General features: G+C 71.0%; 97 protein-coding genes, 4 tRNA genes and 1 riboswitch (1 of these 102 only partly in view). Of the genes, 74 read left to right on the top strand and 27 right to left on the bottom strand.

All coding sequences use genetic code 11. The features are described from left to right. The first annotated feature begins 38 nt into the window (after positions 1–38). A tRNA-Ser gene (locus JOD49_RS09530) sits at positions 39–127 on the top strand. 183 nt (positions 128–310) lie between these two features. Here the strand turns inward: JOD49_RS09530 and JOD49_RS09525 are convergent. The 3 genes from JOD49_RS09525 to JOD49_RS09515 all read right to left on the bottom strand — a co-directional run bounded on the left by JOD49_RS09525 (position 311) and on the right by JOD49_RS09515 (position 3,477). After that, positions 311–1,675, bottom strand: a complete 1,365-nt coding sequence (locus JOD49_RS09525; RefSeq protein WP_205306977.1) for an FtsX-like permease family protein — start codon at positions 1,673–1,675, stop codon at positions 311–313. Beyond that, a complete protein-coding gene (locus tag JOD49_RS09520) occupies positions 1,672–2,517 on the bottom strand; it encodes an ABC transporter ATP-binding protein (protein WP_205306976.1) in 846 nt (281 codons plus the stop codon). Before JOD49_RS09520 ends, JOD49_RS09525 begins: the two co-directional genes overlap by 4 nt. A 222-nt stretch (positions 2,518–2,739) precedes the next feature. Next, positions 2,740–3,477 carry a fumarylacetoacetate hydrolase family protein gene (locus JOD49_RS09515; RefSeq protein WP_205306975.1) on the bottom strand — a complete coding sequence of 246 codons (738 nt, stop codon included), beginning with the start codon at positions 3,475–3,477 and terminating at the stop codon, positions 2,740–2,742. Positions 3,478–3,700: 223 nt separating this feature from the next. Between JOD49_RS09515 and JOD49_RS09510 the strand changes: the two genes are divergently transcribed. The 4 genes from JOD49_RS09510 (at position 3,701) to JOD49_RS09495 (ending at position 8,519) form a co-directional block, all read left to right on the top strand. After that, complete coding sequence (locus tag JOD49_RS09510) at positions 3,701–5,617, top strand: KUP/HAK/KT family potassium transporter (protein WP_205306974.1); 1,917 nt, start codon at positions 3,701–3,703, stop codon at positions 5,615–5,617. Between the two features lie 183 nt (positions 5,618–5,800). After that, positions 5,801–5,873: transfer RNA gene (locus JOD49_RS09505), tRNA-Arg, on the top strand. A gap of 580 nt (positions 5,874–6,453) precedes the next feature. Next, positions 6,454–8,166: a tyrosine-type recombinase/integrase gene (locus JOD49_RS09500; protein ID WP_205306973.1), complete on the top strand. Its 1,713-nt coding sequence runs from the start codon at positions 6,454–6,456 to the stop codon at positions 8,164–8,166. After that, positions 8,163–8,519, top strand: a complete 357-nt coding sequence (locus JOD49_RS09495; RefSeq protein ID WP_205306972.1) for a hypothetical protein — start codon at positions 8,163–8,165, stop codon at positions 8,517–8,519. Before JOD49_RS09500 ends, JOD49_RS09495 begins: the two co-directional genes overlap by 4 nt. Positions 8,520–8,654: 135 nt before the next feature. Here JOD49_RS09495 and JOD49_RS09490 read toward each other — a convergent pair whose 3' ends face one another. Further along, positions 8,655–8,966: a helix-turn-helix domain-containing protein gene (locus JOD49_RS09490; RefSeq protein WP_205306971.1), complete on the bottom strand. Its 312-nt coding sequence runs from the start codon at positions 8,964–8,966 to the stop codon at positions 8,655–8,657. A 554-nt stretch (positions 8,967–9,520) separates the two neighbouring features. On the opposite strand from JOD49_RS09490, the gene JOD49_RS09485 reads away from it, so the two are divergent. From JOD49_RS09485 to JOD49_RS09425, 13 genes are all read left to right on the top strand, one after another. Next, positions 9,521–10,273 (top strand): SDR family NAD(P)-dependent oxidoreductase, encoded by a 753-nt coding sequence (locus JOD49_RS09485; protein ID WP_307822468.1) that lies wholly within the window; start codon positions 9,521–9,523, stop codon positions 10,271–10,273. Positions 10,274–10,560: 287 nt separating this feature from the next. Continuing rightward, positions 10,561–11,292 carry an ATP-grasp domain-containing protein gene (locus tag JOD49_RS09480; protein WP_205306970.1) on the top strand — a complete coding sequence of 244 codons (732 nt, stop codon included), beginning with the start codon at positions 10,561–10,563 and terminating at the stop codon, positions 11,290–11,292. Beyond that, the gene (locus JOD49_RS09475) at positions 11,289–12,464 is read left to right on the top strand and encodes an AMP-binding protein (protein WP_205306969.1); all 1,176 of its coding nucleotides are present in this window, start codon (positions 11,289–11,291) and stop codon (positions 12,462–12,464) included. Before JOD49_RS09480 ends, JOD49_RS09475 begins: the two co-directional genes overlap by 4 nt. After that, positions 12,461–13,849 (top strand): hypothetical protein, encoded by a 1,389-nt coding sequence (locus JOD49_RS09470; protein WP_205306968.1) that lies wholly within the window; start codon positions 12,461–12,463, stop codon positions 13,847–13,849. Before JOD49_RS09475 ends, JOD49_RS09470 begins: the two co-directional genes overlap by 4 nt. After that, positions 13,849–15,156, top strand: a complete 1,308-nt coding sequence (locus JOD49_RS09465; RefSeq protein ID WP_205306967.1) for a phenylacetate--CoA ligase family protein — start codon at positions 13,849–13,851, stop codon at positions 15,154–15,156. The genes JOD49_RS09470 and JOD49_RS09465 overlap by 1 nt, the downstream gene beginning before the upstream one ends. Before the next feature lie 8 nt (positions 15,157–15,164). Then, the gene (locus JOD49_RS09460) at positions 15,165–16,868 is read left to right on the top strand and encodes a prenyltransferase/squalene oxidase repeat-containing protein (protein WP_205306966.1); all 1,704 of its coding nucleotides are present in this window, start codon (positions 15,165–15,167) and stop codon (positions 16,866–16,868) included. A gap of 12 nt (positions 16,869–16,880) precedes the next feature. Next, positions 16,881–17,588 carry a phosphopantetheine-binding protein gene (locus JOD49_RS20725; protein ID WP_205306965.1) on the top strand — a complete coding sequence of 236 codons (708 nt, stop codon included), beginning with the start codon at positions 16,881–16,883 and terminating at the stop codon, positions 17,586–17,588. Further along, positions 17,585–18,637: a class I adenylate-forming enzyme family protein gene (locus JOD49_RS09450; RefSeq protein WP_205306964.1), complete on the top strand. Its 1,053-nt coding sequence runs from the start codon at positions 17,585–17,587 to the stop codon at positions 18,635–18,637. Before JOD49_RS20725 ends, JOD49_RS09450 begins: the two co-directional genes overlap by 4 nt. Then, a complete protein-coding gene (locus tag JOD49_RS09445) occupies positions 18,634–19,932 on the top strand; it encodes an MFS transporter (protein WP_205306963.1) in 1,299 nt (432 codons plus the stop codon). The genes JOD49_RS09450 and JOD49_RS09445 overlap by 4 nt, the downstream gene beginning before the upstream one ends. Before the next feature lie 50 nt (positions 19,933–19,982). Continuing rightward, the gene (locus JOD49_RS09440) at positions 19,983–21,368 is read left to right on the top strand and encodes an ATP-grasp domain-containing protein (protein WP_205306962.1); all 1,386 of its coding nucleotides are present in this window, start codon (positions 19,983–19,985) and stop codon (positions 21,366–21,368) included. Continuing rightward, positions 21,362–22,057 (top strand): MBL fold metallo-hydrolase, encoded by a 696-nt coding sequence (locus JOD49_RS09435; RefSeq protein ID WP_205306961.1) that lies wholly within the window; start codon positions 21,362–21,364, stop codon positions 22,055–22,057. Before JOD49_RS09440 ends, JOD49_RS09435 begins: the two co-directional genes overlap by 7 nt. Next, positions 22,054–23,565 (top strand): aromatic amino acid ammonia-lyase, encoded by a 1,512-nt coding sequence (locus JOD49_RS09430; protein ID WP_205306960.1) that lies wholly within the window; start codon positions 22,054–22,056, stop codon positions 23,563–23,565. Before JOD49_RS09435 ends, JOD49_RS09430 begins: the two co-directional genes overlap by 4 nt. Before the next feature lie 1,289 nt (positions 23,566–24,854). Further along, positions 24,855–24,933, top strand: a tRNA-Arg gene (locus JOD49_RS09425). 170 nt (positions 24,934–25,103) lie between these two features. Here the strand turns inward: JOD49_RS09425 and JOD49_RS09420 are convergent. Then, the gene (locus tag JOD49_RS09420; RefSeq protein WP_205306959.1) at positions 25,104–29,018 is read right to left on the bottom strand and encodes a ThuA domain-containing protein; all 3,915 of its coding nucleotides are present in this window, start codon (positions 29,016–29,018) and stop codon (positions 25,104–25,106) included. Between the two features lie 255 nt (positions 29,019–29,273). On the opposite strand from JOD49_RS09420, the gene JOD49_RS09415 reads away from it, so the two are divergent. The 3 genes from JOD49_RS09415 (at position 29,274) to JOD49_RS09405 (ending at position 32,326) form a co-directional block, all read left to right on the top strand. Further along, a complete protein-coding gene (locus tag JOD49_RS09415) occupies positions 29,274–30,167 on the top strand; it encodes a sugar phosphate isomerase/epimerase family protein (RefSeq protein WP_205306958.1) in 894 nt (297 codons plus the stop codon). Between the two features lie 95 nt (positions 30,168–30,262). Then, positions 30,263–30,889 (top strand): TetR/AcrR family transcriptional regulator, encoded by a 627-nt coding sequence (locus tag JOD49_RS09410; protein WP_205306957.1) that lies wholly within the window; start codon positions 30,263–30,265, stop codon positions 30,887–30,889. Between the two features lie 222 nt (positions 30,890–31,111). Further along, on the top strand, positions 31,112–32,326 hold the full coding sequence (locus tag JOD49_RS09405) for a substrate-binding domain-containing protein (protein WP_205306956.1): 1,215 nt from the start codon (positions 31,112–31,114) through the stop codon (positions 32,324–32,326). Positions 32,327–32,430: 104 nt separating this feature from the next. On the opposite strand, the gene JOD49_RS09400 is transcribed toward JOD49_RS09405, so the two are convergent. Then, positions 32,431–33,165 carry an LbetaH domain-containing protein gene (locus JOD49_RS09400; protein WP_205306955.1) on the bottom strand — a complete coding sequence of 245 codons (735 nt, stop codon included), beginning with the start codon at positions 33,163–33,165 and terminating at the stop codon, positions 32,431–32,433. A gap of 91 nt (positions 33,166–33,256) precedes the next feature. Beyond that, positions 33,257–34,813, bottom strand: a complete 1,557-nt coding sequence (locus JOD49_RS09395) for a GmrSD restriction endonuclease domain-containing protein (RefSeq protein ID WP_205306954.1) — start codon at positions 34,811–34,813, stop codon at positions 33,257–33,259. A gap of 331 nt (positions 34,814–35,144) precedes the next feature. On the opposite strand from JOD49_RS09395, the gene JOD49_RS09390 reads away from it, so the two are divergent. From JOD49_RS09390 to JOD49_RS09370, 5 genes are all read left to right on the top strand, one after another. Further along, positions 35,145–36,209 (top strand): LacI family DNA-binding transcriptional regulator, encoded by a 1,065-nt coding sequence (locus JOD49_RS09390; RefSeq protein ID WP_205306953.1) that lies wholly within the window; start codon positions 35,145–35,147, stop codon positions 36,207–36,209. 171 nt (positions 36,210–36,380) lie between these two features. Next, positions 36,381–37,670, top strand: a complete 1,290-nt coding sequence (locus JOD49_RS09385; protein WP_205306952.1) for an ABC transporter substrate-binding protein — start codon at positions 36,381–36,383, stop codon at positions 37,668–37,670. 186 nt (positions 37,671–37,856) lie between these two features. Next, a complete protein-coding gene (locus JOD49_RS09380) occupies positions 37,857–38,762 on the top strand; it encodes a carbohydrate ABC transporter permease (RefSeq protein ID WP_205306951.1) in 906 nt (301 codons plus the stop codon). Next, positions 38,759–39,673, top strand: coding sequence for a carbohydrate ABC transporter permease (locus tag JOD49_RS09375; RefSeq protein ID WP_205306950.1), 915 nt, complete (start codon positions 38,759–38,761; stop codon positions 39,671–39,673). The genes JOD49_RS09380 and JOD49_RS09375 overlap by 4 nt, the downstream gene beginning before the upstream one ends. 170 nt (positions 39,674–39,843) lie before the next feature. Continuing rightward, a complete protein-coding gene (locus JOD49_RS09370; protein ID WP_205306949.1) occupies positions 39,844–41,085 on the top strand; it encodes an AGE family epimerase/isomerase in 1,242 nt (413 codons plus the stop codon). A gap of 68 nt (positions 41,086–41,153) precedes the next feature. Here the strand turns inward: JOD49_RS09370 and JOD49_RS20720 are convergent, their stop codons facing one another. From JOD49_RS20720 to JOD49_RS09355, 3 genes are read right to left on the bottom strand one after another with little or no spacing between them, the layout of a single operon-like run. Further along, positions 41,154–43,304: an ABC transporter permease gene (locus JOD49_RS20720; RefSeq protein ID WP_205306948.1), complete on the bottom strand. Its 2,151-nt coding sequence runs from the start codon at positions 43,302–43,304 to the stop codon at positions 41,154–41,156. 19 nt (positions 43,305–43,323) lie between these two features. Next, positions 43,324–44,163, bottom strand: coding sequence for a molybdate ABC transporter substrate-binding protein (gene modA, locus JOD49_RS09360; RefSeq protein WP_205306947.1), 840 nt, complete (start codon positions 44,161–44,163; stop codon positions 43,324–43,326). Then, complete coding sequence (locus tag JOD49_RS09355) at positions 44,160–44,564, bottom strand: TOBE domain-containing protein (RefSeq protein WP_205306946.1); 405 nt, start codon at positions 44,562–44,564, stop codon at positions 44,160–44,162. Before JOD49_RS09355 ends, modA begins: the two co-directional genes overlap by 4 nt. Positions 44,565–44,718: 154 nt before the next feature. Between JOD49_RS09355 and JOD49_RS09350 the strand changes: the two genes are divergently transcribed. Beyond that, on the top strand, positions 44,719–44,910 hold the full coding sequence (locus tag JOD49_RS09350; protein ID WP_205306945.1) for a hypothetical protein: 192 nt from the start codon (positions 44,719–44,721) through the stop codon (positions 44,908–44,910). Between the two features lie 72 nt (positions 44,911–44,982). Here the strand turns inward: JOD49_RS09350 and JOD49_RS09345 are convergent. Further along, a tRNA-Gly gene (locus JOD49_RS09345) sits at positions 44,983–45,056 on the bottom strand. 137 nt (positions 45,057–45,193) lie between these two features. Between JOD49_RS09345 and JOD49_RS09340 the strand changes: the two genes are divergently transcribed. The 10 genes from JOD49_RS09340 (at position 45,194) to mnhG (ending at position 55,538) form a co-directional block, all read left to right on the top strand. Beyond that, complete coding sequence (locus JOD49_RS09340) at positions 45,194–45,805, top strand: TM2 domain-containing protein (protein WP_239525184.1); 612 nt, start codon at positions 45,194–45,196, stop codon at positions 45,803–45,805. A 131-nt stretch (positions 45,806–45,936) separates the two neighbouring features. After that, positions 45,937–46,512, top strand: coding sequence for a dCTP deaminase (gene dcd / locus JOD49_RS09335; RefSeq protein WP_056652708.1), 576 nt, complete (start codon positions 45,937–45,939; stop codon positions 46,510–46,512). A gap of 65 nt (positions 46,513–46,577) precedes the next feature. Continuing rightward, positions 46,578–47,669: a hypothetical protein gene (locus JOD49_RS09330; protein WP_205306944.1), complete on the top strand. Its 1,092-nt coding sequence runs from the start codon at positions 46,578–46,580 to the stop codon at positions 47,667–47,669. A 78-nt stretch (positions 47,670–47,747) separates the two neighbouring features. Further along, positions 47,748–48,386, top strand: coding sequence for a PadR family transcriptional regulator (locus JOD49_RS09325; RefSeq protein WP_205306943.1), 639 nt, complete (start codon positions 47,748–47,750; stop codon positions 48,384–48,386). 260 nt (positions 48,387–48,646) lie between these two features. Continuing rightward, the gene (locus JOD49_RS09320) at positions 48,647–51,742 is read left to right on the top strand and encodes a Na+/H+ antiporter subunit A (RefSeq protein WP_205306942.1); all 3,096 of its coding nucleotides are present in this window, start codon (positions 48,647–48,649) and stop codon (positions 51,740–51,742) included. Between the two features lie 89 nt (positions 51,743–51,831). After that, the gene (locus tag JOD49_RS09315; RefSeq protein WP_205308900.1) at positions 51,832–52,380 is read left to right on the top strand and encodes a Na(+)/H(+) antiporter subunit C; all 549 of its coding nucleotides are present in this window, start codon (positions 51,832–51,834) and stop codon (positions 52,378–52,380) included. Continuing rightward, positions 52,377–53,948, top strand: coding sequence for a Na+/H+ antiporter subunit D (locus JOD49_RS09310; RefSeq protein WP_205306941.1), 1,572 nt, complete (start codon positions 52,377–52,379; stop codon positions 53,946–53,948). Before JOD49_RS09315 ends, JOD49_RS09310 begins: the two co-directional genes overlap by 4 nt. After that, entirely contained in the window at positions 53,945–54,640 is a 696-nt protein-coding gene (locus JOD49_RS09305; protein WP_307822465.1) for a Na+/H+ antiporter subunit E, read from the top strand. The genes JOD49_RS09310 and JOD49_RS09305 overlap by 4 nt, the downstream gene beginning before the upstream one ends. Then, a complete protein-coding gene (locus JOD49_RS09300; protein WP_205306940.1) occupies positions 54,637–55,092 on the top strand; it encodes an MrpF/PhaF family protein in 456 nt (151 codons plus the stop codon). The genes JOD49_RS09305 and JOD49_RS09300 overlap by 4 nt, the downstream gene beginning before the upstream one ends. Then, a complete protein-coding gene (gene mnhG / locus JOD49_RS09295) occupies positions 55,089–55,538 on the top strand; it encodes a monovalent cation/H(+) antiporter subunit G (RefSeq protein ID WP_205306939.1) in 450 nt (149 codons plus the stop codon). Before JOD49_RS09300 ends, mnhG begins: the two co-directional genes overlap by 4 nt. A 197-nt stretch (positions 55,539–55,735) precedes the next feature. Here the strand turns inward: mnhG and JOD49_RS09290 are convergent, their stop codons facing one another. Further along, positions 55,736–56,212: a hypothetical protein gene (locus JOD49_RS09290; RefSeq protein ID WP_205306938.1), complete on the bottom strand. Its 477-nt coding sequence runs from the start codon at positions 56,210–56,212 to the stop codon at positions 55,736–55,738. 167 nt (positions 56,213–56,379) lie between these two features. On the opposite strand from JOD49_RS09290, the gene JOD49_RS09285 reads away from it, so the two are divergent. Further along, positions 56,380–57,408, top strand: coding sequence for a cation diffusion facilitator family transporter (locus tag JOD49_RS09285; RefSeq protein WP_205306937.1), 1,029 nt, complete (start codon positions 56,380–56,382; stop codon positions 57,406–57,408). A gap of 69 nt (positions 57,409–57,477) precedes the next feature. Here JOD49_RS09285 and JOD49_RS09280 read toward each other — a convergent pair whose 3' ends face one another. Further along, a complete protein-coding gene (locus JOD49_RS09280; RefSeq protein ID WP_205306936.1) occupies positions 57,478–58,545 on the bottom strand; it encodes an alpha/beta hydrolase in 1,068 nt (355 codons plus the stop codon). A 127-nt stretch (positions 58,546–58,672) separates the two neighbouring features. Then, positions 58,673–59,299: a hypothetical protein gene (locus JOD49_RS09275; RefSeq protein WP_205306935.1), complete on the bottom strand. Its 627-nt coding sequence runs from the start codon at positions 59,297–59,299 to the stop codon at positions 58,673–58,675. Positions 59,300–59,634: 335 nt separating this feature from the next. On the opposite strand from JOD49_RS09275, the gene clpB reads away from it, so the two are divergent. The 10 genes from clpB (at position 59,635) to thiC (ending at position 71,805) form a co-directional block, all read left to right on the top strand. Beyond that, a complete protein-coding gene (clpB, locus tag JOD49_RS09270; RefSeq protein WP_205306934.1) occupies positions 59,635–62,250 on the top strand; it encodes an ATP-dependent chaperone ClpB in 2,616 nt (871 codons plus the stop codon). A gap of 117 nt (positions 62,251–62,367) precedes the next feature. Next, positions 62,368–62,694, top strand: a complete 327-nt coding sequence (locus JOD49_RS09265; protein WP_205306933.1) for a hypothetical protein — start codon at positions 62,368–62,370, stop codon at positions 62,692–62,694. Continuing rightward, positions 62,679–63,272 (top strand): hypothetical protein, encoded by a 594-nt coding sequence (locus JOD49_RS09260; protein WP_205306932.1) that lies wholly within the window; start codon positions 62,679–62,681, stop codon positions 63,270–63,272. Before JOD49_RS09265 ends, JOD49_RS09260 begins: the two co-directional genes overlap by 16 nt. A gap of 374 nt (positions 63,273–63,646) precedes the next feature. Continuing rightward, entirely contained in the window at positions 63,647–64,630 is a 984-nt protein-coding gene (locus JOD49_RS09255) for a diacylglycerol/lipid kinase family protein (RefSeq protein ID WP_205306931.1), read from the top strand. Between the two features lie 513 nt (positions 64,631–65,143). Beyond that, positions 65,144–65,572, top strand: coding sequence for a hypothetical protein (locus JOD49_RS09250; RefSeq protein WP_205306930.1), 429 nt, complete (start codon positions 65,144–65,146; stop codon positions 65,570–65,572). Positions 65,573–66,028: 456 nt separating this feature from the next. Further along, complete coding sequence (locus JOD49_RS09245; RefSeq protein ID WP_205306929.1) at positions 66,029–66,673, top strand: hypothetical protein; 645 nt, start codon at positions 66,029–66,031, stop codon at positions 66,671–66,673. A gap of 213 nt (positions 66,674–66,886) precedes the next feature. Then, positions 66,887–67,819 carry a peptidoglycan-binding domain-containing protein gene (locus JOD49_RS09240; RefSeq protein ID WP_205306928.1) on the top strand — a complete coding sequence of 311 codons (933 nt, stop codon included), beginning with the start codon at positions 66,887–66,889 and terminating at the stop codon, positions 67,817–67,819. Next, positions 67,810–68,445: an ABC transporter ATP-binding protein gene (locus JOD49_RS09235; RefSeq protein WP_205306927.1), complete on the top strand. Its 636-nt coding sequence runs from the start codon at positions 67,810–67,812 to the stop codon at positions 68,443–68,445. Before JOD49_RS09240 ends, JOD49_RS09235 begins: the two co-directional genes overlap by 10 nt. A 293-nt stretch (positions 68,446–68,738) precedes the next feature. Next, complete coding sequence (locus JOD49_RS09230) at positions 68,739–69,809, top strand: hypothetical protein (RefSeq protein ID WP_205306926.1); 1,071 nt, start codon at positions 68,739–68,741, stop codon at positions 69,807–69,809. Positions 69,810–69,995: 186 nt separating this feature from the next. Continuing rightward, positions 69,996–70,105, top strand: a riboswitch (TPP riboswitch). Beyond that, positions 70,096–71,805 (top strand): phosphomethylpyrimidine synthase ThiC, encoded by a 1,710-nt coding sequence (gene thiC / locus JOD49_RS09225; protein ID WP_205306925.1) that lies wholly within the window; start codon positions 70,096–70,098, stop codon positions 71,803–71,805. It overlaps the preceding riboswitch by 10 nt. Positions 71,806–71,907: 102 nt before the next feature. On the opposite strand, the gene JOD49_RS09220 is transcribed toward thiC, so the two are convergent. From JOD49_RS09220 to JOD49_RS09205, 4 genes are all read right to left on the bottom strand, one after another. After that, on the bottom strand, positions 71,908–72,570 hold the full coding sequence (locus JOD49_RS09220) for a response regulator (RefSeq protein WP_205306924.1): 663 nt from the start codon (positions 72,568–72,570) through the stop codon (positions 71,908–71,910). Then, positions 72,567–74,057, bottom strand: a complete 1,491-nt coding sequence (locus JOD49_RS09215) for a sensor histidine kinase (RefSeq protein WP_205306923.1) — start codon at positions 74,055–74,057, stop codon at positions 72,567–72,569. Before JOD49_RS09215 ends, JOD49_RS09220 begins: the two co-directional genes overlap by 4 nt. Before the next feature lie 185 nt (positions 74,058–74,242). After that, on the bottom strand, positions 74,243–75,136 hold the full coding sequence (locus tag JOD49_RS09210; RefSeq protein ID WP_205306922.1) for a hypothetical protein: 894 nt from the start codon (positions 75,134–75,136) through the stop codon (positions 74,243–74,245). Further along, the gene (locus JOD49_RS09205) at positions 75,136–75,849 is read right to left on the bottom strand and encodes an ABC transporter ATP-binding protein (RefSeq protein ID WP_205306921.1); all 714 of its coding nucleotides are present in this window, start codon (positions 75,847–75,849) and stop codon (positions 75,136–75,138) included. Before JOD49_RS09205 ends, JOD49_RS09210 begins: the two co-directional genes overlap by 1 nt. Positions 75,850–76,045: 196 nt before the next feature. Here JOD49_RS09205 and JOD49_RS09200 point away from each other — a divergent pair, with 196 nt between their 5' ends. The 3 genes from JOD49_RS09200 to JOD49_RS09190 all read left to right on the top strand — a co-directional run bounded on the left by JOD49_RS09200 (position 76,046) and on the right by JOD49_RS09190 (position 78,278). Further along, on the top strand, positions 76,046–76,972 hold the full coding sequence (locus JOD49_RS09200; RefSeq protein ID WP_205306920.1) for a hypothetical protein: 927 nt from the start codon (positions 76,046–76,048) through the stop codon (positions 76,970–76,972). Next, the gene (locus JOD49_RS09195; RefSeq protein ID WP_205306919.1) at positions 76,969–77,352 is read left to right on the top strand and encodes a GntR family transcriptional regulator; all 384 of its coding nucleotides are present in this window, start codon (positions 76,969–76,971) and stop codon (positions 77,350–77,352) included. The genes JOD49_RS09200 and JOD49_RS09195 overlap by 4 nt, the downstream gene beginning before the upstream one ends. Positions 77,353–77,537: 185 nt before the next feature. Next, complete coding sequence (locus tag JOD49_RS09190) at positions 77,538–78,278, top strand: TetR/AcrR family transcriptional regulator (RefSeq protein ID WP_205306918.1); 741 nt, start codon at positions 77,538–77,540, stop codon at positions 78,276–78,278. Positions 78,279–78,381: 103 nt separating this feature from the next. Here the strand turns inward: JOD49_RS09190 and JOD49_RS09185 are convergent, their stop codons facing one another. Continuing rightward, the gene (locus JOD49_RS09185) at positions 78,382–79,041 is read right to left on the bottom strand and encodes a DUF4190 domain-containing protein (protein WP_307822464.1); all 660 of its coding nucleotides are present in this window, start codon (positions 79,039–79,041) and stop codon (positions 78,382–78,384) included. Next, positions 79,038–79,670 carry a DUF4190 domain-containing protein gene (locus tag JOD49_RS09180; protein ID WP_205306917.1) on the bottom strand — a complete coding sequence of 211 codons (633 nt, stop codon included), beginning with the start codon at positions 79,668–79,670 and terminating at the stop codon, positions 79,038–79,040. Before JOD49_RS09180 ends, JOD49_RS09185 begins: the two co-directional genes overlap by 4 nt. Before the next feature lie 292 nt (positions 79,671–79,962). Here JOD49_RS09180 and JOD49_RS09175 point away from each other — a divergent pair, with 292 nt between their 5' ends. Both JOD49_RS09175 and JOD49_RS09170 read left to right on the top strand, forming a co-directional pair. Then, positions 79,963–82,185: an NTP transferase domain-containing protein gene (locus tag JOD49_RS09175; RefSeq protein ID WP_205306916.1), complete on the top strand. Its 2,223-nt coding sequence runs from the start codon at positions 79,963–79,965 to the stop codon at positions 82,183–82,185. A gap of 90 nt (positions 82,186–82,275) precedes the next feature. Next, complete coding sequence (locus JOD49_RS09170) at positions 82,276–84,699, top strand: glycoside hydrolase family 94 protein (protein WP_205306915.1); 2,424 nt, start codon at positions 82,276–82,278, stop codon at positions 84,697–84,699. Positions 84,700–84,787: 88 nt separating this feature from the next. Here JOD49_RS09170 and JOD49_RS09165 read toward each other — a convergent pair whose 3' ends face one another. Continuing rightward, entirely contained in the window at positions 84,788–85,579 is a 792-nt protein-coding gene (locus tag JOD49_RS09165; protein WP_205306914.1) for an exodeoxyribonuclease III, read from the bottom strand. A gap of 115 nt (positions 85,580–85,694) precedes the next feature. Between JOD49_RS09165 and JOD49_RS09160 the strand changes: the two genes are divergently transcribed. The 6 genes from JOD49_RS09160 (at position 85,695) to JOD49_RS09135 (ending at position 93,912) form a co-directional block, all read left to right on the top strand. After that, complete coding sequence (locus tag JOD49_RS09160) at positions 85,695–86,462, top strand: SDR family NAD(P)-dependent oxidoreductase (RefSeq protein ID WP_205306913.1); 768 nt, start codon at positions 85,695–85,697, stop codon at positions 86,460–86,462. Positions 86,463–86,489: 27 nt separating this feature from the next. After that, on the top strand, positions 86,490–87,209 hold the full coding sequence (locus JOD49_RS09155; protein ID WP_205306912.1) for a hypothetical protein: 720 nt from the start codon (positions 86,490–86,492) through the stop codon (positions 87,207–87,209). A gap of 10 nt (positions 87,210–87,219) precedes the next feature. After that, positions 87,220–87,804: an orotate phosphoribosyltransferase gene (gene pyrE / locus JOD49_RS09150; RefSeq protein ID WP_205306911.1), complete on the top strand. Its 585-nt coding sequence runs from the start codon at positions 87,220–87,222 to the stop codon at positions 87,802–87,804. A gap of 125 nt (positions 87,805–87,929) precedes the next feature. Beyond that, positions 87,930–88,697 (top strand): type III secretion system chaperone family protein, encoded by a 768-nt coding sequence (locus JOD49_RS09145; RefSeq protein WP_205306910.1) that lies wholly within the window; start codon positions 87,930–87,932, stop codon positions 88,695–88,697. A gap of 139 nt (positions 88,698–88,836) precedes the next feature. Beyond that, entirely contained in the window at positions 88,837–89,433 is a 597-nt protein-coding gene (locus JOD49_RS09140) for a LemA family protein (RefSeq protein WP_205306909.1), read from the top strand. Positions 89,434–89,688: 255 nt separating this feature from the next. Beyond that, a complete protein-coding gene (locus tag JOD49_RS09135) occupies positions 89,689–93,912 on the top strand; it encodes an HtaA domain-containing protein (RefSeq protein WP_205306908.1) in 4,224 nt (1,407 codons plus the stop codon). 82 nt (positions 93,913–93,994) lie between these two features. Here JOD49_RS09135 and JOD49_RS09130 read toward each other — a convergent pair whose 3' ends face one another. Both JOD49_RS09130 and JOD49_RS09125 read right to left on the bottom strand, forming a co-directional pair. Further along, entirely contained in the window at positions 93,995–94,723 is a 729-nt protein-coding gene (locus JOD49_RS09130) for a response regulator (protein ID WP_205306907.1), read from the bottom strand. Next, positions 94,720–96,486 (bottom strand): ATP-binding protein, encoded by a 1,767-nt coding sequence (locus JOD49_RS09125; RefSeq protein WP_205306906.1) that lies wholly within the window; start codon positions 96,484–96,486, stop codon positions 94,720–94,722. The genes JOD49_RS09130 and JOD49_RS09125 overlap by 4 nt, the downstream gene beginning before the upstream one ends. Positions 96,487–96,711: 225 nt before the next feature. On the opposite strand from JOD49_RS09125, the gene JOD49_RS09120 reads away from it, so the two are divergent. Genes JOD49_RS09120 through JOD49_RS09105 form a run of 4 tightly spaced genes read left to right on the top strand, consistent with a single transcriptional unit; the run spans position 96,712 to position 100,402 of the window. Continuing rightward, complete coding sequence (locus JOD49_RS09120) at positions 96,712–97,785, top strand: Bug family tripartite tricarboxylate transporter substrate binding protein (protein ID WP_138826430.1); 1,074 nt, start codon at positions 96,712–96,714, stop codon at positions 97,783–97,785. A 1-nt stretch (position 97,786) separates the two neighbouring features. Continuing rightward, entirely contained in the window at positions 97,787–98,461 is a 675-nt protein-coding gene (locus JOD49_RS09115; protein ID WP_205306905.1) for a tripartite tricarboxylate transporter TctB family protein, read from the top strand. Beyond that, positions 98,454–100,013, top strand: a complete 1,560-nt coding sequence (locus JOD49_RS09110; RefSeq protein ID WP_205306904.1) for a tripartite tricarboxylate transporter permease — start codon at positions 98,454–98,456, stop codon at positions 100,011–100,013. Before JOD49_RS09115 ends, JOD49_RS09110 begins: the two co-directional genes overlap by 8 nt. After that, positions 100,013–100,402: a universal stress protein gene (locus JOD49_RS09105; protein WP_205306903.1), complete on the top strand. Its 390-nt coding sequence runs from the start codon at positions 100,013–100,015 to the stop codon at positions 100,400–100,402. Before JOD49_RS09110 ends, JOD49_RS09105 begins: the two co-directional genes overlap by 1 nt. A 150-nt stretch (positions 100,403–100,552) precedes the next feature. Here JOD49_RS09105 and JOD49_RS09100 read toward each other — a convergent pair whose 3' ends face one another. Further along, a complete protein-coding gene (locus JOD49_RS09100) occupies positions 100,553–101,326 on the bottom strand; it encodes an HAD-IIA family hydrolase (protein WP_205306902.1) in 774 nt (257 codons plus the stop codon). Continuing rightward, the gene (locus tag JOD49_RS09095) at positions 101,326–102,228 is read right to left on the bottom strand and encodes a DedA family protein (protein WP_307822463.1); all 903 of its coding nucleotides are present in this window, start codon (positions 102,226–102,228) and stop codon (positions 101,326–101,328) included. The genes JOD49_RS09100 and JOD49_RS09095 overlap by 1 nt, the downstream gene beginning before the upstream one ends. A 165-nt stretch (positions 102,229–102,393) precedes the next feature. Between JOD49_RS09095 and JOD49_RS09090 the strand changes: the two genes are divergently transcribed. Both JOD49_RS09090 and fbaA read left to right on the top strand, forming a co-directional pair. After that, on the top strand, positions 102,394–103,122 hold the full coding sequence (locus JOD49_RS09090) for a TrmH family RNA methyltransferase (RefSeq protein WP_372441255.1): 729 nt from the start codon (positions 102,394–102,396) through the stop codon (positions 103,120–103,122). Positions 103,123–103,279: 157 nt separating this feature from the next. Next, positions 103,280–104,302, top strand: coding sequence for a class II fructose-bisphosphate aldolase (gene fbaA / locus JOD49_RS09085; protein WP_030151060.1), 1,023 nt, complete (start codon positions 103,280–103,282; stop codon positions 104,300–104,302). Positions 104,303–104,471: 169 nt separating this feature from the next. On the opposite strand, the gene JOD49_RS09080 is transcribed toward fbaA, so the two are convergent. Continuing rightward, on the bottom strand, positions 104,472–104,927 hold the full coding sequence (locus JOD49_RS09080; RefSeq protein ID WP_138826418.1) for an STAS domain-containing protein: 456 nt from the start codon (positions 104,925–104,927) through the stop codon (positions 104,472–104,474). Between the two features lie 114 nt (positions 104,928–105,041). Here JOD49_RS09080 and JOD49_RS20070 point away from each other — a divergent pair, with 114 nt between their 5' ends. Then, the gene (locus JOD49_RS20070) at positions 105,042–107,468 is read left to right on the top strand and encodes a SpoIIE family protein phosphatase (RefSeq protein ID WP_239525181.1); all 2,427 of its coding nucleotides are present in this window, start codon (positions 105,042–105,044) and stop codon (positions 107,466–107,468) included. A gap of 54 nt (positions 107,469–107,522) precedes the next feature. Here the strand turns inward: JOD49_RS20070 and JOD49_RS09070 are convergent, their stop codons facing one another. Next, complete coding sequence (locus JOD49_RS09070) at positions 107,523–107,861, bottom strand: STAS domain-containing protein (RefSeq protein ID WP_191792012.1); 339 nt, start codon at positions 107,859–107,861, stop codon at positions 107,523–107,525. A 69-nt stretch (positions 107,862–107,930) separates the two neighbouring features. Between JOD49_RS09070 and JOD49_RS09065 the strand changes: the two genes are divergently transcribed. From JOD49_RS09065 to JOD49_RS09030, 8 genes are all read left to right on the top strand, one after another. Beyond that, positions 107,931–108,371, top strand: coding sequence for a DUF3151 domain-containing protein (locus tag JOD49_RS09065; RefSeq protein WP_205306899.1), 441 nt, complete (start codon positions 107,931–107,933; stop codon positions 108,369–108,371). A gap of 326 nt (positions 108,372–108,697) precedes the next feature. Further along, positions 108,698–109,984 (top strand): adenylosuccinate synthase, encoded by a 1,287-nt coding sequence (locus tag JOD49_RS09060; RefSeq protein ID WP_205306898.1) that lies wholly within the window; start codon positions 108,698–108,700, stop codon positions 109,982–109,984. A gap of 376 nt (positions 109,985–110,360) precedes the next feature. Beyond that, complete coding sequence (locus JOD49_RS09055; RefSeq protein ID WP_205306897.1) at positions 110,361–110,897, top strand: hypothetical protein; 537 nt, start codon at positions 110,361–110,363, stop codon at positions 110,895–110,897. Between the two features lies 1 nt (position 110,898). After that, a complete protein-coding gene (locus JOD49_RS09050) occupies positions 110,899–111,657 on the top strand; it encodes a hypothetical protein (protein WP_205306896.1) in 759 nt (252 codons plus the stop codon). 63 nt (positions 111,658–111,720) lie between these two features. After that, on the top strand, positions 111,721–113,070 hold the full coding sequence (locus JOD49_RS09045) for an RCC1 domain-containing protein (RefSeq protein WP_205306895.1): 1,350 nt from the start codon (positions 111,721–111,723) through the stop codon (positions 113,068–113,070). Positions 113,071–113,124: 54 nt separating this feature from the next. Continuing rightward, positions 113,125–113,781 (top strand): signal peptidase I, encoded by a 657-nt coding sequence (locus tag JOD49_RS09040; protein WP_205306894.1) that lies wholly within the window; start codon positions 113,125–113,127, stop codon positions 113,779–113,781. A gap of 11 nt (positions 113,782–113,792) precedes the next feature. Next, positions 113,793–115,100, top strand: a complete 1,308-nt coding sequence (gene purD / locus JOD49_RS09035) for a phosphoribosylamine--glycine ligase (protein WP_205306893.1) — start codon at positions 113,793–113,795, stop codon at positions 115,098–115,100. Continuing rightward, positions 115,097–115,343: the beginning of a phosphoribosylaminoimidazolesuccinocarboxamide synthase gene (locus tag JOD49_RS09030; RefSeq protein WP_307822462.1), read on the top strand. 713 nt of this gene lie beyond the right edge of the window; the window shows 247 of its 960 coding nt (coding positions 1–247); the start codon lies at positions 115,097–115,099; its stop codon lies off the right edge, out of view. Before purD ends, JOD49_RS09030 begins: the two co-directional genes overlap by 4 nt.

The following is a 115,343-nucleotide window of genomic DNA, read 5'->3' as shown; positions in this document are numbered from 1 at the left end:
GGTAGCCTTGCGACGCTCGGTGCCTAGCATCCGAGCATGGAGACGTCGCATAGTCAGGTCTAGTGCGCCACCCTGCTAAGGTGGTAACGGGGCAACCCGTTCGAGGGTTCAAATCCCTCCGTCTCCGCTCAGGAAGGTCCCGGCTGCGTCAGGCCCGGGGCCTTTTCTGTTGCCCGGGAGTGCGCGCCGCCGCGCCACCCGACACTCCTTCCCGGCCGCCCGCACCCCCGTGCTCGACGCACGACCGGTGCCCGACGGCGGGACGCGAGCCCCGCCGTCGGGCACCGGCAGTGCGTGGCACGGGCCGCGATCAGGCGGCCATGGCCGAGCGCACCACGAACCGTGACGCGGCCGCCCCGGCCAGCACGAGCGCCGAGGCCCCCGCGACGCACGCCAGGAACTGCAGCACCACGTCGACGTTCGCGAACGCGTTGATCCCGAGGACGGGCACCATGAACAGGAGCGAGGCGACGGTCGCGAGGCCCACGCTCGCTGCCAGCGGGATGACGGTCTCGCGGAACCGCGCCTTGTCGAGGGTCTTGAGGTCGGTGCCCGCGAGGGTCAGCGCGCGATACTCGCCCCGCTGGTCGATCACGCGTCCGGCCTGCATGACCCCCGTCGAGACAGCAGCCAGGACGCCCGCGATCGCGAGGGTCAGGAAGCCGCCCGTGACCAGGTCGACCACGAACTGGACCTCTTCGGGGTCGGCGCCCATGCTCGGGTCGAACAGCGCGAGGACGCTCGTGATCCCGGCGATGAAGGTCGCGAGGGCGACGCCGCCGACCGACCGCCACGCGGTCTTGGGCGAGTCGACGATGCGGCGGCCTGCGAGGAGCGTCGGGACGTTGCGCGCGCCTCGCGCGGTCAGGCGGCCGACGACCCAGATGACGAACGGGCCGACGACGTTGAGCGTCGCGAAACCGGCCACGAGCACGAGGGTGAGGATCGCGATCGTGACACCGGCGCCGCCGAACGAGACGTTCGTGACGACGAGCATCGCGATGAAGGCGACCGCGATCGAGAGCAGACGGACCGCCTTCATGCCCGGCGGGGTCACACGGGCCGCGACGCCCAGGGGAGTGATCGCGACCCGGCGCAACGAGACGGCGGCCGAGACCAGGGCGACGAGCACGACGCCCACGACCGCGAGCAGCAGCACGGGCACGCCGACCCACAGCTCGGAGATCTCGAACGTCCGCCCCTGGAAGCGCAGCTGGGCCACCAGCGGCAGCAGGGCCGCGTAGCCGACCAGACCCACCAGGGCGCCCACGAGGGCCTGCGCGGCCGCGTCGAGGACCGTGAGCGTGGCGACCTGGCCGGTCGTCGCCCCCGCGAGGCGCAGCGACGCGAGGCGGGCGTCGCGGCGAGCCACCGCGAGGCGGGCCGCGGCACCGCCCAGCGTCACGAGCGGGATGAGCAGCAGGAGGGACGCGATGGCCGCGAAGATCGGGTACTGGCTGTCGTAGGAGCCTGCGCCCGCCTCGGGCCCGTTCGCCATACCGTCGAACCCGCCGGCGCGAGCCACGAAGGCCCCCACGCCGCCGACGACGACGAGCAGGATCGCGGTCGTCGCGGCGAACGCGATGATCGCCAGGACGTTGGTCAGGCCCTGGGGGTCGCGCGCGTCGGAGCTGCGGCGGCGCAGGAGCCACCACAGGTCGAGGGTCGCCTTCATCGGGAGACCCCCTGCGTGGGGTCGTGCTGCGCCGAGGGTGCGCCGTTCGCGGGGTGCGCGGCCATGGCTGCGCGCGTGGCGTCGTCGGGCGCGTGCGGCGGCGGGGCGGGCTGCTGCTGCGCGGGCGCGTTCGCGTGGAACTCGCCCGAGATGCGACCGTCGCGCATCGTGACGGTGCGCGAGCAGTAGCGGGCCACGCCCGCGTCGTGCGTGACGATCACGAGCGCGGCGCCCGACGCCTGGACCGCGGCCGTCAGCACCGACAGGACCTCGGCGCCCGTGCCCTGGTCGAGCGCCCCGGTGGGCTCGTCGGCGAACACGACGCCTGGCGACCCGACGAGGGCACGTGCGATCGCGACGCGCTGCGCCTGGCCTCCCGAGAGCTCGCCCGGTCGACGCTGCTCCATGCCGGCCAGTCCCAGGTGCGCGAGCCAGGCCGCCGCGACCTGCGTGGCCTGGGCGCGCGGGGTGCCCGCGAGCATGAGCGGCAGGGCGGCGTTCTCGACCGCGGGGAGCTCGGGCAGGAGCTGGCCCGACTGGAAGACGAAGCCGAAGTCCTCGCGGCGCAGGGCCGTGCGCCGGCTCTCGCTCAGGGTCGTGAGGTCCTCCCCGCGCCAGGACACCGTGCCCGAGGTGGGCTTGACGATGCCCGCGAGGCAGTGCAGGAGCGTCGTCTTGCCCGAGCCCGAAGGGCCCATGATGGCGACGGACTCGCCGGGGGAGACTGTGAGGGAGACGCCCGCGAGGGCGTGCGTGGCGGTGTGGTCGGTGCCGTAGACCTTCGTCAGCCCGGAGGCGACGAGGGGCGAGCCGGTCGAGGGGGCAGGGCCGAGGTTCGTCATGCCCCCATCCTTCGGCGAGGACGGGGTGCACCGCGTCCGGCCACGGTGGGGACCTGCCCGACGGCGGGTCATGCCCTGGGGGGACCGGTCGCCGTCCTCGCGGCGTACGTCTCGACGGCCCGCACGCGTGCCCGCACGCCTGCCCGCACGCGTGCCCGCACGCTTGTCAGAACGAGCGTGAGCTCGAGGTCACGCTGGTTCTGACAACTGTCTGAGCGCGGGTCAGGTGATCGGGTTGGTGAGCGTCCCGATGCCCTCGATCGTGATGTCGGCGGTCTGACCCGGCACGACGTGCGCCGACGTGCTCGGCGACCCCGTGAGGACCACGTCGCCCGGACCGAGGGTCAGGTGCGACGTCAGGTAGACGAGCTGCTCGACGACGTCCCACGCGAGGCCCGACGTCGACGCCTCGGCCTGGGTGGCGCCGTCGACCTGGACGTCGATCGCGAGGGCGCCCGGGGTGGCGAGGTCCGTCTCGATCCAGGGGCCGAGCGGCGTGAAGCCGTCGCCGTTCTTGGACTGCGTGAACTTGTCGTCGAGCGCGCTCTGCTCGTACGCCGTGACGTCGTTGCCGACGGTCCAGCCCAGGATCGCACCGGGGACCTGCTCGGGCGTGAGGTGGCGGGACGTGCGGCCGATGACGATCGCGAGCTCGCCCTCGACCACGACCTTGCCCGCGGCCGGGTCGAGCCGCACGGGCTCCCCCGGGCCGATCACGGTGCGTGCCGACTTGGCGAACGCCTGCGGCGGGACGAGGCGGTCCGCGGGGCCGCTGTTGTGCGCCATGCCGAGCACGACCCGCGGCTCGCACGGCGCGAGGAGGCGGGCACCGTTGACGGGGTGGGTCTCGCCCGTGCGCTCGAGGACCGGGGCGTAGTGGTCGACGACGACGGCCCAGACGTCACCGTCCTGGACGACGGGTCGAGGGCCGGTGGGGGTGTCGATCCGAGCGAGTCTCACGGTGGGTTCCTCCGTCTGCGGGCAATCCGTCCGCGGGTGTGGCCCGCGGGGGTCGGCGCGGTCGTGCCGGCTCCCGTGAGACTACAGGAGGTATGACGTCCGATGTGATGGCTGGCGTGGCTGACACGGGGACCCGGCACGACACTGAGGAGGACGGGCCGGCGGACCGATGCCGCCCCGCGGCGCACGGCGGGGAGGCACCATCGCACGCACGGCGGACGGCGTGACCCAGGCCCCGGCGGGGCGCGGGCGGGCCACGAGCGCCCTCGCCCTCGTCGGGGCGCTCGGCGTCGTGTTCGGAGACATCGGGACGAGCCCCCTGTACGCAGCGACGGCCGTGGTCGCCACGGCACGGGGCGCGGGGGTCGAGCCCGACCGGACCTTCGTCTACGGGATGACCTCGACGATCCTGTGGACCCTGACCCTCGTCGTGAGCATCCTGTACGTCCGACTCTTCCTCCGGGCGGACAACGACGGCGAGGGTGGGCTGCTCGCCCTGCTCGGACTGCTCCGGCGCACCCTCGGCCGGTCGCACGGTGGGCGCAGGGCGACCCTCGTCGTCACCGTGCTCGGCATGCTCGGAGCCGCGATGTTCCTCGGGGACAGCGTCATCACCCCGGCCATCTCCGTCCTGTCGGCCGTCGAGGGCCTCGAGGTCGTCGAACCTTCGCTCGCGCGGTTCGTGGTGCCGCTGGCCCTCGCGATCCTCGCGAGCCTGTTCCTCGTCGAGCGGTTCGGCACCCGGGCGATCGGACGGCTCTTCGGGCCCGTCATGCTGCTCTGGTTCGCGACCCTCGCCGCGTGCGGCGTCCGCGGCGTGGTCGAGACGCCCGACGTCCTGGTGGCCGTCTCCCCGCACTGGGTCGTGCTGTTCTTCCTCGACCACCCCGCGGCGGCCTTCCTGTCGCTGGGCGCCGTGGTCCTCGCCGTGACCGGGGCCGAGGCCCTGTACGCCGACCTCGGGCACTTCGGGCGACGGCCCATCGCCCGCGCCTGGACCTTCGTCGTGTTCCCCGCGCTCGCCCTGAGCTACCTGGGGCAGGGTGGTCACCTCATCGCCTCGCCCGAGGCCGCCCGCAACCCGTTCTTCTCGCTCGTCCCCGCCCCCCTGGCGATGCCCGTCGTCGTCCTCGCGACCCTTGCGACCATCATCGCGTCACAGGCCGTGGTCTCGGGAGCCTTCTCGGTCGTCCACCAGGGCGGTCGCCTCGGGGTCCTCCCACCCCTGCGGACCGTCCACACCTCGTCCGCGAACAGCCGACAGATCTACCTGCCCGCCGTGAACGTCCTCCTGGCGGTGGCGGTCCTGCTCATCGTCCTGGCGTTCCGGTCCTCGGGAGCGCTCGCCTCCGCGTACGGCATCGCCGTGACGCTGACCATCTCGATCACCACGGTCGTCTACCTTGCCCACACCTGGACGTCCCGACGGCGCCCTACCGGCCGGTTCGTCGTCGCCGGCTCGATCCTCGTCCTCGTCCTCGTCCTCCTCGCCGCCAACCTCGCCAAGGTCGGCTCGGGCGGATGGCTGCCCCTGACGGTCGGCGCCCTCGTGTTCGTCGTCATGACCACCTGGTGGACGGGCCGGCGGCACGTCGACCGCGGGCGCCTCGCGCTCGAGACCACTGTCCAACGCGTCGAGGACGTCCTGGAGGCGCACGGCTCCGTGACCAGGACCCGGGGGACCGCGGTCTTCCTCAGCAGGCACCGCGGCGTCGTGCCGCTCGCCCTGCGATCCATGGTCGAGCAGAACCACGCGCTCCAGCGGCACGTCCTGCTCGTGAGCTGGGCGACGAGCGACCGCCCCGTCGTCCCGGCCGGCGAGAGGTACCGGGCGGCCCCCGTCGGGGACGAGGGCGTCGTCGAGATCGTCGCGACCTACGGGTTCCGCGAACGCCCACGAGTCGTCCGCCTGCTGGCCCAGGTTCAGCGAGACGCGCCCGACCTGATGCACGGCGTCGACCTCGGGACCGCGACCTACTTCGTGTCGCTGTCGGTACCCCGTTCGACCCCGCGGTCCAGGATGCCGCGCTGGTCCCAACGCCTCTTCCTCGGCCTGTACCGGCTCGTGCCCGACCCGGTCGAGACCCTCGACCTGCCCCGCGAGCGGACCATCGTGCTGAGCCGGGACGTGCCGCTGTAGCGCCTCGTGCGGTGGAAGTGGCAGGATTTCGCGGTTCCCCGTCGAGCCAGGACAGGTCGCGACGTGGCCACCGTGGTGTCGTGCGTCACGAAGTGGCTGGTCAGCCCGTATCGGTTTGAGTATCCAGCGAAACTCGTTGTAGTCTTCTCGACGGCTGCTCAAGAGAAATCGCAGAGCGGCCGGGCGCCCGTAGCTCAACGGATAGAGCATCTGACTACGGATCAGAAGGTTGGGGGTTCGAATCCCTCCGGGCGCACAGTACGCGAAGGCCAGGAACCGTCACGGTTCCTGGCCTTCCCGTGTTGGGGCACCCTTTCTGCTCCGACACGGCGACGCACCGGCCTGACACGCCCAGACACGGCTCCGACGCCGTCGCACGGGGATCATGCGAGGGCTTGCTCACCGGCCCGCCCGCCGTCTCACCCCCGGCCGATGCGGCGCCGGTGGACGCCCGACGTGCGGGCATTGCACGATCGCCCCGTCGCCGGACCGATCCTTCGCATGACATCGCCCATCTCCTCCCTCGTGGTGCGCCGCTCCGACATGCGCAGCCTCCGTCCAGCTCCCCGGGGCGGTGCCCTGCAGGGCTGGGTGCGAAAGCCCTTGGCTCCCTACCGCGAACTGTGCGCACGCTCCGTCCCTGCCTCCCAACCTGCCGTGCCCCCTCCGGCCGTTCCAGCCGACCTGCTGGACGCCAATTCGGCCGGGGCCGCACTGGGATACCCGGCCGCCATCGTCCGGCACTGGGCCACGCAGGCGCCCGCCCGCCTACCAGCGTTCGTGCTGATTGACGGCGCCCCCTACTTCACCCGCGCGGCGCTTGGTGAGGTGGTTCGATGAGTGACTGGAGCGGCCCCTGGGTCACGGTCACCACGTCGAAGGGCACCACCTCGTGGTCGGTGCCCGCAGACTGGGGCTTCGCCGATCTGCCTGTCGCGGGCAAGGTCCGGGTCCGCTGGCGCGCACCAGGTGGCAAGAACCCGCGATCCCGTACGCTCTGGGCCGCTGACGCCGCCCTGGCACCCCTGCTGCGCACTCTCGTCGCCGCCAGCGCCAATCCTGGGTCCTGGACCGTCGCAGCGGATGGTAGCCCGGTACCCACTGCGCCGACCTCCGCCAGGCCCGCCCTGCCTAAGCCGGTCCATGCCGCACACTCCGACTCCGATCCACTGGGCGTGGTTGGGCCGCACAACGCCCTACTCGGCAGGATCGCGGCGGGCGAGTACCCGTTGGGGGCAACGATCGCCGACGTGATCCGGATGGTGGTGGCGGAGCGGGCCCCGGGGTGGAGCCCCGCGCACAACGTCAACATGCGCAATGTCTTGGCCTTCGTGGAGCACGTGATGGTATACCGTGAGCCGAACCTGAACGACACCCCCGAGGTGGTTGCCTGGAAGCGGGCGCGGCTCGAGCTGGATGGGGTGATGGAGGGCGGGTCGCTGCACGTGGCACTCATCCTGCCGCCGGACCTCACGGAGGCGATCTCGCTGCGCCGGTACTCCAACCGGCGCGCAGACCTGCTCAACGTCCAGCGCCAGCTGGCCTGGCACCAGTCCTGGACCAGGTACGACGATGCCCAGCGGGCCCGGGCGGCAGGCATTCGGCGCGGGGGGCGTCTCCCCGCCCGGCCTGCCGACACACTCGAGCTGTTGCCGGTCGAGTCCGAGGTCTCAGCCCGCACAGAGGAGTTGTTTGCAAAGGCCATCCAGATGCTGCTGAACCACGCCGCTGACCATGGCCTGCTACCCGGCCGCAATCCGTTCCCGCATTTCGCCGGCCGCACCCGCTCGGTGGCTGGATTCCGGCGCCCCCAACCCATGGCCATCCACGAACGAAACGTTGTCCCGTTGGGCACCGTGATTGATTTGGCCGAAGCCATCGCCCGGCAAGGCCCCACCGACCCGCGCACTGGGTGCGCCGTCGGGGACCGGTTCCGCGCCCTGGTGCTGGCCTCGGTGGCGGCCGGGCGGCCGAGCGAGTATGCGGCCCTGCGCCCCGACGACTACCGCTCTGGCCCTGAACCCCGGCTGGTTTTTCGAACCTCGGCTGGCCCGGCACACACCGCCGGGACCCGAGACGGCACCTCCTACGCCCACTCGGGCTCGTTGAAAGGCCGGGCACCTGGACAGGTTCGCGAAGTTCCGATCCCGCGGGCCGTAGCCGAGGTCCTAGACGCTCACCTCGCCGCAGGGTACGCCAGCCGTGACCACCTGTTCACTGGGCCAGGCGGTGGACCGCTGAGGTGGGGGAACCACGTCGAGACTTACTGGCGTCCTGCCGTACGCGAAGTCCTGGGGCACGCGGCTGAACCGCAACTGCGCAACCTGACACTGCACTGGCTGCGCAAGGGGGCCATCACCTGGCTCCTACGGTCGGGGATGAACCTCCTCGACGTCGCCGAGCTGGCCGGGCATGACCACACCATCCTGATCAACCACTATGCCGGCGTCACGCATTCCGCGGACGCCAGGCGGATCTGGACCGGCTGGGAGGACGCTTGGGCTTGGGCCTCCAGCGAACGCGTCGCGGTGGTTGGGCGGATCCCGTGATCGAGCGAATCGACCCCGAGCAGACCGGTGTGTGGGACATCACAACCTACTCGGGCGCGGTGTACCGCCTGCGGGTTCCCCCGGACGCCCGGGCCACCGTCGTGCGCCGTCCCGGAATCGGGGGCTCCGCGCCGCAACGCGGGCTGCGCCGTGACCACACCCCGATCGAGGTTGTCGCTTGGGGCAGCTATGACCACCTCGATGGACTGACCGCCGGCATCAGCCTGGGCAGGTGCGTGCTCTTCGTGCTCGAACCCCTCGGGCCCGACGGCGAGGCGACCGTACGGGTCACTACGCCGGTCGCTGGCATTGCCCCTCGCTCACAACCTGACTTGGGGCAATCGCCGAACTGAGTGCGCGGCCGCCCGGGGTGCCGGTCCTGCACCAGGGTGCGATCCGCTGGTCGGATGGCCCGGTCATGGGGTGTGCGTACACCCGCAACCTGCGATCACGTTGGCTCCTGCGACCGTGGGGTACGGCCGCAAGGGCTAGGAGCGTAGCGGGGGCACAGGGTGGTCGGGCCACAGCCGAGTCTCCAGCGCCTCCTCGAGCTTGGCCAATGTGACCGCGTCCGGCCAGGTGCGTCCGGCTAGGAGGTCGTAGATGGTGGTGCGCTCGAGGCCAGCCTGTCGAGCCAAGCTGGTCTTGGTCTGGCCTTCGAGACTGCACCCTAAGCGGCGCGCGATCTCCACCGCGTATGCGACCGCGGTCGGCGCGTCAGCGGTGAAGGTGCCCTCGGGCCAATCACCCTCCGCGAGCCAGTCACGAGGGGTGCGGTACTCCTGGCTGCGGCGGGGCATGTCAACACTCTACGGCCGGACCTTGCCGCCGCCCGTCTCCGGTTCCTACCCCAGTCCATCGAGAAAGACCCTGACGGGGGTGATGCTGCCGTCGTATGCCTGGAAGAGGTCAGTCTGTCGTGGTCGGTAAACGGGTGCATGCCCGCGCGGCGGTGCCCGAGCACCAGGTGCCCCTGCGATCGAGGACCCGTTCTGCCAGGCGCGCTCGCGGTCGTCGACTGCCCCGCACCAGCGACTGTCCGGCCGAAGTGGTCAACGGCTGGCTCGAACGCCTCCGTCCTCGGCTTACACAAATCTGACCCGCTTCATGGCGATCACGCCTGGGTGTCGATACCTTCAGACTATTGCCTCTCCCGTATCTGCATTGAGCCGCCGGTGTCATCGTTAGCATGAATCGAAGCTGCCGACAAGAGGCGCCGAAATGCTACCGCTTGGTCAAATTGGAGAGCCTCGTGCCAGACCCCATGGAGGTGCTACAGTCGCCAACCGGGGCAGGAGAACACCGCACAGGTCTGCTCTGCGTCCATATCGCTGTGGCAGGGGGGAGTGACTTGGTGTCAGCAAGAAGCAGTTTGAAAGAATCGCGCATCGTCGTCGTGACGGGAGGCGGCACGGGAATGGGCCGTGCCATTGCCAGACGATTCCTCGCGGACGGAGCCGAGACGTACATCCTCGGTCGTCGGCCGGACGTCCTGGCGCGCGCCGTGGAGGAGAGCGCATCCGGGGTCATGCATGCCATCCCCGTCGATCTCACCGATCCAGCCGGAGTGCTGGGCGTCGTCGATGCCCTCGCCGGGCGGGAGATCGACGTCCTCGTGAACAACGCCGGTGGGGTCGGCGGGCCGCCTGCCGCGGGGCTCGAGGCCACCTTTGACAGGTTCCGCAGCCTTCTAGAGCAAAATCTCCTGTCCGCGATGATGTTGACCGAGGCGCTGTGGCCCTCGCTGTCCCGGCCGGGCGGGCGTGTGGTCAACATCAGTTCGATTGCAGGTCAACGCGGTGGTGGTGGTGCCTACGGTGCGGCGAAGGCTGGCCTCGTTGCGTGGAGCCTCGAGCTCGCGGCGCGCGGGGGGCCGCACGGTATTACCGTCAATGCCGTTGCACCCGGCTATGTCCAGGATACCGAGTTCTTCGACGAATCCGGACGCTCGACACGGCACGAGAGCCTTGTGGCGCAGACGCTCGTCGGACGTGCCGGAACCCCGGAGGACATCGCTGGGGCCGTGGCCTTCCTCGCGTCGGACGAGGCGTCGTGGGTGACCGGCCAGGTGCTGAGCGTCAACGGCGGCGCGCTCCTGGGTCGGTGATTCGAATGGCCCCAATTGCGAACTCCGCGAGACCTGCCCGCATTCTCTACCTCTTTCCTGACAGGGCCAGCTCGGAGTCCCGGCTGTGGGAGGAAGTATCTTTCTGGCCAGCTTATAGAGATGTCGCGCTGCGGTGCGGGCTTGCATTTGACGTCGTGGTTCCCGAGCATGTCGTGCTGTCTGCGGATTCAGCATATTGGAAAGGAGGGCTGCTTGACCCTTCTTATGACATCATTGTTTACGATATTCGCAGTGGCCCTGTTCATGATGTAGATCTGTGGACCAGTATGACCCTAGTCAGGTCACTCGAGGCGCTAGGTTTCTGGACCGCGATCCGGCTCGACGACGCGATTCTTTTCAATGACAAGTACGCGACTGCGGTCGAACTCGCGAACTCCCCAGTCCCGTTGATCCCCTCTGTTCGGGTGACGACGGGAAGAGACACCGACCGGATCTCCTACCAGGAGCTCGTCCCGGACGACTGGTTCCCGGTGTTCACCAAGCCGGCGTCATGGGGTCGTGGGCTCGGCTGCGTGCTGTGCCCCGATCGCGCGACGCTCGACGCTGTACTCGGGCTCGCCTCGGGCAGCGGGGCGTGCATGCTCGTCCAACCGTCTGTCGGAGAGGTGGTCGCAGACACCCGGATCGTGGCCGTCGAGGGCAAGGTCGTCGCCGCCTATGACCGGCTCCCGAGTGATTCGTCGCATGTGGCGAACGTAAGTCGGGGCGCGACCGTGCGACCCCGGCAGCACGTGGAGCAGGCGCTGCACGAGTTGGTCACCCTGGTTTATGAACGGTTCGACCTTCCATATGTCTGCATCGACGTCCTAGTGAACGCGAGGGGCGAGCTCTACCTCTCGGAGCTAGAACTCGATGGCGCAGTCTCTGCGCTGTTCGACGACCCCGAGGTGATGGACCGGGTTGTCGGTGCACGTTTCCGCGCCTACGAGACCCGTCTCGAGGAGCACACCCGTGAACGGATCCTGGCGGCGACGTCGGTGAAAGGAGTACGTGAGTGACGACCACCATCGGTACCCTGACCAGAGATCAGTTGCGATCCGCTGCCGCCCGGTACTTGCCGCCTGGCGCTCCTGACAGTGGACGGCCTGATCCCTGGGGCTACGCCGAACTCAGGACGGCAGGCTGGCAGCGAGCCGAGGTCGACGGCAGCTTCGTGGTCGCGAGCGGAGGCACCACTGGTTCCCCGAAGATCATCGCACTCGCGCCACACCTCGGCGTGCCACTCGTTGCTGCCGCCTGGCAGCCGCTCGGTGAGAACGACGTTCTGCTCAACCTGTTCCCGCCCGGACGGATGTGGGGCGCGCACTACTTTTACAACGCAGTGGCGCTGCACTCGAAGGCCAGTACGGTCCCCATGGGCGCGCTCGCGCCGCAGGAACTCACGGCTTGGGCCGACGTCATCGGCGAGCTCGGTGTGACCGCGCTCGCCGGTGCGCCTAACGTTCTCGCCCGGTTTGCCGAGGCGGTGGCGCTCAGTGGGATCCGCCTGCCTGTGAGGTCAGCCTTGTGGTCGGGCGAGCCGCTCACTGCGGGACACGCCGCTGCTCTGGCTGCCACGTTCCCCGGCGTCGGATTATGGGGCAACTACGGATCAATCGAGACCTTCGTCATCGGGGTAAGCAGGCCGGACTGCGGGTTGGGGCTGCAGCACCTCCTTCCTGGACAGCAACTTGAGCTCGACGACTCAGGTGCGCTCCTGACCAGGGTGGGGGAAGGGTGGCCGATCCCTGCGTGGCGCTTCCGGCTCGGCGACCGCATCGGGAGCGCCACCTGCCCGTGCGGCGACGAAGACGCGTTCCAGGTGCTCGGACGTGCCGACGACGCCTTCAAGCTGTACGGCGGCCTAGTGCGTACGAGCGATCTCCTCTCGGTGACCCGGTCGGTGGAGGGAATCATCGATGCGCAGGTCGTCCTCTTCCGCGACGCCGACATCTCTGCCGCCGTCAAGGGCGTGCTCGTCCGCTGTACCGGGACCCAGGATGCGGCTGAGGTCCGGCGAGCCCTCCTACGCGGTCTGAACGAGCTTGAGGCCTGCGATCGGCACACCCCCGACGCAGTTCGGGTCGAGGTTGTCACCGAGCTCAAGCAGCATCCCCTTACGCACAAGGTCCTTCCCGTGCTGTGGCGCGACGCCGCCGAGCTCGACTTCAAGATCGGAGCACTCACATGACCGACGCACGGACCTTGGAACGTCCTCTGACCAAAGTGGCGGAGAACGCCCCTACGAGAGCCCTGACCAGGGACAACGTCACCCTCAACCCGCAGCGCCCGGAGTACGACCGGTTTCGGGCGTGGTTCACCAGGCCGCTGCTTGGACGACCTGCGGTGCTCGATGCTGAGGAGACCGCCTCACTCGCTGAGGACCTGCCAGCGCTCCTGCGCCTTCTGCAGGAGTTGCCGAAGAGGCTCTTCGACGGCGACGAGACCGCGTTCGCGCGGGCGCTGGGTTGGGATGGGGAGCTCGCTACGGCTGCGCTGGAACTCCTATCGGGCCCGCCGATGCCCGTCGGTCGGGCCGACCTGGTGAAGAGCCCGAACGGCTTCCAGGTCGTGGAGTTCAACACGTCGAGTTCGCTGGGATCGTTCGAGTTTGGTGAGCTCTGCCGTGCGGTGCTCGCCGACCCAGCGTTCGCAGGTGCCGCCGGACGGCTCGGGCTCACCTACCGCGACCCAATGGCCCTGCTCGCCGACACGCTCCTGAAACTCACGGGTCGAGACCCTGACGACCCACCGGTCGTGGCCCTGGTCGGCTGGTTGACCGAGCCGTTCATCGTCGATGCCTCCTTGTTTACCGGTCTGCTGCAAGACCTCGGGTTCACGGTGGTGGCAGGGAAGCTCTCGGACCTGGAGATCCGCACCGATGGCGTCCATCTGCAGGGGGTGCGCGTGGATGTCGTGTATCGGACGTTTCTGCTGAAGACTCTGGCCGAGGGAGAGCACAGCGCCGATGCACTCCGCCCCCTTGCACATGCGGTGGCCCGGGGTGACGTGTTCCTATTCTCGCCGCTGAACTCCGACCTCTTTGGGTCCAAGGCTTGCTTCGCGATGCTGAGCGACGAGGAGAACAAGCACGCTTTCTCTCCTGCCGAGCTCGGGGTGATAGACCGGCTTGTGCCGTGGACCCGGTCGATGACCGGTGCCGACCAGCGTGCTTGTGACGGGACCGGGTCGCTCGCCGAGCATGTCATGCGCGAGCGCCGCGAGCTCGTCCTGAAGCCGAGCATCGGTCACGCCGGACGCGGGGTAGTTGCTGGCTGGATGACCGAAGATGACGAGTGGGCGCAACTCGTACGCACCGCCGTGCTGGGCGGCTACGTGGTGCAACGCCGTGTGCCCTCCGTCGCGGAGCGCTTCCCGCTTCTCGACCCCACGGACAACGAGCACCGGTCGGCGGGGTGCTTCCTGCACTGGGGCCTTTTCGTCACGGACGCAGGCCTCAGCGGCGGCTTCGTCAAGGGCGTCCTCGACCGCGAGCAGGACATCCGGTACCTCGGAGACGGCTCTCACGTGGGCTGCATCTTCCATGCACCCGTCGACGAGACGAGGAGAATCTGATGCTCATCAACACCCGCGAACGACTGACCACGCTATTCGACGCCCAGCGCGAGTACGACGAGATCCGCGCCTCTTCCGTGTCCGACGGCTTCTACGACCAGAAGATGGGGAAGCTGTGGGAGCGGGCGGCGGAGTCACCAGCCTACCGGGGATTCGGCCCGTACAGCTGGCAGGCGTTCACCGAACTGCCGGTCACGGCCAAGACGCGGCTGCGGGCAGAGCCCTGGCATTTCGTTGCGACAGGTCTGGAATCAAGTGCTAAGTACTACGAGACGACTGGGACGACCGGGACGGGGACCCCGACACCGAGGCTCGCCGACGACGTGATCTGGAACGTCGTCTCTGTCGCGTCGGCATGGCGTGAACTGCTCTCGAAGGACGAGCGAGCACTCAGCCTGCTCCCGTCCGACATCGTCCCAGTCGGTGACCTGGTCGCCTCGGTGTGCGAGTACCTGGATGTACCGCACGCACGTGCCTATCCGTTCGCCACGGGCATCTCTGACTGGGAGCGCGTGATCGGCCTGTGGCGAACGCTACGGCCAACGGTGGTATTCATGGCACCGGGGGTTGCGCTCCAGCTCACACGGCTGCTCCAGCAGCGCGGACTCCTTGCCGAACTGAGTGGGTCGGTCCGCACGATCAACCTTCTCGGCGAGGTCAGCGTGCCCGCGATGCGGGCACGCCTCGGCGCGTGGTGGGGCGCCCGTGTCTTCGACTCCAGCTACGGGAGCACCGAGACGGGAACGCTGGCAGCGGCGTGCTCGATGGACCGTCTGCACCTGCTCGCAGCATCGAACTATGCCGAGGTGGAGACGTCCCACGGGCTGACGCCCTTGGAGCACGGATCCCGGGGAAAACTCGTCGTGACCCCGCTGAACCTCTACTCTCGCCCCCTGCTGCGGTACGACACGGGGGACGAGGTCGTGGCCTCCGCGGACTGCCCGTGCGGGGCCAACGAGCTGAGCATCACGGTGCTGGGCCGCGCGACGGATGGTGTCCAGGTACACGGGGCGGTGCTGTCGCCCCACGTTGTTGAAGACATCATCTACAGCCTGACTCCTGCGACGGGGTATGTCCTCGACGTCGATCCGGAAGGCGGCCGCTTTCGGCTCGTGCTTGAGCGCTTTCCCGGTCAGGACCGGAAACAGGAGCCCAGCTGGCTCACGGCCGTGCAGGAGGCGTTCCGCACCCAGGTGCCGCCCGGGTGCGACGGGGCCACCTTCGTCAACACCCTGCCGTCGACCACAAAGAGTGGCGCGTCCCAGAAGAGCTGGAAGCGCTCGAACATCCGCGTGCTGAAGGAGTGACCACCGCAATGTCCCAGATTCTCGCATCGCCGCCGACGACTCCCGACCTGTGGTGCACCTATGCCGCTGTGCGCGCTCTGTCGTGGATGGAACGGGGCGATCGAACCTCGCGGCTAGGAGAGACCGTGGCGTTCGTCCGAGGTCGCCGCAACGCCGACGCTGGCTACGCCTGGAGCAAGGGCATGATGTCCGACGCCTGGGCGACCTTCTATTGCACGGCCACGCTCGCCGACCTCGGCCAGCCGATCGACGACGTCGCCGCGACGGCACAGTGGTTGCGATCAACCTGGACGGGTGAGGCCTTCGGCATGATGCCGGGGCAGTCGGCCGAAGTGTGGGCCACCCACTTCTCGACGCGGACCGCGATCGAGGTGTGCGGCGTGGACGTCCCCGACCGTCAGGCACTCCTGCACTGGCTCCAGCGGCTCCAGGCACCGAACGGCGGCCTCGGCTGGAGCCCCGACCATGCGGCAACCGGCGACGCGGACGTCCGTGCTTGCTACTACGGTGTAGCCGCGTGGCGCGCGCTCGCCTCGCGTGAGCGTGTAGACCCACCCTGGGATGTGTCGGCCCTAATAGCCTGGCTCCGCGCGCGGCAGACGGCTGTCGGTGGCTTCGTCTTCGCCCCCGGCGATGACGTCCCCTGCATGTGGGCGACCTTCCGTGCGGTCGGTGCCCTGGCCACGCTGGGAGCGGCCCCCGCCACCGACCCGACCGCGTGGATCCTCGACCAGCGCGACGAGTCGGGTGCCTTCCGACGGTGGCCCGGGTACGAGGTCACCGACGTGTGGGCCTCGTTCTGCGCGATTGGTGCACTGCGTGAACTCGGGGGGGTGCCGACGGAGGTGGCAGATGCGGCGGAACGTCGCCTTGCCGAGCTCTCGTGCGAGGGCGGAGGCTTCACATATCGTGAGCCGCAGCGGGCAGCGGATGCACTGAACACCTCGGCTGCGGCGCTGCTGCTTGCACCACAGGACCCGGAGCTGGACGTCGCTCGTCGCTGGCTCGAGGGGTGTCTGCTGCCCAATGAGAACGGGATCATGTACATGCCAGGGCGCGGGGCAGAGGTTCGGTGCACGCTGTGGGCTCTGCAGGCTGGGGCGTTCCGTGACTCGCCACGCACCCTTGAGGCGATCGGCTCGTGGCTCGGGGAACTGCAGAACCCGGACGGCGGCGTGGGCTACTGGAAGGGCCGGGGATCGGACCTCGTCTCGACGGCGTCGGCAGTCGAGATCCTCGGCCTCTCGGGTGCTCGCGATGCCCTCGACCGGAACCGTCTTGTCGGCTTCGTCCGGGCGTGCGCCGGGCCGGGACACGTCGAGTTCGGCAACGTCCCCGGTGCACCACCAACGGCGCGCTCTACCTTCCACGCGCTGCGGATCTTACAGGTCGCTGGCCGCGCGGATCGCGGTGATGTGCTCGACGTGCTCGAGCGACACGGGGTGCGAAGCGGGGGGTGGGCAAACGAGGGCAGGCGGATGCCGGACCTGCTCACCACGTACGAGGCTGTCACGACGGCTGACCGCTTCGGTATCGGCGTGGAGTGGGATCGCCTCAATGCGTTTCTCGACCGCACAAGTTCGGGTGGACGCGTGGCGTGGAGCCCGCTTGCACCGGCCACCGACGAGCCGATGGCCAGAGCGATGCATGAGCTTCTTCGTCGTCGTGCATCCCGTACCGCCCAACCGTTGCCCGCCCTGTCCCTTTCCTGAGAGAAGCGTTTTGTGCCCACCATCACCCTTACGACCTCGCCGTTGAGTGCCTCCACCAAGCGGCTGATTGCTACGCGCCTGACGCGGTGGTTCGCCGCGGCTGGCGTAGCACCGGCCCACGTCGTCGTGCGCTTTGCGGACGCCCCGCCAGGGACCCTGTTCAGCGGCGGTATCCCGGTAGAACTCATCCCGCAGGGTGAGAGCGAGTTGCAGCACGCGTCCGTGGTGGTTCAGCTCGGACCTCAGCGCGACGACGCATTCCGCGACGCACTGGGGGCTGAAATCGTCGGCGCGTTGGATCTCCGCCCCGACACGCCGTTTCTCTACGTCGAGTTCCGCACTACGTCCCCCGGCGACGTCCGGATCGCAAGACGCGGCCAGCTGGTACGAGCCGACGGCCAGAACACCACCGAAGGAGCCACGACCATGACCACAGAAGCCTCCCTCGACTTGCCTGCTCGGGTCCGGCAAACCCTCGCCGGCTTCCTCGGTGACCGGGTCGAGAATCTGGACCAGGACGCCGATCTCTCCACAGCCCTCGGCGACCGCTACGACAGCCTTGGTGCGTTGGAGTGCGTGAGCTCCATCGAGCGGGAGTTCGGCATCGAGGTGGACTACGTGACGCACGACGTCCGGCATTGGTTCTCGACGTTGGGCCGTATCGAGGAGTTTGTGGCCAACGAGCTTGAGGACCAGAGTCAGTTGAGTCTCGGCGTATGACTACGCTCGAGGTCACGCAGGGCGAGATCGCTTTCTCGACGTCGGGGACAAGTGGGATGCCCGTGGTCTGGCTGCGGACCAGCGAGCAGCTTCGTGCCGAAGCGGCGCTCATGGCCCGAACTTTGCCCGCACCCGTGGACCGCGTCATCTCGTACGCCCCTACCGAGCATCTGTACGGGCGGGTTTTCGGGCACGAGCTTCCAAACCTGCTCGGGGTCGACGTGGAGAACCTGGCCCATACCCCCCTCGAGGCGCCACGCCTCGGGGCGGACGAGCGAGTGCTCGTCGTGTGCCTGCCGTCAACCTGGCGTCTCCTGCGTGATGTCGTCGGACGGCTGAGGGGCGTGCCCACGATCTCGGTCGTGCACAGCACGGGCAGGATGACGGGCCACGCCCATGAGGTCCTGCACAAGGTGACCGCCACTGCGTTCCGTGGCCTGGAGGTGCTCGGCTCGACGGAGGCGGGGGCGGTCGCGTACCGGCCGCTAGCCGCTACAGCAGAGCGGCTGGGCCAGTGGTCCTTGTTCGACGACGTCGATATGGTCAACCTCCCCGGGGGCGGCGAGCAGCGGCTCGAGGTGCGCAGCCCTCGTCTCGCGCGTCGCTCGCACGCCCCTGCGGCACCCCGCACGGTCGTGCTCGACGACGTGGTGGTACCCACCGGACCTCGAACGTTCGACCTGATCGGCCGCGCAACCCGCCTCGTCAAGGTCAACGGTCGCCGCGTACAGCTCGAGCATGTCGAGCAGGCGGTTTGCCACGAACTTCCGGGCATTGACGTCGTTTGTATGCCACGACAGGATGCCGTCCGCGGCGAGCATTACACGGTTGTCTATTCCTCCGGCGCGCAGCCGGTGCGGTCCGAACAGGTCTCGGCCGCGATCGCTCGCATGTCACCGCGGGTCCCTCCCCCCCGGGACATTTGCGAGGTCGAGGACATCCCGCGGGGGCCCGTCGGTAAGTTTCGGTACGACTGGCTGGTAGATCTGGTCGATGGGCGACGTCAGGGGCGCTGCGATCAGAGGTTCCCCCGAGGAGCGGGGTCGTGAGCGGCGTCGAGGAGGAGTCGGGCGACCAGCAGGCGGAGACCACACAGCGTCGGGCGGCGAGCCTTTGGAAGCACCGCGACTTCCTCCTCTACTGGTTCAGCCAAACTGTCTCGCGCGGTGGCAGCCGAATTGCGGAGTTCGCCTTGCCGCTGGCGGCGATCTTCCTGTTCGACGCGTCGTCGGAGGAACTCGGCATCGCCAACGCCCTCGCCTACGCGCCGTATCTCTTTCTGACGCTTTTCGCCGGAGTGTGGATCGACCGGTCACGCAAGCGGCGGGTCCTCATGGCCGCCGAGGCGGGCAGGATCGTCACCCTTGGGGCGGTCCTTGGCCTCTACCTCACCGACGACCTTTCCCTCGTGCTCCTGTATGGCGTCGCGCTCGTGCTCGGGATGTGCGCCGTGCTCTTCGATGTCTCGGGAGCGGCGTACCTGCCGTCGCTGGTCGGCCGCGACCAGCTTGTTGAAGGCAACGCCAAGCTCCAAGCGACGATCGTCGTCACCCAGTCCGGCGGCCCAGCCCTGGGGGGGCTGCTCACCCAACTGTTCTCGGCGCCAGCCGTCCTGGCCGGCGCCATCCTCAGCCCGGTCCTATCCTTGCTAACCCTCAGCGCGCTCCGTCACCGGGAGCCACGTCCCGAATCCTCGGCTGAGGGGCGCGCCACGTTCCGTGAGATCCGGGAGTCGCTCCAGTTCATCGCCCGTGACCGCTACCTGCGCTTCCTCACGCTGCGCTCGGGCGTCAACAACATCTTTTTCACGGCCCGGAACACGCTCCTGCCGCTTTTCGTCCTCCAGACACTCGCCCTGAGCCCCGGGTCGCTCGGGATCATCCTGGCTGCAGGGTCGGTCGGCGGGTTTGTCGGCGCGATCTGCTCCCGACCGCTCGTGGAACGGATGGGCCCCGGTCGAGTCATCGTCCTCGGGTACGCGGGCTCGTCTTTGAGCCAGGTCGTGCTCCCATTGGCCACCGGCCCGATGGCGGTCGCGCTCGGGATGCTCATCCCGATGTTCTTTGTGAGTGGATTGTTCATGACGATCGGAAACACCAACGTCGCTGCACTCCAGCAGATGATGATCCCCCGCCACCGGTTGGGCCGGGTGCTCGCCGGGATGCGAACGGTCACCTGGGGGAGCATGCCGATCGGTGCCCTTGCGGGCGGCTTCCTCGGTGCTCTGATCGGGGTGCGGGAAGCCCTGGCCGTGGCCGCTGTGGGCTTCTGCCTCTCGGCGCTCTGGATCGCTGTGTCGCCGGTGGCAAAGCTCCGGCGCTGGCCTGACCCGCCCGAGGAATAACATCCTCCGCTTGTCACAAGGTCCTTCATCATCCCATGAGAGGAACTGCTGTGGAATCGTTCGACAATACCGCCCCGAGGCCCAGTCCTGAAGCGTTCATCCTGGCTGGCGCGTTTCGGGTGCTGTTTCGCAATCATGGGTATCTCCGCGAGCTCGCGGCCCGTGGCCTGAAAGCGCTTGTTCTGACCCCGGAGAGCTCCCGTGGTCAGGTTGAGGCCGTGCTCGTCGAGTCCAGCGTGCTCGCCGGACTGGTCGAGGACGTTGCCTATGTCTCGGGCGAAATGGACACTGAGTCATCGTTCACGCCCGGTACCTTCGCCGCGATCGAGCGATGGCGGGAGACTTATCGGATCGCTGGTGTCTTCGCGATGGAGGAGATGCTCGTCGAGCCAGCGGGCCTCCTGTGCGACGTGCTAGGCCTCCCGTCACCTGGGCTGCGTGCAAGCCGAGTGTGCCGCAGCAAATACCTGCAGCGCTCGTATATCCAAAGGTACCGGCCACGGTCGCTCACCATCGCCCCGGGCACCCGAAGCGCTGTCGAATTAGGCGGCATCCACTACCCCGCCGTGCTCAAGCCAGCCGCCCGGCATGCCAGCTCCGGAGTCGTCGCATGCATGTCCGCAGACGAGGTCATGCGTTCACTGCCGGGCTATCCCCCGCACGAGACGCTGCTGCTCGAGCAACAGATCGAGGGTCCCGAGTTCTCGGTGGAGTCGTTGGTGCAGGGCGGGAAGATCATCTTCGCTTCGGTGACCGAGAAGCGGACTAATGAGGGCGGCTGCCGCTCGTTCGTTGAGCTCGGCCACACCGTGCCCGCGGGGGATGCGTGTGTCGGCGGCAGCCACGTCCCCGGGGCTGTGCTTGAGGCGAATCGCGACGTGCTGGAGACGCTCGACTACCAGGACGGCATCACCCATTCCGAGTGGCGGGTCACCCAGGACGGCGATGTGTACCTCATGGAGATCGCCTCCCGGACACCAGGCGACGGCATCACGCACCTCTACGCCCTTGCGTGTGGCGAGCCACTCGAGCCGCAGGTCATCAGGATCGCGCTTGGCGAGCGTGCAGAGCTCGCCGCCCCCCGCCGGTACGCCCGCCAAGTCTATCTCGACCACGCACCCGGCGTCCTGCGTGACGTTGTCGTCGACTGGCCTGGTGTCGAACCGAGTTGGGTCGGGCCGACGCAGATGTGGCCTACTTTAGCTCCGGGTGCACCCGGAGAACCCGCCACGCTGCGAGGCGTGCTCGTCCTCGGTGAGCGCGGGACTGAACTGAATGAGTTGAGGTCGTCAGACGACCGCGTCGTGACGTTCTTCCTCGATGCGGATACCCCGGCGGAGCTCGACGAACTTGAGTCGGTCGTTCGGAGCATGGTTCACATCGTCGCCGACCCGGCGCGCTCCGAGTGCGGTGCACCTGTGACGGTCTCGTGTTGATCGAATCGGTGGTCGCCGACGCGTTCGAGACGAAGTGTCGCCTGGTGGGGTCGAACCGGTCATCGTCCTGCGTCGTTGTTGACCCGGGATTGGGGATCATGGAGCGGCTGCCCGACGTCTTAGCTGTGCATCGGCGAACGGTCGCGGGAGTGCTTCTGACGCACGGTCACCTTGACCACACGTTTGCGGTGACTGATATCTGCGATGCGTACGACGTGCCTTGCTACGTGCACCCTGGGGACCTGCCGATGCTCGACGACCCGATGCCGTGGCTCGGTGCCGAGTTCGGCCCGCAGTTCGACGCCGTCCTGCCTGTGAACTGGCGGTGGAGGCGGCCGACGAACGTCGTGGAGGTAGCCGAGGGCGATGAGCTCGCGCTCGCAGATCTGCTCTTCTCGGTCCACCACACGCCGGGGCACACACCCGGCTCGGTCATGTACGGCTTCTCGGGCGAGGACGTACGCTATCGGCTTGTCGGCGATGTTCTCTATGCAGGGACCATTGGACGGACCGACATGCCGGGTGGCGACCGGGCTCAGACGCTCGCTTCGTTGCGTCGCCTCTTGGAAGAGCCCGACGACCTGGTCTTGTTGACTGGGCACTTCGCGGACACCACGGTGGGCGCGGAGCGCGACAACAACCCGTTTATGGTGCAGGCCGGCAGCGTGAATGCGGAGGTGCGCGGGTGACTGGCGAGTCCGTCCGCCAACTCGTGCGGCGGCTTCTCGACGAGCCCGTGCGTGCTGATCCGGCCCAGCAGGTCGCGATGGCACGAAGTGCCCTCCAGCTCGATGGGGCGCTCGCGTCCGGCGCTGCTGTCTACGGCGTGACACGCGGTTTCGGGCCACTGGTGCGGTACGCGGCGGACCCAGCCTCCGGTGATCAGGGGCTCGGTCTTATCCACCACCTGGCTGCTGGTCAGGGAGAGCCGCTGTCACTGGAGACGACCCGTCTAATGCTCGGCCTGCGGCTCTCGGGGATGACCCGAGGGTATTCGGCCGTGCAGGTCGAGCGCTGGCAGGTATTGGCGGACGCCCACAACGCTGGATTCGTCCCGGTGGTTCCCAGTGTCGGCAGTGTCTCCGCGAGCGGTGACCTAATCCCCCTGGCGCACGCAGCGCTCGCGCTGGCCGGGCACGGGGAGGCGTGGCGTCGGACCCCCGACGGGTTGGCGCCCGCTCCTGCCGGCGAGGTGCTGGTGGAACTCGGGCTCGAAGCCGTCGCATGGGAGGCGCGGGACGCGCTCGCCTTCGTCAACGGGTCGAGCGCGAGTCTTGCGGTTGCCCTCGAGAACCACGTACGTCTCGAGTCCACCTGTTGGGCGGCGGCCGCGCTCACCGGACGCGCGGTCGAGCTCCTGGGAGCGAGCGCCGAGCCGTACGCGGGAAAGGTCGTTGAGGCACGCGGCAGCCTACCCGGGCATCTCCTCGCCTCACGCTGGATCCGGGATCAACTGACGGTCGAGCGGTCCGCCGCCGATGCCCGCACACTGCAGGAGCCGTACTCGCTGCGATGCGCGCCCCAGATCATCGGGAGCGTCTGGGACCACGTTCAGGCACTCGGTGACCTTCTGCTTCAAGAGGCGCACGCCTGCTCGGACAATCCTGTGGTGACCGCGGACGATGTGCTCCACGCGGGCAACTTCCACGCGATCGGCTCCGGGCTCGCGTCGGACCACCACGGTGTCCTGGCGCATCAGATCGCGTTTCTAGCCGAGCGGCAGCTCGCGGTGCTCGTCGATCCGGCGACGAACGGCGACCTGCCACCCTTGCTTGCTCCCACCCCCGGTGCTACGAGCGGGCTCGCCGGTGTGCAGCTCGCGGCGAGCGCGATGGTCGCGTCGATCCGGCAGAAGTCGACCCCAGCCACGGTGAGCGCCATCCCGACGAATCTCTCGAACCAAGACATTGTCCCGATGTCGTTGGTCGGGGCCCTCCGTACTGCGCAACAGCTTGAGCTAGTAGAACTTGTCCTCGGCACGCTTGGAGTGGCCGTCGCACAGGTCGGGCACCTGGTCCGTCCTCAGGGCCCTGATCGGGACGTTTGGGGTCGGCTGGGTATCGTGTCAACCCCGTTCTTGACGGACCGGCCACTGCACGAGGAGGTACGCCAAGTCCGTACGTTGCTGCTCAAACAGGCCGACCATGCGTTCGCAAAGGCACCACACGAGTCGGAGGAGGTACCTGTGTGGGTTTGAATGCGCTGAGCATCGTCAGATCTTGCGGGACAGACAAGCATCGCTGACTCTTCGAGCGGGTACATCAGCGCCGCGTGCAGCATCCACCACACCCCGGTCCCATGAGGCCTGCGCCGTCTGCGGTCCTACGGGTGCATAACCGCCGGCATGCAGGGGAAGTCGACCTGCGGACCCGCACCAGATGCGTGGAGGGTGCCACCCGAACGGCCCGTGCGCCAGCCGGCGAGTGACTGGTTCTGCGGGCGGCGCCCTCCGTCGCGCAACTCCGCCAGATGGGTTATAGACCGCCCGGCCAATTGGTGCTCGAGCACTGACGCCCCGGGGGGGGGTCAGCAGTGGCCCGGGACGATAGACCGAACGCGCCAGCCACGGGAACGATGTGAGGTGAGGAGGCCAGAAGGGAGCGTCACCCATGTCGAGGTCCTTCTCGGTGGGCTGGTGTAGGAACCTCAGCCGTCGAATTGTCCTCGACCTCCTGGCCGGTTCGTCTACGTCCTGGAAACCGACGTCACGTGCGTCGACACGACGACAAGCGAGGCTGAAGAGCTTGGAGCGGCGGCTGTATCGGGCGCATACATCGCCTGCTTGTCGCGGCGGAGCCGCTAGGCCTCCCACCCGTGCCCCCAATCGTCGACGTTCCGGGCGCTTGGGTTCAAGCGGCATCGGGTCAAGATGCTCTTGAGGCCATCGAGTCGGCGACTCGAACATCGTGTGCAGCATCCACGGCCGCTAGTCCTGACGTTCGTCGGTGCGGCGACCTCCCAGGACACCGATCTGGCCAGCCAACCTCGGATGGTGCGCTGTTGCGCCGTCGCCCCCACTAACGCGGGCACCCCTCGGTTGTGACGGAGCCTGATCCCGAGGTCATGCAGACCGCTCAAGATCGACCTGCCCGTCGACGATGTCCAAGCCCACATTCCCGGCCCCGCCATCGTGATCGACGCCGTCGCCGTCTACTAACAGGGCTTCGGTCGATCGACTCCAGTTCAGCACTGGGGTGCGCCTCGACTACTCGACTACCGACCTCCCGTCCGGTCCTAGGCCCAGAGGACAAGCGGGCAGCCCGCGACCCGCCCCTGCGGTTATCGTGGCCTCCGGCATCCCACTAGTGCGCCGGCGGGACCGGGTCGGAGTAGCCCACGAAGCCGCCGGAAGCGCTTGCCCCTGGGCGCGCCCGGGCCGGGGCATAGGGGGCTTGACCGGGTGCCCGCATAGGAGGACGGTTGTGGGATAGAAACTACATGTGACCGTTGGAGATCCCAGTGTTTGCCTTCACCTCACCCCGCACCGCGCGCGGCCTGCGACCCGAATACGCTCAGCATCTGACTACGGATCAGAAGGTTGGGGGTTCGAATCCCTCCGGGCGCACAGAACACGAAGGCCAGGAACCGCAAGGTTCCTGGCCTTCGTGCTTTTCCCGTCGGGGTGTCGAGCCCGGGGCCGGCGTCGCCGTCCGACAGAAGGACGACACCGACCCCGGGCTCGTGAGGAGCCCCCAGCGCCTCAGGAGAGGTAGGCGCGTGGAGCCCCGAGGGCGGTCAGCTGCATCCGGCCGCCTCGTAGCCGGTCACGATCTCCGTGGAGATCGGACCGGATCCTGTGTCGCCCGTCGCGGTCACGGTGACCTCGCCGGCGGGGATGCCGGCGGCCCGGGTCGCGAAGGACTGCTGGGCGGACTTGCCCGGTGCCACGCCCGCGAAGGTCTTGCGACCGTGCGGGGTCTCGACGACGACGTCCACCGGGACGTCCTCGCCGTTGGTGGCGCGGACCGTGAGCGTCGTGCGGCCCGCGACGCACTTGGGAGCGACCGTCACGGCGACGTCGAGCTCTGGCTGCTCGACGTCGGGCGTGTCGAGGAAGATGCCGCCGATCACGGCGTTCGGCCCGGTCACCTTGTCGGCCTTGACCCGGACCGAGGACTCGATCCGGTACGTGAGCCACACGCCCGCGGCGTTGTCGGAGACCGAGAACGCCGGGTAGAGGACAGAACCGTCCGTACGCAGCACCTGGACGTTCTGCGTCCTCGCCATGTCGTGGCTGTTGACGTAGACCGACAGGTCGTAGACCGATCCCTCGGGGACCGTGACGTCGACCGCCGCCCCGGCGCCGAACCAGGTCGACGCACGACGCGCGGCGCCGTCGGGCGGGACCTGGAGCGCAGACCGCTTGGTGGTGCTCTGCTCCCACGTCCAGGCCTGCGTCCCCGTCACCGGAGCCACCGTGACGCCCTGGGGGAGCTGCGTCCCGACCTGCGGGATCGAGTAGCCCGCCGTGCCGTACTTCCCGATCCAGTCACCCTGGGTCGAGGTGTCCTGGCGAGGCGTCCCCTCGGGTGGGACCCCGACCCCGGACCCGACGGCCTCGAAGACGTCGAGCGTCATCGACCAGTTGACCCCGGGGTTCGAGCGGAAGACCAGGTAGACGTCGTGCGTCCCCGCGGGAGCGGTGATCGGCGTCGGGTCCGTCTCCTTGAACGCGAACCACCCGCCCGTGCTGTTCACGGGCGTCGTGGCCACGAGCTGACCGGTCGGCGAGCCGAGGCGCATCTCGATCCGGCCACCGCCCTCCGGACCGGCCGACACGCGGTAGCGCACGGCGTCGATCCCCTGGAAGTTCATGTCCTCGTAGCGCAGCCAGTCGTTGTCCTGGATGTCGCCCACGTACTGGCCGAGCTCGGCGGCCGCGTTGTTCTCGACCGCGACCCCCTTGACCTCGTCCCAGTAGTGCGCCTGGAAGCGCGTCGGACGGTAGACGTTGGTCGCGCTCGTCGTGATCGGCTGGACGCCCGCGGCTCCGCCCTTGTCGGTGTAGCGCGCGTCGATGACCCAGAACGCGTCGGCCTCGAGGTGCCCCTCGTCGAGGATCGTCGAGGCCTCGCCCTCGCACGCGTTGACGGGCAGCGTGGGGTGCGCGTGCTCGTCGTGGCCCAGGGCCGGCTGCACCGTGACGTCCTGGCAGTCGACCTGGCCGTCCTCGGCGTCGGTCACCTCGACCTTCCACGGCAGGACGTCGTTCCAGCGGAAGAAGCTGCCGTTCGGCGGAGCCGTGATCGTCACGACCGGGCTCGTGTTGCCCACGACGATCGGCACCGTGGCGGTACCGGTCTTGGCGGACTCGGTCCGCTCCGTGACCGTCAGGCGCGCCTCGAAGTTGCCGTTGGTCGTGTAGACGTGCGTCGGGTTCTGCTCGGTCGAGGTGCTGCCGTCGCCGAAGTCCCACGCGAAGTCGAGCTCGTCGCCGTCCCGGTCGACGGTGCCCTCGCTCGAGAACGTCACGCTCAGCGGGGCGAGGCCCGTCGTGACGTCGGCCGTGGCCTTCGCCGTGGGTGCCCTGCCGTCTGCGGCGTAGTCGACGCGGTACAGGCCCGAGTTCGGGTTGTCGCGACCGAAGCCGCCACCCCACTCGAGGAGGTACAGCGCGCCGTCGGGTCCGAACTGCAGGTCGAGCGGCGAGAGGAACTGCTGGTTGGACAGCACCGGGTTGATCGCGAGCAGCGAACCGTCCGCGGCGAGCGGGAACTCCTTGATGAAGTTGCGCCCCCACTCGAAGAACAGCGGCGTGCCGCTGAAGTACTCGGGCCACTTGCGGTCCGAGTCGAGCGCCTCGTCGAAGTGGTAGACCGGACCGGCCATGGGTGCGCCCGCACCGCTGCCGAGCTGCGGGAACTCGGCCGAGGCGCCGTACGAGTAGTAGACCTCTGCGGGGACCGACGGCGGGAGCTCGGTCAGGCCGGTGTTGTTCGGGGACGTGTTGACGGGGTTGGCGCAGTCGAACTTCGCACCCGACGTGTTCGTCACGAAGTCGAAGTCGTTGTACGCGATGTTGTTCGCGTGGCAGTACGGCCAGCCGTAGTTGCCCGGGGCCTTGATGGACTGCCACTCGACGTAGCCCGCGGGGCCGCGGTTCGGGTTGGCGCTACCCGCGTCGGGCCCGTAGTCGGCCAGGTAGACCGTGCCGTCGACGTCGACCGTGAAACGGAACGGGTTGCGGAAGCCCATCGCGTAGATCTCGGGACGGGTCTTGTCCGCGGTGTCCTCGGCCTCGGGGAACAGGTTGCCCTCGGGGACGGAGTAGGTGCCGTCCGGCTCGGGCGTGATGCGCAGGAGCTTGCCGCGCAGGTCGTTGCTGTTGGCCGACGTGCCCTGGGCGTCGAAGTGTGCGCGGCCCGGACGCTCGTCGATCGGGGTGTAGCCCGAGGACTCGAACGGCACGACGTCGTCGCCGACCGACAGCCACAGGTTGCCCTGCCCGTCGAAGCGCAGCGTGCCGCCCGTGTGCCCGATCTCCTTGTCGTCGCGCCCTGCCGGGATCTCCAGCATCACGACCTCGGAGTCGAGCTGCATGGTGTTGCCCTCCATGGTGAAGCGGGAGAGCCGGTTGACCGAACCTGCGGCCTGGGGCGAGTAGTACAGGTACACCCAGTTGTTCTGGGCGAACTGCGGGTCGAGCGCCAGGCCGAGCATGCCGTCCTCGCCGCCCCCGTACACGGGGATCGTCGCGGCCGTCACGGTGCTCTGGAGCTCCGGGTCGTAGATCCGGACCTGGCCGCGGACGAGCTCGGTGAAGAAGACGCGGCCGTCGCCGGCCACCGCGATGCCCCATGGAGCCGAGGTGTTGGTGTCGAGCGGGACCTTGTCGAAGTCGTCCCACACCGTGCCGCCGCAGTCGCCGGCTTCGACACCGGCCGCGTAGCGGATGCCGCCCAGCGCGTGCTTGCGTACGTTCTCCTCGCTGTACGAGGACTTGGCGTGCCCGACCGAGGTCACCCACGTCCGGCCACCCTCGTAGTCCGCGCACCACGTGACCGGGTGGTCGACCATGCGTCCGGGGGTCGACGTCGGGACGCTCGTCGGGTCGAGCTGGGCGAGCACGTGCTTGTCGCCGCGGACCGACTTGGTGAAGCCGTACCACTCCTCGTTGCGCTCCCACCGCTCGGGCAGGTCGGCGGTCGAGGGGTGGTCGCGGTCGACGACCGCCATCTCGCCCGCGGTGCCCGCGGCGGAGTGAGCCGTGAACTCGGTCCCGATGAGCGAGCGGTAGAACGGGAAGCCCGGTTCCATGTCGAGCGGGTTGTGCATCGCGACGACGCCACCGCCCCCGCGCACGTACTTCTCGAAGGCCTTCTCCTCAGCCGCGTTCCAGACGTCGCCGGACGCCTGGGCCAGGACGATCACGTCGAAGTCCGCGAGCCCCTCGTCGGTGAAGAGGGCCGAGTCGGTCGCCTGGACGACCTCGAACCCGCCCGCCGCGGCGAGCTCGTCCCACATGGCCTTGGCCTCGGGGACCGAGTCGTGCACGAACCCGGCGGTCTCCGAGAAGATCAGCGCCCGGAACTCGGGGGCGTCCGGGTGCTCGTGCCCCTCGTGGGCGGTGGCCGGTGCTGTCAGTACGCCTGCCAGTCCTGTGGACAGTGCCAGGCAGGCCGCTATCGCGGCCCCTCTTCGCGTTCTCATCCGTGCTCCCTCGTGTCCGCTTCGTCGCGTCGGGCCCCTGCGATCCGTTCGTCCGTCGATCTGGCGACTTTTGATTGATGGTCGTCAGAACGTGATCGTGATGCTAGTGTCAGCGTCACCACTTTGCAATACTGGTCGGTATGGTGAGGGTGTGCAGGGCTGCGCAGCGTGACGGGAACTCAACGATGAAGGCCCAGGCTTGCCGACGAACATGCTGCACCGACCAGTACGTTCCTACCCAGACGAAGGAGTCTCATGCCGCAGATCGGGATCGGTTTCCACACCGACGCCTTCAACTCCAGCCACAAGTCGTTCGAGCAGGCCCTGGCCTGGGCCCAGGAGAACGACGTCCACTACATCGAGCCGGGCGTGATCGAGGGGGCCTGCTGGATCCACGGGCTCGGCTACTTCCCGCACGTCTCGCTCCTCGAGGACCCGGCGCTCCTCCGGAAGAAGATGGCGACCTACGGTGTCGAGTTCTCTCAGATCGACGCCGCCTACCCGCTCTCGGGGCGGGACGGGCTCACGGTGGGCGTGCCCTACGTCCAGAAGGCCATCGCCTGGGCCGCCCTCGCCGGCTCACCCAGGGTCGCCACGACCGACGGCCTCCACAAGCCCGAGGGGCTCGAGGACCGCGAGGCCCTCGACCTCATGAAGCGCAGCTATGGCGAGATCATCCGCGTCGCCGAGGCCCACGAGATCGTCGTGACCATCGAGGTCCACGGCTACTTCACGACCCGGGCCGACTGGCTCGCGGAGATGCTCGCGTTCTGCGGCGACTCCCCGTGGTTGCGCCTCAACCTCGACACGGGAAACACCTTCATCGCGGGCAACGACCCGGTCGAGTTCGCAGACCGCTTCCTCGACAAGATCGACCACGTGCACATCAAGGACGTGTCGCAGTCGCTCGCCGACTCCGTGCGCGGTGGGGCGACCGGCATCGCCATCAGCCACGTCGCCGCGGGGGACGGGGTGAACGCCGAGAACATCCGCCAGATCCTCGCGAAGCTCAGCGCCGACGGGTTCGACGGCGTGCTCAGCATCGAGTGCGAGGGGCAGGGTGGCCCCATGCTGGCCGACTCGCTGTCCTGGCTGCGCAAGGAGGTCGCCGCGGCCGGCTTCACCGAGCGCGTGCCCGCGTTCGCCTGACCCCGGTCGTGCGTCGGCAGGCGCACGACCGGTTCGCCCGGTTCGGTACCGCCCCACTCAGTACCGGCCAGTATGGAAGGAGGTAGGGTGGCGTCATGCCGACGTCCTCGCCCACTGTTGCCAAGCCCGACGAGCTCGCGCTCGCAGCGTTCACGCTGTTCTCGACGCGAGGCATCGCCGGGGTCAACATGGACGCGATCGCGGCGGGCGCCGGGGTGACGAAGGGCAGCCTGTACTGGCACTACTCCTCGAAGAAGGAGGTCGTGCTGGCCGCGTGCGGTGTCTACTACCGCCAGTGGCGTGAAGCGATGACCGCCGCGACCGAGCAGGCGACGAGTGCGTACGCCAAGGTCGAGGCCGCCGTGGAGTACTCGGTGCGCAGCTGTCTGCTGGACGACGCGAACCGGGTCTTCACGATGGAGATCGTCGCGCAGGCGCTCTACGACCAGGACGTCCGGGCAAGCTGGGCCGGCTTCCTGGACGAGGCGGAGCGGTACTTCCTGGGCCTGACCCACCGGGCGGTCGGGGCCGGGGAGCTCGAGTGCGACGACGTGGACGGCGCGGTCAGCGTGATGTTCTCCGCGATGGAGGGCACCAAGCAGATCTCGTTGTTCCGGCCGCAGTCCTGCGCGCCGGAGAGCGAGCTCCGGATCAGGGCTCAGCTCCTGTCGCTCCTCGGGGCCCCCGTCCCGGGCCGTCCCGCGAGGGCCTCGAAGGTCTAGTTCGAAGCCCGCAGGTACTGGCGACAGGACCTGCACACCTCTCCCGGACGGTCTCGGTGTCGCGCCCGTGGGCCGGGAGATCGACGAACACCCTCGAACACTCCGTTCGACGCGGCATGCCCGTTTCCTGCCGGGCGGCCTGCCGCTGCAGTCAGCGCCCGTCCAGCACCATCGTCCAGCGCATCCATCAGACGACGACGTCTCGATCATCAGGAGCAGGAAATGCGTTCTTCCCGAGTTCTCTTGGCAGGGGCCGCGGCCGCGGCTCTGCTGTTCACCGCTGCGTGCAGCACCGACGTGCCCGACGCCCCCGCCGGAGGGGCCACCGCCTCGGAGGAGGAGTCGAACGAGTCCGGCGCGAACAGCCAGTGGTTCGTGCAGGCCGACTACGACCGTCAGCTCGCGCAGCGCACCGCGGTGCCCGAGGGCCCCACGGACCAGCCGTGGCTGCAGGCGATCGACCCCGAGTACGTGGACACAGCGCAGTACAAGAAGGAGGGCGGCAAGAAGCTCTGCTTCTCCAACGCCTCGCTGTCCAACCCGTGGCGCGTGACGGCGTTCATCACGATGCAGCAGCAGGTCGAGGTCCTCAAGGCCTCGGGCGACATCTCGGAGTTCCGCGTCTCGGACGCCGCGGACGACGACAACAAGCAGATCACCGACATCCAGGCGTTCGTCGAGGCCGGTGACTGCGACGCGATCATCATCTCGCCCTCGACCACGGCGACCCTGACCCCCGCGGTCGAGGCGGCGTGCGCGTCCGGCAAGCCGGTCATCGTGTTCGACCGCGGCGTCAACTCCGACTGCATGGTGACCTACATCCACCCGATCGGCGGCTACGCCTACGGCGCCGACGGCGCGGAGTTCCTGGTCGAGAACCTCGAGCCCGGCTCGAAGGTCCTCGCGCTCCGAGTGCTCCCGGGTGTCGACGTGCTCGAGAACCGGTGGGCCGCGGCCGACAAGATCTTCTCCGAGAGCGACATCGAGGTCGTGGGCCAGGAGTTCACGGGTGGCGACGGCGCGAAGATCAAGGACATCGTGACGCAGTACCTGCAGCGCGGTGACGTGGACGGCATCTGGATGGACGCCGGTGACGGCGCCGTCGCGGCGGTCGAGGCGTTCGAGGACGCCGGCAAGCCCTACCCGGTGTTCATGGGCGAGGACGAGCTGAGCTTCCTGCGCAAGTGGCAGGAGACGGACATGACGGCGCTCGGGACGGTCTACTCGACGTTCCAGTGGCGCACGCCCGTGCTCGCGGCCCAGAAGATCTGGAACGGCGAGCAGGTCCCGGCCGAGTGGATCCTGCCCCAGTCGCCCATCACCGAGGACGACCTCGACACGTACCTCGAGGCCAACAAGGACATGCCCTCGCTGCACTACGCCAAGTTCGGCGGTGAGGACCTGCCCGGCTACCCGGAGGCCTGGGCCGACCGCTGATCGTCGCCCGGACGATCATCACCCGACGGCACGCACGGCCGCCCCGTCCCTCGACCGACGTCGGGGGACGGGGCAGCTCGCTCGTGCGTCCGGGCGGCCCGCCCTCAGTTCGCTGCGCTGTCGTGCTCGGGCGGTAGCGCGGCCCGCAGGCCCGTCAGGTGGGCCGGGTCCGGGTCGTGCGCGACGTCGTCGGGCGTGATGCCCACCGACCTGGCGAGCGCCTCGACGTCCCCGCCCTGCAGGAGCGGCAGCGCCTCGCGGACGTGCTCGTCGTCCCAGGTCCACCACCGGGCGCGCCACAGCAGCTTGCGCCGCAGCGGGTCGAACCGGTGGCGCACCACGCGCCCGTCGCCCACGACCACCGAGAAGGGCGCGACGTCCTTCGCGACGACGGTGCGCGCCCCGATGATCGCGCCGACCCCGATGTGCACACCGCCAAGGATCGTCGACTCGTACCCGCACCAGACCTCGTGCCCGACGACCGTGTCGCCGACGGGCCTCCATGCGTCGCCGGCCCCCTCGACGAAGTTGAACCCGTACGGCGTCACGGCGTCCATGTCGTGCCCCTGGTTGCCGCCCAGCAGGAACGTGGTCCCGGACGCGAACTGGCAGAAGTTGCCGATCACGAGCTTGTCCGTCGGGACGCCTCGGTAGGTCGGGGAACCGGCGAAGAGGTAGCGGGCGCGGCCCGCGAAGCTCTCACGGTGGTAGTGGCCGCTGTACCAGGAGTGTCGCCCCTGGGACAGCACGATGCCCGCGTGCTCCAGCACCTCGGGAGAGGTGTCGAGGCGTTCGACCACGGTGAAGTCGGGGAAGAGGTCTCGCGTGGAGGGTTCCATGAGGCCAGTGCACCGGAGCCGGTGCGCCGCGGGCAAGGCAAATTGTGGGTCTCCCCGGTTCAGCCCGACGGCGGAGAGTGCGCCGGGTGCCCTACCACCAGGTCCGTTCGAAACCGGCCGCCTCGGCCTCCTCCTCGCTGCCGAAGCACACGTCACCTGCGATCTTCTTGAAGATCCACCGGTCCTCGCGGAGGTAGTAGAGGTTCGTCGCGCCGTCCATCGCACGGACGTACACACCCTTGACCTGGCAGTCCTCGGGGATCGTCGTCGCGGGCTGGCTCGGGGTCGGGGTGGGCGTCGAGGGCGCCGGGGCGGGCGGTGGTTCGGCGGCCGGCGGCGCCTCGGGCGTCGGGGTCTGCGTGGGGCGTGGCCGGGGCTTCTCGACCGGGGGGACGACGGGGTCGCGGGGCGCAGGGAGCGTGCTGCCGGTCGGCAGCGGCTCGCCCGGGCACGTCGAGAGGACCGCGACGAGGGCGGCCTTCTCGGTGCTGGTCACGCGCAGGCCGTAGGTGTACTTGACGCCCACCTGGCGTGCGACGTACGCGCAGCGGAACGCCTCGTTCGGGGGGAGCCACGCAGAGGCGTCCCCGTCGCCCTTCTGCTGGTTGAGGGCACCGTCGACGACGAGGACGTTGAGAGGGTCGTTCGCGAAGGCCTCGCGTCGCGCCGCGTCCCACGCTCGCGCACCCTTGTGCCACGCGTCGGTCAGGGCGACCACGTGGTCCACCTGGACCTTCTCCGAGGACAGGGGGCCGCGCTCGAAGGCGATCTCGGTGCCGCTGTACGGGTCGGCGAGCAGGCCCGTCAGGACGACGCAGTCCTTCGTGCCGGGCGTGAACGACACCCCGGACAGGGACCGCGCGAGCGCGTCGTTGCGGGTGTCGCACCCGTTGCCGTCGGTGTCGGCGAACCGCGCCCCGAAGGCCTCGACCGAGAACGCGGCGGCCACGTCCCGGTCGCCGACCTCGAGGAGCGCGACCGTCGCGAGCGCCGACTGCGAGGGGGCTGCCGCGATCACCGCGTCGACGTCCAGGGGTGCGACCTCCAGGACGGCCGAGTTGGCCACCTCGTGGTAGTCCGGGGTCCGGTCCTCCGCGGGGTCCTCGACGGGCGGTGGGGCGTTCGTCGCCTTGGAGGTCACGGGAGCAGGCGGCCTGTCCGAGCCGCCCTTCTGCGCGAGGGCCACCCCGCTCCCGGCGAGGGCCACGACGAGCACGGCGCAACCCGCCCAGAGCGCGGGCCCGGACAGGCGCCCTTGCCGGGAGACGGGCCGAGGCGCCGAGGTGTCCCGACGGGCCGAGGCGCGCGACGCCGTCGGGCCTGCGGGTGCCCCGGGCTGCGCGACCGGTCCCGGCGGGGGCGGGATCGGAGGCAGCGCCCGCACGGTCGAGGCGGGCGCGTACGACGCGGGCTGCTCCTCGATGGCCGGGCGGACCTCGGCGAACGGCAGGCCGGAGGACTTTTCACCCGGCGGGCTCGTCGGACGGGGGGCGTCGCCACCGAGCGTCCCGACGCCGAGGGGGAGGCGCTGCGTGCTGGTGGGCAGGACCGTGGGGCGGGTGTGCTGGGACCAGCGGTCGCCGTCGAACCACCGCTGGGTACCGGCTGCGGAGGGGTCGGGATACCACCCCGGAGCGGTGCGACCCATGACGCCTCCTGCTGCTCTGGTCGCCTGCGTGCAACCCGCCGGCGGCGTCCTGGACCGACAGGGCGATCGAAGGCTAGCGGAGAGCCTCGGGTGGTCACGAATCGGTCCGGCGTGCCCCGGGTGCGGGGCCTGGGTGCGGTCTCACGGAGGGCCTGCGAGGGGAGGGTGCGCGTCGCCCTTGACAGCGCTGTCAGATTCAGGGTCTACTCGCCCCAGGAAGCGCCCGACGGTCCTGGCCGCCCGAACCGCGTCGGACGTGACACGTCGGGGCGGAGCCAGCCGGGGGTGTGGAAGAATCCCCGCCAGTCGAACCGTGCGGGGGTGGGTGCACATGGCCGCAGGAGGCCGCACCGCACGCGGCGGAGGTCGCCCGACCCTCGCCGCGGTGGCCGAGGCCGCGGGGGTCAGCCTCAAGACGGCGTCCCGCGTGCTCGACAACGAGCCCAGCGTCGCCGAGGCGACCCGCCTCAAGGTGCGGGCGGCCGCCGACGCGCTCGGGTTCCGACGCAACGCCGTCGCGGCGGACCTCGCACGCGGAGGGGGCTCCCGGCTCGTCGGGTTCGTGACCGGAGACATCGCGAACCCCTTCTACTCGGACCTCGCGGGCGGGATCGAGCGCGAGCTGCGCAAGCACGGGCTCCAGCTCATCACCACGAGCTCCGACGAGGACGCGGACCAGGAGCGCGAGCTCATCGACGCGCTGATCGAACGCCGCGTCGCCGCCCTGTTCATCGCCCCCACGGCTGCCGACCACTCCTACCTGCACGCCGAGCTCGCGACCGGCGTGCCCGTCGTGTTCCTCGACCGCCCGCCGAGCGGGATCGAGGCCGACACCGTCGTGCTCGACAACCGCGCCGGCGCCGCCGCAGCGACCAGGCACCTGCTCGCGCAGGGGCACCGCCGGATCGCGCTCGCGGGCGACCTGTCCCGCCTGTGGACGTTCCGCGAGCGGCACGAGGGCTTCGTCGCCGCGCTGCGCGACGCCGGGATCGAGGACCCCGAGCGCTACGTGCGCGACGGGTTGCACGACGCCGCGACGGCCCGCGAGGCGGTCGAGGGGCTCCTCGCGCTCGACGAGCCGCCCACCGCGATCCTCACGGCCAACAACAAGATCACCCAGGGTGCGCTCCGGGCGCTGCGCACCGGGCACGGCACGCGCCGCGACGTCGCCCTCGTCGGGTTCGACGACTTCGAGCTCGCCGACGTCCTCGACGTGACCGTCGTGGGGTACGAGATCTCCGCGATGGGCCAGGAGGCCGCACGGCTCGCGGTCGACCGCATCGAGGCCCCCGGGGGTGCGGCCAGGCTGCGCGTCGTCCCGACCGTGCTCATCCCGCGCGGGTCCGGGGAGATCGCGCCGCGACTGGCCGCGCTCGAGGTTCGCGCAGGGCGGTGACCTGTCCGCAGGTCCGGCAGACGCCGGCGCTTTGTCGCCGACGTCCTCTTCGACCCCCCGCGCAGGTCTCTCCGAGGTAACGATTCCGCCCACCTCTTTGACACGGGGAGAGGAGCGGTCTTACGTTCGACCTGTTCCTGACAGCGCTGTCAACGACGAAAGTAGGACCCCATGCGTAACGGATTACGCGTCGCCGGGGCACTGGTGGGCACCGCAGCCCTCCTGGCCCTCGCGGCTTGCAGCGGCGACTCTGGTAGCGATTCCACCTCGGGCGGCTCGGGCGATGCCGCGGGCGGCGACGTCGAGGTCTTCACCTGGTGGGCGGAAGGCTCCGAGAAGGCCGGCCTCGACGCCCTCGTCTCGGTCTTCGACGAGCAGCAGCCCGACTACACGTTCGTGAACGGCGCGGTCGCCGGAGGCGCCGGATCTGCCGCCAAGGACCTGCTCCAGACCCGGCTCCAGGCCAACGACCCGCCCGACACGTTCCAGGCCCACGCGGGCAAGGAGCTCACCGACTACATCGACGCCGCGCAGATCGAGGACATCTCCGACCTGTACGACGAGTTCGGGGTCACGGACGTCTTCCCGCAGGACCTCATCGACCTCCTCACGGTCGACGGCAAGATCTACTCGATGCCCTCCAACATCCACCGCTCGAACATGGTCTGGGCCAACCCCACGGTCCTGACCGAGGCGGGCCTCGACCCCGCCGCAACCTACGCGACCCTCGACGACTGGTTCGTCGCACTCGACGCGGTCCAGGCCACGGGGAAGACCCCGCTCTCGATCGCGCAGACATGGACCCAGGTCAACCTGCTCGAGACGGTCCTCATGGCCGACCTCGGCGCCGAGGCCTACAACGGGCTGTGGGACGGCACGACCGCCTGGGACAGCCCCGAGGTCACGGCCGCTCTCGAGGACTTCGAGAAACTGATCGGTTACACCAACACGGACCGCGACGGACTGGACTGGCCCGAGGCCACCCAGCTCGTCATGGACGGCGAGGCCGCGTTCAACGTCATGGGCGACTGGGCCGTGGCGGCGTTCGAGGAGTCCGACAAGACAGCCGGCACCGACTTCACCTACTTCCCGGTCCCCGGGACGGACGGCATGTTCGGATTCCTCGCCGACTCGTTCACGCTGCCCGTGGGGGCCAAGAACCCCGACGGCGCCAAGGCCTGGATCGAGACGGTCTCGAGCCTCGAGGGCCAGACGGCGTTCAACAAGGCCAAGGGCTCCATCCCGGCCCGCACCGATGCCGACCCTGCTGACTTCTCCGAGTACCAGCAGACCGCCATCACCTCGTTCGCGGACGACACGATCGTGCCGTCGCTCGCCCACGGCGCGGCCGCCTCGATCGCCGTGCTCAACGCCATCTCCGACGCGACGAGCAAGTTCACCTCCGGCGCCTCCGACCTGGCGCAGTACCAGGCCGACCTGGCCGCTGCTGCAGCCGAGTAGGGCGCAGGTGGTGCCCGTCGCGGAGCTGCTCGCGCAGCCCCGCGACGGGTGCCGCCCGGTCACGTCACGAACCCGCGGCGCACCGCCGCACCGTCTCGTTCCCCGCCGCACCGGTCGGCGGGCGTTCCCGCACCCACGTGCGCGGCGTGCGCCCCGGACCGTGCCCGCACCCTTGGAGGATCACCGGTGATCCACTCCGCCCGACGCTGGGGGCCACCCCTGCTCCTCGTCGCCCCGTCCCTGATCCTGGTGGGGGTGTTCGTCTACGGCCTCATCGGGATCAACTTCGCGACCTCGACCACGGACATGCACAAGGCCGCGCAGTCCACCGGCCAGGCGCCCGTGTCCCGCGTCGGCATCCAGAACTACCTCGACCTGCTCGCGAGCCCGGAATTCCAGCACTCCCTCCTGAACCTCCTGATCTACACCGTGGTCTTCCTGGTGGGCACGATGGTCATCGGCTTCGTCTGGGCCTGGCTCCTCGACAAGCCCGTCAAGGGTGAGGGCTTCTTCCGCGCCGTCTACCTCTTCCCCATGGCGGTCTCCTTCATCGCCTCGGGCGTCGTGTGGCGCTGGCTCCTCAACTCGAACCAGGACGAGAAGGCGAGCGGCCTCAACCGGCTCTTCCAGATGATCGGGCTCGACGCGCTCCAGAACAACTGGTGGAACAACGTCACGTTCGGCATCGCGGCCATCGCGATCCCCGCGATCTGGCAGCTCTCGGGCTACGTCATGGCGCTCTTCCTCGCAGGGTTCCGTGGCATCCCGGAGGAGCTGCGCGAGGCGGCCCGCATCGACGGTGCGAGCGAGTGGAAGCTGTACCGCTACGTGCTCTTCCCGCAGCTCACGCCGATCGCGCTGTCCGCGCTCATCATCGTGGGCCACATGTCGCTCAAGGCGTTCGACCTCATCATGTCGATCTCCAAGCCGTCGAACTACCAGACCAAGGTCCCGGCCGTCGACATGTACGTCTTCAAGTCGAGCTTCGACTACGCGAACGCGGCTGCGGTGGGCGCGATCCTGCTCATCATCGTGGCCCTCGTGATCGTGCCCTACCTGATCTCCCTGAACCGCAAGGAGAAGATCCGATGACCACGGTCACCACCCCCGTCGAGGCGACGGCCCCGGGCTCGGGCTCGGGGTCCGGCGCCACCGGCTCGCGTCGTCGCAAGAAGCCGGTCGAGCGCTTCTCCGTCGCCCGGACCCTGCGGTACGTGCTGCTGATCCTGTTCGTGCTCGTCGTGCTCGTGCCCGTCTACGTCCTGTTCGTCACGAGCTTCAAGGGACCGGGCGACGCGGCGCCGACCCGCGCATGGAACCTCCCCCAGGTGTGGACCACGGAGAACTGGCAGGCCGCGTGGACGGCGCTGGCGCCCGCGATCCTGCGCACGCTCCAGATGGTGATCCCGGCCGCGCTCATCTCCGCGTTCCTCGGGTCGCTCAACGGGTTCGTGCTCTCGCGCTGGAGGTTCCGCGGCGCGAACCTCGTGTTCACGCTCATCCTGTTCGGCATGTTCATCCCGTACCAGGCGGTGATCATCCCGCTCAACCAGCTCGTCCTGAGCCTCGACCTGCCGAGCGGCATCCCGACGCTCATCGTGCTGCACGTGATCTACGGCCTGCCGATCACGACGCTGATCTTCCGCAACTACTACCAGACCGTCCCGAACGAGCTCATCGAGGCCGCGCGCGTCGACGGGGCGGGCATGCTGCGCACGTACTGGTCGATCGTCCTGCCGCTGTCGATCCCGAGCTTCGTGGTCGTGCTGATCTGGCAGTTCACGTCCGCGTGGAACGACTTCCTCTTCGCGGTGTTCTTCTCCTCGAGCCAGAACGGCCCGGTCACGCTCGCGCTCAACAACCTCGCGAACGGGGCGCTGCTGCAGAACTACGGCGCGTCGATGGCGGGGGCGCTGTTCGCCTCGCTCCCGACGCTCGTCGTCTACATCCTGCTCGGCAAGTACTTCATGGGTGGGCTCATGTCGGGGTCGGTCAAGGGCTGAGGCGCGCGTCCGGCACCTCGCCGGCGACCCCGTCGCACCACCGCGCGGCGAGCCGCCCGGCGAGCCGCGCGGCTGGGAGCGGTGCGCGGGAGGGGCGCTCCGCCGTCGGGCATTCGACGGGGGAGCGCCCACCCGGGGAGGATTCAGGCACGCACGAGGAACGGGGAGAGATGACGGTCAAGGACGAGTTCGCCCGAGCGGCCGACGACGCCGCGTGGCGCCAGGACGAGCTGCGCAGGCTGCTCACCTTCGCGCAGGCGTCCCTGGGGCCCGACGGCGGGGCGCGCTGGCTCGACGACCACGGGGTCCCCGACCCGCGCGAACCCGTGCACACGTGGATCACGGCCCGCATGGCGCACGTGTACGCGCTCGCGAGCCTGCTCGACGTCCCCGGGACGGGCGCGCTCGCGGACCGCGCTCTCGACGGGCTGCGTACCCGTCTCGCCGACCCCGCGGACGGCGGCTGGTTCGCCTCGCGGGGACCGGGCGACGCGGTCGACGACACCAAGAGCGCCTACGCGCACGCGTTCGTGGTCCTCGCGGCGTCGAGCGCCACGATCGCGGGACGGCCCGGGGCACGCGACCTCCTCGACGACGCGCTGCGCATCCTCGACCAGGAGTTCTGGGAGACCGACCAGGGCATGCTGCGCGACGAGTGGGACCGGGCCTGGACCACGTGCGCGCCCTACCGCGGGGCGAACGCCAACATGCACGGCGTCGAGTCGCTGCTCGCGGCGCACTCGGCCACGGGCGAGCTCCTGTGGCTCGAGCACGCCGCCTCGATCGCGGACCGGGTCGTCGGCTGGGCGGCCGAGCGCGAGTGGCGGGTCGTCGAGCACTTCGACGCCGCGTGGCGACCCGAGCCCGAGCTGAACGTCGACCACCCCACCGACCAGTTCAAGCCCTACGGCTCGACGCCCGGCCACGGGTTCGAGTGGGCGCGCCTGCTGCTGCACCTCGACGCCGCGCAGGCCGCGGTCGGCACGGGCGCACCGGGGGCCCGCCTCGACGCCGCCCGCCACCTGTTCGACCGCGCTGCGACCGACGGCTGGGACCCGGTCGAGGGCGGGTTCGTCTACACCGTCAACTGGTACGGGCGGCCCGTCGAGCGGCGCCGCTTCCACTGGGTCGCTGCCGAGGCGATCGCGGCGGCGGAGGTCTTCGCCCGGGTCACGGGCGAGGAGCGGTACACGCGGCTCGCCGACGACTGGTGGGCGTACGCGAGGGCGCGTCTCGTCGACGTCGAGCGTGGTTCGTGGCACCACGAGCTCGACGTCCACAACCGGCCGTCGGCCGTCGTGTGGGACGGCAAGCCCGACGTCTACCACGCGGCCCAGGCGCTGCTCCTCGCGGACGTGCCGGTCACGGGCAGCCTCGCGGAGTCGGTCCGGGCGCTCGCGTCGCTCCGCTGAGCGCGTCCTTCCGCTGAGTGCGGAGCAGGTGTCGTCCGGATGCCCGTTCGACGACAACCACCCCGCACTCAGCGGGTCGAGTAGACCTGCACCTCGGCGGCCTTGACGGCGAACCACACCCGCTCGCCCGGTGCCAGCCGCAGGTCCGCGACCGACCGCGGCGTCAGGTCCGCGGCGAGGTGCCCGACGGCGTCGCGCACCGCCTGCGGACCTGTCGCCTCTCCCCAGGCCCGGAAGAGCTGCCCGTGCGGCTCGAGCGAGGTGATCGTCACCGCGAAGGCGTTGCGCGGGCTGCCCGACGGCGCCTCACGGTGGACCGCGACCGCGCGCGGCTCGAACATCGCGACCGCCGGGTCGCCCTCGACCAGAGCGCCGCCGTCGGCCACGACCCCTGCGACGACCCGTGTGGTGGCGAGAGCGCTCGGGGTGGTGCCCGACGCCGACCCCGCGACGGCGCTCGCCGCCTCGCCCCCCGCGCCGAGCCGCAGCCCGCCGTCGTCGGTCGCGGTGCCCGAGAGCAGGTTGATCCCCGCCAGCCGCGCCGCGAACCGGGACCGGGGGCGCGACAGGACCTCGCGCGCGGGGCCGTCCTCGACGACCCGGCCGTGCTCCAGGACCACCGCACGGTCGGCGAGCAGCAGGACGTCGAGCAGGTCGTGCGTCACGAGCAGGGTCGTGCGCGGGTGCGCGCGCTGCGCGTCGTGCAGGGCGCGGCGCACCTGCTGCGCGACCCCGACGTCGAGCGACGCGAGGGGCTCGTCGAGCAGCAGGACGCGCGGGTCGGTCGCCAGGGCCCGCGCGATCGAGACCCGCTGGGCCTGGCCGCCGGAGAGCTCGCGGGGTCGGCGCTCGGCGAGGTGCCCGGCGTCGAGGTCGTGGAGGCGCACGCGGGCCTGCGCGCGGGCCTCGCGCCGGGTCGCCCCCCGCGCGCGGAGCCCGAACGCCACGTCGTCCACGGCATCGAGGTGCGCGAGGAGCAGCGGCCGCTGCGTGAGCCAGCCGACCCTGCGCCGTCGTGGGGGGACGGCGGTGCCGCGGGTGGTGTCGGTGAGCACGGTGCCGTCGATCGACACGAGGAGCTCGTCGGGGCTGCCCGACCGGGGTCGGGCGCGGTGGGGGAGGAGGCCGGTGACGGCCTGGAGGAGCGTCGACTTGCCCGCGCCGTTGGCGCCGAGGACCGCGACGACCTGACCGGGCTCGACCGTGACGTCGACGTCGACGCCGCGCTCGGCGACGCGTACCCGGACGCGCAGCGGCGCGCCGGGCTCGCTGGGGATGACGGGCCCGGTCGCCGAGGAGGACGCGCCGACCTGCCGACGGTGACGCGACCCGTCCCCGTCGGTTGGGTCCTCGTCGCCCTCGGCGGAGATCCGGTCACGCTCGGCGGAGATCCGGTCACGCTCGGCCGGGATCCGGTCCCCGTCGGTCGAGGGGCCGCGCCCGAACGGCCCCCCGTGCACGGCTGCCGTGACGACCACGGCCACGACCACGAGCAGCAGGGAGAGCGCGACGGCGGCGTCGGGGTCGGCGCTGCGTTGCAGGTAGATCTCGAGCGGCAGGGTCTGCGTGACGCCCTGGAGCGCCCCGGCGAACGTGATGGTCGCGCCGAACTCCCCGAGGGCGCGCGCGAACGCGAGCACCGCCCCGGACACGAGCCCGGGAAGCACGAGCGGCAGCGTGACACGGCGCAGCACCGTCGTCGGGGTCGCGCCGAGCGTCGCGGCGACCTCCTCGTACCGCGCGTCGTGCGTCCGCAGGGAGCCTTCGAGGCTCAGCACGAGGAACGGCAGGGCGACGAAGGTCTGCGCCATGACCACCGCGGTGGTCGTGAACGCGACCTCGATCCCCAGGACGGACAGGTGCTGACCGATCAGCCCGCGCCGCCCGAACGTGTAGAGGAGCGCGATGCCGCCCACGACGGGGGGGAGGACGAGGGGGAGCAGCACGAGTGCGCGGGCCAGGCGCTGCCCGGGGAACGTGGTCCGTGCGAGGACGAGTGCCATGGGCGCGCCGAGCAGGACGCAGCACACGGTCGCGACGAGCGACGTCCGGACCGAGAGCCACAGGGCGTCGGTCGCGGTGGGGGAGGTGAGCAGGTCCCAGACGCCGCCGAGCCCCCCGGACACGTCGAGGCGCGCGACCATCGCGACGACGGGCACGACGACGAACAGCGCGCCGAGGATCGCGGGGGCCAGGACCCAGCGGGGCAGCCCGCGCATCAGGGGGCCTCGGCGGGCGTCACGGTGCCCCGAAGCCCGCCTTCGCGAGCGCGGCCTGTCCGACGGGGCCGGTCACGAGGTCGAGCCACTCCCGGGCCAGGGTCTCGTCGGCGGCCCCCGAGGTGACGGCGATCGGGTAGGTGTTGACGACGCTCTTCGTCTCGGGGACGTCGACGACCTCGACGTCCCCGCCGGCGAGCGTCGCGTCGGTCACGTAGACGAGTCCGGCGTCGGCCTCGTCGGCCGTGACCTTGGCGAGCACGTCGGTCACGCTCGCCTCCTCGCTCACACGGTGGATCGTGGTCCCGGCGGCGGCCTCGACCTTGGCGGTCGCGGCCCCGCAGGGCACCTCGACCGCGCACACGACGACCTTGAGGTCCTCGCGCGCGAGGTCGGCGAACGACGTGACGCCGCCCGGGTTGTCCGGGGGCACGACGACCGTGAGCGTGTTGGTCGCGAAGACGACGGGGTCGGCCGCGTCGCCGCCCTCGACGACGCGGTCCATGTTCGTGGTGTCGGCCGAGGCGAACACGTCGCCGGGGCTCCCGGCGAGGAGCTGGTCGGCGAGGTCGGCCGACCCGGCGAACGACAGGGCGACGGTCACGCCGTCGTGCTCGGTCTCGAAGTCCTGGGCGAGCTCGGCGAACACGTCGCGCAGCGACGCGGCGGCGAGCACGGTGAGGGTCTGCTCCTCGACGGCCGTCGTGCCCGTCGCGCCTGCCGTGCCTGGCGTGCCCTGACCGCCCGACGGCGCCGCGCACGCCGCGAGGGCGGCCGTCAGCAGGACGGTGGTCGCGACGGCGAGCGCGCGCCGGGCGGGACGCGCGGCGGGACGAGGGGTGGTCGTGGTGCGGGTCACGCGAGCCCTCCGGGCGTCTCGACGATCACGGTGGTGGCCTTGACGACGGCGACGGCGAGGCTCCCTGGTTCGAGGCCGAGCTCGCGGACCGCTTCGGTGCTCATGAGGGACACGACGCGTTGTCCGCCGCACTGCATCTCGACCTGGGACATCACGGTGTCGCTCACGACCTTGGTCACGATGCCGACGAACCGGTTCCGGGCCGACCGGGCGACGCCGGACGGATCGGGCGCTGCCTGCGCCGTGCGCACCGCGAAGGCGGCGAGCCGTGCCCCGTCGACGACCTTGCGGCCGGAGTCGTCGACGCCCGCGTCGAGATCCCCCGCGTCGACCCAGCGGCGCACGGTGTCGTCGCTGACGCCGAGCAGGTCGGCGGCTTCTCGGATCCGATAGTGCGGCATGGATGAGAGCATAGCGCCGCAGATGCGGAATCATCGCGACACGATGTCACGATAAGAGCAGGTTGATGCGGATATGACTGGTTCTGCGGCTGAGGCGTGGCATGCTCCACGAGGGCGCGCAGCGAGCGCGTCGCTGACCGGAGGAGGACGTGTCGTGAGTCGGTACTGGAGCTCGCTGGCCCTGGTCGTGATCGGCGCCGTCTGGGCGCTGGGTGGAGGGGTCGCCGCGCTCGCCGGCAAGGACGGGCCGCAGTCGCCGCTCCTGTTCGTCGTGCTGGGAGGGGTGGCCGTGCTGGTCGGCGTCGGGAGCGCCGTCGTCCGGTCACGTTCGCGCGACGAGGCGTGACGTCGAGGTAGCTGGCCGGGCCGCGGAGACGCGAGAGGCCCCGCACCAGCAGGTGCGGGGCCTCTCGACGTGTGGAGCGGATGACGGGAATCGAACCCGCGCTATCAGCTTGGGAAGCTGAAGTTCTACCATTGAACTACATCCGCGTGACGTGGAACCCTGCAGCTCGCAGGCCGTCTCCGGCCGGTGCGAGCCGGTGAGGAACCGGCGTGCGTCCACGATCATACCCACGTCGGGCCAGGATGCCAGCATCTTGTGCCCGAGCACTGCCTGAGGAGGCGCCTTGTCCGAGAACCCGTACCAGCAGCAGCCCACCGATCCTGCGGCTGGAGCGGACCCGTACGGCCAGTACGGTGGCGTGCCGCAGCAGCCCGCCGCGCCGGCCTACGGCGACAAGGGCACACCGTACGGTGCGCCCTCCTACGGCGCGGACCCCTACGCCCAGCAGCAGCCCGCCTACGGCGCCCCGCAGCAGCAGGGCTACGGCACGGACCCCCACGCCCAGCAGCCCGCCTACGGCGAGGCGCCGACGCCGGCCTACGGTGCGCCGGGCGACCCGTACACGCAGCAGGCGGGGTACGGCTACGGTGCCCCGCAGCAGCAGGGGTACCAGCAGCCGTACGGCGCCCAGCACCCGGGCTACTACGAGGACCCGAACGCGAAGTCACGGCTCGCGGCCGGTCTGCTCGGCATCTTCCTGGGCGCGTTCGGCATCCACCGCTTCTACCTCGGGTACACCGGCATCGGCGTGACGATGCTGCTGATCTCGGTCCTCTCGCTGGGCATGCTGAGCTGGGCCGTCGCGATCTGGGGCCTCGTCGAGGGCATCCTCTACCTGACGTCCAAGGGCGGTCAGTACTCGGTCGACTCGACGGGCCGCCCGCTGCGCAGCTGACGCCGCCCCGGCACCGGTCCCGAGGACGGTGAGGCGACCGCACTGCGTCGCCCGACCGACCTCGGGTCCGGCACCGACCGGTCACCGGGACTCCGCGTCGGCGTCACGGATGCGCGGAGTACGGTTGCCCCGTGCTCCTCTCCGACCGCGACATCACTGCCGAGATCGACGCCCAGCGGGTCCGCCTGGACCCCTACGACCCTGCGATGCTCCAGCCGTCGAGCATCGACGTGCGGCTCGACAAGTTCTTCCGGTTGTTCGACAACCACAAGTACCCGTTCATCGACCCCTCGACGGACCAGCCGGACCTGACGCGTCTGGTCGAGGTCGAGCCGGGCGAGCCGTTCATCCTGCACCCGGGCGAGTTCGTCCTGGGAGCGACCTACGAACAGGTCTCCCTGCCCGACGACGTCGCAGCCCGGCTCGAGGGCAAGTCCAGCCTGGGCCGCCTCGGGCTCCTCACGCACTCGACGGCCGGGTTCATCGACCCGGGGTTCAGCGGTCACGTCACGCTCGAGCTGAGCAATGTCGCGACGCTCCCGATCACGCTGTGGCCGGGCATGAAGATCGGCCAGCTCTGCTTCTTCCGGCTCTCCTCGGCCTCGGAGCACCCGTACGGCTCGTCGATCTATGGTTCTCGGTACCAGGGCCAGCGCGGGCCGACGGCCTCGCGTTCCTGGCAGAACTTCCACCGCACCGACGTGTGATCCCGAGCCGGCTCGACCGAGCCCGCCTGATCGGACGTCGTCACCGTAGAGAGGCCGACCCCACCGTGTCGCAACCGACCAGCCCGACCCTCCAGCCGTTCCCCGCGTCCTCGGCGCAGGGTCACCAGGCGCGTCACCTGCTCGCGCTGCCGGGGGATGTCGAGGTCGACGAGGTCGAGACCCTCGCCGTGTCCAGGTTCGCGGGTGCGCGGTGGGACGTGGCGCCGTCGGGCACGGATCCCCTGACCCCGGCGCCCCGCACGGCCAAGCCGGGCGAGCCGGGAGTCCTGCGCACCTCGCGGCACACCACGATGACCGGGCCGTACTCGCCCTGGTCGGCGGACGGGGTCAACCCCGGCCTACCGCCCGGCACCGAGCAGGTGTTCGACGTCGTGTGCCCGCGCGACCGCGGCGACGCCCCGATCCCCGGTGGTGGCGACCGGGACGGCGTCGGGCGGGCCTTCCCCGCAGGGCTGCCGACGCGTGAGGAGGAGCGCGTCATCGCGTGGCTCGTCGAGGTCGCGCGACGCCTCGGCGGCTCGATCAGGGTCGATGCCGCCGACCCGGCGGCCCCGGCCGTGGTCCTGACCCCCGACCCGGGCGTCGCGGTCGACATGTCGGTCTTCTCGGACGTGTGGCTCGACCCGCAGGCAGCGGTGGCCGTCGTGGGGGCCGTGCACCCCCGCGTGGTGCTCGCGACCGAGGGGAGCCCGTACCAGGGTCCGCCGAAGGGCATCGGGGAGATGGCGCTGCACCGGGGCGAGAGGTTCGACCCCGAGCTCCGGCGTGCGTTGCACGCGCAGGCGGACGACATCGACATCGCGGCCCTGACGAGCGGCAAGATCCTCGACGGGTACGGGCTCCTGATCGACATGGGTGTCGACGGTCTCGTGGCCGTCGAGGTCGGTGGCGAGGAGCAGCTGCCGCTGCTGCTGCGCAACCTGCCCTGGGCGTCGCAGGGCGCGGTCGCGTACCGGGTGCGCTGGGAGCCGCGGGACCTCGTCGAGTCGCAGATGGAGTCGCCGTCGTTCGAGCTGAAGATCGCGCGCAAGCGGGCGGCCGAGCTCGTCGCGACCGTGACGCGCGCGCTCTACGCGGCCGTGGGCGGCGAGATCGCCGACGAGGCCGACTTCCTGGTGGACCCGCAGGACGTCTGAGGTCTGGTTGCGCTCTCATCGGCGCCCCGCATAGTCTCGACCGTCCGGTAGGAATCGGGTGAACAGGGCGAGGTGGGCATGTCGGAGGGCGCAGTGCGCAACAGCGCGGCCACGGCCCGACGTCGCGGGAACCCGTTGGCGCTCGCGGTCCTCGCGCAGCTCGGCGACAAGCCCATGCACCCGTACGAGATCGCGCGCGTGCTCAAGGACGGCCGCAAGGACGAGTCGGTCCGGTTGAACTACGGCTCGCTCTACTCGGTCATCACCGCGCTGGTGCGGGACGGCTTCATCGAGCCCGCGGGCACCGAGCAGGACGGGAACCGTCCCCAGCGCACGGTGTACCGGCTCACGGCGGCCGGGCGCGAGGAGATCGACGACTGGATGCGCAGCCTGCTCGGCGCCCCGGTCAAGGAGTTCCCGCAGTTCATGGCGGCGCTGAGCTTCATGCAGGTCCTCGCGCCCGACGACGCCGCCGCGCTCCTGCGCTCGCGCCTCGTGGCCCTGCGGGTCGCGGTGCGCCGGCTCGAGGACGACCTGGAGCAGCGCGTCGAGGAGCTCCCGACCCTGTTCACGGTCGAGACCGAGTACGAGCTCGCCCTGCTCCTCGCCGAGCTCCGGTACACCGAGGTCCTGGTCCGTCGCCTGCGCGACGGCACGTTGCGCGGCCTCGACGGCTGGAGCGACGGGGCGCTCGACGAGCCGATCCCTCCGCTGTAGACGAGGCCAGGGCGGCTCGGGCCGGCCGGTGGCCGAACCGTGGCTCGCCGGTGCATTCCCGCTGAACCTGTGACATCTCCCACCGGCCCACGGGGCGTCGAGTGGTCTTGCGGGTCTCGTTGAACGGTAAAATACTTACCGGACCCGGTGTGTCTCGGGGCCGTCCTCCACCTGCGCGCCGTCGAGCAGGAACGGTCGGTCCGCGCGGTGCAGCCGGTCCGTGTTCTCGCCCACCCGCCCCCGACCAGGACGGAGCGGACGTGCTCTATCTGCTCGTTGCGCATCTGGCAATGGCACTCGGCGCGCCCGCACTCGTGTCGGTGCTGGGCCGCAAGGCGTTCTTGGTGATGGCCCTCGCGCCCGCCTCCGCCGCTGTCTACGCCCTGAGCTGGACCACGCGCGTCATGGACGGCGTGCACCCCACCGAGGTCACCCAGTGGGTGCCCGGACTGGGTCTCGAGCTCGCCTTCCGCATGGACACCCTGTCCTGGCTCATGCTGCTGCTCGTCGGCGGCGTGGGCGCACTGGTCCTGGTGTACTGCTCGGCGTACTTCTCGCCCACGGCCTCGGGGCTCGGGCGCTTCGGCGCCGTCCTCACGGCGTTCGCCGGAGCGATGGTCGGGCTCGTCACGGCCGACGACATGCTGCTCCTGTTCATCTTCTGGGAGCTCACGACCGTCTTCTCCTACCTGCTCATCGGCCACTACGCCGATCGCAAGGCGAGCCGGCGCGCCGCGATGCAGGCCATCGTCGTGACCACGGCCGGTGGCCTGGCGATGCTCGTGGGCGTCGTGATCCTGGGGGTCCAGGGCGGGACGTTCCGCCTCTCGGAGATCGTCGCCGACCCGCCGACGGGGGGCGCCGTGACCGCGGCGATCGTCTGTCTCCTGGCCGGTGCGGCGAGCAAGGCCGCGCTCATCCCGCTGCACTTCTGGCTCCCCGCGGCCATGGCCGCGCCCACCCCGGTCAGCGCCTACCTGCACGCCGCGGCCATGGTCAAGGCCGGCGTCTACCTCGTCGCGCGCTTCGCCCCCGCGTACTCCGACACCACGGTCTGGCGCACGATCGTCATCACCCTGGGTGTCGGCACCCTGCTCGTGGGCGGCTACCGCGCGCTGCGTCAGCACGACCTCAAGCTCGTCCTGGCGTTCGGCACCGTGAGCCAGCTCGGACTGATCGTCCTGCTCGTGGGCCTCGGGACGCGGTCCGCCGCGCTCGCGGGCCTCGCGATGATCGGGGCGCACGCGATGTTCAAGGCGTCGCTCTTCCTGGTGGTCGGCGTGGTCGACGCCGCGACGGGCACGCGCGACCTGCGCCGGCTGACGGGCGTCGGGCGGGCGCTGCCCCTGACCGCGCTCGCCGGTGGCCTCGCGACCGCGTCCATGATCGGCCTGCCCCCGCTCGCCGGATACGTCGCGAAGGAGGCCGCGCTCGAGTCGCTCCTGCACGGCGAGGGGCCCGCCTGGGTCAACACCGTCGTGCTGGTCGGCGTCGTCGTGGGGTCCATGTTCACGGTCGCCTACGGCGTGCGCTTCTTCTGGGGAGCGTTCGCGACCAAGGGGCACGTCGCCGCAGCCGTGGCTCGCGCCAACGAGCACGTCCGGCTCGACGCCGTGACCAAGGACGCCGCCGCTCAGGGCTCGCCCGCGCCGTCGGCGACGCAGCGCGGCCACACGGCACCGCTGCCCGACGACGCCCCGATCGACCCCGCGCGCATCCACCGGCAGCCGGCGCTCCTCGTGTGGCCCGCCCTGGTGCTTGCCCTCCTCGGTCTCGCGACGGCCCTCGTGCCGCACTTCGGCGAGGACCTGCTCGCCCCCTACGCGAACACCTACCCCGCCGGGGAGCCGGGTCACCTGGTCCTCTGGGCGGGCCTCACGCCGGCCCTCGGCCTGACGGTCCTGATCCTCGGGGTCGGCGCCGTGCTGTTCTGGCAGCGCAACGCCGTCGAGCGGTTCCAGGCCTCGGTGTGGACGGGTCCCGAGGCCGACCGCACGTACCGCCGGATCATGCGCCGCCTCGACGACTTCGCGGCCGACGTCACGGCCGTCACCCAGCGTGGTTCGCTGCCGTTCTACCTGGGCGCGATCCTCGTCGTCCTGGTCGCCGGGCCCGGTCTGCTGATGTTCGTCGGAGGGCAGTGGCCCGAGCAGGTCAAGGCCTGGGACCGCCCGGCGCAGGTCGCCGCCGTGGTCGCCATCTGCGTCGCGTCGATCCTCGCCGCCCGGTCCCGCCGCCGCCTCAAGGCCGTGATCCTCGTGGGGATCGCGGGCTACGGCAACGCGATGCTGTTCCTGCTCCACGGGGCCCCGGACCTCGCGCTGACCCAGGTCCTGGTCGAGACCATCACGCTCGTCGTCATGGTGCTCGTGCTGCGCCGCCTGCCTCCGTACTTCTCCAACCGCCCGCTCGTCGCGTCGCGATGGGTGCGCCTGGGGCTCGGTGTCGCGGTGGGCGTCGTCATGATGGGCTTCGCCCTGACCGTGCCGCTCGCGCGCGTCGCGAGCCCCATCTCGCTCGACTTCCCGGCCGAGGCGTACATCCACGGCTACGGCAAGAACATCGTCAACGTGACGCTCGTGGACATCCGCGCCTGGGACACCATGGGCGAGATCTCGGTCCTGCTCGTCGCGGCGACCGGGGTCGCGTCGCTCGTGTTCCTGCGGACCCGCAGCGGCGAGATCCTGCGGGAGCGCGACGCGACGTCCTCCGGGGCGGCCACGCCCGGCATCTGGGCCAACGAGGAGGACCCCGGGGCGGCGCTGCGCCGCCGCGGCGTCGACCAGGCCGCCGAGGCGGGCAAGCAGCCGCGCATGCTCGTGTGGCTCAGCGCCGGACGCACGCTCGCGCCGCAACGACGCTCGGTCATCTTCGAGGTCGTCACGCGCGTGCTCTTCCACTCGATGATCGTGTTCGCGTTCTTCCTGCTGTTCTCTGGCCACAACGCGCCGGGCGGCGGGTTCGCGGCCGGGCTCGTCGTCGGGATCGCACTCATCGTGCGGTACCTGGCAGGTGGCCGGTACGAGCTCGGCGAGGCCGCACCCGTCCACCCGGGCCTGCTGCTCGGCACCGGCCTGTTCCTGTCGGTCGGTGTCGGACTGATCGGCCTGTTCATGGGCAAGAGCGTGCTCCTGAGCACCGCGATCGACATCAGCCTGCCGCTCATCGGGACCGTCCACCTGGTCACGTCGCTGTTCTTCGACCTCGGGGTCTTCCTCGTCGTCGTGGGCCTGGTGCTCGACATCCTGCGCACGCTCGGCGCCGAGATCGACCGGCAGGCCGAGGCCTCCGCCCGGGAGGACGCAGGACCCATGGAAGCGATGGAACCGGACCAGATCGGAGGGGGGCGACGATGAGCCTGACGAACCACCTGCTCGCGCCGCTCCTGCTGCCCGCGGCCGAGGTCGACCCTGCCGACGTCGCACGGACCACCGACAGCATCGACATGACCCCGAGCCTGATCCTCGTGCTCGCGATCGGCGTGCTGTTCGCGACCGGGGTCTACCTGCTCCTCGAGCGCAGCCTGACCCGCGTGCTGATCGGCTTCATCCTCATCGGCAACGGTGCGAACCTCATGTTCCTCGTCGCCGGTGGACGCGCCGGGGGCGCGCCCCTCATCGGGACGACGCCTCCCGACCAGATGAGCGACCCGCTCGTCCAGGCGATGGTGCTGACCGCCATCGTCATCACCCTGGGCCTCACGGCCTTCGTGCTCGCCATGGCCTACCGGTCCTGGCAGCTGCACGGTCACGACGAGGTGCAGGACGACCTCGAGGACCGCCGGGTCGCGCGCCACGCGGCGCGCAACGCCCCGGCGTTCGAGGACAGCGACACCGAGGAGAGCGGGGCCACCCTGGACGACGAGGCCGCCGAGGTCTACGACGAGACCGACGGAGACGGGGACGGCGAGACCGACGTCCGCGACGGCAACCGTGCCGAGAAGGACGCGCCGCCGTCGGGCAGACGCGGCGCCGGGGGAGGTGAGGGCCGATGAACCTCACGTACGGATTCGCGACCCTCGTCCCGCTGCCCGTGGTCCTGCCGCTGTTCGCGGCGGGCCTCGCGCTCGCGCTGTGGCGCCACCCGCGCGCCCAGCACATCATCTCGGTCGCCGCACTGTCCCTGGTCCTGGCGGCCTCGATCGGCCTGCTCGTCGGGGCCGACAACGGACCCATCGTGGTCGACGTCGGGGAGTGGGCCGCGCCCGTCGGCATCGACCTGGTCGCCGACCGGCTCTCCGCGCTCATGCTCACGGTGTCGAGCTTCGTGCTGCTGTGCGTCCTGCTCTACTCGCTCGGGCAGGGCGTCGCCGACGGCCACGACAAAGCACCCGTCTCGATCTACCACCCGACGTACCTGGTCCTGGCCGCGGGGGTCGCGAACGCGTTCCTCTCGGGCGACCTGTTCAACCTGTACGTGGGCTTCGAGATCCTGCTCGCGGCGTCCTACGTCCTGCTGACCCTCGGCGGCACGGGTGAACGCATCCGCGCCGGGTCGATCTACGTCGTCGTGGCGCTGCTGTCCTCGGTCATCTTCCTCGTCGCGATCGCGCTGACCTACGCGGCGACGGGCACCGTCAACCTGGCGCAGCTCTCCGAGCGGCTGCCGGACGTGGACCCCGGGGTCCGCATGACGCTCCAGCTCCTGCTGCTGCTCGCGTTCGGGATCAAGGCCGCGATCTTCCCGCTCTCGGCCTGGCTCCCGGACTCCTACCCGACGGCGCCCGCTCCCGTCACGGCCGTGTTCGCGGGGTTGCTGACCAAGGTCGGCGTCTACGCGATCATCCGCACCCAGACGCTGCTGTTCCCCGACAACCGGCTCGACTCCGTGCTCATGTGGCTCGCGCTGCTGACCATGGTCATCGGGATCCTCGGTGCCGTCGCCCAGAACGACATCAAACGTCTGCTCTCGTTCACCCTCGTCAGCCACATCGGGTACATGATCTTCGGCATCGCGATGGCGTCGGAGGCCGGGATGGCGGCGTCGATCTTCTACGTCGTGCACCACATCACGGTCCAGACGACGCTGTTCCTCGTCGTGGGTCTGATCGAGCGGAGGGGAGGGTCCACGTCCCTCGACAAGCTCGGCGGCCTCGCCAAGATCGCCCCGGGCCTCGCGATCCTCTTCTTCGTCCCCGCGATGAACCTCGCGGGCATCCCGCCGCTGTCGGGCTTCCTCGGCAAGGTCGGGCTGCTCCAGGAGGGCGTCGCCCAGGGCACGCCGCTCACGTGGGCGCTCGTCGTGGGCAGCGTCGTGACGTCGCTGCTGACGCTCTACGCGATCGTCAAGGCCTGGAACAAGGCGTTCTGGCAGACGGCCCCGGTCGAGCTGCCGTCGACCGGTACGCCACGCGGCATGGTCGGACCGACGACGGCGCTCGTCGCGTTCGGCCTGGCCCTCACGTTCGCGGCGGGCCCGCTCTACTCCTACGCCGAGCGGGCCGCGGGCAACCTCCTGCAGCCCTCGACGTACGTCGACGCCGTGTTCCCCGGCGACTCCGGTCGCGGGCAAGGAGTGTCGAACGACCTCGTCGAGGAAGAGCAGGGAGGTGAGGGCTCGTGAGCCTGCACGCGCGGAGAGGCCCCCTCGCGGGCGGCTGGTTCAACCGTCTCGTCGCGCAGTGGCGCACGGCCGCCTGGCTGACCGTCGTGTGGGTCATGCTGTGGGGCGACCTGTCGTGGGGCAACGTCCTCGCGGGCGTCCTCCTCGCGAGCCTGCTCATCACCTTCATGCCGCTGCCGTCGATCGCGACGAGCGGCACGGTGCGACCCTGGCCGCTCCTGGTGCTGATCTCGCGGTTCGTGGCCGACCTCGTGGTCGCGTCCTTCCAGGTCAGCATGCAGGCGTTCCGCTTCCGCCACACCCCGCACGGGGCCGTCGTGGGCGTACGCCTGCGCAACCCCTCGGACATCTACATGACCATCACGGCGGAGCTCAGCTCGCTCGTGCCCGGCTCGCTCGTCATCGAGGCGCACCGCCTCACCGGGATGCTCTACCTGCACGTGCTCGACCTCGACGCCGCGGGCGGGGCCGACAAGGTCCGCCAGGACACGCTCGACCTCGAGTCCCGGGTGCTGCGCGCGTTCGCGTCGAACGACGAGCTCAAGGCCGCCGGGCTCTACCACCACCCGGGCGAGGAGCCCGAACCCGCTGGCGCGGCGCCGTCGGGCGGGCGGGGGACCGGTGCCCGTGGACCGGCGGGCCGCGGCGCACCGACCGAACGCCGCACCGACAGAGGGGAGGGGCAGCGATGATCGTCGTCGTCCTGATCTGCGCCGTGCTCCTCGCCTCGGCCGCGACGCTCGCCGTCGTCCGGGCCGAGAAGGGCCCGTCGATGCTCGACCGCACCATCGCGCTCGACGTCTTCACGACCACCCTCGTCGGCACCATCGCGCTCGAGGCCGCGTGGTCGCGGCGTACCGAGACCATCCCGCTCCTCGTCGTGCTCTCGCTCGTCGGCTTCGTCGGGTCCGTGACCATCGCGCGGTTCGCCTCGGTCGAGCCAGAGGGCGAACGTCGCATCAAGACGCGCGAGGAGATCGCGGCCGAGGAGGCCGAACGCCTCGCGGCCGAGGACGAGGAGCGCGGCATGGCCGCCGACCCGGAGCACGGATCCGAGCACGAGCCCGAGAAGCTCCACGAGGTCGAGGACGCCGCCGCCCCCGAGGTCGACGGTTCGACCGGACCCGAGGAGGCACGTTCATGAGCTGGACCCTGGTGGCCGACGTGGTCGCCGCGATCTTCCTGCTGTGCGGTGCGTTCCTCGCCTTCGCGGCCGGCGTGGGAGTCGTGCGCTTCCCCGACCTTCTCGCGCGCATGCACGCCGCGACCAAGCCCCAGGTCCTGGGGCTGATCCTCGTCCTCATCGCGCTCGCGCTGCGGCTGCGGAGCTGGTCGGCCGTCGGCATGCTCGTGCTCGTCGTGATCTTCCAGCTCATGACGTCCCCCGTCGCCGCGCACATGGTGGGCCGGGCGGGCTACCGGACGGGGAAGGTCCGCCCGGACCTGCTCGTGCTCGACGACCTCACGGCGGACCAGGAGGCGGCCGACCAGGAGAAGGACGTGGCGGACCGGAAGAAGGACGTGGCCGACCGCGAGGCGGCGGCCCGTGCGACGGACGCCGAGGGTGACGGGCCGGACCGCCGAGGGTGACGGCCGCGCCCGCCGAAGGTGACCGCGACCGGCCGCCTGCGCCCCCGACCGCTCTACCGAGGGGAACGTGCTAGGGCTGGGCCAGATCCAGGTCCTCGAACGGCACCAGCTCAGTGGGGTTCGTCCGCGTGACCAGATCTTTGTCGCACGGTGTGCCCGAAGTGGCCTTCGGTCGAACCCAGAGCAGACTGCATGCCTCACCCGCCGGTGAACATGAGGGTGAACAGCTCAGAGTCCACCGCGAGGCAGGGTCCGGCCAGGGCGTCGAGGGCGACGGACCAGGCGTCCGACCTGATGACCGCGGGTTCGGTCCTCGTCCACGTCTCGACCGCCGGGACGGCCTCCTGCAGGTCGGCGACCGCCTGGCCGACGGCACTGTCGCCGCTCGAGGGGATGCGGTGCAGCACACGTGTCGCGACCTCGTACCAGCCCTGCTGCTCCTGGACGGCCATGCGCCCCTCGGTGAGGGCGATGTCGGCGTTCTCCACGATCGACTGGACGTCGGAGACCGCCGCGCACGCGGCGACGTCCTGCGCCACGTCTTCCTCGGACGCGCCCGCCTGGACCACCTCTTCCGGGGGTCCGGGAGAGGCGCTGCTCTCGCCGCTGCAACCAGCCGCCATCAGCGCCACCAGCACCAGAGCCGAAGCCCCGGCCGCCTTGCTTCCTCGCATGAACGCACCCCCGTCGTGACCGTGTGTGGCCTGAGAATACACAGCACGACCGGTGTGACTCGCACGTGCGCGGCCGACGGCACGGCCGACCGCCGAGGAAGACGACCGAACCCGCTGAGGCGACCTGCCCCCGTGCGCCCCGGCAGGTCCGGTGATAGACCCGCTACATGACCTCGTCGCCCGGCGCACAGCCCCCCACGCGGCCTGTGGCCGACAGCCCGCGCGTCGTGAAGACCGAGGAGCGCGCCGAGAGCGCACTCACGGTGATCGTCGCCTTCGGCGCGAACCTCCTCATCGCGGTCGCGAAGTCGGCCGCCGCGGTGCTCACCGGTTCGGCGTCGATGGTCGCCGAGGCCGTGCACTCGTGGGCCGACACGGGCAACGAGGTGTTCCTCCTGCTCGCGAACAAGCGCTCGCGCAAGCCCGCCGACCACGACCACCCGCTGGGGTTCGGTCGCGAGGCCTACGTGTGGTCGATGTTCGCAGCGCTCGGCCTGTTCGCGGTGGGGGCGGGGGTCTCGATCACGCACGGCATCCAGGAGCTCGTCCACCCGGAGCCGGCGGACGACTTCGGGATCGCGTACGCGGTGCTCGGGGTCGCGTTCGTGCTGGAAGGGGTCTCGTTCCTCCAGGCGAACCGCCAGGCGCGCAAGGAGGCGAAGAAGGCCGAGCGGGACCTGCTCCAGCACGTCCTGGTCACGTCCGACCCGACGCTGCGCGCCGTGTTCGCCGAGGACGCGGCCGCCCTCATGGGCCTCGTCGTGGCGTTCGTCGGCATCTTCCTGCACCAGGTCACGGGCTCGCCGATCCCGGACGCGATCGGGTCGATCGTGGTGGGCCTGATCCTCGGGGTCATCTCGTGGATCCTCATCGACCGCAACCGGCGGTTCCTCGTGGGCGAGCCCGCGGGGGTCGCGACCCGGGACGCCGTGCTCCGCGAGCTGCTCGCCGACCCGGAGGTCGACCGGGTCACGTACCTGCGGCTCGAGTTCGTCGGTCCCCGGTCGCTCTACCTGGTCGCGAGCGTCGACCTCGTGGGGGACGACGACGAGCACGTGGTCGCCGAGCGCATCGACGCGCTCGAACGTCGCGCGACCGCGGCGCCCGTGATCGCCGGGGCCGTCATCTCGGTGTCCCCGGCGAGCGAGCCGTCGTTGGTCCCGTCGGACGAGGTGAGCCGCCGAGAACGGACCTGAGGTCGCCTGGCCCCCCGGACCGGCCGCAACCTCGTTCTCGAGGGTCACCTCCCGGGCAGACCTGCAGTCTCAGGCAGGCAGTCGCTCGTCGAGCCAGGCGAAGACCTCGGTGAGGAACGCCGTCCGCGCCGGCTCGGGGGACAGCACGAGGTCGTGCGCGCCGCCCTCGATCTCGACGAGCGTCACGTCGTCGCCGAGGCCGGGAGCGCGGTCCTTGATGTGCTGGACGTCGAGCACGCTGTCGGTCGTCACGACCTCGGGGTGCCAGCCCTTGTTCGGCCCGGACCGGGCCGAGGTCAGGACGAGCACCGGGCACTGGACGTGCAGACCGCGCGCGATCTGCGCGTGCCCGCGCCGGATCTCGCGCGCCCAGCCTGCCCGCGCGGGGAAGCCCTCGTGCGGCTTCCAGCCGAGCTCGTAGGTCCACTCGCCGCCGGTCCCGGAGTGCAGGGCCTGCCCGTAGGCGTCGTCGAGCGAGCCCACCACGAGCCGAGGGGCGAAGCGCCCGACGACGTCGATCACCCGGGTGGAGATCACGCGGTCGAACCAGGACGAGTTGAGGTCGAACCAGGGGCTGTTGAGGACGAGCGCAGCCACCTTGCCGGGGCGCGCGTTGGCCCACAGGCTCGTGACCAGGCCACCCGTGGAGTGCCCGACGACCACGAGCTCGTCGTGCCCCTCGGCCCGGATCACGGCGGCTGCCGCGTCGAGGTCCTGGGCGTAGAGGCTCAGGTCGTCGATCATGTTGGGGTCCTTGCCGTCCTCGGTCCAGTGCGCGAGGGACCGGCCGTACCCGCGCAGGTCGATCGCGTAGAACGCGTAGCCGTGCTCCTCGAAGGCGTCACCGAGGTGGGTCTGGAAGAAGTAGTCGACGAACCCGTGGACGTACAGCACGGCCCGACGGCGCCGCTCACCCCCCGGGGTCGTCGCACCGTCGGTGTGGGCAGCGTGGGCAGCGTGGGTAGCGGACGCGCGGGCCGCGGGGGCGGCGGCGAGCTGCCCGGGGTCCGGCGCGGCGCCGTCGGGCACAGGGCTCGTGGCCTTGCGGACGAGCGTCGCGGTGTCGCCCCCCGGGAGGTCGAGCGTGCGGGCGACCCAGTCGGGTCCGAGGACGTCCTGCTGCCAGCCGTGCGTCATGGTGCTGCCCTTCGCGCGCGGACTCGGGCGGTGCCGCGGTGCCGCCATTGTCCACCGCGGGGGCGGACCTGTCAGAGCGAGCGTGACCTCGGGGTCACGCTCGCTCTGACAGGACGTGGCGTGGTCCTCAGGCGGGCGGGGTGAGACCCGTCGGGGGAGCCGGGGGAGCCGGTGGTGTGGCGGGCGCGGCGGGCCGCAGGTCCTCCCGCAGCCGCGTCGACTCGTCCATCTCCGAGTCGTCGACCTGCTCGCCACCGGGCTCGGTGACCTGCGCGGTCCACGTCTGTGCGGGTGTCGCGGGCGCGACGGGGGCTGAGGGGGCTGCGGACGCCGGAGCGTAGGGCGCGGCCGCACCGCTGGGAGTCACCGGAGGTACCGGAGGCGCGGGCGGGGTGCTCGGCGGGGCGTACTGGTGCGTGGGCGCCTGAGGCGGAGCCGGCGGCTGCGCGGGGTAGGGCTGGTGCGGGGGCTGCTGCTCGCCAGGGAGGCCGTAGGGCTGGGCGGGCGGCGGCGCCTGGGCCGGATGGCCGGCCTGCCCCGGGTATCCCGGCTGCCCCGGGTGCCCACCCTGCCCCGGCTGCCCCGGGTACGCGCCCTGTCCGTGAGGTCCCGGATAGCCCGCAGCCGGTGCGCCGTGGTCGTACGGCTGCGCCGCAGGAACCTTCTTGGGGCGCAGCAGCAGCCACGTGACGACACCGATCACGACGAGCCCCGCGAGCACTACGGCGACGACGAGGAGGAGCGTGACGTCCATCAGAGACCTCCCTCTGATGCGCCTGCGACGTTCCCCGTGGCGCGCCCCGCGTCCGCGGTGGCCTCCTCGGCGATCGGGCGAGCGGTCGACGCCGTGGTGCGCTCGCTGTGGTCCGGTGCGATGGTGGCAGGAGGTTCGAGCCGTCGTGTAGTCACGCCCCACAGCATCCCGTGGATCGGTGGCGCAGAGAAGGGGGCGTCGTCGGCCGGTTCGGTGTCGGTGCCCGCCGCGCCGACACCGCATGGCCGACATGACGGACAGAGTTGAGTGGAATAGGCTCAAGTCAGGTCCTGTTGTTCCAGGTAGACCCAGACCCTGAAGTATCCGGAGACCCCATGGACACCAAGTTCACCACCATGTCCCAGCAGGCCATCGGCGAGGCCATCCAGACCGCCTCGGCCGCCGGCAACCCCCAGCTCGAACCCGTGCACCTCCTCGCCGCGCTGCTCACGCAGGAGGGCGGCGTCGCCGTCGGGCTGCTCGACGCCGTGGGCGCGAACGCCCAGGCCATCGGCCAGAAGGTGCGTGCCGCGCTCGTCTCGCTGCCCACCGCGAGCGGCTCGGCCGTCGCCCAGCCCACCGCGTCGCGTGGCACGTCGGCCGCGCTCGACCTGGCCTCGAAGGAGGCCCAGGGCATGGGGGACGAGTACGTCTCGACCGAGCACCTGCTCATCGGCATCGCCGCGGGCTCCTCGCCCGCCGCGCAGATCCTGGGCGACGCCGGGGCGAGCGCCGACGCGCTGCGCTCGGCGCTACCCGCGGTCCGTGGCTCGGGCCGCGTGACGAGCCCCAACCCCGAGGGCACGTACAAGGCGCTCGAGCAGTACGGCCAGGACCTCACGGCGGCCGCTGCCGAGGGCAAGCTCGACCCCGTGATCGGGCGCGACTCGGAGATCCGCCGCGTCGTGCAGGTCCTCTCGCGCCGCACCAAGAACAACCCGGTCCTGATCGGTGAGCCCGGCGTCGGCAAGACGGCCGTCGTCGAGGGGCTGGCCCAGCGCATCGTCGCGGGCGACGTCCCCGACTCGCTCAAGGGCAAGAAGCTCATCTCGCTCGACCTCGCGGCCATGGTCGCGGGCGCCAAGTACCGCGGCGAGTTCGAGGAGCGCCTCAAGGCCGTCCTGGAGGAGATCAAGTCCTCCGACGGCGAGGTCGTGACGTTCATCGACGAGCTCCACACGGTCGTCGGTGCGGGTGCGGGCGGCGAAGGAGCCATGGATGCGGGCAACATGCTCAAGCCCATGCTCGCCCGCGGCGAGCTGCGCCTGGTCGGCGCGACGACCCTCGACGAGTACCGCGAGCACATCGAGAAGGACCCCGCCCTGGAGCGTCGTTTCCAGCAGGTGTTCGTGGGCGAGCCCTCGGTCGAGGACACCGTCGCGATCCTGCGCGGTCTCAAGGAGCGCTACGAGGCGCACCACAAGGTGACGATCGCCGACTCGGCGCTCGTGGCCGCCGCCGCGCTGTCCGACCGCTACATCACGGGCCGCCAGCTCCCCGACAAGGCGATCGACCTGGTCGACGAGGCCGCGTCGCGCCTGCGCATGGAGCTCGACTCCTCGCCCATCGAGATCGACGAGCTCCAGCGCGCCGTCACGCGCCTGGAGATGGAGGAGGTCGTGCTCTCTGAGTCCGACGACCCCGCCTCGCGCGAGCGTCTCGAGAAGCTGCGCGCCGACCTCGCCGACCGTCGCGAGGAGCTGTCCGCGTTGACCGCGCGCTGGGACGCCGAGAAGGCCGGCCACAACCGCGTGGGCGACCTGCGCGCCAAGCTCGACGAGCTGCGCGTCCAGGTCGAGCGGGCCATCCGCGAGGGCGACCTCGAGACCGCGGGCCGCATCCAGTACGGCGAGATCCCGCAGCTCCAGGAGCAGCTCCAGGCCGCCGAGCAGGAGGAGGCGTCGATCGACAGCGACGAGTCCGCCACCGCGCCGCAGGCACCCATGATCGCCGACAAGGTCGGCGCGGACGAGATCGCCGAGGTCGTCTCCGCGTGGACCGGCATCCCCGCGGGCCGCATGCTCCAGGGCGAGTCCGAGAAGCTCCTCCACATGGAGGACGTGATCGGCAAGCGCCTGATCGGCCAGAAGGCCGCGGTCGCGGCGGTCTCGGACGCCGTACGGCGTTCGCGTGCGGGCGTCGCCGACCCCGACCGTCCCACGGGCTCGTTCCTGTTCCTCGGCCCCACGGGCGTCGGCAAGACCGAGCTCGCGAAGGCGCTCGCGGACTTCCTGTTCGACGACGAGCGCGCCATGGTGCGCATCGACATGTCGGAGTACAGCGAGAAGCACAGCGTCGCACGCCTGGTCGGTGCCCCTCCGGGGTACGTCGGCTACGAGGAGGGCGGCCAGCTCACCGAGGCCGTGCGGCGCAGGCCGTACTCGGTCGTGCTGCTCGACGAGGTCGAGAAGGCGCACCCCGAGGTGTTCGACATCCTGCTGCAGGTCCTCGACGACGGACGGTTGACCGACGGCCAGGGCCGCACGGTCGACTTCCGCAACGTCATCCTGGTGCTGACGTCGAACCTGGGTTCGCAGTTCCTCGTGGACCCCATGCTCGACGACGCGGCCAAGCGTGAGGCCGTCATGTCGGCGGTCCGGTCGAACTTCAAGCCGGAGTTCATCAACCGGCTCGACGACGTCGTGATCTTCGACCCGCTGAACCTCGACGAGCTGGGGCGGATCGTGGACATCGCGGTCGACCGGCTCGGCGAGCGCCTCGCGGACCGTCGCCTCACGCTCGAGGTCACGCCCGCCGCGCGCGAGTGGCTCGCGCTCGAGGGCTTCGACCCGGCGTACGGGGCGCGCCCGCTGCGCCGCCTGGTGCAGCGCGAGATCGGCGACCGCCTGGCGCGCAAGCTCCTGGCGGGCGAGGTCGCAGACGGCGACACGATCGTCGTCGACCGGTCGCAGGTCGAGGGTGAAGGGCTGGAGCTGACCGTCCAGCGTTGATGTGCACGCGCGTCCCAATCAATACGTGAGAAGTCCTTCCGAACCTCTTGCGGGGCGGACAGGCCGTCGACAGTATGGTCCTGTTCGTCCCGCAGGGGGATGGCAGGAGGGAACGCAATGAAGCGAAAGATGCTGACAGTGCTGGCGACCGGAGCATTGGTGGTCGGAACGGTGTTCGCGGCCGGACCGGCCTCCGCACGAGGGGCTGCGGGGCCAGGGTGCAGCTTCAACGTGACCGCCACGACGAGCGGAGTCTGGACGACGCCGGGAAGCTGTAGCCAGGCCCGTGCCGGGATCAACTACTTCACGCCGAGCGGTCAGATGGTGAGGCAGAACGGGGCCTGGTCGACCGGGAAGTCGACGTCGGACGCGATCAACCTCAACATCACGGCTCGTCAGGGCCAGGCCCTGAACGGCACCTTCGGATCGTGGCAGTCCGCCTGATGCCGCATCGCAAGCACGGCGGCCCCCGTATCGTCCTGCTTCGCGGGGGAGTGGGGGTCGCCGTGCTTGCACTCCTCGCTGGGGGCTGTGCACAGGACGTCGCCACGGCGCCCGGCCTCTACGCGAGTGAGTTCAAGCAGGCGAGGGAGGCTGCAACGACCGACCTGGAGCGCGACATCCTCGCCGACGATCAGATCACCGACGCCGAGTATCAGGAGGTGCGCGAGCGGCTCAAGTCGTGCGTCGCGGGACGTGGCTTCGAGCTCGAGTTGTTGGCGGACGGTGGGACGTCCATCCCCTACTCGCAGGGGGACGAGGCTGCTTTGGATACCGCGATCCAGGAATGCGAAGCGAACACTGTCGTGAACATCGAGTCGCTCTACTGGGACATGCGGAAGAACCCGGAGAAGGTCGACCTCGACGAGGCCTCGGCCGAGTGCTTGCGCAAAGCGGGACTTGTCGGGGCGGAGTTCGACGGCAAGGAGTTCGACGAGACGTTCTCGAATCCCCAGTACGACACGGGGGACCCACGCGTGAGCAAATGCATCAACGATCCGCTGGCGCAGCTGTCGAAGTAGCGCGGAGGTAGCGGAACTCACGCGACGCCACGAAGCTCTCGGCTACAGGGGGGGGGGCGAGAGCTCAGGGCGACCCTGCGCGTGGGCGCTGACGGCCCGGCCCCGGAAGGGGCCGGGCCGTCGTGTGGTGTGGCTCAGCCGTGTCCCTACAAGATCGCGAGCGTCGTCGCGCGTCGCACATCCAGCGCCGGCGTCCGAAGGGCGCCGCGCCGGCCTCCTCACCGACGATCTCACCATCCTGGGGGCTGGGGCGTTCACCACCCTGGGGCGTGCGGGCAACACCTGGGTGCAGGTCTTCGGGTACTGAGCGCGCCCGGAGTGCCCGAGTCGTCCCCTTGTCGAGCGAGCGGGCGCGGCGCACGACATACTCAGGTGTGAACCCGTCCCAGGAACAAGCGCCCGAGACCGCCGCCAAGCAACGCCTCGACCACGCGCCGCTCCGCTCGGCCGTGATCGTCAACCCGAACCGCGTCGAGGGGCTCGACGAGCTCCGCCGCACCATCGAGACCCAGCTCGCCGACGCCGGGTGGCCCGCGCCCGCCTGGCTCGAGACCACCGCGGAGGACCCAGGCACGGGCCAGGCGCGCCAGGCCGTCGAGGACGGCGCCGAGGTCGTGTTCGTGAGCGGCGGCGACGGCACCGTGCGTGCCTGCATCGAAGGCCTCGTCGGGACCGAAGCCGCCCTCGCGGTCCTCCCCGGCGGTACGGGCAACCTCCTCGCAGGCAACCTCGGCATCCCGCCCCGTCCCGAGGACGGCATCCGCCTCGCGCTCGACCGCGGCCGCCGGGCCGTGGACATCGGCGAGGTCGACGGGCAGGCCTTCGCCGTCATGGCGGGCATGGGCCTCGACGCCGCGATGATGGAGGACGCACCCACCGCGCTCAAGGCCAAGGCGGGCGCGATCGCGTACGTCGTCTCGGCGTTCAAGCACCTGGCCGACGACGAGATGAAGGTCGAGGTGCGGGTCGACGACCGACCGGTGCTGCGCCGTCGGGCACGGACCGTGGTCGTCGGGAACGTCGGCAAGCTCCAGCGTGGTGTGAACCTGCTGCCCGACGCCGAGCCCGACAACGGCCAGATGGACGTCGCGATCATCGCGCCCCGCAACCTGGGCCACTGGGTCCAGCTCCTCGTCGGGGTCGTCGCCAAGCGCAAGCGCGTCCCCAACATGGAGGTGCTGCGCGGGTCACGGATCTCCGTGATCTCCGACCGGCCGCAGCCGCGCCAGCTCGACGGCGACGTGATCGAGCCCGCGAAGAAGCTCGAGGTCAGCGTCCGCGCCGGGGCGCTGTGGGTGTGCGTGTACCAGCCCGACACGTCGGACGACATCGCTGAGGGTGCGCCGGCTGGAGGCTGATCCCGCTCCCCGGGCGGTAGGGCTTGCCGGGGCGATGACGGCAGGACAGAGGTGGGCCGAGTCGAGGCCGGACGGCACGGCAGGCACGGGGAGACGAACCCCCTCGGGACGTGCGGAGGTGGGTGGAACGACGGTGTACGACGAGTCATGGCGTTCACCCCGCCGACCCGGCCACGGTGCGGTGCCGAGCCCGACGACCCGGGCGCTTCTGCGTGGTTGCCAGGTCGTACGTCCAGTTCAGATAGTGAGAAGTCCTGACGAATCCCTTGCGGGATGGCGCCGGGTGCTGCCAGCCTGGCCGCAGAAGCGGCCGACGCGCCCAGGGGCGCGTCGGCCGCTCCAGGTGTGGATGGAGTGGTGATCTGAGTGCAGCGAATGTGTTGGACAGGGACAGCGATAGCGACGGTCCTGATGCTGGGGGCGTGCTCTACTGACGGCACGTCCGAGGGCCCTGAGGCTTCTCCGTGGGAGCCTGATGTTCGTGCGCTCGCGGAATCCACGTCTATCGATCTGGTGCGCCACATCGCCCAGGACGGAACGCTCGAGGAGCACGAGTACCGGGAGGTCCAAGACGCGTTCATCGCCTGCATGGGTGACCGTGGGCTTGCGGTCGAGACCTGGGTTGACGAGTTCGGTGTGGAGTCATATCAGACCGCAGGGGAATACACCGAGGAGCTCAAGTCCGTCCAGGACGAATGTGAGATCAGTGTGGGTCTCCGGGAGGTCGTGCCGCTCTACACGGTGATCACGACAAACCCGAACAGGGTGGACTTCAACGAGCTCATCGCGCAGTGTCTCCGCGAGTTCAAAGTCGTTGACGAGACGTACACCGGTGAACAGTACGCACAAGACCTCAAGGACCAGAACCTGCCGGGCACGGGTTCGCCAGAGTCGTCGCTATGCCTCACCGATCCCCTGCAGGCGATGGAGAACCGAGAGTGATCCGTGGGCGGCGACGCCCACGGGGCAGAGGGCCGGAGGCGCAGGCGGGCGTGAACCTGCAGCGGGCGCCTTGGAGAGCTTCAGAAACCAGACGGTCAGAGACTCAACGCAGATGAGGGTGTTGGGCTGGTTGGCTGAGTCGGGTCGGGGATGGGACGAGGTCCCCCAGGATGCGGGTTCTCACACTGCCCGTCCGGAAGACCTCGACGTGCCTGACGCGAATACTGGCAGGCTCGCGGGAGCCCGCCGAACGAGGACGTGCCGCAGGTAATCGCGGACTGCCTGGTCTGCGGTGGGCAAAGGGACACAACAATGAGGAGGCGAGTCCAGAGCAGTGAGGCCTCCGGCGGCGCCTAGGGGGGCGGAGCGCGATGGAACCGTCGGCCGCTATCGTGCGTGCTCAAAGCAGCGGGCAGCTTCCGCGTCGCAGGGGTCGCACAACCGGGGGGAGAGCACATGCTGAGGACTGTTCGACGACGGGGGTCGGTCGCGTCGCTGGGGATCGCTCTGGCGGTGGCCTTGGTGACCGGGTGCTCGGGTGAGTCCGAGGTGCGCAATCCGTACGCGGCCGAGTTCGCCAAGGCCCGCGATGAAGTCACCGCAGAGGTTTCCCGAGCGATTCTCGAGGACGACGTCATCACCGCCGCCGAGTACGACCAGGTCAAGGACGAGTCGGTCCAGTGCATGCGGGACCAGGGGCTCGCGGCCAGTCGCACCCAGGAAGGCGGGGTCAAGGTCGAGGGCGTCGGCTCGACCTGGGATACCCCGCAGGACCAGCTCGACGCGGATCGCGCGCGCAGGGAAGCGATCATGGCCGAGTGTGAGGAGAAGGTCGATCTCGCCGTGCTTGAGGCCCTCTACTGGGCGGTGGCCGACAACCCGGAGAACACGGATCTGATGCAGGCCGTCGCCGACTGCCTGGTCCGCGGCGGTCATCGCGACGAGGGCTATGACAAGGCGGACTACATCGAGGAGATGTCGAGCTACGGGACCGGCATGAGCGTCGCCGACGACGGTTCGACGACAGAGACTCCGGGAGCGCTGGCCGGGCAAGCGCCACCTCTTGAGATGACGGCCTGCGAGCGGGACCCGGAGCAGTAGTCCCCGACATCACGACGTCGCACACCCCGGCAGCAACCACGCATGCGCACCACCAGAGGAGTAGCAGTGACCAGAGATAGACGTCCCGCCCGGACCGGGGCTGCCCGGTCAGCGGGAGCCCGAGGGGGTGCGCTCGCGCTCGTGGCGGTCGTCCTCCTCGCGGGGGGTGTCACGGCGGGTATGGCGTTGGCGCCGGAGTCGGAGCCGGCGAGCGTGCGGAGTGCGACGCCGCCCGCCGCGGTGCCGGTCTCGCGTCAGGTGTTCGACGACGCCCGCAAGGTCAAGGTCACCCCGGTCGTCGCGGAGGAGGGCACGCTGTCCGTCGCGGACCAGGGCAAGGTCACGCGCTCGGTGTGCGCCCCGGGGGCCGTGATCGAGTCGGGATCGAGCCCGGCCACGGTCGACGACCGTCCGGTCGTGGCGCTCGCGACGTCGATCCCGTTGTGGCGGGACCTGGCTCCCACGGCCACGGGCGACGACGTGAAGGCCCTGCAGGTCGAGCTCTCTCGCCTCGGGCACAAGGTGAGCGCGGACGGCACGTATGGCGATGCGACCAAGGTCGCCGTGACCAAGCTGTTCAAGGCGGCGGGCGTGACCAAGCCGACCGGTGACCTGCCGGTGGCGTCGGTGCTGTGGCTCCCGGCGGCGTCGGTCACGGTCAAGGCGTGCGAGGTGCCCGTGGGTGGCGCGACGTCCGAGGAGGCGTTCGCGACGACCGCCGGGACGCTGGTCTCGCTCGGCCTGTCGGACACTCTCTCCAACGTCACGCCCGGGGACCGCGTGCTGCGCCTGGGCGAGCTGAGTGCACCGGTCGGGGAGGGCGGTGTGGTCACGGACCCGACGTTCCTCGAGGCCGTGCGCGGCAGCATGGAGTTCGCCGGGTGGCAGCGCACCGAGGGGTCCGAGCCGTTGACGCTCGAGTACGTGCTGGCCGCGCCACTCGATGTGTCGGTCGTGCCGCCGGGGTCGCTGTTCGCGCTGAGCGGTGCGACCGGTTGCGTGAGCGCAGACGGCACGGCGTACCCCGTGACGGTCATCGCGTCGAGCCTGGGGCAGACCCTCGTGACGTTCGACGGCCTCGACGCGGCGACCGCGCCCACCGAGGTCGAGCTCACCTCGCAGGAGGAGGGGCAGTCGTGCCGGTAGGGAGCAAGCGGCTGGTCGGGACGGGGTTGGGGCACGCGTTCCCCGGCACCGGGCTGCTCTTCACCGGGCTGGACCTGGAGATCGTGCCAGGCGAGGTGGTCGCGCTCGTCGGGCCCTCGGGCAGCGGGAAGTCGACGCTCCTGAGCATCGCCGCGGGGTGGGAGCGCCCCACGCAGGGGCAGGTCGAGCGCGTCGGGGTCGCGACGACCGGGTGGGTCTTCCAGAACCCGCACGGTGTCGCGCGTCGCGCCGCCCTCGACCACGTGGTGCTGCCGCTGCTGGCGCGCGGACTGCGCCGCCCCGACGCCGAGGACCGGGCTGCCGAGATCATGGCCCGGTTCAACCTCGCCCCGGTCGCCGACCGCCCTTTCCGTGCGCTGTCGGGCGGGGAGGCGCAACGCCTCATGCTCGCGCGCGCCGTGGCCCTGGCCCCGGATCTGCTCCTGGTCGACGAGCCCACCGCGCAGCTCGACCTGCGCACGGCCGCGACCGTCAACGAGGTCCTGGCGGGCATCGCGCAGGACGACTCGATCGTCGTGGTCGCCACGCACGACCCGCACACGCGCGACGCCTGCACCCGCGTGATCGACCTCGCCGACTTCCAGTCCGCGCAGGTCGCGGCATGACGGCGCCCGACGACGGCGCGCGGCCCGGCCTCGCGACCGCCCCGGGCGACGCTCACCGCCCCGGAGCGCCAGGCCTGCAGGACCCGTCCGCGGAGGAGCCCACCCGGCCCGCCGGAGGGCGGCCGCCCAGATCCGCGACACCTGTCGGTGCGTCCCCGGACACGCCGAGCCCGGCCCCCGGCCTCAGCCCCGGCGCCCCCACCCTGCCCGACGACGGAGCGCACCTCCGCGCGGAGGCGAGCGGCGGCGTCGGGCCGGGGGAGAAGCCCGCGCGACCAGTGCGGGCGCGTGCCATGCGGGCAGCGTCCGTAGTGTCCGAGGCGTGGCGGAACGTCGGGTCCGGCACGACGCGCGCGACCTTGTTCGCGGCGGTGCTCGTCGTGGTCGTCGGGGCGCTCGCCGCGGTCGACGTGCGCGCGGTCGTGGGCGTGATCGAGGGGGCCCGTGGGTACCGCGACGCGGGCGCGAGCGTGCAGATCCTCGAGGCCACGGGTCAGGTCGACGGGGCACGCTGCGAGGCCCTCGCCGGGGTCGACGGCGTCAACGCGGCCGGGGCCCTGCGGACCGGGGAACCGCTGCGGGCACTCAACCTGCCGTCGAGCGAGCTGACCGGGTTCGAGGCGACCCCCGGGCTGCTCGGCGCGCTCGACCGGGGCCGGGTCGCCGGGGCCGGTCTGTGGCTGTCCGCAGATCTGGCCGAGGCGCTGGGCGCGACGACCGGTGACTCGGTCGCGACCAATGCGGGACCCGCCCGGGTGGGGGCCGTGTACCCGTACCCGGACGACGGGCGCGACCGTGTGCTGGGCTACGCGGCCGTCGCGCCGGTGCCCGCGGCGGGACTGTTCGACTCGTGCTGGGTCGAGATCTGGCCCGTCGAGCCCGAGACCGCGACGCTCCTGCGCACGACCATCGTCGCCGACACAGCCTCCGAGGTTCAGCCCACCCAGAAGCAGCTCAACGGCCGGCTCGGCGCGACGTACGACGCGAGCGCCGAGTTCAGGGATCGTCTGACGAAGCCCGCGCCGATCGCCGCCGCCTTCCTGGGGTTGGCCCTGGGCTTCGCCGCGATTCGTCTGCGCCGCCTCGAGCTCGCCGCAGCCCTGCACGCCCGGGTCCCGCGCTCAGCGCTGACCTGGCAGGTGCTCCTGGAGACCGCGGTGTGGACCGGTGCCGCCGTGATCGTGACCGTTCCGGTGCTGTGGTGGCTCGCCGCCGATGCCGGCCTTCCCGCCGACCACCTCAGCACCTGGGTCATCGGCATGCGGACCGTCCTCGCGGGAGCAGGCGCGGTGCTCGTCGGAGTGGTCGTCGGGGCGCTCACGACCCGGGAGAAGCACCTGTTCAAGTACTTCAAGGAACGGTGACGTCGGCCCGGACCTCGACGCTGGGTGCGGAGTTCTTGTGCGGCACACACCGCGTGTCCCGCAAGAACTCCGCACCGACGGTGAGCCGGGCTGATCGCGGGACGCCCGCGCCGCCGTCGGGCAACCTGCGCTACGGTGACGACCGCACCACCCAGCACCACCGCACCACCAGCACGACCCACAACTCCACACACCCACGGGAGCTCGCAGCAGCGAGCTGAGAGGGCGGCTCAGCGCCGCCGACCGTTCGAACCTGTTCGGATCATGCCGACGTAGGGAGAGAGCAATGAGCTCTGAGACCGCTGTGCCCGCAACCACCGGGCGCGCCACCGCCGCACCCGCTGCGCACACCATCACGACCGGACCCATCGCCGGGTCCGCCAAGGTGCACCACCCGGTCCCGGGCGCGGAGCACCTGCGCGTCCCCGAGCGCCGCGTGCTCCTGAGCAACGGTGAGCACCTTGACCTGTACGACACCTCGGGCCCGTACACCGAGGTCGACGACCCGTCCGCGTTCGACCTCGCGGGCGGGCTGCCCGCGCTGCGGGCGTCCTGGCTCCGGCCCGACGCCGTCCCCACCGAGCGCGGTACGGGCGGCGCCCGGACGCAGCTCGCCTGGGCGCGCGCCGGGGTCGTGACCGACGAGATGCGCTTCGTCGCTGCCCGCGAGGGCGTCGACGTCGAGCTCGTGCGCGACGAGGTCGCGCGTGGCCGGGCGGTGATCCCGGCCAACCGTCGGCACCCCGAGATCGAGCCCATGATCATCGGCAAGGCGTTCGGCGTGAAGATCAACGCGAACATCGGGAACTCGGCCGTGACGTCCTCGATCGAGGAGGAGGTCGAGAAGATGGTGTGGGCCGCGCGCTGGGGCGCCGACACCCTCATGGACCTCTCGACGGGCAAGGACATCCACGAGACCCGCGAGTGGGTGCTGCGCAACTCCCCGATCCCCGTGGGGACGGTGCCGCTCTACCAGGCGCTCGAGAAGGTCAAGGGGGACCCCGCGAAGCTCACGTGGGAGATCTACCGCGACACCGTGATCGAGCAGGCCGAGCAGGGCGTCGACTACATGACCGTGCACGCGGGCGTCCTGCTGCGCTACGTCCCGCTGACCGCGCGTCGTGTCACGGGCATCGTGTCCCGCGGCGGCTCGATCATGGCCGCGTGGTGCCTCGCGCACCACCAGGAGTCGTTCCTGTACACGCACTTCGCGGAGCTGTGCGAGATCCTGCGCGACTACGACGTGACGTTCTCCCTCGGCGACGGCCTGCGTCCGGGGTCGATCGCGGACGCCAACGACGCGGCCCAGTTCGCCGAGCTGCGCACGCTGGGCGAGCTGACCAAGGTCGCGAAGTCCTACGGCGTGCAGGTCATGATCGAGGGCCCGGGGCACGTCCCCATGCACAAGATCGTCGAGAACGTGCGCCTCGAGGAGGAGCTGTGCGAGGAGGCGCCGTTCTACACGCTCGGGCCGCTCGCGACCGACATCGCGCCCGCCTACGACCACATCACGTCCGCGATCGGCGCCGCGATCATCGCCCAGGCCGGGACTGCGATGCTCTGCTACGTCACGCCCAAGGAGCACCTGGGGCTGCCCGACCGCGACGACGTCAAGACGGGCGTCATCACCTACAAGATCGCGGCGCACTCCGCCGACCTGGCCAAGGGGCACCCGCGCGCGCAGCTGCGGGACGACGCGCTGTCCCGTGCCCGGTTCGAGTTCCGCTGGCACGACCAGTTCGCGCTCTCCCTCGACCCCGACACGGCGCGCGCCTTCCACGACGAGACGCTGCCGGCCGAGCCCGCCAAGACCGCGCACTTCTGCTCGATGTGCGGACCCAAGTTCTGCTCGATGCGGATCTCCGCGGACGTGCGCGAGTACGCCGAGAAGAACGGCCTGACCTCGGTCGAGGCGATCGAGGCCGGCATGGCGGAGAAGTCGAGCGAGTTCACGGACGCGGGCGGCCGGGTCTACCTGCCGGTCGCGGGCAGCTGAGCCGCTGCCCCGGCCACCTGCCCGACCGCTGAGTGCGGAGTACTTGTCGTCGAACGAGCCGATCGGCGACAAGTACTCCGCACTCAGCAGGGTGGGGCGGGGTCAGCTCGTGCCGGGCGCCGCGATCCCGTGCTCGTACGCCCACACCACGAGCTGGACGCGGTCGCGCATGCCCGTCTTGGTCATGATCCGGCTCAGGTGCGACTTCACGGTGCTCGCCTCCAGGAAGAGCGTGGCGGCGATCTCCGCGTTCGACTGCCCCCGGCACAGCAGCGCCAGGATGTCGTGCTCGCGCGAGGTGAGCAGTCCCGAGGCGACCTCGTCGGGGGTGGCGGGGGACCGCCGTCGGGCGAACTCGTCGATCACGCGCCGCGTGAGCGTCTGGTCGACGAGACCCTCGCCCGACGCCACGCGCCGCACCGCGTCGATCAGCACGTCGGGCTCGGCGTCCTTGAGCAGGAACCCGCTCGCCCCGGCCTCCAGGGCGCCGAACACGTAGTCGTCCAGGTCGAACGTGCTCACCACGAGCACCGGGACCGGGTCGACGACGCCGGGTCCCGCGAGCGCGCGCGTCGCCGTGATGCCGTCCCCGCCGGGCATGCGGACGTCCATGCACACGACGTCTGGGCGCTCGCGGCGCGCGACGCGCACGGCGTCGGCCCCGTTCGACGCCTCGCCCACGACCTCGAAGCCCTCGCTCTCGAGGATCACGGTGAAGCCTGCGCGGACGACGGCCTGGTCGTCGACCAGCACCACTCGGGTCATGGGATCTCCTGCCCGACGGCGGAGCCCGGCTCGTCCGTGGACGTCGCCGAGCGCTCGGGGATGGTGGGGGTGGGAGCGGCGGCTTCGGCCGCTGCGGGCCGGGGGACCGAGAGCCGGACCCGCCAGCCGTCGCCCGGGACGGGGCCCGCGCTGAGCGTCCCGCCGACGAGGGTCGCGCGCTCGGTCATGCCGATGAGGCCGTGCCCGGGCGCGTCCTGGGCGACGGCCGTTGCGCTGGTCGACCTGTCGGACACCGCAGCGGCCCCCGGGGCGCCGTGCCCCTCGCGCGCATCGAGGTCACGGCCCGCACTCCGGCCGCCCCGGCCGCCCGAGATCGCCGCGACCGGCAGCCTGTTGGTCACCGTGAGGACGAGCGCGGCCTGCTGGTGGTCGGTCACGACCTCGATCGCGCGGCCCGGCGCGTGCCGGCGCGCGTTGGTCAGGGCCTCCTGGAGCACGCGGTAGACCGTGAGCTGGACGGCGGGGGACAGGGCGAAGGGCTCGCCGCGCCGCACGTCGCGCACCTCGGCGCCCGCGCTGCGTGCGAGGTCGAGCAGCTCGCCCGCGTCGTCGAGCGTGGGCTGCGGCGCGGACGGCGCCTCCTCGTCCGGCTCGCCCGGACCGGTCTGCGACGAGCTGCGCAGGATGCCGACGACCAGGCGCAGGTTGTCGAGCGTCTCGCGCCCCTGGGTGCGGATCCAGCGCATGGACTCCTTGGCGCGCTCGGGGTCACGGTCGACGAGGCGCTCGGCCGCGGCCGCCTGCACGACGATCCCCGACAAATGGTGCGCGGCGACGTCGTGCAGCTCGCGGGCCATGCGACCGCGCTCCTCCAGGACGGCCTGCGCCGCGAGCATGTCGCGCTCGCGCTCGGCCTGGGCGACCCGCCCTCGCAGCTGGGCGAACAGCTCACGGCGCGTGCCGACGTACGCGCCCACGAGCGCCGAGGCCACGTACGTCAGGAGGGCCGACGCGAGGCCGCCCCAGACCTGGACCGCGACCGGCGTGGGGCCGGCCGAGGTGATGGGCACGGGTCCGCCGAGCACGAAGCCCAGCAGCACCTGGACGCCCGCCGCTGCACCGGCCGCCCACAGGGCCGTGCGCCGCGGTGCGTAGGCCCCCACCGAGTAGGCCGCGACGAGCGTCGCGGGCGCCTGGAACGAGACCATCGCGGGCAGCACGGGCACGAGCGCGACCTGGCCCACCACGGTCAGCGCGAGCGCGAGCAACGGTGCCCGACGGCGCAGCGTGAGCGCCATGGCCTGCGCGACCACGAGCGTGATCGCCGCGACGCGCCCGCCGGTCGAGAACCGGAGGGAGTCGGTTGCACCGTCGACCACGATGCCCAGGTCCGACAGGACGATCCGCTCGACGGCCAGCAGGAAGCAGACCGTGAGGGCCGCGACGACCGCACCGAGCAGCGCGTCGCGGGCCATCGGGGTGCGGATGCCGACCGCGGCGAGCCGGCGGTGCAGGGCGTCGAGCACGAGGGCTCCTCTCGGGTCGAGCGGTCGAGGTCCCGTGGGTCGGGACGGACGGTGCCGGGCTGGTCGGCAGGCGGTGGGGCCCGCCGGTGCGGGAAGCGGACCCCGCACCGGGCGGACCGTGCTCCCGGGTGAGCGGCGCCGTCGGGCACCACGGTACGTGGCCGTGGCGCCCGACGGCCGACGCCTCAGACGAGGTCGCGGCGACGGAACGTCACCGCGCCCGACCCGAGCGCGACCGCGACCCACGCGACCAGGCCCAGCAGCGCGACCCCGACGCCCATCGGGGCGAGGCCGCCCAGGACCGACGTCGCGCTCTGGCCCGTCGAGGCGAGCGAGCCGAGCCCCAGCGGCAGCCACGCCGCAGCGCTCGACGTGCCGCCCGAGAGCAGCACGACCACGGCCTGGATCATGGGCTCGACGAGCACGAGGCCCACGACGACGAGGATCGCCGCGACCTGCCCGCGGACCAGGGTCCCTATCCCCAGCCCGAGCCAGGCGAACAGCACGAGGACCAGCAACCCGCGCCCCCACACGCCCAGGACGTCGCCCGCACCGATCTGGAGCTGTGCGTCCGCCGTCGACGCGACTCCCACGAACAGGCCCAGGGCGGTGAGGACCGCGAGCGCGGCACCGGTCACGAGCGCGACGACAGCGGTCGCGCCCGCCTTGCCGGCGAGGACGCGCAGTCGCGACGGCACGACGAGGGCCGTGGGCACGATGCCGCCCGTGCGGAAGTCCGTGGTGACCGTGAGGACGCCCAGCAGCAGCATGCAGACGACCGCGACGCCCGCCGACCCGGACCCGGCGGGGCCGTTGCCCAGCAGGTCCAGCATCGAGCGTTGGACGGCGGCGGAACCCAGGTCAGTGAGGCCGCCCAGGTCGGGCGCGAGGTCGGCCGTCATCCCGGGCGAGGCCCCGAGACCCACGGTGGCACCGCCACCCAGGCCCTCGAGGCCCGACAGGATGCGGGGCAGGGCGATCGTCAGTGCCTGGACCAGGAGCATGCCCGCGAGGGCGACGATCCCCAGGATCCAGGGCGTGCGGGTCGTGCGCAGCTTGAGCAGCTCGGCGCGGAGCATCAGCGGACTCCTTCGGTCTCGGCGGTCAGGTGCAGGTAGAAGTCCTCGAGGGACTCGCCGCGGACGAGGTCCGCGAGCGGGCCGTCGGCGATGACCTGGCCCTGGCCGATCACGACCAGGTCGTCGGCCACCTGCGTGACCTCGGCCAGGACGTGGCTCGCGAGCAGCACCGCCCCGCCGCCGTCCGCGAACGAGCGCAGGACCTCGCGCATCCATCGCATGCCCGCGGGGTCCAGGCCGTTCGCGGGCTCGTCGAGCACCAGGACCTGCGGGTCGCCCAGGAGCGCCGCGGCGAGCCCGATGCGCTGGCGCATGCCCAGCGAGTAGGTCTTGACGCGGCGGTCGGCGGCGCGATCCATCCCGACCAGTGCGAGCACCTCGTCGACCCGTCGGCCCCCGATCCCTCCCGCGGTCGCGAGGACCCGCAGGTGGTCGCGACCGCTGCGGCCCGGGTGCAGGCCGCCCGCGTCGAGCAGCGCGCCCACGGTCGAGGCCGGCTTCTCCAGGGCCGCGAACGTGCTGCCCTGGATCGTCGCGGTGCCGGCGCTCGCAGACGCGAGCCCCAGCAGGACGTTGAGCGTGGTCGTCTTGCCCGCGCCGTTGGGGCCGAGCAGCCCCACGACCCTGCCGGGCTCGACGGCGAAGCTCACGTCGCGGACGGCGTCGAACGTCCCGTAGGACTTGCGCAGGCCCACGATCTCGATGGCTGGCATCGGGGGATCCCTTCTCCTCCGGACACGCAGCCGAGGTGCCGCGCGCCGTGCCTCCAGCCTGGCTTCCGGGCGGTCGTGGGCGCTTCTGGCGGAGGGGGGAAGGTGGGTTGCGACTTGCGGCGGAGGTGGGCTCTTGACACCTTGAACCCTAATGATCATAGTTTGTGTTCAATAGTCATTCTGACGAGGGGGACCCATGTTCGAGATCTTGCCCCCGGCGATGCTGGCAGTGGCGCTCTTGGTGTGCGCAACGCTGGGAGCCGGAGCCTTCCTGTGGTTCGACGGACGACGGGTCGTCGCGCCCTCGACCGCAGCGCGACGGGCAGTTCGTCATGCCGTTCTCACCGCCGTGGTCGCGGCGGTACCCCTCGTCGTGGGCCTCGGTCTCCCGCTGTTCGAGTTCGTGTCCGTTCGGCTGCCGTCGCCTCATCTGCTCGCGGTGCTGCCCATGGCGTCGCTCGTGGGGGTCCTGGCGGTGTACGCGGTGGGCGAGGTCACCTGGCCCAAGCCACAGGGAGCGACCCGACAGGCGACCCTGACGGCGCGGACGGCAGCGGACGTGGCTCCGCCCGTCGCGCGGAGCCTGGTGCGGGTCTGGGCGGGGGCCACCGTCGTCGCGGCGATCGCGTTCGCTCTCGTCGCGTCCGGTCCCCGCCGGGTGTCGCGGGTGATCGACCAGCACGACGCCTTCACGGTCGGGTCGTTTCCCGGCTGGTTGTGGACCGGGCCGATCGTCGTGGTGATGCTCGTGGTCCTCGTGCTGTGCGAGGTGGTGCTCCGGCTGATCACGTCCCGGCCGGCGGTTCTCGACGTGAGCGAGGAGTGGGACATGTGGCTGCGGCGCCGGGTCGCGCGCCGGGTGCTGCGGATCGTGCAGCTCGTGATCGGCCTGACCCTGGCGGGACTCGTCTCCCTCGCCGGACTGGCCCTGCGCATCCTCGGGTTCGGTCACGGCTCGGGGGTCTACGCCCCACCACCGAGCACAGCGCACATCGTCGCCGGGACGTCGCTCCTCGCGGCCGCGGTCGCCCTCGCGCTCGTGGCGATCGGCGCCGCCGTCTGGCCCGCACGAGACCCGGCGCCCGCGGTCGAGCCGGCCCGACCGCTCGGAGCGACCCCGTGAGCCTCGCCGTCCGGATCGACGTCGACTCGTCCACGCCGCACTACGAGCAGCTCCGCGCGCAGCTCGCGGCCCTCGTCACCGCGGGGACCCTCGTGGACGGGCAGCGGCTGCCCACGGTCCGCGCCCTCGCGAACGACCTCGGCATCGCCCCCGGCACCGTCGCCCGGACCTACCGCGACCTCGAGGCCGCCGGGCTGGTGACGACCCGCCGCCGGGTCGGGACGCTCGTCACCGCGCCCCCGGCGACGCTCGACCGGGCCGCGGTGGTCGAGGCGGCCGCGCGCTTCGTCCGCATCGCGCGCGACCACGGCCTCTCCGACACCGAGATCCGTGACCTCGTGGCGGCCGGTCTGCTCGCCGTGCCGGACCCGGCCTCCTGAGGGCCGGGTCCGGCGTCTGACCGGAGAGTGCGGACGGAGAAGGGGCCGCTGTCGCACCGGGAACCGCGGCCCTCTCGTGCCCCGCACGGGTCGGCGCTCCGGACGGATCGGGAGTGGAACGCGACGTGTCGGGCCGGGTCCTCGGCGCTACGCTCGCGGGGAAGCACACTCACGGGGGAGGGCGCATGCCCAGCACGACGTCAGACACCACGCACGCACACGACCACGCAGGCCCGACGACGGAGCCCGGCCCGGGAGACCGGGCCCGGCGGGACGGGCCCGGCCGAGGCGCAGGCAGCGCACCGCGCGGCTACGCGAAGGGGCGCGCCAAGCGTGACGAGATCATCGAGGCAGCGACGGGGCTCTTCGGCGAGGTCGGCTACCACTCGGCGTCGCTGCGCGAGATCTCCTCGCGCGTGGGGATCTCCCACCCCGGCCTCCTGCACCACTTCCCGACCAAGGAGACGCTCCTTCAGGCGGTGCTCGAACGCCGGGACGAGGTGGACTTCGTCCTGTTCGACAAGGACCGTCAGGACGGGGTCGACTACTTCGACTCCCTGATGCGGGTGGTCGGACGCAACGCGGCCCGGCCGGGCATCGTCGAGCTCTTCTGCATCCTCTCGGCCGAGGCGACCTCGCCCGAGCACCCGGCGCACGCGTACTTCCAGCGCCGCTACGACGGTGTGCTCGCGCGCACCCGGCACGAGCTCGCCCGTCGCGACGCCGACGGACTGCTGCGTCCGGGGGTCGACGTCGCCGCCGCCGCGCGGGCCCTCGTCGCCGTCATGGACGGGCTCCAGGTGCAGTTCCTCCTCGAACGAGGGGGGCCGCGTCCGCCCGTCGACATGGCGGCGGGACTGCGCTCCTACCTCGCGCTGATCCACGCCGACGAGGTCCCTGGGCACGGCGGTCCGATCAGCGGCTGATCCGTCGAGGAGGAGGGGTTCGTGGCCGACGGCCGGAGCTCGCGAGCGAGGTCGCCGCTCGGCACCGGGGTCGTCGGAGCACGAGGCGCCCCCGGGGCCGGGCTCAGTCGATCAGCGAACCCTCCACGGCTTCCCCGGTGGCGGCCACGCACAGCCCGGTCCGGTCGCCCTGCGCCCAGGACGCCTCGGACGGTGACCACACGACCAGCTCGATCCCCTCGGTGGGTGCGTCGCCCGCCAGCACCGCGGGCGAGCACACCCGGGACACGCGGGCGCCTGCCGCGTCCTGGCCCGGCCACACCGCGTCCGCGGCGAAGTCGGTGCGCGCGACGACCTGGGCCTCGTGCGGGTCCGCGCACGGCACGACCCGCACCGAGGAGACCTCGCCGTCGTCGGGCAGCTCGGCCAGGCAGTTCCCCAGCACGAGCTGGCGTGCGTGCGCCGAGCGGGGCTCGCTCACGTCGGCCGGCAGGGGGGCGGTCGCGGCCCGCCCCACGAACAGCGCGACGACCACCGCGATCGCTGTCAGCGTCACCGCGACCCCCAGGGCGATGCCCGCCCAGGCGAGACCGGTGCCGCGGGTGCCGTCGCGCCGGATGCGCGCGAGCGCAGCCGCCCCGATCCCGACACCGACAGGCCCGAGCAGCAGCCCGGTCGGCAGGGCGACGACGGCCAGCGGCTCGATCCGCGGGGCCGCGGGCTGCCAGCCCGGTGCGTAGAAGACGTCCGGGTCGTATCCGTGAGGGGAGGCCGGGTGGCTCACCAGGACCCCAGCATCGCGAAGAGCCAGAGCACCACGAAGGCGGTCCCGACCGCTCCCACCGCGATGCCCGTGATCGCGAACCCACGGCCCGTCGTCCCGTCGCGCGAGATCTGCTGCAGGGCCACGATGCCGAGGATCAGGCCGACGACCCCGGGGACCATGCACAGGAGCAGCCCCGCGAGCGACGTGATCATCGACGCGAGTGCCAGGCCGTTCTGTCGGGGCGGCGGCGCGAACGAGGCGTCCCACGAGGGGGCCGGTGGCCACGTCGGCTGAGCGCCGTGGCCGTAGGCAGGGCCGTAGCCGACGCCGTGCCCGGGCGGGTACTGGCCGACCGAGGGGTCGTACCCGGAGGCCCCGGTGGGCGGAGGGGTGCCGTACACGGGCGTCCCGGGCGCCCCGTACGGACCGTAGGCCGGTGCGCCCGAGGGCGGAGGCGCCGTCGGGACCCCGGGGGCCGGAGGTGCGTACGGGTCCCCGGGGTGGGGTGCGTCGTCCGCCCCGACCGGTGGCCGGTAGGGCACGAGCGGGGGCTGGCGCGACGCACCGCCGGGTGAGTACGGAGGGGCGGGCGGGGCGAACGGGTCCTGGTCCGGTGTGTCCGAGCCCTGCGGCGGGGGTGACGTCATGGGAGAACCGTAGCCAGGACGCGCGACCGCCGCCGAGACTTCCCACAGGCCGCATCGGGGCGGGTGCGCGGGGGCCGTCGACGAATATTTTGTGAGGATTCCACCCCAAACCCCTCGGGGGCCTTCGGGACGGCCCTGCGCGCGTCTATGATCGGTGGTGGTACCGGGCATCCGCGGTCCCTCGTGCGAGGGATTTGGAAGGAGTCGTGCTTTTTCCGTCGGCTCTCCGGTGCCCTACCGAGCGTGGTCTGCACGGGCCGCGCACGACGCATCACCGAGCAGTGAGGACGTCATGACCCTGCCACAGGCCGCCCAGGTCTCCGCCACCACGAACGACCGAGCGGCGGTGGTCCTCGCCGCAGGCCACGACGACGCCTCGCGCGAGCTCATCACGCGCCCGCTCGGTGACGCGACCGTGGTCCAGCTCGCCGTCGCGAACGTCCGCAAGATCATCGCCGACGACCGCATCGTGGTCGTCGTTGCCCCCGGTGACACGGCGGTGCGGGGACTGCTGGGCGAAGGGTTCCAGTACGTCGAGCAGCGGGAGCTGCCCGGCACGGGCGGCGCCGTGCTGGCTGCCCGGGCCGCGGTCGAGGCGCTCGGTCGCCCCGCGAGCGAGGTCCTGGTGGCCTACGCCGACACCCCCCTCCTGCGCTCCGAGTCCCTGCTCGGGCTCCTGACCCGCCACACGCTCAAGGGCGCCGACCTGTCGTTGCTCGCGGCCGTCGTGACCGAGGGCCTGCCGACCTACGGCCGCATCGTCCGCCACGACGGCGAGATCACCGCGATCCTCGAGGAGTCGGACCGGCCCGCCGACGCGCACACCGCCGGGGAGCCCGTCGAGGTCAACGTGGGTGCCTACGTCGCGGCCCCCGGTCTGCTCTTCACCGAGCTCGAGGTCATGCTGGCCGAGGGCGAGCACCGGCTCACCGAGCTCGCCCGCCGTGTCATCGCCAAGCACAAGAGCATCTCGTCGTACCGCATCTACGACACCGACGAGGTCCGCGGCATCAACACGGCCGAGGAGCTGCAGGAGGCCGCCGACATCCTCCTCAAGCGCCTGTTCATGCCCAAGAAGAACACCGACACCAAGATCGTGTTCGGCACCGGTGGGTGGCGGGCCATCATCGGCGAGGGCTACACGCTCGCCAACGTGCGTCGGCTGTGCCAGGCGATCGCGAACGAGACGGTCCGCAAGGGCATCGACGACCTGGGCGTCGTCATCGGCGGGGACCGCCGCTTCCTCTCGCGCGAGTCGGCCATCGCCGCGGCCGAGGTCTTCGCGGGCAACAACATCCCGGTCACCCTCCTGCCCGACGACGTCCCCACGCCGCTCGTGACGTTCGCCGCCCCGTACCTCGGCGCCGCGTACGGCATCATCGTCACCTCGAGCCACAACCCGCCCGAGTGGAACGGCATGAAGGTGTTCCGCCAGGACGGCTCGTTGCCCCTCGACGACGAGACCGACCGCTACCAGGACGAGGCCAACGCGCTCAGCGTCGACGACGTCATCACGCTCGACCTCGCGGTGGCCCGCAAGGCAGGGCTCGTCGTGGACAAGGTCCTCACCGAGCCCTACGTCGACGCGATCGAGAAGATCGTCGACGTCGACGCCGTCCGCGGCTCGGACCTGCGGGTGATCGTCGACCCCATGTACGGCACGAGCCAGCTCACGCTCGGCACGATCCTCAACGACATGCGCGTGCGTTCGGAGTTCATCCACGCGTCGCACAACCCGCTGTTCGGCGGCATCGCGCCCGCCCCGGACCTGCAGCGCCTGTCCACGCTGATCTCGATGATCCAGCAGGGCGGCGGACGCTACGACCTGGGCATGGCGACCGACGGCGACTCCGACCGCATCGGGATCGTCGACGAGACCGGCGAGTACATCTCGACCAACGACCTCCTGCTCCTCCTGTACTGGTACCTGCACGAGTTCCGCGGCGAGAAGGGCGGCGTCGTGCGCAACCTGGCCACGACCCACCTGCTGGACCGCCTCGCCGCGCACTTCGGTGAGGAGTCGCGTGAGGTCAAGGTGGGCTTCAAGCACGTCACGGCCGGCATGGAGGAGATCGGTGCCGTGCTCGGTGGCGAGTCCTCGGGCGGTCTGACGGTCCGAGGCTGGATCCTCGGCAAGGACGGCATCTTCGCGTGCGCCCTGGTCGTGGAGATGCTGGCCCGCACCGGCAAGAAGATCTCCGAGCTGCGCGAGATGATCTACGAGATCACCGGGCGCCTCTACACGCTCGAGGCCGGCGTGGACTCCACGCCGGAGATGCGGGTCGCCGTGCCGCGCCGGCTCGAGGCGGACCCGCTCACGCACATCGGCCCCTACCCGGTCGTGAGCATCTCCCACCTCGACGGCACCAAGATCGTCCTCGAGAACGACAACTGGGCACTCCTGCGGTTCTCCGGGACCGAGCCCGTGCTGCGCATGTTCGTCGAGGCGGACTCGCCCGAGAAGGCCGGCGAGCTGCTGGACTGGCTCAAGGGCTTCGTGACCGCAGGCGTCTGAGTCTCCGTCCCCCGGGGTCCTCGAACCCCGGAGGCTCGGCACACCTACCCCACCCACCCGCACCTCTCACCGACAGGAACCGACCCGACGATGCGCTACGGCCACTTCGACACCGCTCGTGACGAGTACGTCATCGAGCGCCCAGACGTCCCCGTCTCGTGGACGAACTACCTGGGCACCAAGGACTTCTGCACCGTGCTCTCGCACAACGGCGGCGGCTACTCGTACTACAAGTCGGCGCAGAGCGGCCGCATCTCGCGGTTCCGTCAGAACGGCGTCCCGCTCGACCGCCCGGGGCACTACGTGTACCTGCGCGACGAGGCCGACGGCGACTTCTGGTCGGTGTCGTGGCAGCCGGTGGGCAAGCCGCTCGCGGCTGATGGACACGAGGACGGCGCGACGTACACGACGCGCCACGGCCTGAGCTACTCGACGTTCGAGGCCCAGTACAAGGGCATCGACGCCCAGCAGACGATCTTCATCCCCCTGGACGACGACGTCGAGATCTGGGACGTGCGCCTGACCAACACGACCGACGAGGTCCGCGAGCTGACGGTCGGGTCGTACGTGGAGTTCTCCTTCCACACGATCACGATCGACAACCAGAACCTGCAGATGTCGCTCTACTCGACGGGGTCGTCCTACGAGGACGGCATCATCGAGTACGACGCCTACTACGAGCCGTGGACGTTCCACTACTTCGCGTCGAGCGAGGCGCCGTCGTCGTACGACTCGCTGCGCGACAACTTCATCGGCCCCTACCGCTCCGAGGCCAACCCGATCGCGATCGAGCGCGGGCACGGCTCGAACGAGAGCGCGACGACGCAGAACCACTGCGGCTCGCTCCAGCACAAGATCACGCTGCAGCCGGGTGAGACCAAGCGCCTCGTCTACATGCTCGGCTACGGCTCGCGCGCCGAGGCCGGCCGCGCGATGCAGGCCAAGTACGCGGACGTCGCGACCGTCGACGCCGAGCGTGCCCGCCTGGCCGCGTACTGGAAGGCCAAGCAGGACAAGCTGCGCATCCGCACGCCCCACGAGGGCATGAACACCATGATCAACTCGTGGACGCTGCTCCAGGCGGAGACCTGCGTCGTGTGGTCGCGCTTCGCGTCGTTCGTCGAGGTCGGCGGACGCAGCGGCCTGGGCTTCCGCGACACGGCCCAGGACGTCATGAGCGTCATCCACACCAACCCGACCAAGACGCACCAGCGCATCGTCGAGCTCCTCCGGGCCCAGACGGAGGCGGGCTACGGCCTGCACCTGTTCGAGCCCAAGGCGTTCGACCCGGACGCACCCAAGCTGCCCGACGTCCCGTCGCCCACGATCGTCCCCACCCCCGACCCCAAGGACCTCATCCACGGGCTCGAGGACACCTGCTCGGACGACCACCTGTGGCTCGTGCCGTCGGTCGTGGAGTACGTCAAGGAGACGGGCCGTCTGGAGTTCCTCGACGAGGAGATCCCGTTCGCCGAGGGCACCCCCGCCACGGTGTACGAGCACCTCACGCGTGCGCTCGACTTCTCGAGCAAGCAGATCGGCCAGAACGGCGTGGCCCTGGGCCTGCGCGCCGACTGGAACGACTGCCTCAACCTGGGCGGCGGCGAGACCTCGCTGGTCACGTTCCTGCACGCGTGGGCCATCCAGGCGTTCCTGGAGATCGCTCGTCCCCTGGGCCGTACCGAGGACGTCGCCAAGTACGAGGCCGAGCTCGCGCGCATCGCGAAGGTCGCCGACACCCAGCTCTGGGACGGCGCCTGGTGGATCCGTGGCTACACGCGCGACGGCGTGAAGATCGGTTCGAACGACAACGACGAGGGCAAGATCTTCCTCGAGCACCAGGCCTGGCCGGTCATCGCGGGCATCACGACGCAGGAGCGCGGCGAGGCGTCGATGGACTCGGTGCGCGAGCTCCTGGGCTCGGAGTACGGCAACCACCTGAACTGGCCGGCGTTCACCAAGGTCGACGACACGGTCGGCTTCGTGACGCGCGTGTACCCGGGCATCAAGGAGAACGCCGCGATCTTCTCGCACCCGAACGCGTGGCCCATCATCGCCGAGGCCATGCTGGGCCGCGGCGACGAGGCCGTGCAGTTCTACGACGCGATCCTGCCGTACAACCAGAACGACAACATCGAGGTCCGCGGGGCCGAGCCCTACGCCTACGTGCAGTTCCTGTACGGCCGCGACCACGAGTGGTTCGGCAAGGCGCAGAACCCGTGGCTCACGGGTACGGCGGGCTGGATGTACACGGCCGCGACGAAGTACATCCTCGGTGTGCGCCTGGCCCTCGACGGCCTGGTCGTCGACCCGTCGATCCCCAAGGACTGGGACGGCTTCGAGGTGCGCCGTGAGTGGCGTGGCGCGGTCTACGAGATCGAGGTGCGCAACCCCGACCACGTGTCGAAGGGTGTGCGGTCGGTGACGCTCGACGGCGTCGAGCTCGACCCGACGCAGCCGATCCCGGTGCAGCCCGCGGGCTCCGAGGTCAAGGTCGTCGTGACGCTGGGCTAGCTCGTCGTCGCTGAGTGCGGAGTAGTTGTCGTCGAACGGCTCGTTCGACGACAACTGCTCCGCACTCAGCGTTTGCGGGGTGGGACGGTCAGTCCGTCAGGTCCACGATGACCGGGACGTGGTCCGAGGCGCCCTTGCCCTTGCGCTCGTCGCGGTCGATCTCGACGCCCGTCGCGCGGGCGCGCAGCGCGGGGGACAGGTACGCGTAGTCGATCCGCATGCCCTGGTTCTTGGGGAAGCGCAGCTGCTGGTAGTCCCAGTACGTGTACTTGTGCTCCTCGGGGAAGAAGTCGCGCGTGACCTCGGTGTACCCGGCCGTCGAGAACGCTGAGAATGCCGCCCTCTCTGCCGGCGAGGTGTGCGTGTGCCCCGCGAACACGGCCGGGTCCCACACGTCGGTGTCGAGCGGTGCGACGTTCCAGTCCCCGACGAGCGCGACCTGCGCCGCGGGGTCCGCCTCGAGCCAGCCCGAGGCCTGGGTGCGCAGGTTGTGCAGCCACTCGAGCTTGTACGGGTAGTGCGGGTCATCGAGCGCGCGACCGTGCGGGACGTACAGGCTCCACACGCGCACGCCGCCGCACGTCGCCCCGATCGCGCGGGCTTCCAGGTGCGGCTCGGCCCCGAAGTGGGGCTGGGTCGCGAAGCCCGTCTCGACGTCCTCGATGCCGACGCGCGAGACGATCGCGACCCCGTTCCACTGGCTCAGGCCGAAGTGCGCGACCTCGTACCCCGCGGCCTCGAACACCGCGTGCGGGAACTGGGCGTCCTTGCACTTGGTCTCCTGCAGCGCGAGCACGTCGGTGCCCGAGCGTTCGAGGAAGGCCACGGCGCGCTCGGCGCGGGCTCGGATCGAGTTGATGTTCCAGGTGGCGAGACGCATGAGCGACAGGCTATCCGGGGCGACCCACGCCCTGCGGCGAGGCGGTGGGAGCGGGTGCGTGACGCCGTCGGGCCTGCGGGTCTCGCGACCGCCTCACGCACCCTAGGCTGGGCCCATGGCGACTGCACTGATCACCGGCGCCAGCGCCGGCCTGGGGCTCGAGTTCGCGTGGCAGCTGGCCACGGCCCGTCACGACCTGGTCCTCGTCGCGCGCGACGAGGAGCGCCTGGAGCGCGTCGCGGCGCAGATCCGCGCGGCCGCGGGTGTGCGGGTCCAGGTGCTCCCGGCGGACCTCTCGGTGCCCGACGACGTCGCGCGCGTCGCGGAACGCCTCGCCGTGCTCGAGGAGGACGAGGCAGGACGGCGGCCCGTGGGCCTGCTCGTCAACAACGCGGGCTACACCGTCCGTCAGCGTTTCGTGGGCGGCGACGTCGACGCAGAGGTCAAGGCCCTGGACGTCATGGTGCGCGCGGTCCTCGTGCTGTCGCACGCCGCCGCAGGGCAGATGACCGAGCGCGGGCGCGGCGCGATCCTCAACGTCGCGTCGGTCGCGGCGCTCACGGCGGGCGGCACGTACTCGGCGGCCAAGGCGTGGGTGCGGACGTTCACCGAGGGGCTCGCGGTCGAGCTGCGCGGTACGGGCGTCACGGCCACGGCCCTGTGCCCGGGGCTCACGCACACCGAGTTCCACGAGCGGGCAGGGATCGACTACACACAGCTTCCCGACGTCGTGTGGCTCAACGCGGACCGGGTCGTCTCGGCGGCCCTCGCGGACGTGCGCCGCGGCGTCGTGATCTCGACGCCCTCGCTGCGCTACCGGCTGGCGTCGGGGCTGCTGAAGGTCGCGCCGCGCGCGGCCGTGCGGGCGTTCGAGGGGCGCTAGGGGAGTGCGGCGCAGGGGGAGTCGCGCGTGACCCGGGAGTCCGTCGTCGGCCTGGTGGTGCTGGGCGTCCTGCTGCTCCTCGTGGTGGCCGCGGCGGTGCTGGGCAGGACCGCGAGCCGCAGGCGCCGGGACGCGCAGGACGCGCTCCTGCGCGAGCTCGGCTGGGAGCCCGGCCCGGGCGACGACGCGCTGCTCGACCGCTGGAAGGGCGCCCCGTTCGACGTGCAGGACCGCGGCCGGGTCGAGGACCTGCGCCGGGGGACGGTGGACGGCAGGCGGCTCGTCACGTTCCGCTACGCGTGGCGCTCGGCCGCGACCATGGCGTCGCGCGGGCGCCCCACGATGGCCGAGTGCCAGGTCGTGGCCCTCGACGTCCCGGGGGAGGTCCCGACGGTCGAGGTCGTGCCCGCGGGCTACCGGCAGCCGTCGGTCCAGCGGGTCGTGGGCCGGCAGGTCGTGTTCGACGACCCGGTGTTCGCCGCGACCTGGACCGTCCGGGCCCCCGACGAGCTCGCGGCCCACGACCTCTTGACGGAGCCGGTGCGGCAGGTGCTCCTGACCCCCGCGTACGGCGGGGTCCGGCTGCGCTTCGAGGGCCGCGCGGTCCTGTCGTGGACGGACGGCCCGGCACCCGTGGAGGACGTGCGCGACCTCGCGGTCCTGCTCGCCGGTGTCCTCGCTCACGTTCGGGCCCCGGAGCGTCCGGAGGGTGAGGGGCCGAGGTCCGCGCAGGTGCCGGACCGCTAGCCTTGACCTCATGACCGAGACCTCCACGCACCTGTCCCCGACGCCCCGCGAGCAGCTTCGCGACCTGATCGCCGAGCTCGCGATCGTGCACGGGAAGGTGACGTTGTCCTCCGGCAAGGAGGCCGACTACTACGTGGACCTGCGCCGCGTCACGCTGCACCACCGTGCGGCCCCGCTCATCGGGCACGTCCTGCTGGACCAGCTCGAGGAGGTCGGGCTGGGCACGGCCGAGGTGGACGCCGTGGGCGGCCTGACGCTCGGCGCCGACCCGATCGCGACCGCGCTCCTGCACGCCGCGGCCTCGCGCGGCCAGGACCTCGACGCGTTCGTGGTCCGCAAGGCCGCGAAGGCGCACGGCATGCAGCGTCAGATCGAGGGACCGGAGATCGCGGGTCGCCGGGTCGTCGTCGTCGAGGACACGACCACGACGGGCGGCTCGCCCATCACGGCGATCGAGGCCGCGCGGGCCGCAGGTGCCGAGGTCGTGGGCGTCGCGACGATCATGGACCGCGACACGGGCGCGCGCGAGAAGATCGAGGCGCTGGGCGTGCCCTACCACTCGATCTTCGGCCTGACCGACTTCGACCTGGGCTGACGGACGGGCCCCGCCTGACGGGGCTGACGGGTCGGCGGACGGTCCGCCCTGAGTGGGCACGAGGCGGGCGCGACCCGGCCGCGGCCCGGGGGCGCGCCCGCGGGTCCGAGAGAGCAGGGGGAACGATGGACAGCTCGTGGTTCGTGGTCGGCATGGCGGTGCTCGCGGTCGCCGGTGTGCTCATCGGCTGGTGGGGGCACCGGGCGCGGATCGCGCTGCTCGAGCGGTGGGCTGCGGAGAACGGGTGGGTGCACCACGGTGCGGACCCTGCGCTCACGCGCCGGTGGCGGGGCGCCCCGTTCGACGAGGGCCGCTCGCGGCGCGCGACCGAGGTCCTGACCGGCCCGTACGAGGGGCGCTCGGCCCTGTCCTTCACGTACTCGTGGACGACGGGCTCGGGCAAGGAGTCGACGACCCACTCCGCGCACGTGGTCGCGCTGCTGCTCGACGCGTCGTTCCCGACGCTCCAGCTCACGCCCGAGGGGCTCGGTGCGAAGCTGGCCAAGGCGTTCGGCGGGCAGGACATCCAGCTCGAGTCGGACGCCTTCAACCGGGCGTGGCGGGTCGAGTCGAGCGACCTGCGGTTCGCGCACGACGTGCTGCACCCGCGCACCATGCACAGGTTGCTGGCGGCGGACTTCGAGCGCAGGTTCCTGCGGATCGAGGGGGACGCGATCCTCGCGTGGACGGGCGGGCGGACGGTGCCGGACAACGTCTTCCCGATGCTCTCGCGGCTCGCGGCCGTGGTCGACGCCGTGCCCGACTTCGTGTGGTTGGACCGGGGGGCGCTTCCGCCGCGTCGTGCCGGGCGCGCCCCGCGCAGCCCGGGCGGGGTCCCTCCGGAACCGGGGTCGGGGACCCAGGTGCCGCCGTGGGGCACGCCGTCGCCGTGATCGCACGGTCGGACGTGGGCCCACCGCTACGATGCACCTACCTTCCGCGCCGCCCGACGGCGTCTCGCACCCGGTCTGTCAGGTCCGGTCGCGTGACGCCCGGGCGGGCGGTCCGACCCGCTCAGCCCAAGGGGGCAGCATGACAGGCGGCACCATCGCCTTGATCGTCATCGGCATCGTCGTCCTGATCGTCCTGTTCTGGGCGGTCGCGCAGTACAACGGCTTCGTCCGGCTGCGGAACCTGGTGCAGGAGTCGTGGCGGCAGATCGACGTCGAGCTGCACCGTCGTCACGACCTCATCCCGAACCTCATGGAGACCGTGAAGGGCTATGCCGCGCACGAGCGCGGCGTGTTCGAGGAGGTCGCTGCAGCTCGGTCGGCTGCGGCCGGGACCGCGTCGGGTCCGGCCGACCAGGCGGCCAAGGAGAACCAGCTCACGCAGGCGCTGGGGCGGCTCTTCGCGGTGGCCGAGGCCTACCCCGTGCTGCGGGCGAGCGAGAACTTCGGTCGGCTCCAGGACGAGCTGACGAACACGGAGGACCGCATCGCGGCCGGTCGCCGGTTCTACAACGCGAACGTGCGCACCCTGAACACCAAGGTCGAGACGTTCCCGCCGAACGTCATCGCCAGGATGTTCGGCTTCGAGCGGGCCGAGTACTTCGAGGTCGACGACCCGGCGGTGCGGAACGCGCCACGGGTCGACTTCCACGGGAACGGTCCCATCGTCGACCGCTGACGCCCGCACCGGGCCCTCGGCGAGGGGCGGGTGACGGGGAGCGGGCGAGGAACGTCGGCGAGGGGCGGTGTGCCACAGGGCGCACCGCCCCTCTCGGCGTCCTGGTCCGATACCGAGGTGTGACTCCGCGCACAGCAGATAAGGTTTACCTTGCTTTGGTGAGGCGGCCCTTATATGGTCCACGAGGCGATGGTCGAGAGACCTGTCGCCATGCGTCGCCATCGCGGGCGACCCTGGACCTTCACAGGAGACCGAGTGCTCATCACGCAACGGGGAGGGCGCCGTCGCGCTCTCGCCTCACTCCTGACCGGAGCGCTCGTCGCCGGTCTCGCCTTCGTCGGGGTCGCCCCCGCAGGAGCCGCCGCCGACACCGTCACGGTGTCGAGCGGCAGCGCCACCTGGAACCTCAAGGACAGCTGGACCGGCTACATCGGCCGCAGCGGGACGATCACGCCCGCGCTGACCGACGGCAAGTCCGTGTACTCGCCGGCCAGCGGCACCATCGACCCGGTCACGGCGGTCGGGGAGATCCGTCTCGGCGGCGCGACGAACTACAACGCCCACGCCGGCGCACTGGACATCACGGTCTCCGACCTGCGCCTCACGATCAGCTCGCCGACGTCCGGCCACCTCACCGCCGACTTCGTGACGCCCGGCCAGACGTCGGGCGACGTCCGGGTCGCGGACGTCGTCGTGAAGACCGCTCGCGAGGGCGACAAGCTCGTCGTCACGGCCGACGGCAACCTGTCGAGCGCCTTCGGGGCACTGGACGGCAACTTCGTCGACTACGTCGGGCAGCCGATGTCCACCCTGACCGCGACGCTCGACGCCCCGCTCCCCGTGGCCCCCGCTGCGGCCACCAGCACGGCGCTCTCGGTCGCTCCTGCGGGTACCTCGGTCGAGGGCACGCCCCTCGCCCTGACCGCCACGGTCGCGCCGCTCGCCGCGGGCAGCGTCGAGTTCCGCGACGGCGCCTCGACGCTCGGCACCGCCACGGTGTCCGGCGGCGTCGCCCGCCTGGACGTCCCCGCGCCGGCCGTGGGGGAGCGCTCCCTGAGCGCGCACTTCACGCCGACGGACGCCGCGGCGTTCAAGCCGTCGGCGTCCGCGTCGGTCGCGCACACCGTGACCGCCAAGCAGGTCGACCCGCCGGCCCCGGTCGCGGACCCCGAGATCACGGTCACGCCGAGCAAGGACGTCGACCCCGCGGTCGAGAACACGTTCACGATCTCGGGCACCGGCTTCGTGGGTGCTGGGGCCAAGTACGGCGCGTACGTGCTTCTGGGCGACGCGTCGATCTGGAAGGGCAACGGCCCCCTCGTCGCCAACGGCTGGCTGAACCTGAAGTTCGTCCGGGCCGAGCAGTTCACGAACGGCGCGTTCTCCACGACGATCACGGTGCCCGCGGGGACCTTCGTCGAGGGGACGGACTACGTCGTCGCGACCTCGGCCGCGCACGAGCTCTCGGTCACGGACCGCACGCTCGACACGTTCACGCCGATCGCGCTCAAGGGCGAGGAGCCGGTGACCCCGGTGTTCGAGCCGACGGTCGAGGTGTTCGCTGCGGACGGGAAGACGTCGCTGGGGAACACGTTGGTGCGTGCGGGGGACAAGGTCGTCGTGAAGGGGTCCGGGTTCGACCCGGCGGGGAACCTCGCTCCTGCGGGCAACCGTCCGCCGATCTCTGCGGGTAGCCCTGCGGGGACGTACGTGGTCTTCGGGAAGTTCGCCGACGCGTGGAGGCCGTCGGCGGGTGCGCCGTCGTCGGCTCGTGTGGTGGGGGACCAGCGGTGGGCGTTGAGCCAGGCCGGGTTCGACGCGATCGATCCTGGGTACCAGGGTGGGGTGCGTGGTCAGTGGGTCACGGTCTCGCCCGAGGGTGAGTTCACGGCAGAGCTGACGGTCAAGCCCAAGCAGGCGTCGGGTGTGGATCTCGCGTGGCCCGAGGCGGGCTCGTTCGGTGTCTACACCTACGGTGCCGGTGGCGTGACGAACGCCGCCCAGGAGCTCTCGGTCCCGGTCAACTACACCGACGCACCCGCCCCGGCAGCGCTGACCGTGACGCCGGGCCTGCCCCAGGTCGTCCCGGGTGGCAAGCAGACGCTGACCATCGCGGGCCTGGCCGAGGAGGACAAGATCCTCGCGGTCCTGCTCGACGGTGCCCCCGCGTCGTTCACGGCCACCGGTGACTCGGTCGTGGTCACGATCCCGAAGACGGCCGAAGCCCGTGCGACGACCGTCCGGGTCGTCAGCGCGCTCGGCGCCCACGGCGAAGTCGGCTTCACGATCGTGAAGCCCACCGTGACGGTCACGCCGAACGCCGACGTCGACCCGTCGGTCGCGAACACGTTCACGGTCACCGGGACCGGGTTCGTCGGTGCCGGGGCGAAGAACGGTGCGTACGTGCTCGGGGGCGACGCGTCGATCTGGAAGGGCGAGGGCCCGTTGGTCGCCAGCGGCTGGCTGCAGCTCGCGCACGTGGCCACGATCGTCGACGGGACGTTCACGAAGACCCTCACCGTCCCGGCCGGGTCGTTCGACCCGACCAAGGAGTACGTCGTGGCGACCTCCGCCGCGCACGGCCTCTCCATGACCGACCGTACTCTCGACACCTTCTCCTCGATCGCGATCAAGCAGGCCACCCCGGTGGCCGTCGCGACCACCACGACGCTGAGCGCCGCGTCCGCCGAGGTCGAGCTGGGCCATGCGGCCGAGCTCGCGGCGACGGTCACGCCGGCCACCGCGGCAGGGGCCGTCGAGTTCCTGAGCGGCGACGCCGTCGTGGCCACGATCCCCGTGGTCAAGGGCACCGCGTCGATCGGTGTTCCGACCTCGGTCCTCGGCCCGCTCCAGTACTCTGCGCGGTTCGTACCGACGGACGGGGCAGCCTTCGAGCCGTCGGCCTCCCAGGCCGTCACGGTGAACGTCGTCGAGGCACCGCCCGTCGACGGGACCCTCGAGGCGGGCACCCTCCAGTGGGGCGTCAAGGAGAGCTTCCGCAGCTACATCACGGGGAACATCGCCAAGGGTGGTGCCGTGGCGTCCGCGGGCGCCTCCGTGAAGAACGGGAGCTTCGACTTCCGGCAGACAGGTGGCACCTGGAAGCCCGGCACTCTGCTGGGGACCGCCGTGTACGGCGGGACAGTCACCTTCTCGGGGCACGACGGGTTGCTCAACCTGACGCTCTCCAACCCGACGATCGACGTGTCGTCCTCCCGTGAGGGAACCCTCGTCGTGGACGTTCGCTCCGCGAACCTCGACGGGACCACGTTCGACGCCAAGCGTGTTCCGTTCGCCTCGCTCGAGCTGAACAACGGCGGGATCGAGCACGAGAGCGGCTCGGTCACCTACGTCAACGTCACCACGACGCTGACCGAAGCGGGGTCGAAGGCCTTCAGCGGCTTCTACCCGGCGGGCACCGCGCTCGACCCGCTGTTCTTCGTGATGGGTGCCAGCAGCACCCCGGGCGGCGGTGACGGCGGCTCGATCGGCACCCCGGGCGACGGCTCCGGCAGCACGCCGGTCGACCCCGCCAAGGCCACCCTCTCGACGTACCAGGTCGTCCCCGGTGGTCAGGTCACGATCAGCGGCGTGGGCTTCGGGGCGAACGAGACGGGCCTGACGTCGATCATCCGGTCGACGCCGCGCACCCTCGCGACGGGCATCACGGCGAACGCCGGCGGTGCCGCGTCGGCCACGGTCACGATCCCGAAGAACCTCGAGCCGGGCGAGCACACGCTGTCCCTCGAGGGCGCGAACCACAAGGTCTCCGCGGTCATCACGGTCACGGGTGCCGGTACCTCGACCGGTTCGGCCGCCCAGCAGTGCTACGCACAGGGCGTCAACGGTGCGACCCTGACCTGGGGCGTGAGCGACTCGTTCCGCGCGTACATCGCCGGGCCGATCGCCAAGGGCTCGGCCTCGACGAGCGGTGTCAAGGACAACGGCTCGTCGTTCACGTGGAGCGGCGGCAAGGGGTCGTTCAACACCGACCTCGGCAAGGGACGCACGGGCTTCTCCGGCTCGGTGAAGTTCACGGGCCACGACGGCATCCTCGACCTGCAGATCTCCAACCCGCGGGTCCAGGTCGACGGCAGCACGGGCACCCTGGTCGTCGACGTCGTGAGCAGCGACATGCAGGGCAACAAGTCCACGAGCAAGGGCGTCGCGTTCGCGAGCCTGAACCTCTCGGGCAAGAAGTCGACCTCGGGCAGCACCATCACGTGGACCGGTGCGCCGGCCACGCTGACCGCCGCGGGCGCCAAGGCGTTCGCGGGCTTCTACGAGGCGGGGACGGCCCTCGCCCCCGTGACGTTCAGCTTCCCGGTCGGCGGCGACGTCGAGTGCGACGTGTACTCGGGTCTGGCGGACACCGGCGCCGACTCGGCGACGGTCACCGCCCTCGCGGTGATGCTGCTGCTGGGTGGCGCAGGACTGCTCGCGGTGAGCAAGCGCCGTCGGGTTCGCGCCGACGCCTGACGCACCTCCGCACGACGACGGCGGGCGGGCCGGGACCCTTCGAGGTCCCGGCCCGCCCGCCGTTCTGCATGCCCGCGCCCTGTTAGGAGGGGGACTCCGCGCTGACCGCGAGGAGCGGCTTGTACCGGTTCTCGGGTCGCCCGGCCGACCCGTACCGCGGGTTGACCTCGGCCTGACCGATCGCGACGAGGTGCTCCAGGTAGCGCCGGGCGCTGACCCGGGACATGCCGGTCGCCTCGGCCACGTCGACCGCCGAGGCGTCGACCACCGCCTCCCGGCACACGTCGACGAGGGCCCCGACGACGAGCTCCAGGCTGCGGTCGGACAGGCCCTTGGGAAGCTGAGGGCTCTCGTTCCTGGCCTGGCGGACCAGCCGGTCCACGGTGGCCTGGTCGAGCGCACCGTCGGTCGCACGGACCTGCGCACGGAACCGGACGACCTCGTCGAGCCGCCCGCGCAGCACGGCCGCCGTGAACGGCTTGACGAGGTAGTGCTGCACCCCGCCGGCCATGGCGCGGCGCACGCTGTCGAGCTCGCGTGCCGCCGTCGTCGCGATGACGTCCACGGGAGGCCCCGGGCGCCGCCGGAGCTGGTTCAGCACCGCGAAGCCGCTCGTGTCGGGCAGGTAGATGTCGAGCAGGACGAGGTCGGGCTCGAGCACCGAGATCGCGCGCACCGCCTCCGCACCCGTCCGGGCCTCGCCGACGACGACGAAGCGGGGGTGGCTCTCCACGAAGCCTCGGTGCAGGCGGGAGATGAGGGGGTCGTCCTCGACGATCAGCGTGCGCAGTCGGTCGTCTGTGGAAGTCATCGGTGCACCGTCCCGGTGAGTCGGTCGAGGGCGGCCCCTGCGGGGGCCGCGGAGGAGCGCACGGGCAGCGTCAGCGTGAGTCGCGCGCCGCCGAGCGGTGAGGTCGTGAAACCGACGGTGCCGCCTCGTCGGGCGACGATCCGTCGCACGAGGGCGAGCCCGATGCCGCGCGCGGTTCCCGCGTCGGAGCCAGGCGTCGGCGAGAGGTGAGGTGCTGGGGCGTCGTCGTGCCGCAGGGCGTCCCAACGAGGCGACGAGGACGGGCCCGCGCCCGGCCGGGACACCCGCCGCACGGAACGAGGAGGCTGGGTGCCCGCGTGCTTGGTGCTGAAGCCGGGCCGGAAGACCGCGGCACGCAGCGCCGTCGGGACTCCCGGGCCGTCGTCGTCGACGAGGACGACGACCTCCTCGTCGTCCTCCTCGACGAGGACCTGGACGGTCCCGCCGGGGCCCGCCGCGTCGATCGCGTTGTCGATCGCGTTGCCCAGGATCGTCAGGACGTCCTGCTGGAGGGTCGTCGACTCGGGGGAGTCGGGGGCGTCGAGCACCGAGCACGGGTCGACCTCGAGGTCGATCCCTCGCTCGCGGGCCGTGGTCGCCTTGGCCAGGAGCAGGGCCGCGACCTGCGGGCTGTGGACGCCCGGGGCGATCGCGCTCGCCGTGAGGAGCCCGCCGTGCCCGGCGCGCTCGATGAACGCCACTGCCTCGACGTGCTGCCCCAGCTCGAGGAGCCCGGAGACCACGTGCAGCTTGTTGGCGAACTCGTGGGACTGCGCCCGCAGCGCGTCGGTCAGGTCGCGGGCGCCGTCGAGGTCCTGCAGGAGGGCGTGCAGCTCGGTGTGGTCGCGCAGCACGAGCACCGCCCCCACGGCCCGCCCGTCGACCGTGGCCGGGTTGGCGCGCGCGAGCAGGACGCGTTCGCCCGCGAGGAGCAGCTCACCGCTCGAGTGGTCGCCGGGACGGTCGGCGAGCTCCAGGAGCTGGCCGTCGAGCACGTCGGTCGCGAGCGACCCGACCGGGGCCTCGCCCGGGCCGAGGCCCAGGAGACGGCGCGCCTCGTCGTTGACGAGCGCGACCCGACCGGTGCGGTCCAGGGCCACGACCCCCTCGCTGATGCCGTGGAGCATGGCGTCGCGCGTCTCGAGCAGGGAGGCGATCTCCTCCGGTTCGAGCCGGTAGATCCGGCGCCGGACGAGCTGGGTGACCCACCAGGCGCACACGACCCCGCCGGCCGCCGCGCTGCCCAGCGCGAGGAGCAGGCCGTCCAGGTCCTCGCGGAAGTCCGCGTGGAGCTGCGACTCGAGGATGCCGACCGACGCGGCACCGATGACAGCCCGCCCGGACTCGTCGTAGATGGGGACCTTGACGCGCCACGACTCGCCCAGGGTGCCCGTCTGGGTCCCGATGTAGGTCCCCCCCGACAAGGGCACGGAGGGGTCGGTGGACACGCGTTCCCCTATGCGTTCCGCGGTGGGGTGAGACATGCGGATGCCCTCGTCGTCGGTCACGACGACGTAGGTCACGTCGGAGGCCTCGCGGATGACCTCGGCGATCGGCTGGATGGTGATCGAGGGGTCGGGGGAGCCCAGCGCGTCCCTGATGGCAGGCAGCCCCGCGACGGACTGCGCGACCCCCGTCATCCGGTCGAGGTAGGCGTCACGAAGCTGCCGCTCCTGCAGGGTGCCCGCGACCACGCCTGCGGCCGAGACCACGGCGAGGACGATGACGACCTGCAGCAGGAGCAGCTGAACCCTGAGCGGCATTGCCCATCCCACCGGACCAGTGTGCCCCAGGCCACAGGGGCGGTCCGCCACTCGGACGCAGAACCGAGACGTACCCGTGACCTGGCGCCGGAAACTCACGTGACCACAACGACCACAACGTCCATTACGACCTCAGGGACCACGCACCGCCCGCGTCCTCCTAGGCTCCGCTGCACACCACAGGCCCGGGACTACGACGTCACGAGGCCCGCTCAAGGAGGAGAAATGGCATCCGTCGTCAGCCCGCGCAGCGGGCACAGCACCAGCCGGCCGGGGCGTCGCCGCCTGGTCGGCGCAGCAGCACTCACGAGCCTCGCCCTCGCCCTCAGCGCCTGCGCGGGACTCGCCTCGGGTGACGAGGCCCCGGCCGCCGAGGGCACCGACAAGCCCGCCGCGGTCGGCCTGGCCTCGCTCGACATCATCGTCCCCGCAGACCCGGGCGGTGGCTGGGACCAGACGGGCCGCGCGCTCCAGAAGGAGCTGCAGGCCACCGGGCTGGCGAAGACCATCAACGTGACCAACGTGGGTGGGGCCGGCGGGACCGTCGGCCTGGCCTCCCTGGCGAACGTCACCGAGCCCAACACCCTCATGGTCACCGGCCTCGTCATGGTCGGTGCCGTCGAGACGAACAAGTCCCAGGCCCGCATCGAGGACACGACGCCGATCGCGCGCCTCACCGAGGAGCCGCTCGTCATCGTCGTGCCGGCCGAGTCCAAGTACACGACGCTCAAGGAGCTCGTGGACGACATCGTCGCCAACGGCAAGAGCGTCACCGTGACCGGCGGGTCGGCCGGCGGCGCGGACCACATCCTCGCGGGGATGCTCCTCAAGCAGGCCGGCGTCCCGTCGGAGAAGCTCGTCGACACGCTCAACTACGTCGCGTACTCGGGCGGTGGCGAGTCCCTCGCCGCCCTGCTCGGCAACAAGGTCAGCGCCGGCATCTCGGGCGTCGGCGAGTACTCCGAGCAGGTCAAGGCGGGGACCCTGCGCGCGCTCGCGGTCACGAGCCCCGAGAAGGTCGAGGCGCTCCCCGACGTGCCCACGCTCCACGACGCGGGCTACGGCTTCGACCTCACCAACTGGCGTGGCGTCCTCGCCCCGGCGGACATCACCGAGGAGGAGCGCGCCGCGCTCGAGGACGTCCTCACCGAGCTCCACGCGTCCGAGGAGTGGCAGGCCACGCTCGAGGAGAAGGGCTGGGCGGACGCGTTCGTCACCGGCGCGGACTTCGACGACTACCTCCAGCAGAACATCGCCGACATCCAGGCGGTCCTGCAGGACATCGGTCTGGTCGCCTGACATGTCCCCGTCCTCTGTCGTCCCGCCCGGTGAATCCCCCGCACCGGGCGGGACCTCCCCCCAGGTCACCACGGCCCGTCGCGCCGACTCGCGCGGACAGGACCCGGTGACCGAAGAGGTCCCGCTCACCGGCGGGACCGGGCCGTCGGAGGCCGCAGCGGCGCACACCGCTGCGGCCCCCAGGCGGCGGATCGGCGAGTACGTCGTCGCCGGGGTCACGATCGCCCTGGGCGTGTTCGTGATCGCCGACGCCGGGACCATCCAGGTCCCGGGCTCGACGACCACCATGGGCCCTCGCGCCTTCCCGTACCTCGTCGGTGGCCTGCTGCTGATCTCGGGCGTCCTCGTCCTGGTCGGGCTCCTGCGCGGGAAGTTCGGCGAGGAGGACGACGGCGAGGACGTCGACCCGAACGTCAGGACCGACTGGAAGACGGTCGCGCTCCTCGGCGTCATCTTCGTGGCGCACGTCTACACGATCAACCTCGCCGGGTGGCCGGTGGCGGCGACGCTGCTCTTCGGCGGGTCGGCGATCGTGCTCGGCGCTCGCCCGTGGTGGCGCGCGATCGCGCTCGCCGTCGTCCTCGCGCTCGTCATCCAGTTCGTCTTCGGCGGACTGCTCGGCCTGTCGCTGCCCCCCGGCCCGTTCCTCGAAGGGGTGAGCTTCTTCCGTGGATAACCTCTCCGCACTGATGGAGGGCTTCGCGACCGTCGCGCAGCCCGTGTACCTGCTCTACGCGCTGTTCGGCGTGTTCATCGGGACGGCGGTCGGCGTCCTGCCGGGCATCGGCCCCGCCATGACCATCGCCCTGCTCCTGCCCCTGACGTACTCGCTCGACGCGACGGCCGCGATCATCGTGTTCGCGGGCATCTACTACGGCGGCATGTACGGCGGGTCGACGACCTCGATCCTGCTCAACACGCCGGGCGAGTCCGCCTCGATCGTGACCGCGCTCGAGGGTCACAAGATGGCCCGGCTCGGACGCGGCGCCGCGGCGCTCGCCACGGCCGCGATCGGCTCGTTCGTCGCGGGGACGATCGCGACCGTCCTGCTGACGCTCGTGGCTCCCGTCATGGCGAAGTGGGCGGTCCAGCTCGGTGAGCCCGACTACTTCGCGCTCATGATCGTCGCCTTCATCACGGTGGGAGCGCTCCTCGGCAAGTCGGTCTCGCGCGGCATGGTCGCCCTGGCCCTCGGCCTGTTCCTGGGTCTCATGGGCACGGACACCCTGACCGGGCAGCAGCGTTTCACGTTCGGCATCCCGAACCTCGCCGACGGTCTCAGCGTCGTCATCGTGGCCGTGGGCCTGTTCGCGGTGGGCGAGGCGCTCTACGTCGCCTCACGCCTGCGGCACGGACCGGTGCACGTCATCCCGGTCGAGAAGGGGTGGCGCACCTGGATGAAGCCCGAGGACTGGCGCCGTTCGTGGAAGCCCTGGCTCCGCGGCACCGCGATCGGCTTCCCCGTCGGGACCATCCCGGCCGGGGGCGCCGACGTGGCGACGTTCCTGTCGTACGCGACCGAGCGCAAGCTCGCCGGCAAGCACAAGGACCAGTTCGGCAAGGGAGCCATCGAGGGTGTCGCGGGCCCGGAGTCGGCGAACAACGCCGCGGCCTCGGGCGTCCTCGTCCCGCTCCTGACCCTGGGCCTGCCCACGACGGCGACCGCGGCCATCATCATCGTGGCGTTCCAGTCGTACGGGATCCAGCCCGGTCCGATGCTCTTCCAGACGCAGTCGTCGCTCGTGTGGGCGCTCATCGCGAGCCTCTACATCGGCAACCTGATGCTGATCGTCCTGAACCTGCCGCTCGTGGGCATGTGGGTCAAGGTCCTGCAGATCCCCCGGCACTACCTGTACGCGGGCATCCTGCTGTTCGGGGCGCTCGGGTCCTACGCGCTCAACTTCTCCCCGATCGACGTGCTCATCCTGCTCGTCATCGGTGTGGTCGGCTTCTTCATGCGGCGCTACGGCTACCCCGTGGCCCCCATGGTGGTCGGCATGATCCTCGGCCCCATGGCCGAGGACCGCCTGAGGCGCTCCCTGACCATCAGCCAGGGAGACCTCTCCTACCTCGTGACGAGCCCGTTCGCCGCCACGGCCTACGTCTCGATCCTCGTGATCGTGGGCCTCGGCCTGTGGCTCAAGAGCCGCGAGAAGCGTGCCAACGCCGAGCTGTCCCGGCTCGGCGAGGAGATTCGTGAAGAATCCCAGTCGCAGGAGGTGAACTGATGACCGTCGTCCTCGCGTACGCCCCGGGCGAGCTCGGAACAGCCAGTGCCCGGTCGGCCGGTCGGTCGGCCGCGCTGCTCGGGTCGCGCGTCGTGATCGTCAACGCCACGCGTGCCGACCGGCTCGTCGACCCCCGGTGGGCCGACGAGGCCGAGCTGGCCCACGTGATCGAGATTCTCGACGAGGCGCACGTCGACCACGAGGTGCGCCACCTGAAGTCGGGCGCGCTGCCGGCCGACGTCGTCCTGGAGGTCGCCGACGAGGTCGACGCCGAGCTCATCGTCGTCGGCCTGCGCCGCAGGACCCCCGTGGGCAAGCTCGTGCTCGGCTCGACGCCTCAGCAGATCCTCCTCCGGGCGAACTGCCCGGTCCTGGCGGTCAAGGCCTGAGGCGTCCACGGACCGCCGCCCCGGTACCCCGAGCTGGTCGGGGGGCCGGGGCGGTGTGCTGTCCGGGGGAGGGGCGGCGGGGCGTCCACGGGCGTCGGGGCCGCCGGTCGGCAGGCGTCCCTCGAGCCGGGCCGCTTGCCGGAGGACGGCTCAGACCCGCTCGACGAGGTCCGCGATCGAGTCGACGACCTTGCTGGGCCGGAACGGGAACGTGTCGACCTCGTGGAGCTTCGTCGAGCCGGTCATGACGAGGTACGTGTAGAGCCCGGCCTCGATGCCCGCGACGACGTCGGTGTCCATGCGGTCGCCGATCATCGCGGTCGTCTCGGAGTGCGCGTCGATCCGGTTGAGCGCGGACCGGAACATCATGGGGTTCGGCTTGCCCACGAAGTACGGCTCGCGCCCTGTCGCGGCGGTGATCATGGCCGCGACGGCGCCGGTGGCGGGCAACGGCCCCTGCTGCGAGGGGCCGGTCGTGTCCGGGTTGGTGCAGATGAAGCGCGAGCCGCCCAGGATCAGGCGCACGGCCTTGGTGATGGCCTCGAACGAGTAGGTGCGCGTCTCGCCCAGCACCACGTAGTCGGGGTCCGACTCGGTCAGCGTGTACCCGGCCTCGTACAGCGCCGTGGTCAGGCCCGCCTCACCGATCGCGTAGGCGCTGCCACCCGGGACCTGGTCGCTCAGGAACTGCGCGGTGGCCAGCGCGGACGTCCAGATCGACTCCTCGGGCACCTCGATGCCCGACGTCGCCAGGCGTGCCCGCAGGTCACGGGCCGTGAAGATCGAGTTGTTCGTCAGGATGAGGAACGGGCGCTCCTTGTCCCGCAGGGCGCGGATGAACTCGGGGGCGCCGGGGATGGCGTGGCCCTCGTGGACGAGCACGCCGTCCATGTCGGTGAGCCAGCTCTCGATCACGCGAGGCATCAGTCGTCCTTTCCGGGGGAGTGCTCGACGGTGTCCGTCGACTTCTCGGGTCGTGTCACCGGGGCGGTGGCGGCCTCGGTGGGGGGCACGGCGGGGGCCGCTGCGGCCGTGGTCGTCGCGGCGGGCGTCACGGGGGTGGCAGCGAGCTCGGAGATGCTCGCGGCGTCCGCGAGGGCACCCGTCCCCTCGGCCTTGACCCGCTGGGACTCCCGGCGGGCGCGCAGCACCTCGATGACCACGGGGATCACGGAGATCGCGACGATCAGCACGAGGATCGTCTCGATGTGGTCGTTGACGAACTGGACGTTGCCGAGCCAGTAGCCGAGCAGCGTCACGCCGACGCCCCAGACGAAAGCGCCGACCAGGTTGTAGACCACGAACGTGCGGTAGCGCATGCCGCTCATGCCCGCGGCGACGGGCGCGAAGGTCCGCAGGAAGGGGACGAAGCGCGCGAGGATGACGGTGCGACCGCCGAAGCGCTCGAAGTAGTCGTGCGCCTGGTCGATGTACTTGGTCTTCAGGACGCGCGCGTCGGGCTTGAAGAGCCGCGGACCGATCTTGTTGCCGATCAGGTACGCGAGCTGGTCACCGAGGAACGCGGCGGCGAAGATCATGCCGCACACGAGCCAGATCGACAGGTTCAGCTCGTCCTGCGCGACCAGGAGGCCCGCGGTGAAGAGCAGCGAGTCGCCGGGCAGGAACGGGAAGAGGAGCCCGGTCTCGATGAAGACGACCGCGACGATGCCGAACACCGCGTAGACGCCGAAGCGCTCGATGAACCCGCTGATCATGTTCCGTGCGTCGAGCCAGTCCGGCCCCAGGGCGACCACGTGGCTCCCGTCGACGGCGGAGAGTGCGGCCGTGGCATCGGGCAGCGCGGACGTGAGGAGGTCGGTGAGCACGCACCCAGCGTAGTGGGCGCACCGCAGTGCCGACCCGGGACCACGTAGCGCGCGCGTGAACATCGTGGGTGGATCGCACCTTCGGGACGCGGCGGCCGTTCCGCGCCGCGGACCACGACCAACTCGGGGCCCTGCTCCATGATCGGGACCGACGACAATGGGACCGTGACAGCCCACCCCGCACCGCCCCAGCCGCAGCCCCAGCCGCAGCCCGACGAGCCGACCGGGCCCGACGACCCGACCCGTCGCGGCGAGGACGAGGTCGAGGTGGGCGTCGGCCCCTGGCCCGGGGGCAGGGCGGCGTGGCCGACCGACCCGCGCTACGACGTCGACCTCCTGGAGCACGGCGACCGCCGCAACGTCGTGGACGCGTACCGCTACTGGAGCGTCGAGGCCGTGGTCGCGGACATGGACGCGCGCAGGCCGCGCGACCGGCGTCTGCACGTCGCGATCGAGAACTGGGGGCACGACCTCAACATCGGCTCGGTCGTGCGTACCGCGAACGCGTTCAACGCGGCCGGGGTGCACATCGTCGGCCGGCGCCGCTGGAACCGGCGCGGCGCCATGGTCACGGACCGCTACCAGCACGTGAGCCACCACCCGCAGGTCGAGGACCTGCTCGCCTGGGCCGCCGACGCGCGTGATGGCGCGGGCATCCCGGTCATCGGGATCGACAACGTCCCCGGCTCGATCCCGATCGAGGGGTACGCGTTCCCGCGCGAGTGCGTCCTGCTCTTCGGGCAGGAGAGCACGGGTCTGTCGACCGAGGCGCGCGCGGCGAGCCGGGACGTCCTGCACATCACCCAGCACGGGTCGACCCGGTCGATCAACGCGGGCGCCGCCGCGGCGATCGCGATGCACGCGTGGGTCACCCAGCACCTCGTGGTCCCGTGACGGGCCCGCCCTCGGGACGTCCCAACCCGTGGTGACGGACGTCCACCTGAGGGACGGACCACACCGCCGGTAGGGATCCATGACAAAATCATGGGGATAACAGGGCGCGCGGCAGTGTCGTCGGCACCCACCTCCTTCCGTCATTGGAGTTCTGCAGATGGCTATCGCAACCCCCGAGGTCTACGCCGAGATGATCGACCGTGCGAAGGCAGGCAAGTTCGCCTACCCCGCCGTCAACATCACGTCCTCGCAGACCGTGACCGCCGCCATTCAGGGCTTCGCCGAGGCCGAGTCCGACGGCATCATCCAGGTCTCCGTCGGTGGCGCCGAGTACGCGTCGGGCTCGACGATCAAGGACCGCGTGACCGGATCGCTCGCCCTCGCGGCCTACGCGACCGAGGTCGCGAAGAAGTACGACGTCACGATCGCCCTGCACACGGACCACTGCGCCAAGCAGAACCTGGACTCCTGGGTCCGCCCGCTGCTCGCGATCGAGGCCGAGCAGGTCAAGAACGGTGGCCTGCCCACCTTCCAGTCGCACATGTGGGACGGCTCGTCCGTGCCGCTCGACGAGAACCTGATCATCGCCGAGGAGCTCCTCGAGCTCTCGGTCGCCGCGCGCACCATCCTCGAGATCGAGGTCGGCGTCGTCGGTGGCGAGGAGGACGGCCACACGGCCGAGATCAACGACAAGCTCTACACGACGGTCGAGGACGGTCTCGCGACGGTCAAGGCCCTCGGTGCGGGCGAGAAGGGCCGCTACCTGACGGCCCTCACGTTCGGCAACGTGCACGGCGTCTACAAGCCGGGTGCGGTCAAGCTGCGTCCGTCGATCCTCGCGGACATCCAGAAGGCCGTCGGCGACGCCATCGGCAAGGAGAACCCGTTCGACCTCGTCTTCCACGGCGGCTCGGGCTCGACGCTCGAGGAGATCACGGAGGCCGTGGACAACGGCGTCATCAAGATGAACATCGACACGGACACGCAGTACGCGTTCACGCGTCCGGTCGTCGACCACATGTTCCGCAACTACGACGGCGTCCTGAAGATCGACGGCGAGGTGGGCAACAAGAAGGCCTACGACCCGCGCGCCTGGGGCAAGCTGGCCGAGGCCGGCATGGCTCAGCGCATCGTCGAGGCGTCGCAGCAGCTGCGTTCCGCGGGCCAGAAGATCCGCTGAACCCGGTGAGCCGCCCGCCTGGGCGGTGACCCCGGCGGGCAGGCCCCGCCACCAGAGGTACGAGCAGGCCCCGGTCCGGGACGGACCGGGGCCTGCTGCGTGTCCTGGGCGTGCCAGACGCGGGTGCCCGACGGCGGAGCGCACCGAGGGCGGCGCGCCCGGCCCGACGTCAGCGGTCGGTGCGCGGGAGGCGACGGCTGCCGTTGAGGTGCGTGACGCCGTCGGGCAGGTCGAAGCCGGGGTCCTCGTCGACGATGTCGAGCATGTCCCCGATGCGCGTGACCTCGAGCAGGAACCGCACGGTGGGCGGGGCGCGCAGCACCCGGACCCGGTGCGGTCCGCGGGTCGCGAGCCGGGCGAGGAACGCCACGCCCGAGGAGTCCATGAAGGTCACGTGATGGGCGTCGATCTCGACGGGCAGGCCAGTGGCCTCGGCGTCGGCCGTCGCGTCCAGGAGGTCGGCGCCGAGATCGGCGTCGATCTCACCTGACAGGACGATCCGTGCCCGGGTCGCCCCGACGATGACGTGGACGCTCGCAGGATCGGCCTGGTCCGTGACGACGCCGCTCGCCCCGAGTTCGGGGTCCTCGGGCTCGCTACCAGCCGTGGTGTTACCGTCGCGCACGTTGCTCCTCCCAGCGTGGACCGGACCCGCACAGGTCTCGGAGATCACCAATCTACGGTTGAATGTCCACTCGGGACAGTAACGCGCTCACGGCAGTGTCGTTCGGAGGTGGAAATGGTCGGCTCGTCGAGCCTGGGTCTTGGCTCCTGGGGCCATGGTCCGCGCACGAGCGGGACGTCGCTGCCCGAGGGCGGGGCGGAGACTCTTGCGCGCGCCGTGCAGCGCGCGGGCGTCGCGGCGTTCCTCCTGGGACCGGCCTCCGCGGGCATGCCCGTGCTGTGGGTCAACGACGCCTTCAGCAGGCTCACGGGCTTCTCGACCGACGAGGTCGTCGGGCACCGGCCGCAGTTCCTGTCGGACGTCCTCGCGGACCAGTCGGAGGCCGAGCACTTCCGGACGGGAGTGCTCGAGGGGCGCGAGGTCAAGCGCACCGTGCAGCACGAGCGCCACGACGGGTCGATGATCTGGGTGCAGCTCACGCTCGCCCCCGTCGACGAGGCCGGTGGCGAGGTCAGCCACTGGGCAGGTTCGATGGTCGACGTCACCGAGCACGTCGACCGGTCGGCGGCCCAGCTCGCGTCGCTCGACCTCGAACGGCGCAAGCGCGCCGGTCTCGCGATCATCACCGAGACCTCGGACCTGCTCAACGACCTGGACTACCCGCTCGCGCTGCGGGAGATCTGCGACGTCCTCGAGGGGGCGCTCGTGGAGTGGGCCGGTTTCTACATGAACGACGACGGCCTGCGGTTCGCCGAGGGCATCGACACCACGACGCCACCGAGCGGGCGCGGGCAGCGCCACGGCCGGTACATCGCGGACGGCGCGGGCATCGTCGAGGGCGCGATGGGGCAGACCGATGCGCTGGGCGACGCGACGGGCCCGGCCCTCCTGGTCCCGGGGACCGTGATCGACCTCCAGGACACCGTGCAGGACCTGCTCGACGGTCGCATCGACGGCCCCGTGCGGCTCGACCTGTCGGCGGACTACCCGCAGTGGTCGGCCTCGGGCTGGTTGAGCCGTGACGTGCGGCAGCGCACCTCCACGCTCGCGGGCGCGCCGCGCGAGGTCCTGCTCCACGCGATCGCAGGACGCCGCCGCGTCCTGGGGCTGCTCGCGACGAGCGGGCTGCCCGCCTCACCCGGGACGACGACGGACCCGGAGAGCGCCGACGCGGTCCTGCGCACGCTCGCACGGCGTGCGGGCCTCGCGATCGACAACGTGCGTCTCTACGCCCGGGAGCACCGCCTCGCGGAGACCCTGCAGCGCGCGATGCTGCCCGAGCAGGCGGACGTGACCGGGCTCGACGTCTGGACCTACTACGCGCCCAACTCCGAGCACGCCCAGGTCGGCGGTGACTGGTACGACGTCCTGCAGATCACGCCCGACGTCGTCGGGCTCGTCATCGGGGACGTCGTGGGGCACGACGTCGAGGCCGCGGCCGCGATGGGGCAGCTCCGGTCGGTCGTGCGGTCCTACGCGTACGAGCTCACGACGCCCGGCCCGGTCCTCGAACGGGTGGACCAGCTCGTGGTCGGCATGCGCATCCCGCGGTCCGCGAGCCTGGTCTACGCGTCGTTGGTGCGGCACGGCGAGCAGCCGTCGGCCGAGGACGGCGCGGACGAGCGTGGCGACGACGCCGCCGGGACCGACAGCGGGGGCGTCGCCGGGACCGACAGCGGGACCGACAGCGACGGCGCCGGCGACCGCGGGGGCGCCGGTGGCGCCACGGAGGACTCGCAGCGCTGGACGATCGAGTACTCGCGGGCCGGGCACCTGCCGCCCCTGCTGCTGCGGGGCGGCGAGGTCACGCAGCTCAACGAGGCGGGCGGCTCGCTCGTCGGGTTCGGGGTCGGGACGCGCGCGACGGGTCGGGCGGAGCTCGTCCCGGGGGACGTCCTGCTCTTCTACACCGACGGTCTGATCGAGCGCCGGGACCGTGCGCTGCGCGTCGGTCTCGACGCCCTGATCGAGGCGACCCGCGCGATCACCGCGATCGACTCGGCGGGGATCGGCGAGGAGCTCCTGTCGCGGCTCGCGGACGCCCCCGAGGACGACGTCGCGCTCGTGGTGGTCCGTGTCCCCGACCCCGTGACGGACCCGGTGACGTCGGCTCTGAGCCCTCGCAGCCGCCGTTGGCTCCTGCCGAGCGAGCCCGCGTCGATCGGGAGGGCGCGCCACGCGGTCCTGCGCACCTGCCAGGCGTGGGACCTGGGCGACAGCGCCAACGCGGAGCTCGTCGTCTCGGAGCTCGTCGCGAACGGCGTCCTGCACGGGTGGGGGCACCTCGCGCTGCGGCTCTTCGACACCGGGGACGGCCTGCGTGTCGAGGTCGAGGACTCCAACCCTGCTCCGCCCGTGTCGACCGACGGGCACGCCCACCGCATGGGTGGTTTCGGGATGCAGATCGTCGAGCGCCTCGCGGACTGGGGCTGGCGTCCGGCCGGCTCGGGCAAGCTCGTGTGGGCCCGGATCCGGCCGGCCGCCGAGCGCGCGGAACGTGCCGAGCGCGCAGAACGCGCGTCGAGGTCCGACGAGGGCTGACGAGCCCCGGCCACGCGTGTCCCGTGCGTCGGGAGGGCGTGAGGGGCCGGCGCGTCAGGCGCTGGCGCTCACGGGCGGGTCGCACCGGTGGTCCGCGTCGATGCGGAACAGGTCGAGCGCACCGCACACCTCGAGGACGAACAGGTCCCGGTCGTCGCAGCCGCGCAGCACGGTCGCCCCGCCGCGCTTGCGGCCGGAGTCGGCGAGCGAGATGAGGAAGGCCGCGCCGGTCGAGTCCATGAAGGTCACCCGGCACATGTCGATCACGAGGAGCTGGCGGCGCAGCCCGACCACGCGGGCCGCGATCTCCGGGAACTGGTCTCGTTCCGCGAGATCGAGGTCTCCTGCGATGACGAGCGTGGTCGTCGCGGGGGACGTGGAGATCTCGATCATGCCCCTGACTCTAGGCTGCGGGGCGACTCGTTGCACATGCGCTCGTCAGGGGCCTGCGAGAATCGCTGGATGTCTCACGCACCCACGCACCGCAACCTCCTCGACGGGCCGCCCCCCGTCCGTCTGCCGGCCGAGCCGGACGTCGACGCGGCGATCGCCCGGGGGGACGACCACTTCGCCCTCGCGGGCGCCCACCCTGCTTCCTCGCTCCCCTGGGCGCTCCTGGCGGAGGCGACGCTGCGGGAGGGCGACGAGCGCTCGACCGTCACCGCCTACGCGTTCGCCCGCACGGGCTACCACCGGGGGCTCGACGCGCTGCGTCGTGCGGGGTGGCGCGGCCAGGGCCCGATCCCGGCCGACCACGCACCGAACCAGGGCTTCCTGCGTGCGCTCCTCGCGCTCTCGCGCGCGGCGTCGCTCATCGGGGAGACCGCCGAGGCCGAGCGTTGCTCCCAGTTCCTGGTGGACTCGGGAACCTCGGCCGACGAGGTCGCGGCTCTCGCGGGCTGACGCCGTTCCCGCCCTGGCCAGGACGCACTTCCCGCGGCCCGACGACGCCGCGCACGCCACGCCGTCGGGCCGCGGGAAGGTTCTCGGTGGGCCGAGGGGCCCGTCGAGGTCAATGGCAGGTAAACTCGTCCAGGCTTCCGGGTGACTGCCGCCCGGACGCGCCTCGGGCCCGCGCAGGACCCGTCGGCGGTACGCGCCGTGCGTCGACCTCCGGTCGATGGTGCGCGACGCGGTCGTTCGCCGACCGGACAGTCCTGACGTACGTGCCGGTCGGTGCCGGTCCGTGACCTGGTCCGAGGAACAGGCAGTCTGAAAGTGGGGAATCCATGCCAGGCGTGGTGCTCATCGGTGCCCAGTGGGGCGACGAAGGCAAGGGCAAGGCGACCGACCTCCTCGGGTCGCGGGTCGACTACGTGGTCAAGTTCAACGGCGGCAACAATGCCGGGCACACGGTCGTCATCGGCGACGAGAAGTACGCCCTGCACCTGCTGCCCTCCGGCATCCTGTCGCCCGGGGTCACCCCGGTCATCGCGAACGGTGTCGTCGTCGACATCGAGGTCCTCTTCCAGGAGCTCGACGACCTGATCTCGCGCGGGGTGGACGCCTCGCGCCTCCTGGTCTCCGGGAGCGCGCACGTCATCACCGGGTACCACCGCACCATGGACAAGGTGAGCGAGCGCTTCCTGGGCAAGCGCCGGATCGGGACGACCGGGCGCGGGATCGGGCCGGCGTACGCCGACAAGATCAACCGCGTGGGCATCCGCATGTGGGACCTGTTCGACGAGAAGATCCTCGCGGAGAAGATCGAGGGCTCGCTCGACCAGAAGAACCACCTGCTGGTCAAGGTCTACAACCGGCGCGCGATCACGGTCGACGAGACCGTCGAGGAGCTCCTCGCGTACGCGGACCGCGTCAAGCCCATGGTCGCGGACACGTCGCTGATCCTCAACCAGGCGCTCGACGCGGGCAAGAACGTCCTGTTCGAGGGCGGCCAGGCCACGATGCTCGACGTCGACCACGGCACGTACCCCTTCGTGACGTCGTCGAACGCCACGGCGGGCGGCGCGCTGACGGGCTCGGGAGTCGGACCCACGAAGATCTCCTCGGTGATCGGCGTCATCAAGGCGTACACGACCCGCGTCGGCGAGGGCCCGTTCCCCACCGAGCTCTTCGACGAGATGGGCGAGTACCTGCTCAAGACCGGTGGCGAGTTCGGTGTGACCACGGGGCGTGCGCGCCGCTGCGGCTGGTACGACTCGGTGATCGCCCGGTACTCGAGCCGTATCAACGGCATCACCGACCTCGTCGTGACCAAGCTCGACATCCTCACGGGCATCCCCAAGATCCCGGTCTGCGTCGCCTACGACGTCGACGGCGTCCGCTACGACGAGATGCCCACGGACCAGACGGCGTTCCACCACGCGAAGCCGATCTACACCGAGTTCGACGGCTGGACCGAGGACATCTCCGGCTGCCGGACGTTCGAGGACCTGCCGGCCAACGCGCAGGCGTACGTGCGTTCGCTCGAGGAGCTCTCGGGCTCGCGGGTCTCGGCGATCGGTGTGGGACCGTCGCGCGACGCGATCATCCCGCTGCACGACCTGCTGCACTGAGAGCTGCCTCGCTGAGACGCTGGTACCGGTCGCCGTCCTCCTCGACCAGCGGAGGTCCGTCATGACGGACACGTCGACCACGAAGGGCCCCGCCTCGACCCGTCCGATCGGACGGGGTCGAGGCGGGGCCCTTCGGCGTTCCCGCGCCGCAGCGGGTGATCTTCGTCATAACAGGGTGTCAGAAACCGGACAGGACTGCACAAGTCGACCGGGTAAAGACTGTGCGTGTCTTCACGTCACGTCCCGTTGTCAGTATGGTATAGGCGTACCAAGAAGCTTCATGCAACGGCGCTTTCTTGGGGTGACCGCAAGGGAACTTCAGGGTGGCGTCGGCTACGTGCCGCTCGCAGCCCTGACCGAGAGAGATGGGTGTTTCATGCAGGAATCACGTAGCCGCAAGATCAAGGCAGGACTCGCGGGCCTGGTCGTCCTCGGGGTCGGCGTCGCCGCGACCAGCGCGCTCTGGAGCGACAACGTCTGGTTCAAGGGGGACGTCAGCACGTCCGCCTTCAACCTGCAGGGCTCGGTGACCAGCGCCGACACCGGGTTCGAGGAGGCGTCGAGCGAAGCGCTCGCCCTCACGATCCCCGTCGTCGAGGACCTGGCCCCCGGCGAGTCCGTGACGCGGACGGTCTGGGTCAAGAACGCCGACTCGACCAACGCGGCGGACCTCGTCGACACCCCGGTCGTCTCGGTCACGGGTGACGCAGCCTCGTTCCTCACGGTCACCGCCGCGTACGACACGACGGGCGGCAAGGACCCGGACAACCTCGCGACCAACGACGTCATCCCGGTCGACGTGACCTACGCGTTCACGAACCCCGACACGAGCGCGACGGGCCCCAACGCCGGGGCGCAGGGCAAGTCCGCGCAGATCACCGTCCAGGTCACCGGCACGGAGATCGCTTCCTGACATGGCCTGGATCCCGCGAACGGCTCTCGCCGTCGCGGGGATGGCGACTGCCTGCACGCTCGGCAGCGCCGGAGCCCTCCTGGGAGCCGGCGCTGCCGTCGCCGTGGACGCACCCGTCGGGGTGTCGGCCGGGGAGGTGATCCCCCAGCCGCAGTCGTTCTCCTTCGACGGCATGTCACCGGGGCAGACCCGGTCCACCCTCGTCGACCTCGCCTCGACCCATGAGAGCGACGGCGTCGTCGTGGGCGTCGCGATGACGACCAGCGGTGAGCTGGGCTCGTCGCTCAGCACGTCGATCGAGGCGTGCAGCACCACCTGGGAGGACGGCTCCTGCCCGACGGGGGCCGCTGTCCTCGTCGAGGGGTGGAGAGGGGACCAGGCCGGGACCTCCCGCGAGGAGGTCGTCCTGCCCGCCGGCGGGACGACGTCGCTCAAGGTCTCCGTCACGCTCGACGACGACGTCGCCGCCGGTGCGACGGGCAGCGTCCGCTACGACCTCTCCGTCCAGGAGACGCAGGGCGACCCCTCGCAGGGCGGCGGGACCACCGGACCGGACGATCCCTCGGGAACCACCGGGACCGACGCCGCGGGCCGTCCAGGAGGCGCGGGCCGGCCGGGGAGCGGACCGCTCGCCACCACCGGCACGGACGTTCTTACCCTGGCCGCCCTCGCCGGAGGGCTGCTCGGCGTCGGGACTGCGCTCGTACGGCGGAGGCGGGATGCTGAGAGCGACCGACGGCACGACCGCGCGCCCGGCTGAACGACCGCATCGACCAGGACGCCCGACCGAGGACACGAGACGACCAGGACGAGAGGAGAGAGCATGGCCAGCCGACCCATGACCCGAGCGCACCTCCACGCTCCGGGCTCCGACCGGTTCCGCACGCGTGCGGCCGCGCTGCTCGTGCTCCTGCTCGCCGTCACGGCGGTCCTCTGGGCGGGCCGGCACCCCCAGCCGACGACGGCGGCCTGGACCGACGCGGTCCACGCCCAGGGCCAGGTCGACATCGCGGTCGCCGGCACCGCGACGGACGTCGTCGCCGGTCAGGACTTCTCGTGCGTCCTCGTGAGCGGGCAGGTCTGGTGCTCGGGGGACAACTCCGCGGGTCAGCTCGGGACCGGGGACACCACGTCCTCGGACGTGTTCGTCGGCCCGGTGCGTGGCGCGCTGCAGGACCGGACCGTGACCCACCTCGACGCCGGCGCCTCGCACACCTGCGCCGCGACCGACGACGGGGTCTACTGCTGGGGCCTCAACGACCACGGCCAGCTCGGCGTACCCGACGTCGCCGGCTCCTCGGTGCCCGTCCGGGTCGCGTCGCAGCTCGGGTCCGTGACGGGGATCGAGCTGCGCGGGAACTCCTCGTGCGTGGTCGCCGGCGGCAAGGGGTACTGCTGGGGGGAGACGCACACCTCGGCCGGGAGCGTGGCTGCGCCGGTCGTGATCTCGGGAGGTGCCCTCCCGGCGTCCGCGACCGTGACGGACATCGGGGTCGGTGAGGCGTCCGGCTGCCTCACGGCCGACGGCATCCCCTACTGCTGGGGTGAGAACGGCCGAGGACAGCTGGGTGACGGGACCACGACGACGAGCCTCGTGCCCGTCCAGGTCGTGACGACGGGCCCCATGTCCGGCTTCGCGGTCGGAGACGTGTCGGTCGGTCAGAACTTCGCGTGCGCGGTCGGCTCCGGCCCGAACGACGCCGAGCGGACGTTCTGCTGGGGCGACAACTCCAAGAAGCAGCTCGGGCAGTCGAGCGACGGGGCCCAGGTCGGGCTGTCGAACGTGCCGCTCCAGGTCCGTGGTCCGCTCACCGAGATCAGCGTCCGCTCGGTCGACCTCGGCGGCATGACGGCCTGTGCCATCACCACCGGTGCGGACGGCTACTGCTGGGGCGACAACGCCGACGGGCAGGCTGGAGTGGGGTACGACGAGTCGTGGGTGCAGACCGTCGTCGACCGCCCGTCCGAGATCACGACCGGCCAGATGGACATCGATCAGTTCGCCACGGTCGACGTCGACAGCAACCATGCGTGCGGGATGTCCACCGCAGGCAGCGTCTACTGCTGGGGGAGCAACGCCCAGGGGCAGCTCGGCATCGAGGGTGGTCCTGCGGCGGCGCCCAAGAAGTACCGGCCGTGGCCGGTGCTGCAGACCTGGTCCGCCTGGGGGTGACGCCGTGAATCCCTCGACCTCTCCCGACCCGACGGTCTCTCCCGGAGGTGCTGCATGAAGTGGCTCAAGCGCATCGGCGACGCGTTCCTCACGCTCGCCGCGATCGCCGGGGTGCTCGGACTGGTGCTGTTCGTCGGTATCCAGACGGGCAACCTGCAGTCCCTCGTGGTCGTCTCGGGCTCGATGATCCCCACCTACGAGGTGGGCGACGGCATCGTCTCGCGCCGTGTCCCGGCCTCGACGCTCGAGGTGGGCGACGTCGTGAGCGTGTTCACGCGCGAAGGTGTCCTCGTCACGCACCGCATCGTCCAGGTGGACGACGGGCCAGGAGAGGCGCGCACCCTGACGCTGCGCGGTGACAACAACCCGGTCGACGACCCCGAGCCCTACGTGGTCGAGGACGCCCTGGTGCCCATGGTCCGGATCCCGGGTGCCCGGGACGCGATCGAGGTGCTGCGTCGCCCGACCGTCGGGATCCCCGTCGTCGTCGCGGCCTGCGCGCTCGTCGGGTTCGCGCTCATGCCCTCCTCGAAGAAGCGCCCCGCGCGGGAGGAGGACGCCGAGGAGTCCGGGACGAGCGCGGAGCCCGACGGCGACGGGCCGCCGAGCGACCTGCCGGGAGGCGACGGGCCGTCGAACGCCGGGGCCGACGGCGGTGCCGCCGGAGCGGGCCACGTGGACGCCCCGGGCGTCCCGGGCAGTGGTCGGTAGACTGCCGTCCCGTGAAGATCCTCGTCATCGGTTCGGGTGCCCGCGAGCACGCCATCGTCCACTCGTTCGCCCACGAGGCCGTGGTCACCGGTGCGGAGGCGCACGAGCTGCACGCCGCCCCCGGCAACCCGGGCATCGGTGAGCTCGCGACCCTGCACGCGGTCGACGTGCTCGACGGTGAGGCCGTCGCGGCGCTCGCGGTCCGTCTGGGAGCGGACCTGGTCGTCGTCGGCCCCGAGGCGCCGCTCGTCGCGGGCACCGCGGACGCCGTGCGCGCGGTCGGCATCGACTGCTTCGGGCCGAGTGCCCAGGCTGCCGCGCTCGAAGGGTCCAAGGCGTTCGCCAAGGACGTCATGGCGGCCGCCTCGGTCCCCACCGCGCTCGCGCACGTCTGCACCGACATCGACCAGGTCGCCGACGCGCTCGACGCGTTCGGCGCCCCCTACGTCGTCAAGGACGACGGGCTGGCGGCGGGCAAGGGCGTCGTCGTGACCGACGACCGCCAGGAGGCGCTCGAGCACGCGCAGGCCTGCTTCGCGACGCCCCGCCCGGGTGCGGGCGACCCGGTCGTCGTGATCGAGGAGTACCTCGACGGCCCCGAGGTCTCGCTCTTCTGCCTGTCCGACGGCACGAGCGTCGTCCCGTTGGCCCCCGCGCAGGACTTCAAGCGCGCGTTCGACGCCGACGCCGGCCCCAACACGGGAGGCATGGGCGCCTACAGCCCGCTGCCGTGGGCCCCCGACGGGCTGACCCAGGAGGTCGTGACCCGGGTCGCGCAGCCCACGATCGACGAGATGGCGCGTCGCGGCACGCCGTTCGCCGGCGTCCTGTACGTGGGTCTCGCGCTCACGAGCCGCGGCACCCGCGTGGTCGAGTTCAACGCGCGCTTCGGCGACCCGGAGACGCAGGTCGTCCTGGCCCGCCTCACGACCCCGCTCTCCGCGGTGCTGCGCGCAGCGGCACGTGGTGAGCTCGCGGACTTCCCGCGTCTGCGCTGGTCCGACGACGCCGCGGTCACCGTGGTCGTCGCGGCCCACGGGTACCCGTCGAGCGTCCGCAGCGGCGACCCGATCACGGGCATCGACGCCGCGGAGGCGGTCGAGGGTGTCCACGTGCTCCACGCGGGCACGACGGCCGACGACGAGGGCGCGCTCCGCAGCGCGGGCGGTCGCGTGCTGTCGGTCGTCGCCCGCGGCGAGGATCTCGCGGAGGCGCGTCGCCGGGTGTACGCGGGCGTCGACCAGGTCGTCCTGCCGGGTTCGCACCACCGCACCGACATCGCCGAGAAGGCCGCGACCGGTCGGGCGGCGGCGCTGTGAGCGCGGTGCCCGGGGGCGGCCTCGACACGGCCCGCCTCGATCTCCCGGGGTGGCGGCACGTCTACTCGGGCAAGGTGCGCGACCTCTACGAGCCGGACCTCGCGCAGCTCGGTGGCGCGCACCCGCTCGGCGACGTGGTCCTCGTGGTCGCGAGCGACCGGGTCAGCGCGTTCGACCACGTGCTGTCCCCGGGCATCCCGGACAAGGGGGTCGTCCTGACCCAGCTCAGCCTGTGGTGGTTCG

It is taken from the genome of Oerskovia jenensis, assembly GCF_016907235.1.
GTDB lineage: Bacteria > Actinomycetota > Actinomycetes > Actinomycetales > Cellulomonadaceae > Oerskovia > Oerskovia jenensis.
The sequence above is the reverse complement of the archived record's forward strand: the minus strand, read 5'-3'. Positions and strand labels throughout refer to the sequence as shown.

What these genes read in the sequence shown, in the direction of transcription:
- JOD49_RS09450 (WP_205306964.1), top strand. Translation starts at nt 17,585, where the DNA reads ATGACTACGCTCGAGGTCACGCAGGGCGAGATCGCTTTCTCGACGTCG.
- JOD49_RS09205 (WP_205306921.1), bottom strand. Translation starts at nt 75,849, where the DNA reads ATGCCAGCCATCGAGATCGTGGGCCTGCGCAAGTCCTACGGGACGTTC.
- JOD49_RS09490 (WP_205306971.1), bottom strand. Translation starts at nt 8,966, where the DNA reads ATGCCCCGCCGCAGCCAGGAGTACCGCACCCCTCGTGACTGGCTCGCG.
- JOD49_RS09065 (WP_205306899.1), top strand. Translation starts at nt 107,931, where the DNA reads ATGTCTCACGCACCCACGCACCGCAACCTCCTCGACGGGCCGCCCCCC.
- JOD49_RS09390 (WP_205306953.1), top strand. Translation starts at nt 35,145, where the DNA reads ATGGCCGCAGGAGGCCGCACCGCACGCGGCGGAGGTCGCCCGACCCTC.
- JOD49_RS09220 (WP_205306924.1), bottom strand. Translation starts at nt 72,570, where the DNA reads ATGACCCGAGTGGTGCTGGTCGACGACCAGGCCGTCGTCCGCGCAGGC.
- JOD49_RS09130 (WP_205306907.1), bottom strand. Translation starts at nt 94,723, where the DNA reads ATGACTTCCACAGACGACCGACTGCGCACGCTGATCGTCGAGGACGAC.
- fbaA (WP_030151060.1), top strand. Translation starts at nt 103,280, where the DNA reads ATGGCTATCGCAACCCCCGAGGTCTACGCCGAGATGATCGACCGTGCG.
- JOD49_RS09050 (WP_205306896.1), top strand. Translation starts at nt 110,899, where the DNA reads ATGGCCTGGATCCCGCGAACGGCTCTCGCCGTCGCGGGGATGGCGACT.
- JOD49_RS20070 (WP_239525181.1), top strand. Translation starts at nt 105,042, where the DNA reads ATGGTCGGCTCGTCGAGCCTGGGTCTTGGCTCCTGGGGCCATGGTCCG.
- JOD49_RS09210 (WP_205306922.1), bottom strand. Translation starts at nt 75,136, where the DNA reads ATGCTCCGCGCCGAGCTGCTCAAGCTGCGCACGACCCGCACGCCCTGG.
- JOD49_RS09290 (WP_205306938.1), bottom strand. Translation starts at nt 56,212, where the DNA reads ATGCGAGGAAGCAAGGCGGCCGGGGCTTCGGCTCTGGTGCTGGTGGCG.
- JOD49_RS09265 (WP_205306933.1), top strand. Translation starts at nt 62,368, where the DNA reads ATGAAGCGAAAGATGCTGACAGTGCTGGCGACCGGAGCATTGGTGGTC.
- JOD49_RS09480 (WP_205306970.1), top strand. Translation starts at nt 10,561, where the DNA reads ATGACCCTAGTCAGGTCACTCGAGGCGCTAGGTTTCTGGACCGCGATC.
- JOD49_RS09285 (WP_205306937.1), top strand. Translation starts at nt 56,380, where the DNA reads ATGACCTCGTCGCCCGGCGCACAGCCCCCCACGCGGCCTGTGGCCGAC.
- JOD49_RS09385 (WP_205306952.1), top strand. Translation starts at nt 36,381, where the DNA reads ATGCGTAACGGATTACGCGTCGCCGGGGCACTGGTGGGCACCGCAGCC.
- JOD49_RS09160 (WP_205306913.1), top strand. Translation starts at nt 85,695, where the DNA reads ATGGCGACTGCACTGATCACCGGCGCCAGCGCCGGCCTGGGGCTCGAG.
- JOD49_RS09315 (WP_205308900.1), top strand. Translation starts at nt 51,832, where the DNA reads ATGACCCCGAGCCTGATCCTCGTGCTCGCGATCGGCGTGCTGTTCGCG.
- JOD49_RS09055 (WP_205306897.1), top strand. Translation starts at nt 110,361, where the DNA reads ATGCAGGAATCACGTAGCCGCAAGATCAAGGCAGGACTCGCGGGCCTG.
- JOD49_RS09145 (WP_205306910.1), top strand. Translation starts at nt 87,930, where the DNA reads ATGGACAGCTCGTGGTTCGTGGTCGGCATGGCGGTGCTCGCGGTCGCC.
- JOD49_RS09165 (WP_205306914.1), bottom strand. Translation starts at nt 85,579, where the DNA reads ATGCGTCTCGCCACCTGGAACATCAACTCGATCCGAGCCCGCGCCGAG.
- clpB (WP_205306934.1), top strand. Translation starts at nt 59,635, where the DNA reads ATGGACACCAAGTTCACCACCATGTCCCAGCAGGCCATCGGCGAGGCC.
- JOD49_RS09190 (WP_205306918.1), top strand. Translation starts at nt 77,538, where the DNA reads ATGCCCAGCACGACGTCAGACACCACGCACGCACACGACCACGCAGGC.
- JOD49_RS09370 (WP_205306949.1), top strand. Translation starts at nt 39,844, where the DNA reads ATGACGGTCAAGGACGAGTTCGCCCGAGCGGCCGACGACGCCGCGTGG.
- JOD49_RS09175 (WP_205306916.1), top strand. Translation starts at nt 79,963, where the DNA reads ATGACCCTGCCACAGGCCGCCCAGGTCTCCGCCACCACGAACGACCGA.
- JOD49_RS09300 (WP_205306940.1), top strand. Translation starts at nt 54,637, where the DNA reads ATGATCGTCGTCGTCCTGATCTGCGCCGTGCTCCTCGCCTCGGCCGCG.
- JOD49_RS09200 (WP_205306920.1), top strand. Translation starts at nt 76,046, where the DNA reads ATGTTCGAGATCTTGCCCCCGGCGATGCTGGCAGTGGCGCTCTTGGTG.
- mnhG (WP_205306939.1), top strand. Translation starts at nt 55,089, where the DNA reads ATGAGCTGGACCCTGGTGGCCGACGTGGTCGCCGCGATCTTCCTGCTG.
- JOD49_RS09040 (WP_205306894.1), top strand. Translation starts at nt 113,125, where the DNA reads ATGAAGTGGCTCAAGCGCATCGGCGACGCGTTCCTCACGCTCGCCGCG.
- JOD49_RS09325 (WP_205306943.1), top strand. Translation starts at nt 47,748, where the DNA reads ATGTCGGAGGGCGCAGTGCGCAACAGCGCGGCCACGGCCCGACGTCGC.
- JOD49_RS09100 (WP_205306902.1), bottom strand. Translation starts at nt 101,326, where the DNA reads ATGCCTCGCGTGATCGAGAGCTGGCTCACCGACATGGACGGCGTGCTC.
- JOD49_RS09280 (WP_205306936.1), bottom strand. Translation starts at nt 58,545, where the DNA reads ATGACGCACGGCTGGCAGCAGGACGTCCTCGGACCCGACTGGGTCGCC.
- JOD49_RS09275 (WP_205306935.1), bottom strand. Translation starts at nt 59,299, where the DNA reads ATGGACGTCACGCTCCTCCTCGTCGTCGCCGTAGTGCTCGCGGGGCTC.
- JOD49_RS09070 (WP_191792012.1), bottom strand. Translation starts at nt 107,861, where the DNA reads ATGATCGAGATCTCCACGTCCCCCGCGACGACCACGCTCGTCATCGCA.
- JOD49_RS09375 (WP_205306950.1), top strand. Translation starts at nt 38,759, where the DNA reads ATGACCACGGTCACCACCCCCGTCGAGGCGACGGCCCCGGGCTCGGGC.
- JOD49_RS09470 (WP_205306968.1), top strand. Translation starts at nt 12,461, where the DNA reads ATGACCGACGCACGGACCTTGGAACGTCCTCTGACCAAAGTGGCGGAG.
- JOD49_RS09170 (WP_205306915.1), top strand. Translation starts at nt 82,276, where the DNA reads ATGCGCTACGGCCACTTCGACACCGCTCGTGACGAGTACGTCATCGAG.
- JOD49_RS09060 (WP_205306898.1), top strand. Translation starts at nt 108,698, where the DNA reads ATGCCAGGCGTGGTGCTCATCGGTGCCCAGTGGGGCGACGAAGGCAAG.
- JOD49_RS09520 (WP_205306976.1), bottom strand. Translation starts at nt 2,517, where the DNA reads ATGACGAACCTCGGCCCTGCCCCCTCGACCGGCTCGCCCCTCGTCGCC.
- JOD49_RS09460 (WP_205306966.1), top strand. Translation starts at nt 15,165, where the DNA reads ATGTCCCAGATTCTCGCATCGCCGCCGACGACTCCCGACCTGTGGTGC.
- JOD49_RS09125 (WP_205306906.1), bottom strand. Translation starts at nt 96,486, where the DNA reads ATGCCGCTCAGGGTTCAGCTGCTCCTGCTGCAGGTCGTCATCGTCCTC.
- JOD49_RS09105 (WP_205306903.1), top strand. Translation starts at nt 100,013, where the DNA reads ATGACCGTCGTCCTCGCGTACGCCCCGGGCGAGCTCGGAACAGCCAGT.
- JOD49_RS09410 (WP_205306957.1), top strand. Translation starts at nt 30,263, where the DNA reads ATGCCGACGTCCTCGCCCACTGTTGCCAAGCCCGACGAGCTCGCGCTC.
- JOD49_RS09415 (WP_205306958.1), top strand. Translation starts at nt 29,274, where the DNA reads ATGCCGCAGATCGGGATCGGTTTCCACACCGACGCCTTCAACTCCAGC.
- JOD49_RS09400 (WP_205306955.1), bottom strand. Translation starts at nt 33,165, where the DNA reads ATGGAACCCTCCACGCGAGACCTCTTCCCCGACTTCACCGTGGTCGAA.
- JOD49_RS09310 (WP_205306941.1), top strand. Translation starts at nt 52,377, where the DNA reads ATGAACCTCACGTACGGATTCGCGACCCTCGTCCCGCTGCCCGTGGTC.
- JOD49_RS09465 (WP_205306967.1), top strand. Translation starts at nt 13,849, where the DNA reads ATGCTCATCAACACCCGCGAACGACTGACCACGCTATTCGACGCCCAG.
- thiC (WP_205306925.1), top strand. Translation starts at nt 70,096, where the DNA reads ATGAGCTCTGAGACCGCTGTGCCCGCAACCACCGGGCGCGCCACCGCC.
- JOD49_RS09500 (WP_205306973.1), top strand. Translation starts at nt 6,454, where the DNA reads ATGAGTGACTGGAGCGGCCCCTGGGTCACGGTCACCACGTCGAAGGGC.
- JOD49_RS09405 (WP_205306956.1), top strand. Translation starts at nt 31,112, where the DNA reads ATGCGTTCTTCCCGAGTTCTCTTGGCAGGGGCCGCGGCCGCGGCTCTG.
- JOD49_RS20720 (WP_205306948.1), bottom strand. Translation starts at nt 43,304, where the DNA reads ATGCGCGGGCTGCCCCGCTGGGTCCTGGCCCCCGCGATCCTCGGCGCG.
- pyrE (WP_205306911.1), top strand. Translation starts at nt 87,220, where the DNA reads ATGACCGAGACCTCCACGCACCTGTCCCCGACGCCCCGCGAGCAGCTT.
- JOD49_RS09420 (WP_205306959.1), bottom strand. Translation starts at nt 29,018, where the DNA reads ATGAGAACGCGAAGAGGGGCCGCGATAGCGGCCTGCCTGGCACTGTCC.
- JOD49_RS09045 (WP_205306895.1), top strand. Translation starts at nt 111,721, where the DNA reads ATGGCCAGCCGACCCATGACCCGAGCGCACCTCCACGCTCCGGGCTCC.
- JOD49_RS09140 (WP_205306909.1), top strand. Translation starts at nt 88,837, where the DNA reads ATGACAGGCGGCACCATCGCCTTGATCGTCATCGGCATCGTCGTCCTG.
- JOD49_RS09355 (WP_205306946.1), bottom strand. Translation starts at nt 44,564, where the DNA reads ATGCCGCACTATCGGATCCGAGAAGCCGCCGACCTGCTCGGCGTCAGC.
- JOD49_RS09245 (WP_205306929.1), top strand. Translation starts at nt 66,029, where the DNA reads ATGCTGAGGACTGTTCGACGACGGGGGTCGGTCGCGTCGCTGGGGATC.
- JOD49_RS09180 (WP_205306917.1), bottom strand. Translation starts at nt 79,670, where the DNA reads ATGACGTCACCCCCGCCGCAGGGCTCGGACACACCGGACCAGGACCCG.
- JOD49_RS09115 (WP_205306905.1), top strand. Translation starts at nt 97,787, where the DNA reads ATGTCCCCGTCCTCTGTCGTCCCGCCCGGTGAATCCCCCGCACCGGGC.
- JOD49_RS09230 (WP_205306926.1), top strand. Translation starts at nt 68,739, where the DNA reads ATGCGGGCAGCGTCCGTAGTGTCCGAGGCGTGGCGGAACGTCGGGTCC.
- JOD49_RS09525 (WP_205306977.1), bottom strand. Translation starts at nt 1,675, where the DNA reads ATGAAGGCGACCCTCGACCTGTGGTGGCTCCTGCGCCGCCGCAGCTCC.
- JOD49_RS09395 (WP_205306954.1), bottom strand. Translation starts at nt 34,813, where the DNA reads ATGGGTCGCACCGCTCCGGGGTGGTATCCCGACCCCTCCGCAGCCGGT.
- JOD49_RS09120 (WP_138826430.1), top strand. Translation starts at nt 96,712, where the DNA reads ATGGCATCCGTCGTCAGCCCGCGCAGCGGGCACAGCACCAGCCGGCCG.